We start from the raw sequence: 107,903 nt of genomic DNA on the forward strand, positions 1-107,903 counted from the left end.
ATAATCTTTCACTATCGATATTCCGCAAAACAGCTGCGAAGACATTGGCCGACGCCTGCGAGGGCAAGTCTTTGCGACGAAGTGCGCAGCACTGCAGGAGCAGCGAACTTTCATGTCTCGAAGCTAGCGAAGCGATGCAGGTGCAATGCAGAGACAGAAACAGTACGGTTTTCTCCGCTGTTTTGCTCCATATCTTAGTTAGCACTGCAGAAACGAATAGGGTTTCCTGTTCTCAATGAGTTAATCTAGCGCCGGCGCGTCCAGGGGCGAGGCGATGCTATGAGACGAGTGGTCTTCTCGGCTCATGGCGGGAGCCATGCCCAAAGCGGCCGAAGCGGTGTATGAAATGAGGATTCTTAAGTTCAACATATAAAAATTGATATACACCAGAAAGGCATTCGCCTTTCTCTATTCTTTAATGGAAGCAGTGATATTTTGACACCGAAAAAAAAGTCCTTGTTCTTGCTCATTCCGTTCATCGTTCTCATGCTTATGTTCTTTGCCTTGCCTTTAGTTAATATGTTCGTTTCAAGTTTTACTGACAGTGACGGCTTTACTTTGAATCAGTATAAAACGACTTTGACAAGCAGTTATATTTTACAAGGGTTTAAAAACAGCATTACATTGTCAGCCGTTTCCGCTTTGGTCGCGCTTGTCGTGACGCTGTTTGCGGTTTACGCAATGATGCGCTTCTCGGATCCGGTAAGAGAACGGATTTTGGTCATGATCAATTTAACTTCGAATTTTTCAGGAATTCCCTTGGCGTTTGCATTTATTGTTCTGCTGGGGAATAGTGGCCTGTTTACTTTAATGTTTGAAAAATGGGGAATTGATGCATTTTCTTCTTTTTCTTTGTATAGCTGGAGTGGTCTGTTGCTGATCTACATCTATTTCCAATTGCCGCTTTCACTCATGCTCCTTTATCCGATCTACTACGGAATCCAGCAACAGTGGAAAGATGCCGCTGCCTTGCTCGGAGCCAATACGATTCAGTTCTGGATGAAAATCGGAATTCCTGTCATGCTTCCTGGAATCGTCGGGACATTCAGCATATTGTTTGCCAATGCGATGGGTGCGTATGCGTCAGCTTATGCCCTCACCGGCAGCAGCTTCAATTTAGCAGCTATCCGAATCGGAACTTTACTTTCTGGAGATATTTTTGCCCAACCGGAACTTGCCAGTGCCATAGCCGTGCTGCTCGGGGCTACGATGATTTCAGCGATGATCCTGAGTGAATGGAGCATTAAGAAAACGAGGAGGAATCTATGATGAAGAAAAAGGGGCTACCTGATTTATTCTTGTTTTTTCTAATTCTTTACTTGGTATTGCCCATTATTGCCACGGCGCTTTATGCTTTTGCAACGAAATGGAACAGTACGGTATTACCTGAAGGACTAACCTTCAAATGGTTGAAAGTGCTGTTCCAGGATGCTGATTTCATTCAAGCATTCGGACGTTCGGTTTTGTTGTCTGGAGGCGCAGTGCTTCTTGCCTTCCTATTCATTGTTCCGGCGATATTCGTCGTTGTGCTGTATTTTCCGAAATATGAAAAATGGATGCAAACCATTGTGGTCCTGGTATATGCCTTTCCAGGCGTCATTTTAGCGGTTGGCTTGATCCGTACATACTCCCAATTTGGGGTCCCGATGATTCTGGCGGTGTTAGGCGCTTATGTTATCAGCATTTTTCCTTATATTTACCAAGGAACACGCAACAGCCTTAGAAATATTAACGCTAAACAATTATTGGATGCAGCGGAGCTATTAGGTGCATCAAAGCTGCAGGCTTTTTCGAAAGTCTTGCTGCCAGCAGTATATCCAGGGTTATTCGTCGGTGCCTTATTGTCGTTCTCGATCTTATTCGGGGAGTTCGTGCTGATCAACCTGGTCGTCGGCTCAAGATTTGAAACCGTTCAAATCTATTTGATGGAAAAATTGAGCACCAGTGGCCATGTTGCGAGTGCAGTTGTCTTCGTTTATCTTGTGTTGATGGGAATCCTGACTTTGGCGATCTCCTTATTGACAAAACAATCGAAAGGTCTGGTGAAATCATGAGCTATGTGCAAATAGAAAATCTTCAAAAATCCTATGGTGCATCCAACGTACTTTCTTCAATTGATATGTCGATTGAAAAAGGAGAATTCGTTACGCTTCTCGGTCCGAGTGGCTGCGGCAAAAGCACCATTTTGCGTATCATTGCCGGGTTAACGGAAGCCACATCAGGCAAAGTGAAAATCGAAAATAAAGACATGGAGAAAGTTCCGACCAAAAAACGGGAAATCGGCATGGTGTTCCAATCCTATGCATTGTTTCCCAATATGACAGTTTATGATAACGTGGCTTTTGGCTTGAAAATCAATAAAATGCCTGTCGGTGAAATAGAGGGTAAAGTTCGGGAAATCTTAGAGATTGTTCATCTGTCCGATAAAGGATCTGCTTACCCGCACGAATTATCCGGTGGCCAGCAGCAACGGGTAGCATTGGCACGGGCTTTGATCGTCAAACCGAAAGTGCTGCTTCTGGATGAGCCGCTCAGCGCGCTGGATGCCCAAATCCGAAAAAAACTGCAGATGGATCTGCGTTCCATCCAAATGAAAATGGGGATTACGATGATTCTCGTGACACATGATCAAGAAGAAGCAATGGCTGTATCTGATAAGATTTTTGTCATGAATAAAGGTGAGATTGCCCAATGGGGAACACCGACTGAAATTTATACCAAGCCCCAAACAGAGTTTATCGCAAACTTCATCGGCCATTACAATGTCTTCAGCAAAATGGAACTGGAAGGGCTGATAGGGGGAAAGTTAGCGAAAACAGGAGACAAACTGGCGATTCGTCCAGAAGCGATTTCGTTTGAAGGAAATGCTTCCGACTACCGCTTAAAAGCGGTAGCCCAAAAATCAGTGATGAGCGGAAATGTCATTCGCACGATATTCCAGTCAGGAAACCGGGAGTTCTCTGTTGAACAGCTGCATCACCGGGGACATTCGATTGAAGTTGGAAAGGCATACGAATGTTATGTCGCGCCGGAAGATGTGATTGATTTAACATGACTTTTTCTAAACTTGAAAGATTTCATCATATACTCAATCAGTTACAGGAAAAACAGAAAATATCTGTTGGAGACATTGCCGAACAACTGGAAGTCGCACCGGAAACCATTCGCAGAGACCTGGATGAATTAGAAGAAAAAAAATTATTGACCCGTGTCCATGGCGGTGCAATCCCGTTCATGACTATCCGGACAGAACCGCAATTCAAACGGAAAATGGACATGCAGAAAGAAGCCAAACGTCAAATTGCCAAAGCCGCTGCCAGCCGTATTTCTGATGGTGATACGATTGGCGTAGATGTTGGCACAACTACCTTATACCTGGCAGATTATTTGGAAGGCTTACATAATTTAACCGTTGTTACCAACTCACTTGCTGCAGCGGAACGCTTCAACTTGGCACTGGAAGAAGGGCGGATGACAGGGAAAGTTTTTCTGCTGGGAGGCATCACCAACCCGGCGCAATCCTCAGTGGCTGGCCCGATAACTGTCGAGTGGCTAAATAAAATGAATCTCGATAAAGCCTTTTTATCTTGCGGCGGCATAAAAGATGGCATCGTCTTTGACTTTGACATGGATGAGTCGTTGGTGTCATCAAAGATGCTGGAGCGAAGCGGTAGCCGGATTCTGCTAGCCGATGCTTCCAAAATCGGAAAGCAATCGTTTTACAGCATCTGCGGATTGGATGAACTAACCGAAGTTCTCTGTGATGGCCAATGCCCGGAAAATTGGCGCGAATACAAGCAGCTATGGACTGTAGTTGAAGGAGGAATAGAATGATGAAGATGGATTACCACGTTCATCTGGAAGAAGGGCCGTATACATTGAACTGGCTGGAACGCACTTCAAAGACCTTTGCTTCTTTCGAAACGCCAAATGATTTGAAGAAAGGCTCGAAGGAATTTATGGTCTGGCAAGTGAAGCAGCTGCAGGATCGCATGACCCACGGGTGTTTCAGCAGTTTCTGGCTGGATTTGTATTTGGAGAAAGCGAAGCAGCTAGGTTTGAAGGAAGTCGGCATCGTTGACCATTTGTACCGCTTTCAAGAAACCCGGAATTACTTTGAGAAAAATATGATTCTGGGTCATACTCATCCCATCGGAAAAGTTCAATCGGACTGGCTGGACCAAGTGATGACGGAGAAAATGGATGATTTTGTTGAAGTAATCGAAAAAGAAAAAGAAAAGTGGAAGCTGCACGGAATTGAATTGAAGCTTGGCATTGAAGCGGATTATTTTGAGGGTTGCGAAGCAGAGCTGGCTGAAATGCTGGGAGAATACCCTTGGGATTTCGTTATCGGTTCTGTTCACTTTATAGACGGATGGGGATTCGATAATCCTCAAACTGCTTATGCTTTCCAGAAGTTTGATTTAAAGGATTTATACAATCGATTTTATTCCACTGTGGAAAGCGCAATTCGGTCAGAACTATTTGACTTTGTGGCACATTTGGACAATTTAAAAGTCTTCAACTACCAAGTCGAAGATGCAGCTTTCAATCAAAAATGGCACGAGGCCATAGCGGATGCACTGGTCGAAACAAGAACTGCCACCGAAGTGAATGCTGGACTGTATTACCGGTATCCAGTAAAGGAAATGTGCCCAGGGCCGTCATTCTTAAAAACTTTGGTGGGACGTGGAGTCGAATTCACTCTGTCATCCGATAGCCATTATCCGGATGATCTTGGGAATTATACAGCGGAAAATGGAGGGAAGTTAAAAGAGTTAGGCGTGAAAAGCTTAGTGAGCTTTGATCGACGGATGAAAAAATATCATAATATATGATAAGGGCATTCTGCATAGAGCGGCAGCCCGATTTCAAATTGAGATTCCGTATGGGTATCACTATAGATATAGGATCAACACTAATAGCCACTCGTTCAATTCAATAAAATGATGTGACTTAAAAAAACCTCGGCTTCGCCGGGGTTTTTCTTCTGCAAAGTATGCTGGAATCCAGCATGCACGAGCCAATAAAAGGAAATGTACGTTTAAAAGCATTTTTTTATCAAGATACGGGTAGAGTCAGAGAAAGGAGGTTTTCTGATGTTAACTACAGAATTAATGGAAAAATTAGAAGCGAAAGAACAGCGCATTGTCGACATACGCCGGCATCTCCATGAGCATCCGGAGCTTTCATTCGAAGAGGAAAAGACATCCGCATATATTGAGGATTTCTATAAAGAGGTGCCAGTGGATGCAGTCGATACCAACGTGGGCGGACACCGGGGAATTGTCGTGACGATTAAAGGAGCCAAGCCAGGAAAGGTCATTGCCATCCGCGCCGATTTTGATGCCTTGCCGATCCAAGAAGAAACGGGGCTGCCGTTCGCTTCGAAAAACGAAGGGGTCATGCATGCCTGCGGCCATGATGGACATACCGCCTATATGCTGGTTTTGGCAGAGACTTTGGCAGAGATGAAAGAGCAATTGGCCGGGACAGTTAAAATCATTCACCAGCCGGCTGAGGAAATGCCGCCGGGCGGAGCCATTGGCATGGTCAAAGCGGGCGTTCTCGACGGAGTGGATGCGGTCTTTGGAATACATGTCATGTCAACGATGGACACGGGGCAAATCTTTTACAGAAGCGGCAATGCGCAGACGGGGAGAGCCCGATTTAAACTGCTTGTCCAAGGAAAAGGCGGCCATGGTTCCTCGCCGCATATGGCAAATGACGCCATTGTGGCAGCCAGCTCCTTTGTGATGAATTGCCAAACCATTATCAGCCGCCGGGTCAATCCATTTGATACCGCAGTTGTGACGATCGGTTCTTTTGATGGCAAAGGGCAATTCAATATTATTAAAGATGCCGTAGCTCTTGAAGGAGACGTCCGGACGATGTCACTGGAATCCCGTGAATTGGTGGAAGCGGAAGTTCGCCATTTTGCCAAAGGACTGGAAGAATCATTTGGAGTGGAAACCACCCTTGAATACGTAAATGACTATCCGGTGCTTTACAACGACCCGGAAATGACGGGACAGGTCCGGCAAGCGTTGGTGCAAGCAGCGATTCCGGAAGTCGATGCCGTGAAGGAAGTGGCGCCGCAGCCGCCATCCGAGGATTTCGCTTATTATCTTCAAGAAAAGCCGGGCTGCTTTTTCTATGTCGGCGCAAAACCTGAAGGCGAAGAGTGGTATCCGCATCATCATCCGAAATTCGAGATCAATGAAAAGAGCCTGTTGATCAGTGCGAAAGCTATGGCCGCTGTGGTTGCTTCTTTCTGTGGAACGGATGAATCTTGAGGAAATGTTATCAAGGGGATTAGTTTTGGATGCAATGGGTAAACTCTAAATAATTCTTTTAAACAGGAGGGATTGGCAATGGCGAGAAAAGGCACAGCAGGACGAATGCCCAAAAAGCAATTAGGCTCTACTGAATCCGGAATCGACGAGGCGATCAATAAAACAAAACAAGCATTTGACAAGGACAATGAAGCGACTGAATATGAAGGCGTCGAGGATGAAATGGAAGCAGCAAAAGAGTATTCAAAGAAAGCATCGGACAATCCGCCGCCAAGAGAGACCGATGGGAAATAACGAAGAAAAAAGCCCTCTCAAGGGCTTTTTTTTATGTAATGAAACCTTCTGAATCGTATTTTCTCCACTTCTGGTCGTATTTTCAGCGTAATGGATCGTATTTCCTCCGCTACTGGTCGTATTTCAAGCCTAATAGATCATATTTTCAAAAACACGATAAAAAACTAAAATCAGTTGAAGCCATAGAGACCACTATCTCTATGGCTTTTTTAATTGAAAAGCATCTTAGCAAATGAATAAACTTCGCTTCATATCATAAAAAAAGAAATTTTAATAGAACCAAAACAGTTTAAATTATTATTATTTTTAACATTTTTTGTTGTTGTTTCTAATATGATTGAAAATTAAGATAATTTAATAACAGGATTGTAAATTGCGTAGTAAATAGGGAGGAGAGAATACATTAGGCGATATGACTTTTTGCAAGGCTGAATCCAGTTGCATAAAATGTTTTCTAGAAAATAACGTATCGGAAAATGAAAGCGTTATCAAATTTGGAGGGATAGATAGTGCATTCAATACAAACGAAAAGCTGCTGTGCTGCAAAGAGAACTGCAATTGCTGAAGTTACGGAAAAAAATAAAGACGGTAATGCAATAATTCCAGTATCCGATAAGAATACATTAAAAGAAGAAATGGTTTATATTCCGGGGGGGCATTTCCTTATGGGAACGGACGATAAAGACGGATTTCCCGCCGACGGTGAAGGGCCGATTCATAAAGTAGCTGTAAAGCCGTTCTATATGGATAAATATGCCGTCACGAATAGGAATTTCCAAAGTTTCATTGAAGAAACTGGATATGTTACTGAAGCCGAACTATATGGCTGGTCGTTTGTTTTTCATTTATTTCTCAGTAAAGCGGTAATCAGAAAAGCGCCACAAAAAGTTCAACATACTCCGTGGTGGATCATGGTGGAAGGCGCGAATTGGAAATGCCCTGAAGGACCGGGAACTGGCTTGGATAGCCGTCTCGATCACCCAGTCATTCATATCTCTTGGACTGATGCGAAAGCCTATTGCAAGTGGGCCAATAAACGCCTGCCTACAGAAGCGGAATGGGAGTATGCGGCGAGAGGCGGATTGGAACAGAAGAAGTATGTCTGGGGCGATGAACTAATGCCGGACGGAAAGCATTATTGCAATATTTGGCAGGGGGAATTTCCGAAATCCAATACGAAAGAAGACGGCTATTCAGGGACTGCACCTGTAACTTCGTATCCCCCAAATGGTTATGGACTTTTTAATATGTCCGGGAATGTATGGGAATGGTGTTCAGATTGGTTTGTTAAAAATGTCAACAAACGGGGCGGCCGGTATAATCCGACTGGACCGGATAAAGGTGAGGAGAAGGTAATGCGCGGGGGATCTTATTTATGCCATGACTCTTATTGCAATCGCTACCGCGTAGCTGCCCGAACTTCCAATACACCAGACAGCTCATCTGGAAACATCGGATTCAGATGTGTAGCCGATGTTTAAAATAATCCATGCGCCAAACAAAAATTTAAGGAGGAATACAATGGCAGAAAAAAAGGTGATATCCCGTTATTTGAATAAACTTTCCGTATTTAGTACGGTCGCAGTCATGGCTTCTGCATTCACTCTTGCTGGGTGTACATCAGAAGTAAGCGTTCAGCCGGCTTCTGATGAAAAGGTAAAGTCGGTTTCAATGAGCAATACGGACACGAATGTAATTTATATTGTAATGGATGACACCGGTTTTTCTGATTTTGGAAGCTATGGCTCGGAAATAAGCACCCCCAATATTGATCGGTTGGCTGACAATGGATTAAGGTATAACAACTTTCATGCTACACCAGTCTGCTCTCCATCGAGAGCTTCGATGCTGACCGGACGCAACAATCATGCAGTTGGAATGGGACAAGTAGCCAATTTTGATTACGGGGAAGAATATCCGAATCGCAGAGGGGAAATTGTACCGGAAGCAGGAACGATTGCAGAAGTTCTCGGAGAAAATGGCTATGTCAATTACGCCCTTGGAAAATGGCATATTGCCCCGACACATGAAATAACCCCAGCCGGCCCGTTTCACAACTGGCCTCTTGGGAAAGGATTTCACCGTTATTATGGAAATTTAGAGGACTCTTCTGATCAATATCGGCCAGAGCTGACAAAAGACAATTCTTCAGTTCCGATGCCTGAAAAAGAAGATTATCATTACTCGGAAGACATAGTGGAGAAAGCGCAGCAATACGTTGTTGACCAAGTATCCATGAGACCGGATCAGCCATTTTTCATGAATCTGGCTTTTGGCGCACAGCATATGCCGCATCAAGTGCCAAAGGAATACATTGATGCGTATGATGGCGTGTATGACGAAGGCTGGGATGTAATTAGACAACAGCGATTTGAGAAGCAGAAAGAGTTAGGCGTCATTCCGAAAGATGCAAAACTTGCCCCTTCCAACCCTGGAATAATACCGTGGGATAAAATAAGTGAAGAAAAGAAAGCCGTATACACCCGGTTCCAGGAAACTTATGCCGGCTTTTTAACCCATACGGATGAACAAATTGGCAAATTGCTTGATACATTGGAAGAAACCGATGAGTTGGACAATACGATGATTGTGCTGATTTCCGATAATGGTGCCAGTTCGATCGGAGGAGAAAATGGGTCAACAAACCAAACAATCGCTTACAATACCTTGACAGAAACATTCGAAGACGTTGAAAAGAAAGCCGAACTCCTGGGCAGTGAGTCTGTTGCTCCTGACTATCCGGCCGGTTGGGCTCAAGTCAGCAACACGCCATTCCAAAAGTATAAAAACAGTATGTACGGCGGCGGAATCCGTACACCATTAATCGTACATTGGCCGGAGAAGATAACGGATAAAGGTGAAGTGCGAAATCAATTTGTGCATGTAAGTGACATTACAGCTACCGTCTATGACGTGCTTGGCATTTCCCCGCCTAAGACGATAAAAGGCGTTAAGCAAATGCCGATCACCGGAATCAGTTTTGCCGACACATTTGACGATGCTGGAGCAGTCACTAAAAAGAAAACGCAGTATTTCGAAATGAGCGGAAATCGAATGATTTATCATGATGGCTGGAAAGCTGTTTCCGTGCATACGAAAGGAAAACCATTTGAGGAGGACACGTGGGAACTTTATCACGCCGAAGATGATTTCACGGGGGTAAATAATTTGGCGAAAAAGCAGCCGCAAAAATTAAAACAGCTTGTTAAACTATGGGAGAAAGAAGCAAAAGCGAATAACGTTTATCCATTAACGGATAATTTCTTGAATGTCTTAGGGAACTTGCCGCCTGATAATCCAAGAGCGCGCAAAACCTTTGTGTATTATCCGGAAATGAGCCACTTGGGTGAATCAGCTACTCCACTCCTTTTAAATCGCTCATATGAGATTTCAATTCCTGTCAATCATTCTGCCGGGGATGAAGGCGTTCTTCTGGCTCTCGGCAATGATAAGAGCGGATATACTTTTTATATTCAAGATAACCGAATAGTTTATGAATACAACACAGGAGTTACGCGATATCAAATCGTTTCAGAGCAGGAACTTCCTGAAGGTGAATTAGCTGTTCAGTTTATTTTTGAAAAAACAGCAGCCAATAAAGGGATTGGTAACTTATTAATCAATGGCACGGAAATAGGCGAAGCCGAAATGAAAACCCTTCCGTTTAAGACTTCATTTGAAGGATTGGATATAGGGAGGGACTTGTTATATCCGGTGAGTCCGGCATATGCGGAGTTAGGGGAGTTTCCTTACACTGGAGATATTGGGAAAGTGGAATATGAATTTGAAGAAGCCAGTATAAGTACCTTGCAATAAAATAAGAAGTGAAAGCAGCTGGTTAACTATCAGCTGTTTTTTTACGAGATCATATAAACTGATTTTTCAGACAATATGTGTTGGTAGACACTCTTTTTCTCGACATCTCGTGTCATTGTTAGCGTTTACATTACGTTATATAGTTTTAACAAATGTATGGCCTACATTACGAATCATACGAAACGGAGTGATTTCATGTTAACAGGAGAACAGTATCTTGAGAGTTTGCGGGACGGGCGAGTGGTTTACCTTAATGGGGAAAAGATCGATGATGTAACGACTCATCCAGCTTATCGGAATTCCGCTTTGTCCTATGCACGAATGTACGATGCATTGCATGATCCAGCAAAACAGGATGTGCTGACAGCAATCAACGAGCATGGCGACCGCACGCATAAGTTCTTTAAGACTCCACGTACAGCAGAAGACCTGGTCGGAGCCCGTGACGCTATTGTTGAATGGTCGAAACTGAATTTCGGCTTTATGGGAAGAACGCCGGATTACAAAGCTTCTTTCCTAGGTCATCTTGAAGCCTATTCAGATTATTATGTAGGCTATGAGGAAAATGCCAAAGCTTGGTATAAAAAAGCTTCCAAGGAATTGCCGTTCGTCAATCATACCGTCATCAATCCGCAAATGGACCGCTCCAAATCACTCCATGAAAACAAAGAAGTGTTCGTACGTGCTGTAGAAGAACGCGACGATGGCATTATTGTAAGCGGTGCCAAAATGGTTGGGACGGCTGCTGCTTTAACCAACTACAACTTTGTCGCTAACTACGGACCTAAGGAATTAGGCGGCGGGGACATTAGCCACGCACTGATCTTCCTGGTACCGATGAATGCACCGGGATTGAAGATGATCAGCCGCCAATCCTATGAACTGCAGGCTAAAACGAATGGCACGCCGTTCGATTACCCATTATCCAGCCGTTTTGATGAAAACGACGCGGTAATCGTATTGGACAATGTCTTCGTTCCATGGGAAAACATACTGGCCTATAACAATGTGGAAGTATCGAATAACTTTGTAGCAGAAACTCATTTCGTCAACCGTTTCAGTTTCCACGGCTGTGCACGATTAGGGGTGAAACTGGATTTCATGGCCGGACTCCTGATGAAAGCAACGGAAGCTTCAGGAACACATCAGTTCCGCGGCGTACAGGCAAATATCGGAGAGGTCGTAGCGATGCGCAATATGATTTGGAGTCTATCGGATTCGATGGCGATGAACCCGGATATCGGACGCAACGGTGTCGCTATTCCAAACGGTGTAGCAGCCAATGCATATCGGGTGCTTGCTCCGGAAGTATGGACCAAGGTCAAAAAGATATTCGAACAGGTGGTTGCAGGTGGCTTGATTCAATTGCCATCAAGTGCTGCAGATTTCCTGAATCCTGAAATCCGTCCTTATTTGGATCAGTATTATAAAGGGACCAACACCACTGCCGAAGACCGCGTCAAACTTCTGAAAATGGTCTGGGATTCAATCGGCAGTGAATTTGGCGGCCGCCATGAATTATACGAAGTGAACTATGCCGGAAACCATGAAAATATCCGAGTGGAAGCGATGTATCATTCCATCGGTTCAGGAAATGCGGAATCGTTTAAAGCATTGGTGGATAGCGCAATGAGTGATTACGACTTGAATGGCTGGACGAATGTCGTGTGGAAAGAGAAAGTTCCTACAGTATAAGGAGGGTTCTGAATGGATAGCCGTGAATTCCGAAATGCAATGGGTAAATTCGCTACTGGAGTGACCGTAATTTCTACAGACGTCGAAGGAACCTATCACGGGATGACAGCCAATGGCTTCATGTCGATTTCCTTGGATCCGGCACTGGTGGCGATATCAATCGGTGAACGGGCACAAACACTTCAGTTAATCAAAGCAAGCGGCCGTTTTGGCGTAAGTGTGCTGGCAAAAGACCAAATCCATATTTCTAAGCAGTTTGCCGGACAAATTCCAAGTGATGAAGCCTTCCGGTTTGATGTATCTAATGGCTTTCCATTAATCAAAGAAGCACTTGTACAGATCATCTGTGAAGTAGAGCAAGAAATTGTGGCAGGGGACCATACCGTCTTTATTGGAAGAGTCGAGAAAATGACGGCAAAAAACGGAGAGCCTTTACTGTTCTCGTGTGGAAAATATGCAGAATTGGATTCGCAATACGCGATCCTTTAAACGAAAGGGAGGAAACAGATATGACTAGTGAATTGACGAACCAGCACGAAGAACCGATTTTTGATGTTGCCCAAATTGCCCATGTAGAGATCCTGTCACCGACACCGAAAGAAACAGTGGCATTTTATAAAGACATGCTCGGGATGGAAATCGTAGAACAAATTGAACACCAAACCTACATGCGTGCTTATGAAGACAATTATAAATATTCCCTGATAGTGACAGAAGCGGAAGAGGCAGGACTTGGCCATGTTGCCTGGCGGACTACTTCGCCGCAGGCATTGCACCGCCGGGTCAAAGCACTGGAAGAAAGCGGCCGGGGAACAGGCTGGGCAAACGAAGAATACGGCCATGGTCCGGCTTACCAGTTTACCACGCCGGACGGCCATAAGATGGAAATCTTATGGGAAGTGGAATATTATGACTGCCATACGGACAATCGTTCGAAACTATTGTCGAGAAGCCAGAAACGGCCGGCACACGGTGTGCCTGTCCGCCGCTTGGACCACATCAATTTAATGTCGAGCAATCCGGCTGTAGATACCGACTTCCTGGTGAAAACGCTGGGTTTTAAAGTTCGTGAGCAGATTGTAGACAACGATTACGTCGTTGGTACTTGGAATAGTGTTTCCAATTTGGTGCATGAAATCGCCTTTATGCAGGAACCGACCGGAGTTCAAGGGAAATTGCACCATGTCTGCTACTGGTACGGCGTTCCCCAGAATCTCTACGATGCAGCAGATTTGTTGAAAGACCACGGTTATTTCATAGAAATACCGCCGAATAAACATGGAGTGAGCCAAGCTTTTTGTATGTATGCATATGAGCCAGGCGGCAACCGAGTTGAATTGTTTGGAGATGCCGGCTATATGATTTTTGACCCGGATTGGAAAACACTCACATGGCAGATGGAAGACGTTCCTGGCAACGGAGATACCTGGATCGGAGCGGTATTCCCTGATTCGTTCTGGACATACGGCACACCAGCTCCTGCACCGGTTCCAATAAAAGCGATTGCTGAATAAAAGGAGGCACTCATGGAAAAAATCAAAGTAGCCATATTAGGATCCGGCAATATTGGGACAGATTTAATGTATAAAATCTTAAAGACGGACGGCTCGATGGAGTTGGTTTTAGTGGCCGGCATCGATCCTGAATCCGAAGGTTTGAAACGGGCGGGTGAACTTCAAATACCGACGACTTCAAAGGGCATTGACGGTATTTTGAAAAATAAGGACATCCGGATTGTTTTTGATGCGACAAGTGCCAAAGCGCATTTGGCCCATGCTCCTCGATTGAAAGAAGCTGGCATTATTGCTGTCGATTTGACGCCTGCAGCGGTTGGGCCATATGTGGTGCCGGCCATCAACCTCGGGGATCATTTGGAACTGGATAATGTCAATATGATTTCCTGCAGCGGACAGGCGACAACACCGCTCGTCTTTGCGGTAAACCGGATAGCTCCTGTGAAATACAGTGAAATCATCGCGACGATTTCCAGTGATTCGGTTGGTCCAGGAACTCGGCAAAACCTAGACGAATTTACGCTGACAACAGCGAATGCTTGCCAAAGAATCGGTGGAGCGGAAACGGCACGCGCCGTTCCCATCATCAACTCTGCAGAACCGCCGATTATCATGAACAATACGGTTTATGCTGTTTTAGAAGAACAAGCAGATGAAGCGGCCATACTGGAATCTATTAATGAAGTAGTGGTTGAAGTGCAGCGCTACGTGCCAGGCTACCGCTTGAAAAGCAAGCCGTATATCGATGTTCGCCATACCCCATGGGGCGATTTGCCGACTGTAATCATTCTGAATGAAGTGGAAGGGGCGGGAGATTTCTTTCCTGCTCACGCTGGCAATCTGGATATTATGACAGCAGCGGCTCAGCAGGTCGGCGAACAATTTGCCAGCCATTTATTAAACAAAGGAGGGGTGATTGCATGAAGCCGCCTATCGTAACAGACACCACATTGCGGGATGGATCCCATGCAGTCAGCCACTCTTTTACGCCGGAATACGTCGGGACCGTCGTAAGCCGGCTGGCGGAAGCGAAAGTGCCGGTCATTGAAGTCAGCCATGGTTCTGGCCTGGGGGCTTCGACTATCCAGCAAGGGTTTTCAACTCATAGTGAATGGCTGCTGATTGAACAAGCAGTAGCCAATAAGAAAGATTCCAAGATTGCATCCCTTTTCGTTCCAGGACTCGGTACGCGTCCGGAAATTCTGAAAGCGGCCGAGTATGGCGTCGAAGTATTGCGCATAGCCGTGCATTGCACTGAAGCGGATGTGTCCCTGCAATACTTTGAGCAGGCGAAAAAGAGCGGACTCGACACTGTCGGATTTCTGATGATGAGCCATACTCAGCCGGCTGAAGTGCTGGCGAAGCAGGCGAAGCTGATGGAAAGCTACGGGGCAGATTGTGTCTACGTCGTTGACTCGGCTGGAGCATTGGTTCCGGAAAGTGTCCGGGAACGCGTGGCGAGATTGAAAGACAGCTTGTCGATCAATGTCGGTTTTCATGCCCACAATAATTTGGGGCTTGCCATTGGCAATACGGTTGCGGCTTTGGAAGCAGGAGCGGATCAGATTGATGGCACCCTGCGCGGCCTAGGTGCAGGAGCCGGCAATGCGCAAACAGAAGTTCTGATAGCTGTCTTGAACAAAATGAAAATCGAAACAGGCATCAATTTGACGATTCTGATGGATACGGCGGAAGAAATTGTTGCCCCAATTTTTAAATATCCGAGCATCATCGACCGCGATAACCTCGCGACAGGATATGCGGGCGTCTATAATAGCTTCTTGCTCCATGTTCGGGAAGCTGCTGATAAATTCAATTTGAATCCCGTGGCCATCATCGAAGAATTAGGTCGCCGGCACGCAGTTGCCGGACAGGAAGACTGGATTCTGGATGTAGCCCTCGAATTGCAGCAGAAAGAACTGGCTCCAGAAGAATTGGTGAAATAAACAGGGATGCCGTTGATGAGTTTTCGTTGACGGCTTTTTTCCCTAGAAGAAAGGACTGCGAATATGGTTGTAATTCAACAGCTTGCCAACGAACTTATCGAAGCGGAACGGTCGAAAAATCCAATTGCGCCATTTACTGAACGCTTTCCAGGTATTACTTTGTCTGATGCTTATCATATTCAATTGCACTATGTAGAGCAGAAAAAAACAGGCGGGGCGCGCATCGTCGGCAAGAAGATCGGAGCAACGAGCAAAGCGATTCAAGCGATGTTTGAAGTTGATCAGCCGGATTACGGGCACTTGTTCGATACGATGATGTATGCAGACGGTGATACGGTGCCGCTTGAAAAACTAATCCAGCCGAAAGTGGAATGTGAAATCGCTTTTGTGCTGAAGAAAGAGTTGAAGGGACCGAATATCACAGTGCTGGATGTAATGGAAGCGACGGATTACATAGTGCCTGCCATTGAAATCATTGATAGCCGCATTGAAGACTGGAAAATCCGATTTGAAGATACCGTTTCGGATAACGGTTCATCTGCTTTGGTGATAATGGGAACAAAGCCGACGAAGCTGGATGGCTTGGATCTCAGTTGTTTGGGAATGAACGTTTTTCAAAATGGAAAATACCTTGAGTCGGCAACCGGTGCAGCCGTTTTAGGCAACCCGCTAAACGCCATTGCATGGCTGGCAAATGCCTTATCGGCTTATGGCGTTTCTCTTTTAGCAGGTGAAATTGTGTTGACGGGTGCTTTTACAGCAGCGCTTCCGGTGCAGGACGGCGATACATTTACAGCTGAATTTGCCCATCTTGGTTCTGTATCCGCCAGTTTTTCGAAAGGGGAGAAGTCTCAATGAAAACAGTATTACTTCGAAATATAGTAGAGGATTTATTTCAAGCCGAAAATAAAGTCCAGACCTTGCCGCAGTTTGCCCAGGATATGCCGGACTTCGATGAAGGCAAGGCATACGATGTGCAGGAACTGCTGATCGAAAAGAAATGCAGGGAAGAAGAAACCACGGTTTCCGGCTGGAAGCTCGGTTTGACCAGTAAAGCGAAACAGCAGATGATGGGCGTCCATGAACCTTCGTACGGAGTGCTGTTAAAAAACATGAGCCTGGAAGAAGGGCATTCTCACAGCATCGATGGCTTTATCCATGGCAAGTTGGAGCCGGAGCTGGCATTTGTATTCGCTGAAGATGTCAAAGGAGACCATATAACACCAGCACAAATCATGAAAGCAACGGCCTATGTGCTGCCGGCGTTTGAAGTAATCGACAGCCGCTTTGAAGCGTTTAAATTCACACTGCTTGATGCAGTGGCAGACAACTCGTCTTCCTGCCGCTATATTCTTGGCAACCAAATTCTGCCGCCGGAAGCAGTGGATATGCGCCTGACCGGCATTGTGTTCCGGAAAAACGGTGAAGTCGTCGCAACGAGTACATTGGCAGCGGTTATGGGCAATCCGGCTAGCGCCATTGCCTGGATGGCCAATAAAATTGCTAAGCGCGGGCAGTTTATCCAAAAAGGTCAGGTTGTTCTGAGTGGCGCTATTACACAGGCAATCCATATTGAACCCGGCGACCATTTCTCTGCATCGTTTGATGGGTTTGGAACTATAAATGCCAGTTTCAAGACAGGAGAGTGAATAAGATGCCATTCATCCAAATCACCATCGCTGAAGGACGTGAACCTGAAAAAATGGAACAGCTGATATCTGAAGTAACGTCCACTGTGTCAGAGGTGCTTGGTGCACCTAAGGAAAATGTCAGAGTGTTGATCACGGAAGTGCCGACGACTCACTGGGGAATTGCCGGCCAATCGATTTCAAAAAGAAAAGAGGAATCCAAATGACTACAGTCGAAACTAAGGTAAGACAAGTCCAGCATTTCATAAACGGAAATTATGAAGCTTCTTCTGATCAGCAAACATTCGAAGTTAAAAATCCAGCGACACAAGAAGTGATCGCCGTCGTTTCAGAAGCAACGGAACAAGATGTGGAAAGAGTATGCCAAGCCGCACGGGAAGCGTTTGAACACGGACCTTGGCGCACGATGCCCTTAGCGGAACGCTGCGCGAAAATTCGCCGGATGGCAGAAATTATTCTGGAGCGAAAAGAAGAAATTGCCCGCTTGGAAGCTCTGGATGTAGGGAAACCTTATAGCCACGCAATTGCAGCGGAAGTTCCGCGTGCCGCGCATAACTTGAAGTTCTTCGCTGATTTTATGGAACAAAAAGGCGGGGAAACTTATCCGATGGAAGACGCGTTCATCAACTATACACGCTATGAAGCGGTTGGTGTAGCAGGTCTGATCACTCCATGGAATGCGCCGTTCATGCTGACGACATGGAAACTTGGGCCTTGTTTGGCAGCTGGCAATACAGCAGTCATCAAGCCGGCGGAAATGACGCCGTTATCCGTTTCGTTGCTTGGTGAAATTGCGAAAGAAGCCGGAATTCCGGATGGAGTCGTCAATATCGTCCACGGTAAAGGCAGCGTAGTGGGAACTGCGATTACGAAAAACACCGATGTTGATCTGATTTCCTTCACCGGTTCAACTGCTACCGGAAAAGCGATTATGCGCAACGGTGCAGAGACGCTGAAAAAGTTCGCTTTTGAGCTTGGCGGCAAAGCCGCTAATATCATATTTGAAGACGCTGATTTGGACAAAGCCATTCCGGTCTCAATCCAAGCTGCTTTCTTGAATTCCGGGCAAGTCTGCTTGGCGGGTTCACGGATATTGGTACAGCGTTCCATTTTGGAAACATTCCTTAAAAAATACAAAGCAGCAGCAGAAGCGTTAGTTGTCGGTGATCCACAAGCCCCTGAAACAAAAATGGGTCCGCTCGTCAGTGAGGAACATTTCAATAAAGTGAAATCTTACTTGGAAATCGCCAAAGATGAAGGCGCTACTTTAATTACAGGAGGCAGCACGCCAGACTTGGCATCACATTTAAAAGACGGTTACTATCTTCAGCCGACGGTTTATTTGCATGAAAATCCGAAAGCACGAATTTGCCAGGAAGAAATTTTCGGGCCGTTGGTGACAATCATTCCTTTTGATACTGAAGAACAAGCCTTGCAAATTGCCAATGACACGGAATATGGTCTGAACGGCGTTATCTGGACAGAAAATCTGAAACGGGCTCATCGCATCTCACACGGGGTGAGAGCAGGCACCATCTGGGTCAATTGCTGGTTTGTCAGGGATTTGCGGGCACCATTCGGCGGTTTTAAGAAAAGTGGAATTGGCCGGGAAGGCGGCCACCATAGCTTGGAATTCTTCACTGAAGCGAAAAATATCTGTATTGCCTTGAACTGAAGGGTGGGAAAGCGTAATGGAACAGAAATTATCTTCGAATCGTGAAACTTGGGATGAAATGGCGAATAGACAATCCCAACAACTTCGAAAAGGCCGCTCAATCGAGTTTCCACGGGCGTCTTTTTCAGCATGGCAGCTGCAATTGATCAAAACGCTCGGCTTGGAAAAAGTGAAAAAGAATTTTTTTCAGTTTGGCTGGTCGCAGGGAGAAGATATGGCTCAAAGCGTCAAGCAGCAAGGAGATTTGGATTTAATTTCTCAAATGCTTCATGGAGCGGAAATCCATGAAGCATTTGGCCAAGCGCATGTCACCATAGATGTCAAAAAGATTGAAATCGCCGAAAACGAAGTGGTTTCTGTACTCTTCAAAGGCAGGTGGAACGAGTCCTTTGAGGCATCCAATTACATTAATGAAGGAATAACGGCTGTAAAACCGGTTTGCTACACTTTATGCGGCTTTGCCAGCGGTTATATTTCCACTTTGATCGGCAAGGAAGTGTTCTTTAAAGAACATGCTTGTGAAGCAAGTGGAGAGCTCTATTGCCAGTGGGAAGGAAAGCTGCTTGAACACTGGGATCCATGCGAGTATGAACGTTTTTTAGGGACAGATCCGGAAGAGAATCCGGTTCCATTTTCAAAAGTTGAAGAAGAACGAAACCGCCTTCAGATGGTCATTGATATCCACAATGAACTTACTGAAGAATTAATCCGTTCAAACCGCTTAAAGAACATTTTGGGCATTGTAAAAAGATATATTTCAGAACCGATCATCATTGAGAATCAGAAAGGCCAAATCACTGATTTTGAGAATATCAGCCTGGAAGCTGCAACTGATTTACAGGCTCCTTTTCATAAACGGCTGAAAGAATGGCCGATCCAGAAAACAGAATTTCTTCAATGCGGACATTATGGCCGATTAACGGCTCCCATCTATATACAGAATCAAATTCTGGGGTATTGCTCGTTTATTTACGAAAAAGATGAACAGACGCCAGAGGAAATCGATCGGATGATTCTTGGCCGGCTGACATCCATCAGTGCATTGGTATACTTGAACAATAAGAACATTATGGAAGCTAATGCCCGGACAAAAGGAATTTTGTTTGAGAAAATGCTGACGGATGGCTTTGAATCGAAAGAGCAGATTATCCGCGAATTGAATTTATTGAATATTGATGTGTCGGGCAAATACCATGTCGCTTATTTGGCACTTGGCTACAATGAATTTGATGAAGAAGACAATCTGTCGACTTTCACGAGTATTTACGAAGAAGTCGTCCAGTTCTTTCAGGAGCGCAGTTATGAAGTTCTGCAAGTTCAGCGGGCAAACGGAATCCTGTGCTTTATCCCGGAAGACGCTGAACATGAACTGATGCACAATGGACCGGCCATTTTTTATGAACGCATCCGGCGCTTTTATCCGAAAATCCATTGCCATGTAGGCGTCAGTTCAACTTGCCAGGATCTTAGCCAAGTAAATGATCGAATGAAAGAGGCAATGACAGCAGCCCGATTCACAACGGAACTTCAGCCGACGATTTCTTTCAACGAGTTGGGAATACTCGGGATCCTAGTCCATTCGCAGGAGGAAAAAGCAATCCGTAAAATAGCCGAAATGGAATTAGGTGCGCTGTACGGGACGACTGATCAACAAAAAGATTATATGCTCACACTGTATGAGTTTTTAATGAACGGCGGAAATCTTGAAGTCACTTCCTCTAATCTGAAGTTATCGGTAAGCGGACTGCGCTATCGCATCAACCGCATCAGCGAAATCGTGAAAGTCGATTTGCGTGATTCCGCGACGCAATTCGATTTGCTGCTGGCGCTGAAAGCACTGAAGGTCATTGGGGAATTTTAAAAAGAAGCCTGGAAGAGTTTTCTTCCAGGCTTCTTTATGTTGTATTACCCTTTTCGGACAATAGAATACTGTTTCAGCTTCCGGACAACAGAGGGCTGGCTGATGCCAAGGTACTCAGCCATTTCATATGTCGTTTTGCAGCGTTCCGCCGCTCTATAGAGCAAAGCTTTTTCGGTTTTTTCAATAGTGGTTTTCCAATCTGCTTCGTTAAGGATGCCGTATCCGACTTCCGAAACCGGACGAACTTCAGCGGGAAGAGGGGTACTTCTTAAATTGACGGGCAAATGCTCTGGATGGATGGTTTCTTCGTCAGCTGTCAGTATGACGCGTTCTATGACATTTTCTAATTCACGCACATTTCCCGGCCAATTGTATTGAGTCAGTATATCGTACGTCACAGCATGAAGTTTTTTGGACATGCTGTATTTTTCGTTGATTGTCTGCACATAATGCTGGACTAGAATAGGGATGTCTTCTCTTCTTTCCTTTAATGGCGGAATCTGAAGCGGGATGATATTGATGCGATAAAACAAGTCCAGCCGAAATGCCTCTTTGTCGACCATCTCTTCGATATTTTTGTTCGTTGCTGTGATTAACCGGAAATCGACCCTTCTTTCTTTTTTTCCTCCGATCCGCATCACCTTTTTTTCTTGCAGCACACGCAACAGTTTCGCTTGTACCGCTAAAGGCAGTTCTCCGATTTCATCTAAAAAGAGGGTTCCTTGCTCAGCCTGCTCGATCAATCCTTGCTTGCCTTGTTTATTGGCACCGGTAAACGAGCCGGATTCATAGCCGAACATTTCCGATTCAAATAATGTTTCAGGAATCGTGCTGCAGTCCACTTCTATGAAAGGTTCGTTTTTTCGGTTGCTTTGAGCATGCAGCATGCGGGCGAATGTGCTTTTTCCTACGCCTGAAGGTCCAAGCAATAGGACAGAGGCATCTGTTTTAGAGACCCTGTAAATCGTTCTCACAATTTGTTCAATAGAAGAACTTCGATACAAGATGCCGTGGTAGTCCGGTTCTTTTCCTCTCAGTTCCTCTACTTCGTTTTGATAGCTGACCAGCTTCTTTTCCAAGTCTTTGTATTGGTCCTGCAAATTGAATATTTCGGTTTGGTCTTGACTATAGCTGATGGCCCGAATGATTTCACCGCTGCGGCTGAAAACAGGGAACCCGGTGGCCATGACCGTTCTCCCTGTTTTGGTCTTCTGCAGGATTTGAACCGGTTTCTTGCTTTCAAGCACCATCGCGTGAATGGAAGGGGATAAAATTCCTTCTTCTTGCAATTGATAAACGGATTTTCCGATATACTGGTCCGGTTCAATGCCATAAATAGACCAGTGATTCGGATTGGAACGCAAAATAATGCCGTCGTGATCTGTAATGGTGATGTTGTTATTTGATGTTTCGATAATTTTATTCAGCTCTATTTGCAATAAATCGGTATCCATCCAATCTCTCCTCTGTACTACTTAAGAAATGATTCAAAAGTAAATCAAATCTAATGAATAATCTAAATGTAAATCAAATATAACATTTTAATTCAGATATGAATTAAAAATCTGGAAATATTGTGGTTGTTTCAATGAAAAAGGGTTGGCACGGGACTTGCTATATAAATAATAAGCACAAAAATTATTGATATCAAAGGGAGATGTTATTAATGAATAAAGAAAACACAATCCAGGAATTAATGGAATTAGATAAAAAACACTTTTTACACCCTACTTCGCCAATCGGGCAGCAGCAAGAAAAAGGGCCTTCTTTCATCTTTACAGAAGGGCAAGGCATTTACTTAACTGACATGAGCGGAAAGAAATTGATCGATGGCATGTCGTCACTTTGGAATGTCAATATTGGCCATGGTCGCGAAGAAATCAGTGAAGTCGCTGCTGCGCAAATGAAGAAGCTGGCGTTCAGCTCTTGCTTTGCTACATTCAGCAATGAACCGGCAATCCGTTTAGCGGCAAAACTTGCAGAAATTGCGCCTGGAAACTTATCAGCGACGTTTTTCACTTCAGGCGGATCTGAAGCGAACGATACGGCCTATAAACTCGCGCGCCATTACTGGATACTGAAAGGACAGCCGAATCGCCAAAAAATCATTTCGCGCACGAAGTCCTACCATGGCGTTTCGATGGGAGCAACAAGTGCGACGGGATTAAAACCGTTCCGGGATTTCAACACGTCAATCGCACCTGACTTCCACTATGCTGAAAACTTCTCAACTGATTCTTTGCTGGAAGTCATTGAACGTGAAGGCGCACATACCATTGCCGCTTTTATCGCTGAACCGGTACAAGGTGCAGGCGGCGTCCACATTGTTCCTGAAGGATACTTCAAAGAAGTTCGCAGAATCTGCGATGAGCATGGCATTTTGTTCATCACTGATGAAGTGATTACTGGATTTGGACGTACAGGAACTTACTTTGGCATCGAACATTACGATGTGGTTCCGGACATGATGTGTTTTGCAAAAGGCGTTACAAGCGGTTATGCACAATTAGGCGGCGTGATGATCTCTGAGACTCTTCACAAAGAATTTACTGAGCTTTCGACTGGAACACTTTTACACGGCTACACATATAGCGGCCATGCAATGGCTTGTGCAGTCGCTTTGAAGAATATCGAAATCATTGAACAGGAAAATTTAATCGCCAATTCCAAGCAAATGGGTGAAGCCATGCTTGCAGGATTCAAAGAGCTTCAACAACGCCATGACATTATCGGAGAAGTGAGAGCTCTTGGTTTGATAGGGGCAATCGAAGTAGTCAAAGACAAACAGACAAACGAAAGATTTGAATCACCATTAGTGCCGCAGCTCGTTGCCGAGGCCGCTAATAGAGGCCTGATTTTCCGTTCGGTCGTATTTGATGGGCAAGATACACTAGTGTTCGCTCCACCGTTAGTCATCAGCCAAACAGAAGTGGACGCGATGGTTAACATCCTTGACGAAGTATTTACAGTGGTTGGCAAGAATCTCGTGAAAGTATAAGGAGGCGGAATATATGGCACAGACAGAAACGATTGCAGCGAAAAAACAATTATTTATCAATGGGGAATGGGTCGGGACAGAAACGTATAAACCTCTTTATTCACCTTATAGCAATGAAGAAATCGCTCAAGTTCCTTCGGCAACAGCAGAAGACGTCGATCAGGCAATCGATGCAGCATTTCAGGCAAATGGCATCATGGCACAAATGGCGGCACATGAACGCGCAGCAATTTTAGAGAACGTAGCGAGAATCTTTGAGGAACGTGCAGATGAAGCGGCCGCCATTATCGCCAGTGAAGCAGCCAAGCCAATCAAAACAGCGCAGGCAGAAGTGAGCCGGACGATTGCCACTTATAAATTTGCAGCCGAAGAAGCAAAACGCATTCACGGAGAGACCATCCCGATGGATGCTGCTCCAGGAGGGGAAAACCGAATCGCTTATACAGTCCGTGAACCGCTTGGTGTCATTGGTGCGATCACACCTTTCAACTTCCCGATGAACTTGGTTGCCCATAAAGTGGGTCCAGCAATCGCGTCTGGAAATACAGTCGTACTGAAACCTGCCGGACAAACTCCTTTGTCTTCCCTGTTTTTAGCGGAAGTGTTCAAAGCAGCCGGCTTGCCGGCTGGCGCGTTGAATGTCGTTACAGGCAGCGGGGCAGTAATCGGTGAAGTGCTTGTCAAAGATGACCGGGTAAAGAAAATTTCGTTTACCGGAAGCCCGGCAGTCGGCATCGGCATTCGCAACAAAGCCGGATTAAAACGGGTAACCTTGGAACTTGGCTCTAATGCAGCTGTCATTATTGACAGCGGAATCGATCTGGATAAAATTATTGCCCGCTGTGTGGCCGGTGCTTTTGCTTTTCAAGGCCAAGTTTGTATTTCACTGCAGCGTGCTTATGTCCACGAAGACTTATATGAAGAGTTCGTCGAAAAAATGGTCGCTGCTACCAACAAGCTGAAACTTGGCGATCCGCAAGATCCATCAACCGATGTCTCTGCATTGATCAGCCCGAAAGATGTGGAACGTGCGCTTGCCTGGATTGATGAAGCGAAACAAGGTGGAGCGAACATTGCGGCAGGTGGTGTGGCAGAAGGAAATATGCTGCGCCCGACCATTTTGACCGGTGTCGATGCCGAGCTGAAAGTTTCCTGCCAGGAAGTATTTGCGCCAATCATTGTCATCAACAAAGTCGCGTCCGTGCAAGAAGCAATCGACCAAGTCAATGATTCCCGCTACGGCTTACAGGCAGGGATTTATACAGAAAACATCCATACAGCGCTGATGGCGACGAAAAAGCTGCATGTCGGCGGCGTGATGGTGAATGATATTCCGACGTTCCGTGTCGATCACATGCCTTATGGTGGTGTGAAGGAAAGCGGAGTCGGGCGTGAAGGCGTGAAATATGCCATTGAAGAAATGACCGAACTCAAGCTCGTCGTGTTCAATCAAAATTATTAAATAGGAGTGAAAAAGATGATTATTGGAGTGCCAAAAGAAATTAAAAACAACGAAAACCGGGTAGGAATGACACCGGCAGGAGTAACTGCTTTTAAAAATAATGGCCATGAAGTCTGGATTCAAACAAACGCCGGATCAGGAAGTGGTTTCACTGACGAAGAATATCAAAACGCAGGGGCAAAAATTGTAGAAACAGCACAAGAGGCATGGTCAGCGGAAATGGTGGTCAAAGTTAAAGAACCGGTAGCTGAGGAATATCAGAATTTCCGCGAAGGGCAAATCCTTTATACGTACCTGCATTTGGCTCCGGAACCAGAACTGACCAAAGCGCTTATCGATAAGAAAGTGACGGCGATTGCTTATGAGACAATCCAGCTTGATAGCGGGGCACTTCCACTGTTAACGCCAATGAGCGAAGTGGCCGGGCGGATGTCTGTTCAAATCGGCGCACAATTCCTTGAGAATCCTAAAGGAGGCAGAGGTGTCCTTTTAGGCGGCGTTCCGGGTGTAGCGCCAGGCAACGTAGTCATCATCGGCGGGGGAATCGTTGGCACCAATGCTGCGAAAATGGCTATTGGCCTAGGAGCGAATGTAACGATTCTTGATGTCAATATTGACCGCCTCCGCCAACTGGATGACCAGTTCGGTGGAAGGCTGAAGACCTTGGCTTCCAACCCTTTTAACATTGCCAATGCAGTCAAAGAAGCTGACCTGCTTGTCGGCGCAGTTTTAATCCCAGGTTCTCGAGCGCCAATGCTCGTCACGGAAGAAATGGTGAAAACCATGCAGCCAGGAGCCGTTATTGTGGACGTGGCAATCGATCAAGGCGGTTCGATTGAAACGGTTGACCATATCACAACGCACAGTAATCCGACATATATCAAACATGGCGTTGTCCATTATTCCGTAGCAAATATGCCAGGAGCGGTAGCCCGCACATCAACAATGGCGCTGACGAATGTCACTATTCCATATGGCGTGCAGATTGCCAATAAAGGCTATAAACAAGCTGCATTAGCCAACAAAGCACTCGCAAAAGGCATCAACGTTGTCGATGGGAAAGTCACTTATAAAGCAGTAGCTGAAGCGCATGGCTATGAATATGTAGCAATTGAAGAAAACCTGAACGAAGCGGTAGCTGCACTTTAAGAGTAAATGAACTTCCGTGAAGCAAGCGTTCATGGCTGAAGCGCAATCATCGCTATAACTTAATCCAGGCAAATAAAAACAGATAATCCCTTTGCGGATTATCTGTTTTTCGGTTTTTTTAGAAAGTTACTTGTACTTCTTTCATTTCGCTGCAGGGCGGACGCTTTCCGCGGGCACGGCTTCAGCCGCTTCCTTCGCTGAGCTCAGTCCAGGGTCTTCAGCTCGCGCTGATTCCGCAGGAGTCGCCGCCTTCCGCTGCATTCAACTTTGTTTTATCACCTTTTGTGATTCTCTAAAACCGGTGATTGGTTGAAAAAGCTCTCTACTGTTTGTTCCTGCTCTTCAGATATGGAGCCAACCAGCGGAGACGCCTGCGGGAAAGCGAGACAGCCGAGACCCTGCAACGCCCTTTCATGTCTCGAAGCTAGCGCAGCGATGCAGAGACAGGAGCGCAGCGACGAAGCGGCTTGGCGCTCGCCCGCGGAAAGCGCAGCTGGTTGGCGGAATATCGGTTAAGTAAATACAACGATTTAAAGTTATGAAATAAATAGGAATGCTGTCAATATAAAGGTCAGCAATCAAAAAATCTTCATAATTAAGGTTTCTTCATCACCTTAACTGTTATAACAGAATGGATTTAAAACATATTTTTAATAAAGTGCAGTAAAAGTTGCGGATGTATATTATTATACTATTAATAATGTTTTAAAAGGTGGTAATGTTCATGCAGCTCGAAGTTAATATCAAACAAAGTTTAGCGTTGAAAATGACGCAGGAAATGCAACAATCGCTGCAGGTTCTCCAAATGTCGGCAGTGGAACTGCAAGCAAGCCTAGCAGAGAGAGTGTCGGAAAATCCTTTACTCAATATTGAATATCAAGACCATCAAGTGGACTTTAAAAAAATAGAGAAGATGGCTCTTCTGAAGAATCATTCAGGTTCAGCCACTTCGGTCAAACATATAAATGAGGATTATCTACATACCAAGAGACCGGTAAGCCAGGAAGCAGAGGATATAGAGAAATTCTTAGTGGAACAGATTCCTTCTAATGCTGATTTGAGTGACAGCGAAAGAAGAATTCTCCTTTTTTACATTAAAAATTTAGATGAATCAGGGTACTTGGATGTTTCCTTGGAGACTGCAGCCGACAAGTTCGGTGTGACGACCGAGACGGCGGAAAAAATCCTGCGGCTGCTTCACACATTTGAACCGGCTGGCATTGGCGCAAGAAACCTGAAAGAATGCCTGTTGATCCAGCTGGCAGAAACCCATTCAGAAACTTGTTTGCCTTATCGAATTGCAGCCCATCATCTCGATGACCTGGCACAAGGGGCCTTAAAGAAAATTGCGGGTTTGTGTAAAAAGTCTAAAGAAGAGGTGCAAGCTGCTGTCGATTTCATCAGAGCCCTTAACCCGAAGCCATTGCAGGATGTGGCTTATGGCGCAGTTGAGTATGTTATTCCGGATATCATAGTGGATGAAGTGGGGGATGAATTGGTTGTAAGCGTGAATAGAAAGCATATCCCTACAATATCAATCAATGAATATTATGCACACATGATGAAAGAATGCGATGATGAGACAAAAAAGTATTTAAAAACGAATTTAAAAGATGCCAGCATCTTGATCCAGGGACTGGAGCAAAGAGATCAAACACTTTACCGGCTGGCGAGGCTGCTTATAGAAATGCAGGCGAGTTTTTTCGAAAAAGGATTAGCCGCTTTAAAGCCCATGCGTCTAAAAGATGTTGCGGAACTGCTGGAAGTCCATGAATCCACAATCAGCCGAGCGGTCAACAGCAAATACATCCAAACACCATTCGGAGTCTTCAAGCTGCAAACGCTTTTTGCCAAAGGATTCCTGAACACGGAAGGACAAACAGAATCCACTTCCCAAATCAAAATGAGAATCAAAGAGATTATTGATTCGGAAGATAGCAGGAAACCCTATTCCGATCAAAAACTGGCCGCTATATTGAAAGAGGAGAATGTTCATATTTCCCGAAGAACAGTGGCGAAATACAGAGAAGAACTGTTGATCAGCAATTCAGCGAAGCGGGTACGCTACAGTTAAGGCAATGGATTATAAAAATATACATGAAAAGAAGGTGAAAGATTGATGGGGATATGCCCTCAATGCTTTTACCTTCTTTTTTTCTGCACAAAACTTAAAGTGTGATATTCAATTGCTTGCTGAGCCGCTGCAATTCGCTGTTGACGTATTCTTCACTATAATCAAAGCCGACCATGGCAATGACTTGGCCGAATTCATCGTAAAGCGGAGCGGCGCTGCTCTTCCACACCCCGTACTCATCTTCATATAAAGGCGTGACACCGCTTTTTCCTTTAAAGGCTTCATAAATTACTTTCATCATTTCGGGCGGCCCAATATACTCTTCGCCGGGTTCAATGACAAAGTCATCAGAGGCCGCTATATGAAGCACTTTTCCGTCCGGCTGCATCTGGAAAACATAGACCCATTTGATTCCGCCTTCTTGTTGATGGATTGCTGTAAACTTTTGCGCCAGCGGGGCTCGAAGCGTGGCGTTCGCCGTGTCTTTCATTGCATTTCGCACTTCTTCAGGAGAAATGGCCACAGCTGTAACAACGGTAATGGAGCGCAGTTGTTTGTTTAACTGCTCTTCCAAAATTCTGCGCTTACTTAGCAGATTGCCTCCGTTATTTTGCATATCCCTGATTTTCTTGTATTTCCGGCTCATGGTGGGTTGGCTGATGCCCAGGATATTCGACGCCAATTTGACCGACTTGTATTGTTCCATTGCCATGGTAATCAACTCTTCTTCCACCATCTCCACAGCTTCTTGAAGCGGCATCAACTGGCTGATCATGGGGCTGGTGGTCCGGGATGGGAATCTTGGTGGAATGATTTGTTCGATCAATGAACTCGTAATAACGGATGTATTGGATAGAACAATCAGACGGTCCACCATGTTTTCCAGCTCTCGAATATTGCCAGGCCAAGGCTGCAAACATAAATAATCAAGTGCATCAGGAGAAAAACTGATTTGTTTTTGATAACGCGTATTGAATTTCTGGATGAAGTGCTGAATCAGGGAAGGGATTTCTTCCACTCGGTCACGCAAAGGGGGAATCATTACCGGTACTACATTTAATCGGTAATATAAATCTTCCCGGAATTCTCCTTTTGCCACAGCTTCTTCAAGCGGCCTGTTGGTAGCCGCAATGACCTGGATATCTACTGGATACGACTGGCTGCTGCCGATAGGCGTAATGACCCGTTCTTCAAGTGCCCGTAAAATTTTCACTTGCAGTGACAGAGATAATTCACCGACTTCATCCAAAAACAGGATTCCGGTATGCGCTTGGCGGAATTTCCCTTCGACACCGCCTCTTTTAGCTCCCGTAAAAGCCCCGTCTACAAACCCGAATAATTCACTTTCCAATAAGTTCTCAGGAATCGCTCCGCAGTTTATGGAAACAAATGGTTTGTCAGCACGACTTCCTATTTGGTGAATCGTTTTTGCCGCCATTTCTTTTCCGACACCTGATTCGCCGAGCAAGAGGACCGTCACTCCGACTGCAGCAACTTTCTGCAATTTAAAAGCGACTTCCTGCATTGCTTGGCTGTTCACGATAAAAGACGAAGATTTGAAATCGACCGGTTCGGCTTTTTCTTTCTCTATATAGGAAGGCACCCGGTGTGTATAAGCAAAGTAGAAATGATTTTGATCCTTAAAGACCGTGGTCAGCACATCGAGCCCCATCCAAGTGGTTTGCCGGAAAACCTGTTTTTCTATTCCTGCTTCTAGTTGAGAATAAACCCCTTCCGTGAATAATTTGATTTCCAATTCGTTTATTGTTTTATATGAAGAAATGTTATCCGGAAAGGCAGCACCTTCACCGTCTGCAGAGCATATAGTGCCGTCCTTGGTGGCCACAATCAAGTAATCATAAATTTGAAGTAAGACAGATTTCCATTCCATTTGCATTGCTCCTATTCGAAATTTCAGAATTGAATTTATATTTCATTAATGAATGAAGTTACGGAAAACCATTCTTGTAAAGTGATAATTAAAGCGCTTTCATAGTTGGCACGCTTATTGCTATATAAATTAATATACATTTAATTATTTTATAAAATGGGAGGTTAATTATGAAAGAGAAGAGCAAGTACGAGCAAAACCTTCAATCTGATGACCCATTTATCCGAGGCATGTACGAAGACTTGGAACAAAGAATCCAAGTTTATGAAAACAGCGAAAACGACAAGACGGAACATACTCAGTGGAAAGATGCCACAGGAGTTATAGCGGTCATGAGCCTGATCACGGTCTTTTTAGTTGCCACAGTCATATAGAGTCTAGAATACCATGCAGAAAACGTTTTACCAATACTAGAAAATGACAGTTAAGAAGGAGGGGTTTTATGCCAAAGCAAACATCAGCTGTAACAAATGACGTGGCTTTCGGATTTTTGCCCACAGACAAAAAAGGGCGCATTTTCAATTTCGGGGATTTACTGCTTGTCCAAGTGGTCATTGGTTTATCAGCATTCGGGCTTCTGACCGGTGCTTATACAGGAAGCATGTTGGGGTCATCCGAATCCTTGGCAGCCACACTTTTTGGTAATGCCTTTCCGATGTTTTTGATCGCCCCCATTATTCTGTTCTTCGCCAGGTATGGGATTGATACATTTGTCGGCTTCCGCAGTTCTCTGGGCTATAAAGGCGCCTATGGATTTTTCTTCATCTTTTTGGTTCTAACTCTCGGTTATATTGCGATTGCTTTGTTTATGGCAGGGGAGGCTTTGGTTGAAGTTGCTGTCTGGCTGGGGATGCCGTCTTTCTTTGCCAGCCCAGGGACCGGAACACCATTTTTTGCCATATTCCTGTTTGCAGTGACGTTTATGATTACGGTGCGCGGCCCTGCAGCCATTCGGAAATTTAATCTTTTTGCAGTCCCGGCTTTCATTATTTTCCTGGTGGGGCTGATCGCGCTTATCTTGTTTGGCCAACATATTCCGGCCTTGAACTCGCTGCTTCCTGCGGAACCTTTTGAAACCAGTTCACGTTCACTTGCCATCGCCCTTGAAATCAATATCGGTTTAGGATTCTCGTGGCTGCCTTATTTAGGCCAATACAGCAGGCTTGCTAAAAATGAAAAGCACGCTTTTAAAGCTGGTTTCTATAGCTATGGTGTCATCGTTTCGTTGGCATCGATTGTCGCTGCTTTTTCAACATTGATCGCAGGTTCACTGGCACCGGCAAGCTGGATGATGCCAATCGCAGGTCCATACGCCGGATTTATCGGTTTGGTAATGCTGACGGTAGCCAATGTAGGTGCAGCGATTTTCCTTATGTATTCGCAAGCTGTCAGCTTTAAAGCTTTGTTTCCGAAAAAGACATGGCTGTTTTCAATGGGCACGACGATTCCTGCGGTATTCCTATTATTAAGCGCTACTTTCTATAACGCTTTCGGGTCTTTCATAGCGGTCATTTCTTTTATCATGGCAAGCCTTGGCGGAATTATTATCGCCGACTACTTCTTTGTTAAAAAGCAAAAAATTTCTTTAAGGCATCTTTACGATACAGAAGGTGCGTATACGTATTGGAAAGGGGTAAACCCATCCGCACTTGTCGCGATTGCAGTCAGTGTCCTGGTTTACTGGGGATTATACAATCCGCTTACATTCAACTCGAGCAATTTGTTTTTATACATGTCAGCAGGGATTCCAACCTATTTTGCGGCATTGATTTCGTATTACGTGTCCGCTAAATATATTTTCAAATATGAAGTTGATCAAGTTAATAGTCCCGTCATTGTAAAACCTAAAGAAACAGCAAATACCTTAATCTCGAAAGGGGAAATTTAATATGTTTACACAAAGCATGGATTTTAAAACTACTGATTTATCGACGTTTCCGTTTCCTTTTACTTCAGGAAACTACCGCTATTCGAATGACCTGAAAAAACTGCAAAATATAAATTGCGTGGAAATCACCCCAGAGTATGAATTACAGATCCAAGCCAAAAGACGTCTTTTGGATGAACAGCCGGATGTTCGTTTCCAATCTTTCCCGCACACGCATGAAATGCAATGGGAAGTGCTGGAAATGCTTGTGGATATGGCAGTGAGCCGTTACCCGCAGCATTTCGAAGTGACGAAGGACGGCTCCAACTGGACGTTCAAAAACAATATCTTGGGAGAAGAAGAATCTTTTGTTTTTGGTGACTCCAGCACATTGGAGCTAGAGCCTTTGGATTATATCGGACGCCATTTCCATAACGATTTTGTTTTGATGGTGCATCGCGACGACAATTATTATTTGGAAGTTGGACAAGTGTCTTACGCCGCTTTGTTTTCAGCTCATTGGAACAAAGGGATGTCTTTCAATGAAATTCACGGTCCTGTTCCATTTGTGTCACGTAAAGGCGATCAACTGGCTGATCGGGTCCGCCAATTCTTGCATTCGATTGAAGCGGGAGAACCTTGGACACGCATCAACTGGAACTTAATGGCCAACCGCTGGGATGTTAACTACGAAACAATGGACGTTTGGGCACCGGAGAGAAGTCTGATCACGGCTGAAAATGCCGGAAAACTGGTCCGCCTTCGTGTAGAAGAGCAGAAGTTCTACCGGATGCCAAGAAGCAATGCGATTTTGTTTGTTTTGAATACGCAGTTCTTGCCGATGGAGGACTTGAAATTGCGTCAGGAATGGTTTGATCTAACTTATAGCGTCTTGCAGGATATTCCAGAACCAATGGCAGAGTACAAAGGAATTGCACCTTACTTGCCGCAAACGGTTGAATATTTGCGCAGAGAAGATGAAAAAATGAAAGCAAATCAAGAAAGCCGAGCATAAAGGAGAGGATTTTTATGTACAGCCGTCCGGTATTATTTGATCAATCCCCTACATTAGCCGATGAATTTTCATTGTTGCAAGGGCGAACAAAAATTGCGGTGTTGTTTGATGAAAGCGGCAAATGGCAAGCAGAAGCTTTGTTGGAAAAAGCGGGGAATGTTCCTGCAACCGCGCTTCTGGTTTCAGAAAGCACTTCCAGCCAGACGATCAGTGAATTCGTAGCATCTCAAAAAATGGGAACCCAATTATGCATTATCGCCAATTGGGATACGGCTTACCGGATTTTTTCTGCTGCTGTGGACGAAGGAGCCTCAGAACAGGAAATCCAAACACTCATTATCGGTCAAAAAAAGCGTTTTATATACTGCATGAAGTGTTTTAGCACTTCTGAAATTCCAAGCAACGAGTCAGCTGTGCAATGCCAGTGCAGCGCTCACTTGGAAGTCGGGCCATTCTTTTCCAAGCTAAGAAAAGGTTATATTGGTTATCCATTTATACCTGTTGAACAGCGACAAACAGTGGGGAGTTGATAGAGATGAGAGTCGCAGGGAATATTCAAGTGAAAGTTGTTCAAATCACACGAGAGACAGAGTTTGTAAAGCGGTTCCGCTTTGCTCCTACCGATAATTTACCGTTGCCGGCATTTGCAGGAGGAGCTCATATAAAAACGTTCCTGAAAAAAGGAGACGAGATTTTAGAGAGAGCCTATTCTCTTGTAAGCCATCCGCAAGAACGGAATTTCTACGAAATAGCCATCAGGCAAGATGATTATTCAACAGGGGGATCTCTTTATTGGCATACGGAAGTCGAGGTTGGTACAGAACTCGAAATCAGTTTCCCAAGAAATCATTTTGCATTGAGCTATCAAGCGAAGCACCATGTTTTCTATGCGGCAGGCATAGGCATCACGCCGTTTTTGACCATGGCGAAAGACTTGCAGGAGTGGCAGACGTTCGAGCTCCATTACACTGCCCGGACTGCAGAACAATGTGCTTTTTATGAGCGGTTAAAAGAAGAGTACGGCGATCGCTGCCATTTTTACTTTTCCCGCGGCGATGAACCGCAAAAGATGTCGCCGACTTCCATGCTGAACCATCGCATTGGTACGCATGTTTATTTCTGCGGACCGGTAAGCATGGTAAAAGAATACCGGGAGGCAGCAGCATCCTATGGATACCCGGCAAAAGCCATTCATTTCGAGTTATTCTCCAGCGGCCAGGATAATGGACCGAAAAATGCATTTATTGCCGAACTGATCGACAGCGAAACAACGCTGCATGTAGGCGAGAATGAGACATTGTTGGATGCATTGCTAAAAGCAGGAATTGACGCACCGTACGCTTGTAAAATAGGCGGCTGTGGAAGCTGCGAATTGGAAGTCGCAGAAGGCGAAGTTCTTCACCGTGATATTTTCTTGACGGATGATGACCGTCAAAAACGAAACTCTATTATAGCTTGCTGCTCACGCGCCAAATCCGGAAAAATTGCCATTAAAATTTAAGCATGAAAAAATAAGGGGGAAAATAAAATGACAGTATTGACAAGTGTATTGGAATTGAAAAATTACATCAACGGGGAATGGCGGTTGGCTGAATCTGGCGAAATTTCTAAGGTCATCAATCCGGCAAACCAGGAAGTGATTGCCCATGCGCCGCGCTCAAGCAAAGAAGAGACGGAAGAAGCAATCCGTGCAGCCCGCGACTCATTTGAAAGCGGAATTTGGTCGGGCAAAACGACTCATGAACGTGCGGCCATCTTAAATGCCATTGCTGACAAAATTGATGAACGTGCAGAAGAATTGACGGTTCTGGAAACAATGGATAACGGCAAACGCAAAGACGAAGCAGCAGCTGATGTCGCGGATGCAGCAACTTGCTTCCGTTATTATGCCGGCTTGATCCTGCATCCTGAAGGTGAAACGTATCAGGTGCCAGACAATGTACAGGCAATGGTAGTGAAAGAGCCAGTAGGCGTGGCAGGATTGATTGTTCCTTGGAACTTCCCGCTGCTCATGAGCGTTTGGAAAATCGCCCCTGCACTGGCAGCTGGAAACTCTATTGTGTACAAACCTGCTGAAGTAACACCGGTTACAGCAATGAAACTGTTTGAAATCCTGGAAGAAGTCGGAGTCCCTAAAGGGGTTGCAAATATGGTATTGGGCCGTGGTTCAATTATTGGCCAAACCATTTCTGAAAGCATGGACGTAGATGTTGTATCTTTCACTGGAAGCACAGAAGTGGGTCGCGAAATCATGCGGGCAGCAGCTGGCAACTTGAAGAAAATTTCGCTTGAACTGGGCGGCAAGTCGCCGAATATCGTTTTTGCAGATGCTGATTTTGAAACAGCTGTGGATTACGGTTTGTTTGGAATCTTCTTGGGTGCCGGACAGGTATGTTCGTCGGGAAGCCGCATTTTAGTGGAAGAAAGCATTTATGACAAATATGTTGAACGCTACGTGGAACGTGCCAATAAAATCAAAGTCGGCCCTGGATTAGAAGAAGGCAATGATGTAGGGGCGATCGTCAGCGAAGCACAAATGAACAGCATTTTAAACTACATCGAAATCGGCAAAGCGGAAGGTGCCACATTAGCGGCTGGCGGCTATCGCTTAACGGAAGATGGGCTTGATAAAGGATTCTTCATCAAACCGACTGTCTTCACTGATGTCACTAACGACATGCGCATTGTCCGTGAAGAAATCTTCGGTCCTGTTGTGACCATCCAGAAATTCAGCACAGAAGAAGAAGCGATCCGATTGGCGAATGATACAGACTATGGTCTTGCAGGCGGGGTATTCTCAAATGACGGAGCAAAAGCACTGCGGGTCATCAAGAAAATTCGTGCGGGCATTACATGGATCAACGATTACCACCCAACTTATGTTGAAGGCCCATGGGGTGGATATAAACAGAGTGGGATTGGCAGAAGCCTCGGGAAATACGGAATGGAAGATTTTCAGGAGATTAAGCAAATCAACACTAGATTGAATGTTGAACCGACTGGCTGGTTCCCTGGCTGATTCGGATATAAAATGATGGGAACTTTATTGGATCCTGATTCATTGCCTTAAAGATTGCGCATCAAATTCATCGCAAAGCCATAGCCACAAAACTGGACCGCTGTAGTTAGCTAGGACTAACTACGGTGAGGGAGTTTTCGGCTGTGGCTTTTTTGCGTTCTTAAATAACTTTTTAAATCTTTATCGGTGTTTCTGGAGACTTCTATCGACGTTTTCCGCGATCTTATCGACGTTACGGCAGTTTCTATCGGTGTTTTGAAGATTTTTATCGGTGTTTCCCGATTTTCTTCCTATAAAACAGAGAAACAACAGGCTTGTCCGGACAAGAGCGACAAAGTTAACTTTCCTTCTTATTGAATACGCTTCCATTCATCCTCTATGATTTAAGTAAGATCAAAAAGAGCTGCTGCTCTTTTTTAGAGAAAGGATGAATGTGATGAATCAATCAGCGATGAAAGTTTCCATACAAAAATTCGGTAACTTCCTGAGTTCGATGGTGCTGCCGAATATCGGTGCATTTATCGCCTGGGGATTAATAACGGCATTGTTCATTCCGACGGGCTTTTTCCCGAACGAAGAACTCGGCCAAATGGTCGGCCCGATGGTTACATACATGCTGCCGCTCTTAATCGGGTATACAGGAGGCCGGCTAATCTATGACCAGCGCGGTGGAGTAGTCGGTACGATTGCAACGATGGGGGTTATCATCGGAGCACCGGATACACCAATGTTCTTAGGGGCCATGATCATGGGGCCGCTCGGGGCATTTGTCATTAAGAAATTTGACCAATTGATTGAAGGGAAAATCCGGACCGGTTTTGAAATGTTGGTCAATAACTTCTCTGCCGGGATTCTAGGCGGCGGGCTTGCGATTCTCGCCTTCCTTGGAGTTGGGCCAGCTGTAAAAGCGTTTACGCAAGTTCTTGTATCAGGTGTCGATTGGTTATTGGAAGCAGGCTTATTGCCATTAACGAGTATTCTGATCGAACCGGCGAAAATTCTCTTCTTGAATAACGCCATCAACCATGGGGTCTTATCGCCAATCGGGTTGGAGCAAGTTCAGCAAGCCGGAAAATCAGTCCTGTTCCTATTGGAATCAAACCCTGGACCGGGTCTCGGTGTGCTGCTTGCGTTTATGCTATTCGGAAAAGGAATGGCGAAACAATCTGCCCCGGGAGCGGCCATCATTCATTTCTTCGGTGGGATTCATGAAATTTATTTCCCTTACGTTTTAATGAAACCGATGTTGCTGTTGTCTGTTATCCTAGGCGGGATGAGTGGCGTCTTTACACTTGTGTTGATGGGCGGAGGCTTGGTGGCGCCTGCATCACCGGGAAGCATCCTGGCGATTGCTGCTGTTACACCGCCTGAAGGAATGGCTTACTTGGCTAACTTTGCAGCGGTATTTGTTGCAACAGCCATATCCTTCCTGATTTCTGCTGTCATTCTAAAATCAAGCAAACAAACAGATGAAGACATTAATGAAGCGACAAAGAAAATGGAACAAATGAAAGGCAAGAAAAGTTCAATTGCTGGAGAGTTAGGCGCAACTGCAGCAACGGCTAAAGGCGTTTTCCCCGAAAACGTCGAAAAAATCATATTTGCCTGCGATGCCGGAATGGGATCGAGTGCCATGGGTGCTTCTCTTTTACGTAAGAAAGTAAAAGAAGCGGGTCTGGACGTCAAAGTGACGAATACAGCAATCAGCACGATTCCATCCGATTCTCAAATCGTCATTACCCAGGAAGAACTGACACCACGAGCGCAAAGTAAAGTGCCGAATGCCTATCACATTTCAGTTGATAACTTCTTATCGAGCCCGGAATACGACACATTGATCGATCGGCTGAAAAATGGTGTGACAGGTGAGCAAGTGGAGCTGGTTGAAGAAAGTGAAACAGCTGCGACAGAAGCTCCTAATGAAGCTCAAGAAGATCAGCTGCTGCTGGAAGAAAACATCTTTATCGGCCAAAGCTTCAACACTAAAGAAGAAGCGATCCGATTTGCCGGACAAGCACTTGTGAATGCCGGCTACGTAGAAGAATCCTATGTGGATGAAATGATGAAACGTGAAGAAATCACAACAACTTATATGGGCAACAACGTCGCAATTCCTCACGGCACCGAAGAAGCCAAAAAATCGGTCATCAAATCAGGCTTTACTGTTGTTCAAGTTCCAAATGGAGTAGACTTTAATGGAGAAAGTGCAAAATTGATCTTTGGAATCGCCGGCAAAGACGGCACGCACCTAGAAATCCTTTCAGGCATTGCAGTCATTTGTGCTGAACAGGACAATGTCGATCAGCTGGTGGAAGCAAAATCCGCTAAAGAATTATTAGAGATCATCAACCGCAAATAAACACTTTAAAGAGAAAGGCAGGATTTCCTGCCTTTTATTCTATTTTGCATTTCTCGCTCTTGAAGGAATCTTAAAAGTGAAATGAGTGAAATAGATGTTTATTACATTTAGGGAAAAGTCCATTATCGAGTTGATTGTCAGAACATCTGGAAAGCATACGGTACACTCCCTATCTACATACATGAATGTAAGTGCCAGGACGATACAGCGGGATTTGAAATCAATAGAAAAGCTGCTGAAGCAATTTGATCTGGAAGTAAAGCGCACAGCAAATGAAGGCCTCTTCATTGAAGGCAATAATGAACAAATCTATCGGCTGATCCAGCGTTTGATCAGTGTCAGCCCGACTGATGAAACGCCTGAAGAACGGAAGTTGAGTTTGTTGATCATATTGCTGCATGAGGGTCCTTCTTTCAAAAAGCAGATGCTGGCCAAACAACTGGGAATCAGCACCGCTACGCTGACCTCGTACTTGGACGATTTGACCGAGTGGCTCCATAAATTTTCGGTCACCTTGTCGAGAAGAAGAGGAGTCGGGATAGAAGTGGATGGCCAGGAAGCCAATAAACGGCATGCATTGGCCAGCTACTTCCTTGTCTATTTTTATGAAGAGCTCATTGAAAGTTTGTATTTTCTGCAGCAAGGGAAAAACCCGGAAGAGAAAGTTCTTGGTTATTTTTCACCGCATTATTTGGCATTGACCGATCAATTGGTGAACCAAAAAATCAATAAAGAACAAACACGGTTGGCAGACAGCGATTATATTGGGCTGGTCGTCCATATCTGCCTGACGCTGCAGCGGACAGAACAGCATTTCTTGTTGGAACCGGATGAGAAGGCAACCGAATCAACCAATGAACATCAATTGATGGAAACGATTTGCGAAGAATTAAGCGACAGGCTTGCGATCCCGCTGACTGCTGAAGATGTGCATTTTTTGTCAGTGATTTTAAAAGGGTCAAAAGTGCAGGCAGCTGACTTGGTTTATTACGATAGCGTGCTGCTTGGCAAGCTGATTAAAAACATGATCCGCAATGTATCATCCCAGCTGCATGTGGATCTGACTGATGATTTTTCATTGTACCAAGGCTTGCTCGCGCATATGGGGCCATCCATTTTCCGCTTGAAGCAAAACTTGGAACCCTTTAATCCATTGACCGATGAAATCAAGAAAAAGTATCCGGTATTGTTTATGGCGGTAAAGCAGAGTCTGGAAACGGAATTCAAGAACCTTGAATTTCCAGCTGATGAAATTGCCTTCATTGTCTTGCATTTCGGTTCGGCTTTGCTGGTGAACGAAGAAAGAGTCCGGATTGACGCAGTAGTCGTCTGCCCGACAGGCATCGGGACTTCCAAAATGCTGGCGAGCCGCATTCAAAAAGAGCTGGCGGAAATCAATTCGGTGGAGATTTTATCAATCAACGATTTTCAATCCGCTCATTTTCAGGAATATGATTTGGTGATATCCACCATTCGGCTTCCGATTACAGACGTCGATTACATTATGGTGAGTCCGCTGCTCAGTGACAAAGACATTGGATCCATCGAAAGCTATCTGCAGAATAATTTAGAGAAAATCACCAGGAAAAAGCAATACGTGAATTTTGGAAAACCGGACGAAACTGTAATTAAAAATAATCGGCCGAATGTGCAGAATCTCCTGCAGGACATAAAAGACGTGCAATCCAGCATGGACGCCATTTTAACGAATTTCCAGGTATTTAGAAAACAGCATGTTACGGATCACTGGAAGGTTTTAGATGAAGTACTCGGGCAGGCAGAACGGAACGGGCTTATCGCCAGTGCCAATGCTGCCATTCGCCAATTAGAGGAGCGGGAAGCAAAAGGCGGGCTCGGAATTCCGAACACCAATATGGCTCTTTTCCATTGCCGCGATGAATCTGTCCGGGAGTTGCTGTTTCAAGTGGTGCACTTGGACAACCCGAGTACCGTCAAAGGGATGGATGGCGGAACAGTGCAGATGAGAAATCTGCTGTTGATGCTGGCGCCGCTTGACATGAGCCACAGAGAGCAGGAAATACTGAGCCTCATCAGTTCAAGCTTGATCGAAAGCGATGCGGCAATGATGATTTTTTCATCTTCTAATGAAAGCATGATTCGAAACAAGCTCGAAGATTTATTCTTCGATTACCTACAAAATAATTTGATAAAGGAATGATCTTATTGAAACAAACCGTTCATTTTGGAGCAGGAAACATTGGCAGAGGGTTTATCGGGGCGTTATTTTCCGAATCCGGTTATCATGTGACATTTGTGGATGTGGCAGACCCGATCATCAATAAATTAAATGAAGAACAAAAATACAACGTAAAATTGGCGCAAGCGCAAGAAGAAACGATTACCATCGAGAATGTTTCAGGCGTCAACAATATGAAAGATGAAGACGGTGTAATAGAAGCGATTCAAAAAGCGACTTATTTGACCACCGCGATTGGCCCGAACATCTTGCCGCGTATCGCTCCGCTGATTGCCCGGGGCATTGCAGAACGCCTTCAGGCTACCGATGAGAAATTGTATGTCATTGCTTGTGAAAACCAAATTGGAGCAACCGATATCTTAAAAAAACATATTTTGGACAATCTCGACGAGGAAACGAAGGACAAGCTCGAAGGCAGCATTTATTTCTTCAACTCTGCAGTCGACCGGATCGTACCGATTCAAGACAGCAGTTCACTCGATGTGCTGGTGGAGCCCTATTACGAGTGGGTAGTCGAAACCAGCGAAACAATTCCGCCGGTAACAGGCATGACCCTTGTCGAGAACCTTGCACCTTTTATCGAACGGAAGCTTTTTACCGTTAATACAGGGCATGCCGTGATTGCATACCTTGGTTATCTTGCCGGCAAATCGACAATTGACCAAACCTTGGCAGATAAGCAAATTGAAGACCAAGTGCGGGAAACGCTGAAAGAAACAGGCGCATATCTCATAAAAGAGTACGGCCTTGATGAAGAAGAACACCTGGCTTATATCAATAAAAACATCGAGCGCTTCAAGAATTCGTTTTTAAATGACGGGGTTACAAGAGTAGGACGGGCACCTATACGTAAGCTCGGACCGGATGACCGCTTTATCCGGCCGACGACGCAAGCGCAAAAAGCTGGATTGTCTTATACCTATCTGGCCAAAGCGATTGCAGCTGCATTGGCGTTCGACCATCCAGAAGATGAAGAAGCAATGAAAATTCAAAGCATGATTCAGAAAAATGGACCAGCATCGGTGCTGAAAGAAGTAAGCGGACTGGATGAAAACAGCGAAATCACCCAAGAAGTGATTCGGCAGTATGAAGCTTTGAAAGCATAGTAATGGAATAGTGAGCTAAAACCCCTCTTAAGATGATTCTTAAGAGGGGTTTTTATATGCTGCTTTTTTAGAATTCTCTTGAATAAGTTAGGTGAATAAAGAGAGCTGTGCTTAAGAAGTCGAATAATTTCTTTACCGAACTTTTTCACCAAATCTTTATCGGTGTTCCATCAGCCTTCTATCTGCGTTTCTCGCCGTTGAATCGGTGTTTCAAGAATTTCTATCGACGTTTCAACAGTTTCTATCGGTGTTTCAGATGTTTCTATCGGTGTTCTTCAATTTCAATAGCACAAACCAAAAACAAAATGGAAAGCCTTCGCTCACCGCGAAGGTCCCTTGGTGAAGTGCCAGTCAAAGAAGTATTTTATTTCCTTCTCGATGTTTCCCCATTTTCAATCAGTGTCTCCGCCATCCCTAACGACGTACTGCAACTTACATATATTTATATATAGTACAAATTGAAAACTTTTCCTGGCTTAGAACGTATAGCAGGAGACAGCTATTTTAAATGGGCTGCCTTACCAACCAGTCTCATCAAGTTTTACACATGATTATTCACCGGTGGTTAAGGGTAATCTCTCCTTATAAGAGGTACTGCCCGACAGGACCGCCAAACTAGATGAAAAAGGAGAATGATGATGGAAATTCTAAAACGTTTCAGAGACATTATGGCAAGCAATATCCATGCAATGCTGGATCAAGCTGAAGACCCGGAGAAGATGATTGACCAGTACTTGCGCGATTTGAACAGCGATTTAGGAAAAGTGAAATCGGAAACAGCTGCCATCATGGCGGCTGAGAAGCGGGAGCGTCGGGAATTGGCGGAGCTGCAGAAAGAAATCGACGATATGCAGCGCTACGCAGTGAAAGCGCTGGAAGCACAAAACGAAGACGATGCCCGGAAGTTTCTTCAGCGAAAAGCGGAATTGGCAGAAAAGGAAAAAACGATGCAGACGGCTGTGGAGCTGGCAGCTGCCAACACCACACAGATGCGCCAGATGCATGACAAACTGGAGTCGGATATCGGTGAACTGGAGTCGCGCCGTGCCGAGCTGAAAGGGAAGGCCTCTGTCGCGAAGACGCAAAAACGCATGAATGAGTTGAATTCTTCTGTGAGCAGTACGGGCGAGCGGATTTCCGCATTCGATAAGATGGAAGAGAAAATCAACCAGGAGCTCGACGAAGCGATGGCCATGGCCGAACTGAATAAAAGTTCAGGTACTGACATCAAAGATTTGGCTGCGAAATACGAGACTGACACGAATGTGGACAGTGAACTGGAATTGCTTAAAGGCGAAATCAATGTGGATGATGAGTTGGAGGCGCTGAAATCTCAGCTTAGCAAAGGCGAATAATGGCTAAAGAGAGAAAATTGATTCCTGCAAGCAGAAGGGAGGGAGCGGGATTGGCCGTTCAATATAAATGCCCCAATTGCGGGTCGGATATGGCGTTTGACGCGGATTCGGGCACATTGTCCTGCCCCAGCTGCGGAAGGCAGGATAATATTGAAACGTTTCCGGAGGAAAACATTCAACAGAAGTTTGAAGCGGATGGAGCGAAAGAATATCATTGTGAAAACTGCGGTGCCATCATCCTGACAGAAGTCAGTACTACTGCTACTCATTGCAGCTTCTGCGGCGCACCGGTTGTGCTGTCGGACCGGCTGACGGGTGAATTTGCCCCGGCGAAAGTGATTCCTTTCACCATCACCAAAGAAGAAGCCGTTGCCGCTTTCAGGAAATGGACGCGGAACGGCCGGTTGACGCCGAGAGGTTTTATGAGCGGCGACCGGATTAAGAAAATGACGGGGATGTATGTGCCATTCTGGCTCTATGATATTGATGGGACCGCTGAAGTAGCAGCGATTGGAACACGTGTACACCAATATCAGCAGGGAGAAACCATCTATACGGAGACGGATTTTTATGACATTTATCGGGGAATCGACCTTAGTTATCTCAAAGTGCCGGCAGATGCATCGGAGAAAATGGACGATGAATTGATGGACAAGCTAGAGCCATACGATTACCAGGAACTGAAAGATTTCAGAATGCCTTATCTTGCCGGTTATTTGGCTGAAAAATATGATTACGACGATGAGGTTTTATTCTCAAGGGTGGAATCGAAGATCGTGCCATATATCGATGCCTATATCAATGGCACGATTTCGGGCTATTCGACCGTCAGCTATACCCAGAAGCAGATTCAGGCGAATAAGAAAAATGTCTACTACACCTTATTCCCTGTTTGGATGGTTTACTATGATTTTGAAAACAAAGAACATACCTTTGCGATGAATGGCCAGACTGGGAAAGTTGTCGGGAAGCCGCCAATCAGCGGAGGCAAAGTAGCTGCTTGGTTTACTGGCATCGCTGCAGGTGCATTTGCAGTCCTGAAAGCCATCTCATACGTTATCGGAGGTGTTCTTTGGTGAGACCAATCCATATAAAAGCACCGGTTCTGTTTATATTAATGCTTTTGATAATATTCACCGGCGGAATGGCGGTTTCTGCCCAGACCGACCAGCACATTTATGATAACGCAGGTCTGCTGAGTGAAGCCGAAGTGAGGGAACTTGAAGATCTTGCAGCAGAACATAGCCAAAAACACGGCGTTGATTTTTTGTTTTTGACCACTTCAAATATGAACGGATTGCCAATCACTACATATATGGGCGATTTTTTTGACCAGTGGGCAGAAGAAAACAACCAGGAAAATGCGGTCTTGCTGACAATCGATATTGGGACCCGCCAAGTTTATCTCGCCGGTTTCGGAGCTGCAGAAACGTCGCTCGACAACCAGCGGGTCGACATGGTGCTCGACCGCATCATGCCTTTTATGCGGAGCGGCGATTACGATGGTGCATTCCGTGAAACGGTGACGACCTCGAGCCGCTACATGGAATACCGGCCGGGCGTGAACCCGGAAAACATCTTCTTTAAAACCTGGTTCCAAGCGGCATTGTCCTTGCTGCTTGGCGGTGTTATTGTCGGCTCGATGGTCTTAAATGCAGGTGGACGAGTGACGACAACGGCGCGAACATATTTTGACGGCAACAACACGCGGGTGAGAAGCCAGCGCGACCAATTCCGGAATAAGACGGTATCGCGGCGAAGAATTCCGAAAAGCAATAGCGGAGGCGGTGGTTTCGGCGGAGGCGGCTCAACTGGCGGCGGTCGTTCCTTCAGCGGAGGCGGCCGGAATTTCTAAGCGCTAATTGACCCAAAGAAAGGGATGAACAATATGGCCTTTTTCGGCAATCAATTTTCAGATGTAGTGGAATGGGATGAATTCAGGGAAGACATGATTTTCTGGAAGTGGACCAATCAAGAAATCAAAAAAGGCAGTAAGCTGATTATCCGGCCCGGCCAGGATGCCGTGTTCCTGAATAATGGTAAAATCGAAGGGATTTTCGAAGACGACGGCGAGTATGACATTGAATCCGAAATTGTGCCCTTCTTATCAACATTGAAAGGATTCCGTTTCGGTTTCAACTCCGGCATGCGAGTTGAAGTGCTGTTTGTAAATACCAAAGAGTTCGTCGTGAGATGGGGAACTAAAAACCCGATCAACATTCCAGCCCCTGAGCTGCCGGGCGGCATGCCAATCCGGGCGAATGGCACTTTCCAGTTTAAAGTGAATGATTATATGGCATTGATCGATAAAATCGCAGGTATCCGCGACAGTTATTTGGTAGATGAAGTAAAGATCCGGATTACTGCGATTCTCGACCAGCTCCTGATGAAATGGATTACCAAAGAAGGCAAGAATATGTTCAATCTGCAGGCCAACGCCCATGAAATTGGCGCTGGCATACAAGATGACTTGAACATGGAATTGATGGACGACGGCATGAAAATCACCGGCTTCCAGGTGATGAGCTTCAACTATCCGCAGGAAATCCAGGATATGATCAACAAAAGCGCTTCCCACGGCATGGTGGGCGACATTTCGAAATACCAGCAGATCTCCGTTGCCGATGCGATGGGAAAATTATCCGTATCCAATACCGCGTCCGATATGGCCGGCATGATGATGGGAATGAACATCGCCAAAGAAATGATGGAAAAACAAAAAGAATCTGCTTCTGAGAATCAGCCCGCTGCAGGCAATCAAAACTCGCAAGCAGCAGGCGGCAATGCAAAAGCACCGAATTTCTGTCCGAACTGCGGCCAAAAAAATGAAGGTGCGAAGTTCTGTCCGAATTGCGGGCAGAAGTTGGTTTAATCGAACAGCTTATCAAGCAGGTAGAAAGATCTCCTGCTTGGTGGGCTTTTTTTATTAACCCCACAAGATCTAATCCTGCGTCAATGTGCCATCATTTCGTGCGCAATCGTATGTCCATCCATAGTAGAAGGATAATAAGTCGGCCAGTTTACGACTTCATCAAGCAAAGCTTGGCGGTCATCGCCCCAATACAAGTGGTAATGAGATGCAGGAGTTGGAAAGATGCTATGGTCACTGAATTGGATAAACTTCGGAAGGCCAGCCGTTTCTTCCGCTAACTTAAAGACAAAGCGGACGCCTCGGTTGCCTGCTTCATATGTAAGGATTTCGTAGCCGTCGTAGACATACTTCCCTGAAAGTTCTTCGCCGGTTTTGACGAACGTGACAGTATCTTCTTTAATGACGACACGGTCAACGTCTGTCTTATAGCCTATTGTGTAATATTCTTTATACTCTTCAGCCGTTTTTTTATCTGAATGCAAAGCTTTATCGGCAAATACTTCATCGAGTTCACCGCTTTGCAAGTAGGGATAGACTGATTGCCAATACCCCTCCCAGTCGGACAGGGGACGGTCTTTTACTTCGCTGTCTTCAAAGAAGCCGTCATAGATTTTCTGAGTGGCTTCGTCCAGCTCATGGCTATGGTCAGAGGCATGGCCGTGATCATGATCATGGCTACTTTCCTCTGAATGGCTTTCCGTCGCTTGTTCCTGTGTTTCAACGGAATCACCAGAAACGCTTGAGGCAGAAGCGGTTTCTGGTTCAGCCTCGGATGGTTCTGCCGATTGGCAGCCTGCCGCCAGCAAAGAACTGATTGTCAGGATGGCGATGCCTTTACTTAATGAATGGTTCATTTTTAACACTCCTTTTTTCAAATCGTAATGATTACAATTTATGATTATACAGATAAACTGGTAATTCTTTAGAAATAAAAATATTCTGAATATAATCGCTAGCTTTCTAAGGGGGATGCGATTGTTTGTAAGGAAATAAAAACTTTAGAGAAGAAATGGCTGCGAAGAAGAAATAAGAGGCATTACAAAAATCACGCATACAAATGGTTCATTATGCATAATAAAAGCTATGCAAAACATGGCTTTATTATGATTCTTGTAAAACTTTTTGGAATCCAGTTTATAAATTATTAACAAGGGAATAAAGAAATACCGTTATACGAGTAATCAAAAGCCATTCTTTAAAGGTATTCTGAAATACTTAAAGCGTTCGAAAGCACACAGGTGGGAAACTCTTGGCGATTAATAAATAGAAAGGAGAACTGGAAAATTTTTTACTAGTTATAGAGAAAAATGATAGTGATACATCGTTCCGCCGTTTTGGATAATGGGAGGTGGAAATATATAATGCTGAGCACTGTTAATACATATGAAATATTAGGGTTCCGCTTTTTAAGCTGAACAACCAAACGTCAGCAGTATAGCTGGAGAGAGCAACGCTGGATAAGAGTGTGTGGAGACGAAGTCTTATTGGCATGATTTTAAATAGAGTATCACCGAAAAGCCGGTATACGAAGGAGGATACATGGAAAATTTTGTAGATTGGATGAATGGGATCGTTTGGAGTTCAGCATTAGTTTATCTTTTTTTGATAGTAGGACTGTTTTATACTATTGCAACACGTTTTTTGCAGGTAAGGCTGCTTAAGGATATGGTGAAACTGACGTTCAGCAGTGATAAGTCGCGAGCAGGAGTGTCTTCATTCCAGGCTTTCACCATGTCATTGGGTAGCAGAGTCGGAACGGGGAATATCGCTGGAGTAGCTACGGCCATTGCATTTGGCGGGCCGGGAGCTGTCTTTTGGATGTGGGTCATGGCAATTTTAGGCGGTGCTACTTCGTTTATCGAAATCACACTGTCCCAAGTTTATAAAAGTAAAGTGGACGGTGAATACCGCGGAGGAGCGCCTTATTACATAGAAAAAGGATTGAAAGCAAAATGGTTTGCTGTCGTGTTCGCCACTATAACACTTATCGTTATGGGGGTATTATGGCCAGGTCTGCAAGCTAACACGATTGCAGTTGCAATGAATAATGCATTCGGAATCGAACCATATATTACAGGCATCATGGTAGTTGCAGTTCTCGGAGTCATTATTTTTGGCGGCGTTAAGCGGATTGCAAAAGCTGCAGAAATCGTTGTACCTATTATGGCAGGCATCTATATTTTAATGGCTGTGATTATTCTGCTTTTCAACCTTACTGAGTTGCCTGGAATCATTTCACTGATTGTGTCAAGCGCTTTAGGTGCAAATGCGGCTTTCGGAGGAATTGTCGGTTCTGCCATCGCCTGGGGTGTGCAACGAGGAGCATTTTCAAATGCGGCGGGGATAGGCAGTGAAACGTTTGATGCAGGGGCTGCAGAAGTATCTCATCCTGCTAAGCAAGGGCTGGTTCAAGCATTTTCAGTTTATGTCGACACGATCCTCATATGTTCGGCTACGGCATTTATGATTCTGTTGACTGGCATGTATAATGTTCAACCGGAAGGAGGCGCTCCTATTGTCGACAATCTTGGGAATGCTGAACCTTCGGCTTATACACAGTTGGCAATAGAATCAGTATTGCCAGGCTTCGGTGCCGCTTTTCTAGCCATTGCGCTGTTCTTCTTTTGTTTCACTACTGCTATGTCTTATTACTATAAGGCAGAAACTTGCCTTGTCTTTATTAGCCGGAATCGTAAGGTAGATTTAACTTGGCCAACTAATATTTTGAAAGTCCTCTTATTAGCTACAATTTTCTATGGCAGTATCGCAAGTGCCAGCTTTGCTTGGGCACTTGGAGACCTGGGAATGGGAAGTATGGCTTGGCTGAACTTTATCGCGCTCATGTTCCTCACAAAGCCCGCTTTAAAAGTGCTGAAAGATTACGAAAAACAGAAAAAAGAAGGCAAAGATCCTGTCTTCGAGCCATTGAAATTAGGTTTTAAAGACGCAGACTTCTGGGTGAAAGAGTATGATGAATCTGAGATCTACGAGTCGGATAAAGGAAAAGTGGAGTCGGTTTAAAAAAAGCTGCAAACTGTCAATGAAAAAGCCGTCTTGGGCTCTTATCGGAAGCTGTATAAGAAAAGGCGTTTCCTCTGATCATAACAATCAGCGGAAACGCCTTTTGTCTTGTCTTAAGGTAGGAAGTGAAAAGCTGACAAATAGAATATTATCCTTCTATAAAAACAAGTGCTTTTCTTTGAAGGAATAAAACTTGCGTTCCAGCTGTTCCATCCCCTATAATTTGAACCATTATGCCAGAACTTTAATAGGCCGCTTCGGATAGTAGAAGGCCTTTTCAATGATAAAGAATTTACGGAAGAACGGAGACTGATATATGAAAAAACTTTATAGTTTGATAATTATTTTCGCAGGTTCGGTGCTGCTCGGTTTCGCATTTAATATGTTTCTCTTGCCGCATGAAATTTTGTCAGGAGGTGTCACAGGCCTGGCAATGATTTTTGGTTTATTAACACCGGTCAATACAGGAATCTGGCTGTTTGTCCTAAACATCCCGATTTTCATGCTGGGATGGTTCAAACTCGGCAAGGTGTTCATCTTTAATAGCATATTTTCAGTAGCTGTGACATCGATTTCCATGCAATATATTCCGGTCATGAAAGTGACGGAAGATGTACTGCTATCGTCCGTATTTGGGGGAGTTCTTGTCGGAGCCGGAGCAGGATTCATTATCCGGTTTTACGGTTCCGGAGGAGGTTTTGATATCATTGGCCTGCTTTTGACGATGAAGCGCGATATCCCGCTTGGCTTTTTGATCTTCGCTCTTAACAGCCTCGTTATTTTCGCATCAGGCTTCATCTTTTCGTGGGAACTCGCGATGTATACGATGGCCTCCATTTACATCACAGGGCTGGTCATTGACCGGATTCACACGCGCCACATCAAGTTGGCCTTGATGGTGGTGACAAGCAAAGGAGACGAAGTCAAAACGAAATTGCTTGAGAATCTATACCGCGGCATTACCGTGACGGACGGCGAAGGCGCGTATTCAGGCAACAAAGTCAAAGTGCTCTACAGCGTCATTTCGCGCTATGAACTTGCTTTTGTCCGGCCGTTAATCAAAGCAGTCGACCCAAATGCTTTTGTCAGCATCAGCGAGACGATGGAAGTTATGGGCAATTTCCGAAAAACGGATGACTTTAAGAAAACACCAGGAATGGACCGTCCATTATAATTTTGCGTGAACAGGCAGAGCGCTCTTCAGATTTAATCATCTGGAGGGCTTTTTTTATGCGAAACAACGCGCTTCAAACAAAATGCCTTGTCATTCTTAGGAAGTGTTGGGTTTACAAATCAACTGAAGGCCCTGTTATTTTGTCCGAAGCTGATGTTTAATCTGAGCACTTTGAATGTATGGCGAAAATAAAAACTCAGAAAATTGAGTCGCTGTTTATTCGTAAGGAAAACTTGCATTTCTGCTGCTCCAACCCCTATACTATGATAATTGTGCCACACCCCCGAAAGGTCGAAGCGGAATTTGCGCGGCCTTTTTTTGGTGGGGTTTGGCAAGAAGTATAAGGTAGAACGGAGAATTATACATGGATAAAGTTTACAGTTCATTGATCATTTTCGCAGGATCGTTGCTGCTTGGCTTTGCGTTTAATATGTTTTTATTGCCTCATGAGATTTTATCAGGCGGGATTACGGGAATTGCGATGATCTTCAGTTTGATGACACCAATCAATGCCGGGATTTGGCTGTTCGTTTTGAACATCCCGATTTTGATTTTAGGCTGGATGAAACTTGGAAAGATGTTCATCTTCAATAGCATTTACTCGGTGGTAGTGACTTCGGTTTCCATGCTGTATATTCCAGTGATGAAAGTGACAGAAGACCCGTTATTGTCGTCTGTATTTGGCGGAGTTCTGGTCGGAGTGGGCGTCGGATTTATCATCCGTTCCTATGGCTCGACAGGCGGCTTTGATGTTGTTGGCCTGCTTTTGACGATGAAGCGCGATATCCCGCTCGGCTTTTTGGTATTCGTCCTCAATAGCATGGTCGTTTTCGTATCGGGCTTTATCTTTACATGGGAACTTGCGATGTATACGATGGCTTCCATCTATATCACGGGTCTTGTTGTTGACCGGATCCACACGCGCCATCTCAAGCTTGGCTTGATGGTAGTGACAAGCAAGGGAGACGCTGTCAAAAAGCAATTGCTTGAAAATCTGTATCGTGGGATTACTGTGACGGACGGTGAAGGCGCTTATTCCGGAAACAAAGTCAAAGTGCTTTACAGCGTCATTTCGCGTTATGAACTTGCCTATGTGAGGCCGCTTATCAAAGCAGTCGACCCGAACGCTTTCGTCAGCATCAGCGAGACGATGGAAGTTATGGGGAATTTCCGCAAGGATGATAATTTCAAAAAAGTTCCGGGAATGGACAGCTCTTTCAAAGCATAAAACAATAATAAGACACAAAAAAACTTCCATGTTGGTGGAAGTTTTTTTGCGTCTTATTAAAAAATCTGAATAATTAAATTAATGTATTTTCATTTCAAAAGATAGGTATATAATGAAGGTAAAAGGAGGAGGAGTTGAAATGGAACCAACCTTTGGTCTTGTGCCCATTCTCGTCCTTGCCGCCATTGCAGTTGTGCTCATCATGACATATTTCATCTTCCATCATTGGGCAAAATGAAGAGCATGACCGAAAGAGCCGCATCTGTCATGCGGCTTTTTTGAATAGCTGGGATGAATTTAAACACAAGTTGATCATATTTCAAATAAGTTTACAATATTCCGAATACTCTATTGATTAATTTTGAAAGCGCTCTTATAATATGAATAAAATCATATGTGCTTATACGGAACAAATGTAAAAAAGTGTGGCAGCCGACAAAAAGGAGGGGCCCAATGATGGTTTGCTGCGGCATCAAGCACATGAACAAGGGGGAGTGGACAATGAAGCTGGATGAAGAATTGGTCATCATTGAAATGGAGGCCAATTCAAAAGAAGAAGTGTTGACGATATTGGGCAATCAGCTGATGAAGAAAGGATTCGTTAAAGAAAAGTTTGTCGAAAGCATCCTTCAACGGGAAAAAACCTTTCCTACGGGATTGCCCACTGTACCATTCGGAGTTGCGATTCCGCATACAGACGGAAACATGGTAAACGATTCGAAAATAGCTTTTGCTACTTTGAAAAAACCGGTGAAGTTCGTTGCGATGGGGCAAGGCGACCAATTGGTCGACGTAAAATTGATTTTTCTGCTCGCTTTAAAACATCCATCAGACCAATTAGAGATGCTGCAAAAATTGGTGGGGCTTTTTCAAAACCCGGATACGGTGTCGAGATTGGCGGCCATCAAAAGTGTAGACGAACTGAATAAACTGGTCGGTGACGAAGCATAAAAACGGCCATACCAGCCGAACCTTAAGCTTAAAACTTTTTACCACTCCGCCCCTGCTGCATCACCTTGGCATAACATAATGAATTGAGGAGGAGATTGGATGGAATTTCTACAATGGTTTGTGGATTTGGGTGCTACGGTCCTTCTGCCAATTTTGATTTTTATCTTTGCACTGGTGCTGGGAACTAAGCCAGGAAGAGCTCTCCGTGCAGGGATTATTGTCGGAATCGGGTTTGTGGGGATTAACTTGGTCATCGGTTTGCTGGTGGATAGTTTAGGGCCGGCCGCCCAAGCGATGGTTGACAATTTCGGTTTTAATTTAAATACGATTGATGTCGGCTGGCCGGCAGCTGCAGCCATTTCCTACGGGACTTCGTTAGGGAGTTTAGCGATCCCGCTTGGCGTCGGTGTAAATATCCTGTTATTGACTTTTGGGTTGACCAAAACACTGAACGTCGATATCTGGAATTTTTGGCATGTCGCTTTTACCGGCTCTTTGGTTTATGCCCTCACTTCAGACTTTTGGCTAGGGATACTCACCATTATCGTTCACTTGCTGTTGCTGTATTTAATGGCGGACGTCCTCGCAAAGTATATTGAAAGATTCTATGGATTTCAAAATATCACGTTTCCACACGGTACATCGGCACCATCTGCCTTTGTCGCATTGCCGATGAACTGGGTTTTTGACCGGATTCCCGGATTTAATAAACTGGAAGCTGACCCGGATTCCATTCAGAGAAGGCTCGGCATTCTGGGGGATTCAACGATTATTGGTGTGGTCATCGGGATCTTGATCGGGATTCTTGCAGGCTACGATGTGCCGGGGATTCTGCAGCTGGCAATCCAGACGGGGGCCGTTATGGTGCTTCTGCCGAGAATGGTGGCTTTATTGATGGAGGGTTTAATCCCGGTTTCGGAGGCAGCGGGAGCTTTCGTTAAAAAGCGTTTCCCGGGAAGAGATTTGTATATCGGCATGGACAGTGCGCTGGCCATTGGTCATCCAGCCGTATTGTCTTCAGCTTTGCTGCTCATCCCGATCACGATTTTCCTGGCGGTGCTGCTGCCTGGTAACTCTGTTCTGCCGTTTGCGGATTTGGCATCGATTCCGTTCTTGATCTGTTTGATGGTGCCGATATTCAGAGGGAATATTGTGCGGACCGTTATCGGCGGAACCATCTATATTGGAGTGGGTTTATATATTGCCACTTGGGTGGCGCCGCTGTTTACAGACGCCGCCATTGCTTCAAATTTTGACATGGGAGAGAACTCCAGCATTTCTTCATTGATTGATGGAGCAGTTTGGACAACGTTCCTATTCGTATGGATCCCGAAAATACTCAGCTGGTATGGAATGGGTGCCTTGGGGCTGTTGACACTTTTCGGATTGATTTACCAAAATAAAATTAAACCGAACCGGACAAGAGCAAGAGAAGAACGAGCTGATGAAACAGAAGAAGATGATAATTTAGAAGGGAAGGAAGCGTAAATGAAAAAATTATTGATCATGTGCGGGACAGGAATTGCCACTTCAACAGTGGTAAAAGGAAAAGTGGAAGAATGGCTGAAAGCAAATAATTTAAGCCAGGAAGTTAAGATATACCAGTCAAAAGTCAGCGATGAAATAAATCGAATCGATGAGTATGATGTTATTTTGTCCACTACATTGGTGCCGGACAAAATAAAAGACAAAGTGATTGACGGTGTGCCGCTTTTGACGGGCATTGGGATCGACAGTATGTACGAAAAGGTTTTAGCGGAGATCAAGCGGTAAAAATCCTTATCAATCAGACTGGGCCACCTGTGAAAATCGGGTGGCTCTTGTCATTTACAGACGTGGAAGAGGATGTAAAACAGTTGCTGCCCTTGAAATTAAAGCTTTCTATTAAAATTATCTCATAATGCTTAAACCTTTCAGCAGAGTGCTGTATAGTTAGTAGCGTATTCTAGTGAAAGGTGTTAAAACGATATGCTACATAATCCAACAGGAAAAAAACGATTAGGGCTTGCATTGCTTCTCAGTATGTTGGGAATACTGGCACCCTTGAACATTGATATGTATTTGCCGAGTTTCCCTTTGATCGCAGAAGAGTTAAATGCCCATGTGTCACTGGTCCAAATGAGTTTGACAGCTTGCTTGATCGGTTTGGCGGTAGGCCAGATCATCATTGGGCCATTGAGTGATTCACAGGGAAGGCGGAAACCGCTGATCATCTCCATTTTCTTATTTGCACTATCGTCCCTTCTTTGCGCCGTAGCACCGACGATTGAGCTGTTGATCATTGGCCGTTTTCTGCAGGGATTGACAGCAGCAGGAGGAGTTGCCCTTTCCAAAGCCGTGGTCAGTGATGTGTTCACCGGCAGGGAAATGACCAAGTTTTTTGCATTGTTGATGGTCATCAATGCGGTGGCACCAATGGCAGCACCGATTGCCGGCGGCGCCATATTGGCATTGCCATTTGCCGGATGGGAAACCATCTTTTACTTTTTAGGATTTCTTGGTTTGGTGATGGCAGTGATCATTATCTTCCGTCTTCCTGAAACGCTGCCTAAAGAAGAGCGAATTCCGAGTTCACTCGGTGCTTCTGTGCGTACGATGGGCAGTTTGCTGAAAACCCGGCCGTTTATCGGCTATGCGTTGGTTGCCGGGATGATCCACGGCGGCAGTTTTGCTTATGTAGCGGGAACGCCTTTTGTTTATCAGGAAATCTATGGGGTTTCCCCTCAAACCTTTGGCTTGCTGTTCGGCATCAACGGCATCGCCATGATTCTTGGAAGTTATATCATCGGCAAGTTCGGCGGCATTGTTTCTGAACACAGCCTGTTGCAGGGAGCTGTTTTTCTGGCTTCCGGAGCCACACTCCTGCTTTTGATCATGACTATTATTGAAGGGCCGCTCGCTTCCATCGTCACGCTGATTTTTATTTATATGATTGCAGTCGGGATGACATTTACGAGTTCTTTCACTTTAGCTATGCACGGCCAAGGGCATAGGGCGGGTAGTGCCAGTGCAGTGGTAGGGATGCTGCCATTGGTGATCGGCTCGCTCGTTTCGCCGCTTGTCGGCATCAATGAAACCTCTGCTGTCCCGATGGGGGCCATCCTGTTCGGCTCATCCGTTCTGGGGCTGATTGTTTTCTTCACATTGACGGGGAAGAAAAATGCAGTTTAAGCGAATGAATTAAATAAAAAACAGAAGCTGAAGGGGAGTCTTCAGCTTCTGTTTTTATATCAATCGCTCCACTTTTGTTTTAACTTGAAATTTGAAGGAAAAGAATCCACTCCCGAACCGAAAGTTCGAAGGAGTGGATTCTTTTTATACAAACATATGGCCGAACAAGACAAGAATCGGCAGGGTAATCACAGTGCGCAGTACAAAAATCACAGCAAGTTCCCAGAACTTAAGCGGGATATTCGAACGCAAGATCAACAAGCCGATTTCTGACATATAGATGATTTGCGTCAAAGATACACCGGCCAGAACGAAGCGGGTCAATTCACTTTCGATGCCGCTGCCAAGAACCGCGGGCAGGAACATATCGGCGAAACCGACAAGGAAGGTCGGTGCCGCTTCAGCTGCTTCCGGAAGTCCCAATAATGTCAGTACCGGAATCAGCGGATAGGAAATGATTTTGAATAGCGGTGTGTACTCCGCGATGATCAATGCCATTGTTCCAAGCGCCATGACCAGTGGAATCAATGCCAGCCAAATATCCAGTACCGTTTCAATGCCGATCACTGCAAGTTTTTTCGGGCCTGCAGCGCTGTCCGCTTTTCTGCGAGCTTCATTGAATCCCCATTTCACTAAAGACACACCTTCGGGAATCGTATCATCGACTTGTTTCCCGACTGGCGCAAAGTACTCATCTTTTTTACGGGATAATGGAGGAATGCGCGGCATGATAATTGCTGCTACTAAACAAGCGACGGATACGGCCAAGTAGAACGGCAGGAACAAATGGCCGATGCCGACGACATTGGCGACGACTAAACTGAAAGCGACAGATGCAATCGAAAACGTCGTGGCGATGACAGAAGCTTCTCGCTCTGTATAATAGCCTTCATCGTATTGCTTCATGGTTACCAATACGCCGACTGGTGCAGCACCCATCCAGGATGCCATGGCGTCAATCGACGAGCGGCCAGGCAAAGTGAACACTGGGCGCATGAATTTGTTGACCAATACACCGACAAATTCCATCAGTCCGAATTCCACAAGCAAAGGCAATAAAATACCAGCGAATAAGAACCAAGTAAGCAGGACTGGGGCCAGGTCGTAAAGGACAACTCCACCTGTATTGCGGGAAGCGATTGCTTCAGGGCCAATTTCATAAAAAGCCATGATGCCGAATGCGAAAGCGATCACCTTTACCGCAAGGCCGAACGGCCCATTGATGAATGTTGCACGCAGGAAAGGCGATTTTTTTACAAACTCAGGCTTTAAAGCCGTTGCTGCCAAACTGGCCATAGCTGAAAAGCCGAGCAGGAATAAAATGAATGCAGGAATAACCGCGCTGAAAGTGGACAATAGGAATGAGGCCAGAATGCCGACGCCGATTGTGACTTCGCCGTTATAGGAAATCGGGCATAAAAAAAGAAGTGCCCCAATTAGGGATGGAATAAGAAATTTCCAAGTTGAAGATGGTGAAACGGTCTTTTTATAACTTTGAAGCATGGCCATAACTTTTCCCCCTCGCTACTATTTTTCGATAATGTATATACTATACATTAATGAAGGGATTGGAAACAAGTGTATTTTCTTTTTATTTACAAATAAACCCTATACTTTTATAGTGTTTAATGAGTTTCTTCTTATGTTTTTACTCTAAAGAAAAAAGAGAAAGGAAACATTTTTAATATAATAGTTGAATAAAAATTCATCAGATGCCTATAATAAGGCATTCTCAGCAAAAGCTAAAGCGGCTGTAATCTATCCGCATGCAATAAAAAAGTTTTCAATCTGAAAAAATGGAGACAAATGATAAAAATGTGAAAATATTTAAACTTAATGTATTAAAAGTGCCTAATTCTCTTAATAGTAGTGCAAATTCTTACATAGCAATAAAAAAATCTGATAGTATAAATATTGATAGATCGATTTAAACTTTAAGTATGGCCCAGCTGCTGAAGGTCTTAAGCCTCGCTTTACAGAAAAGATACGAGTTTTAAATGGCGAGTAAATATACCGATTCTTTTATCAACCCCTTGTTGATGAGAGAATCATTCTTTTTTATTTTGCTGAAAAAGCAAAGCACCAGCCCCTCCAATAAAGAAAAAAATCCCCCAAACCTAGAGCAAATAGAGATTTAATGAGCAAAACAGGATTATCCGATAAACTTTCGTCCGGAAGTTACGCGGGCTAATTTTTATAAAACTCCTTGCTATTTTAAAATATTTAATTGATTATGGTTGAATCAGTTTGTATAATGATTAATAAACACTTAGTTTTTCGGATAATTATTCACCTTTACCCTTGTTTTTGAAGAAAGGAATGAATGCATTTGCAATTTACCGATAGAGAAGATAAAGTCATTCAACAATCAGCTCATGAATATATAAAAGCCACTCATAAAAAAATCAAAGAACGCAACCCCGGAGAATCCGAATTTTTGCAGGCGACATGGGAAGTTTTCGATTCACTGCAGCCTGTTTTTGAACAGCATCCCGAATATGTGCAAGAAGGCATTTTAGAACGCATTTCTGAGCCGGAACGCTTCATCACGTTTCGGGTGACTTGGGAAGACGATAATGGAAATGTCCATGTAAACCGGGGCTACCGTGTGCAGTTCAACAGCACATTAGGACCTTTTAAAGGCGGTCTCCGTTTTCATCCTTCTTTGACCGGGAGCGTTGTGAAATTTCTTGGTTTTGAACAGATCTTCAAGAATGCCTTGACCGGTTTGCCGATCGGTGGAGGCAAGGGCGGATCTGATTTCGATCCCAAAGGCCGTTCAGACCGGGAAATTATGCGTTTTTGCCAAAGCTTCATGACTGAACTCAGTCGCCATATTGGACCGGATATCGATGTCCCTGCAGGCGACATTGGCGTCGGTAAACGGGAAATCGGCTATCTGTTCGGACAATATAAGCGGATCCGCAATGCTTTTGAAGCGGGCGTTTTCACAGGCAAGAATCCGGACAATGGCGGCAGCTTGATCCGCAAAGAAGCGACAGGCTATGGCACCGTCTATTTTGTTGAAGAAATGCTGAAAGAACAAGGACTTTCTTTTGCCGGCAGCGATGTCATCGTGTCCGGTTCAGGAAATGTCTCAATATACGCCATGGAAAAAGCAATTGAATTCGGCGCGAAAGTTGTCGCATGCAGTGATTCGGAAGGGTATATTTACGATCCGGAAGGCATCAATGTGGAAACGGTTAAGCAATTGAAGGAAGTGGAAAGAAAAAGGATTTATCACTACCTTGAACATCATCCAGGTGCCCGTTTCGGCAATGACAAAACAGAAATCTGGACGCTTCCGTGCGACATCGCCCTTCCTTGTGCAACGCAAAATGAAATCGGCCGGGTCAGTGCAGAAGCATTAGTAGACAATGGCGTCAAAGCAGTAGGCGAAGGGGCCAATATGCCATGTGACGATGAAGCCGTTCGCGTACTGACGCATAATAAGGTTCTCTTTGCACCGGCAAAAGCTGCCAATGCAGGAGGAGTGGCAGTCTCAGCGATGGAAATGTCCCAAAACAGCATGCGTTATTCCTGGACTTCTGAAGAAGTTGATGCCAAATTGCATCAAGTCATGAAGACTATTTATAAAACTTGCATGGAAACTGCAGAAAAATACGGTTCTCCAGGCAATCTCATTGTCGGCGCCAATATTGCCGGCTTCAAAAAAGTGGCAGACGCCATGCTTGACCACGGATTAAACTAAAATTTGATTAGATAAAGTAAAACGGAAAAAGCTCAGGCAAAGAAATTTGCCTGAGCTTTTTTCGGTTTGAGGTAATCAATTCAAGATCCAAACACTTTGACTGGAAAAGCTCTTCGCCTGCCGCGAAGAGCTCCTTCAAAAGCAAAAAGCCTTCAAAGTCCAAGGAAATATTCTTTATCTACATTTTCAGCGGATGCTATCGATGTTTTTTCATTCCTTATCGGCGTTTCAGCTATTCCTATCGGTGTTGCTAAACTTTTTATCGGCGCTTCACAAATCTCTTCCAACATTCCTGCGAATCCCCTTTACGCAATCCTCATACTTCTTAACAGCTTCTCAACAATAACTTCACACTCAAGCTTTACACTTAATGATAATCAGCAAGAAAATCCAAGGGGGAATCGAGATGAACAAATTACTTACAAGTGCAGGCGTGCTTGCCATGACGGCGATGCTTACAGCATGCAGCGGGGAAGAAGCAGCGAATAATGCAGAAGCGGAAAGTGCGGACAGCGGATCTGCGGTTTCCGGTTCACTCGATTTTTATACATCACAGCCGGATGCGGATGCACAAGCGCTTGTAGATGCTTTTACTGAAAAGAATCCGGATGTAGAAGTCAGCATTTTCCGTTCGGGTACGGAAGAAGTGGTGTCGAAAATCCAGGCGGAAGACCAGGCGGGTGATATCCAAGCCGATGTTTTATTGGTAGCAGATTCTGTGACGTTTGAGAATTTCAAACAGGAAGAATTGCTGCTGTCTTACAAGTCGGCGGAAGCGGAAGCGATCGATGAAGCATTTGTCGACCCGGACGGAGCCTATACCGGGACGAAAGTGATGGCAACCGGACTGGTCATCAATACGAATGAAGTGAAAAATCTGCCCGACAGCTGGAATGTTTTGACGGAAGAAGCTTCAAAAGGCAAAGCGGTTATGCCGAGTCCTTTGTATTCAGGTGCAGCCGCATATAACTTAGGCGTCATCACGAAGCAGGACGGCATGGGCTGGGAATTCTATGATAACATGCGCACCAATGGCATCACCATCACGCAAGGGAACGGAGCTGTCCTCGAAGGAGTAGCCATGGGCGAACAGCATTACGGCATGATTGTGGACTATCTTGTCGCACAGGCAAAGAGCGATGGTTCTCCGGTTGAACTCGTATACCCGAAAGAAGGCGTACCGGTCATTACCGAACCGGTAGGCATCATGGCGAATACGGATAATGAAAAAGCCGCGCAGGCATTTGTCGACTTTGTGCTGTCGGAAGAAGGACAGGAATTGGCAGCTGAACAAGGCTATACGCCAATCCGTGAAGGCATTGAAGCACCGGAAGGCTTGAAAACACTGGATGAAATGAAGGTGCTGGAAGCCGACTCAGTAGAACTGCTGGAAACACGGGATGACGACAAAGCGAAATTCGGAGAGATCTTTGGTCAGTGACCGGTTTTTCCGAAGTAAGGAGCTGACGACATGATGGCAAAGCAGCAGACAATCGGAGAGAGAAAAAAGGGCATGCCTTCTTTCTCTCTTTTTTTTCAAAACAAAAACTTCTACAAAGGCATCGGCTTATTGTCAGTGTTTCTGCTTTTCCTGTTGCCGGTACTCCGGCTTGTCTGGCTCAGTTTTGTCAACGAGAGCGGCTTGACGCTGCATTATTACCAAGATGTACTGAATGAGCCGGCGACTTGGACAACTGTGCAAAACACCTTGGTGATCGTGCTGGGTTCAACGCTTTTGGCAGTAGTTCTAGGCGTCGTGTTTTCCTGGATTGTTGCGTATGTCGAAATTAGCGGGAAACGGGCGATGCAGCTGTTCATTTTCCTGCCATTTATCATACCTTCCTATATCACGACGCTCGCATGGACGCAGTTTTTCAGCGGCTCAGGACCTGTAGCGGCGATATTCTCCCGGCTTCCGGGAAATCTGGAAGTGCCAAACCTGTACAGCATCGGCGGCATCATTCTGCTCCTCGGGTTGTCGCATTATCCGCTCGTTTATCTTTTTACGGTCAACGTCTTTCGCAAAATCCCGCGTGACTTGGAAGAAGCGGCGGCGACGTCCGGCTTATCGAAAAAGCAGGCGTTCCGGAAAGTGGTTCTGCCATTGGCGTTGCCTGGGATTGTAAGCGGCGGGCTGATCGCCTTTTTATCTAATCTCGACAATTTCGGAATTCCTGCCTTTTTAGGAACGCCTTCGAATATCCGGGTGCTCAGCACATATATCTATGAACAAGTAGTAGGTTTTGGGCCAGAAGCGTTCTCGCGGGCGGCGGTTTTATCCGTCATACTCGGTGTAATCGCACTGGCGGGCACATTGCTGCAATGGTTTCTACTCAGGCGGAGCCGCGTTACTGAAACAGCACGCAGCGATTCACAGCCGCGTATTTTCCTGAAGCCGGTGAAAAGAAGATTGCTGACAATCGCTTTATGGACATTTTTGCTGGTGACAAGCGTCGTGCCGCTGATTGCGATGGGAGCTTTGTCACTGATTTCTGCTTATGGCGTACCGTTCACGTTAGAGAATCTGTCATTGAAGAATTACGAGCATGTGTTTTTAACTGATTCCAAACCGGCAGCGGCATTTATGAATAGCCTGAAACTTGCATTGGTTACGATGGCCATTTGCTTGTTCCTAGGCACATTGTTTGCCTATCTCCGATTTAAATATCCCGATTGGAGTACGAAAACAGCAGAATTGTTTATCACGATTCCATATGCGCTGCCGGGAACGGTATTTGCGCTTTGCATGATTTTCATGTGGATGGAGCCGGTGCCTGGATGGAATCCTGGAATATACGGGACTGTTTTTATTTTGTTCATCGCCTACACCACCCGATTCCTGGTGCTGCAGGTACGTGGCAGCTATACGGCATTCCTGCAGATCGACCCGTCGATGGAAGAGGCGGCAAGGACTTCAGGGGCAAAGGGCTGGGTGAAATGGCGTAAGATTTTATTGCCATTATTGTTTCCGGGAATCCTCGGAGGTGCGCTGCTGGTGTTTCTAATGGCGTTAACCGAACTTACCGTGTCGAGTTTGCTGTGGTCTTCCGGTTCTGAAACCATCGGAGTGGTGATTTTCGGATATGAACAGGCGGGTTACTCGACGTATTCGACTGCCTTTTCCACAGTGCTCGTGTTGGGCATTTTGCTTGGTGGCGCATTGTTTATAATGCTTGGCAAACTATGGGACAGAAAGGTGCTGAAAACAAAATGATTGAAGTTCAAGATATTTCAAAGAGATATGGAGAATTTACAGCCCTCCATTCGGTAGACTTGAAAATAAAAGCTGGTGAATTCATCGCGGTGCTTGGTCCTTCGGGCTGCGGCAAGACAACGCTTTTGAAACTGCTCGCAGGATTCATGGGTCCGACAGCAGGAAACATTATCATGGACGGCAATCTGGTAGCCACGGCGAAAAAGGTCATACCTCCTGAAAAACGGAATATCGGTATGGTGTTTCAATCATTTGCGCTGTGGCCGCATATGACGGTTGCAGATCATATCAAATTCCCGCTCAGTCACCATCCGAACCGGAAAAAAGAAAGCAAAGCCGAACTGCAGTCCAGAATCAATGATGTGCTCGGGCTTGTCGGGCTGGATGCTTTTGCAGCACGCTATCCATCGGAACTGTCCGGTGGGCAGAAGCAGCGGGTGGCATTGGCACGGGCGATTGCCCCGCTGCCGAATCTGCTTTTGATGGATGAGCCGTTCAGTGCCCTAGATGTGGAACTGCGGATGGAGATGCGGAAAGAAATTCAAAAGCTTCACCGGGAAACAGGTGCTTCCATTGTTTTTGTGACACATGACCAAAGCGAAGCTCTTGCCATCGCGGATAAGATTGTTGTGATGAATGAGGGACGGATTGAACAGGTAGCGCCGCCGGAAATCATTTATACACGTCCTGAAACCCAATTTGTTGCGACATTCGTCGGGAAATGCAATCTGGTCAAAGGAAAGTGGCAAAAGGTAGGGTTTGTGCCGGAAATGGAACATAACAGCATCTGGCCGGACTATGGCGTCGCACGCAGTTTTAAGATGGACGGCATCTATCCGGTGCGGCCGGAACAATTAAGATTAACTCCTGCGAAAAAAAATGGAGGGAATGGACGAGTCACCTTTGTCCAGTACCAAGGGCATGAAATCCATTATACGGTGGAAGTGGCAGAAGACATATGGACGGTTCATGAGTCGGTCTATTCGCCGCGTTTCCACGCTGGGGATGCAGTGGAAGTATCGTTGAAGGCAGGCGCAGGACACGGAAGAGAATTAATTTCTACTGTTAGATAAAATAAAAAAGCTTCCAGACAAATCGTTGTCTGGAAGCCTATTTTAGTTCTGTACTTGCGGCGCTGCTGCTAATTCTGTTTTCTTATCCTGTGATTCATGAAGCTTCACCATGGCGAAACGCGCAATCGGCTGGATCACCAGGCTTTCTGCAGCCAGCACGATGATGAAGTTGCGTGGCCAGTACTGCAGCCAGCTGCTGAAAAGTTCAGGGTGGAAACCGTTGCCGACAATATCGCCGATTAATGTCATAGCGGCGGACATTCCGAGTACGGTGAATAGAATGCGGAATAGGATTTTCGAGTTGAAGCTGTCAGTCGGTTTGGTAAATTTTGCCGTTAATGCCTCTGCAATACGGCCAAAAATAGCGGGTTCAATAATCATGACGATAATCCACATGATCGGCAATGTCTTTAAAATGGTGAAAGCAACCTCGCCATTAAATTCTCCCGCAAAGTAAACGATGCTGAATGAAGTCATAAATAAAACCGTTAAAGTAGAAATGATGGCTCCGTATAGAAGGCCTTCTTTCCCGTTTTGTGGCAGCCGTTTTTCTTGATGCATATTTTTCTTCCTTTCCAAAAGCTTTTACTGGACCTTGGCAATACGATAAATCATGTACAAATAAAGCGATGGTCGCGGCAATAAAGGTCAGCTTATGGAGAGCATCAATAATGGGTCTGCTATTGATTGTCTGCACGTAAATTTCCGTTATTCGTTTACTATCTCTGCTATTTCAAATATACATTTTGGATAACCGGTCGTTCACGGTTATGCTCAATTTAAAGTTGGTACTCCATACAGTCTGTTTTAAACCTTAACAAAATTAGCGGCGAAAAGGTAAGTGTCCATTTTGTGTCTTATGAAAAATGGTATCTGTATAAAAAAACTTTCAGAGAACATTTTATTGTCCGCAAGAAAAAAAGTCACTTAACTTTAAATACCCGTGCTTTTCTAGAAGAGTTTTGAGGTTTGGAGAAAAGGGGAAATACTATAAATATCAAGTTTTATGATTTTCTACTATCAGCAATTTTTTAGGAGGAGATAAACAATGTCGGATCCTACAGCATCAAACCAAGAAGCTATTGAAAAAGTCAAAGAAATGATTAAAGACATTGAAGTGGCGATGTTTACGACCATATCGAATGGCAAAGCGGTTTCACGTCCGATGCAAACACAGGAGACGGAATTTGATGGAGATTTGTGGTTTATGACGATGAAAGATACAGCGAAATATCAGGAAATTTTGCAAAACCCTTCGGTCAACTTGGCGTATTCAGGAAAGTCATATGTTTCAATTAGCGGAACTGCAGAAATCAGTGAAGACCTGGAGAAGAAAAAAGAATATTGGAATCCGGTACTTGGTAAATTGCTCGAAACGACTTACGATGATCCGAACGTAGTTTTGATCAAAGTGACTCCCGAAACGGCAGAATACTGGGAGTCAGGGAATCCATTAAAGAATGCTACCAAATTCGTTAAGAAGCTGGTAACCGATGAAAGAATTGATGAGGAAAATGAAACAAACCAAACAGTCGAATTTGACCGTCTTTATGGCAGTGACAATTGATTTTAAATAAATAGAGGTATTTGATATTTAGTGACAATCTTTTAAAAATCTATTTTTTTATTAATTGGTTCCTAAAGAGATAAAGCAATATAAAAAAAGAAGAACAAAGGCTGAGGATATTCCTTAAGCTTCTGTTCTTCTTTTTATATAGCCGATGATTGCGAGACGAGCGGCACGGTTATTATTTTATCTTTCAAATCAGACATTGTCTCCTTGCAGTAGGAAGGGGAGGCATAACAAGTAAAAACAACTATTGCATCAGAGAAGGGAGCCATAGAACTAATGGCGGCCAGTACGTAATTATAGCTAAAGCGAAAATTGAAATTGTCAGGAATGGCAGAATTGATTTTGTCAATTTCTCTAATTTCACTTCACCGAGAGAAGATGCAATATACAAACCTGCTCCGACTGGAGGAGTCAATAGACCAATAGTTAAGTTGATGCAAATGATTACACCGAAATGGACTGGATCGATTCCGTAAGTAATAAGCAAAGGAGCAAAAATCGGCACTAAAATAATGAGCGCGGCAATGCCATCGATCACCATACCTACTAGCAATAGGAAAATGTTAACAATCAGTAAGAAAAGCAATGGATTTTCTGTTAAAGTGGTCATCCAGGTTGCAATTCCTTGGGGTATTTGCTCGAAGCTGAGCATCCAGCCAAATAAATTAGCCATAGCAATTAACATCGTGATCGTTGCTGTTGTGATAGCTGTATTCACCATAATCTTCGGAAAATCTTTGATCTTAAGTTCACGATAAAGGAACAATCCAACCAGGATGGCAACGATACAAGCGACAGCTGCAGATTCAGTCGGTGTAAAGGCTCCGCTTAATATTCCGACAACAATGATGGCAGGCACCAAGAGAGCTGGAATTACATTAACGAAAGCTTTACACATATCTTTTAAAGTCGAGCGATCTTGCGTCGGCCATTTTTGTTTCATCCCGATTAGAGCAATCAGGAGGATAAAACATAAACCCAGCAGCAATCCCGGCAGTACGCCCCCCATGAACATAGAGCCGATTGAAGTGCCCGATGAAACTCCGTAAATGATAAACATCATACTTGGCGGAATTATCGGACCCAAGAGGCCCGCAGCTGCGGTTGTAGAAGATCCGAATTCCCGAGAATAGCCCTCTTTTTCCATAGAAGGAACCATAATGCGGCTCATCATGGCAATCTGGGCCGTCGCTGAACCGATAATCGAAGCCAACAGCATATTTGCTAAAACATTTACATAAGCAAGTCCGCCTCTAAAATGGCCGACCAAGGTTCTGGCAAAAGCAATGAGGCGTTGGGTGATGCCACCTGAATTCATTAATTCGCCTGCCAGCATGAATAATGGAATCGCCAGCAGACCATAACTTTCGAGACCGGAGTAAAGCCGTTGAGGAGCTGTTGCCATAAGGCCCATATTTTCCGAAATCATAATGTACAATATTGTTGTAATGCCGAGAACAAATGCAATTGGCACTTGGAGGAGCAGTAAGATAATAAAGGCGATAAGAGCAATTGCCAACTTAGAAGACCTCCTTTTTAGCTAAGAAGTTCTCAACCAATAGAGATAATGAATGGACAGCGATGAAGCAGAAACTGACAGGGATACTAAGGTATGCATAAATCATCGGCATTCTCATCGAACTTGAGCGCTGCACTAAAATATTGGGTGAAGTTAACCAAACAAAACATAAATAAAGAATGTAAATGACGAATAACAGAACTGCTAATATGCTCAAACCTATTAGAATTTTACGGGAAATCCCCGTAAATTGGTCTACAAACATCGTGATGGCGGCTGAACTTTTTAATTTGATGGCCATACTTCCGCCGATAAATGTGAGCCAGACAAGAGAGAAAATAGCTGTCTCGTCTGACCAGATTAAAGGGGAGTCAAAAACATAACGGTAAATGACACCGGCTGACAAGGAAATTAACATGGCAGAGACAAAAATAATTGCCAATACCTTTTCCGCTTTAAAAATTATGTCACTGAACCAATGGATAACTCGCATAACTTATTCCCCCAGTGTTATTTTGCTTCTTCTAAGAATGACTTGATGACTGGTGATTTTTCAGAGAATGAAGTTGTTACTTCTTGATTAATTTTCTCAAAAGAAGAAAGGTCATCTAAGGATTCCACTTTAACGCCTGCCTCTTTAAGTGTCGCTAAGTTGTTTTCTTCACGTTGAATGGCTTCTTTCACACCCCAGTCAACGGCTGATTTCATCGCTTTGCGAACAATTTCCTGATCACCAGGAGATAATCCGTCAAAAGATTTTTTTCCCATAACAACTACAGATGGGAAAGTAGCATGGTTCGTCAGTGTTAAGTTCTCAGCAGTTTCGTAATACTTCTCCGTTACCAAAGCATCCAAGTCGATATCGATACCATCGATGACTCCAGTTTGCAGAGATGTATAAACTTCTGAAAGCGGCATGGCTGTTGGACCGGCTCCAACTTTATCCCAGAACTCCTGGAATGCAGGGCTTCCGATAATTCTAATTTTCTTTCCTTTTAAATCTTCAGGTGAAGAAACATGTCCTTCTTTCATCAAAACATGGCGGTTTCCGGCAAAGGCAAAATCCAATCCGATCAATTGCTGGCTTTCAAGTTCACTCAGCATTTCTTTAGCAGCTTCAGATTCTCTTAATTCCACTGCTTGGTCCAAAGTCTTGAAAGTAAATGGCATGAACCAGGAATTCAATGATTCTTGACGGGTACTCATATAAGCATTCGTTAAAAATCCGAAGTCTAGTGAACCGGTTTCCAATTGTTGCACCATATCTTGTTCTTGGCCAAGCTGTGCAGCCGGATAAATTTCAAGATCCATACGGCCATTAGATAAACTCTCTAATTCTTCGCCGAATTTCAAAGCGGTCTGATGCCAAATGTGGTTTTCCTGTGTAACGTGAGAAACTTTAAATGTGTATGTATCAGTTCCTTCCGAAGTACTGCCACTTACTTCATTGCCACTTTCAACACAACCTGCTAAAAGCAGTGATAAAGCAGAGATTGTAGCGAGAATAGAAAATCCTTTTTTTGATTTCATATGAATTGCCCCCTTTTATAATTTGTGTTCAATTTAAAGAAGCGTTTTCACAACTATCGAAATTACTCATATTCATTTAGCTTCTGGTAAGCCAATTTAATTAAAAAGCCCTTTTTTAGTTAAATGGAAAGAAGAAGAGAATATACGAATTATCGATATAGTGAATAAGGTTCACTTTTATTATAAAATAGCAATGTCGGATGTCAATGAATTTTTAGAAAGTTTTATTTATTGTGGGAATTCGTTCGAATTTAAATAAGAAGATTTTATGGGAAAAGAAAAAGATGAGACAGAAAATAATGAATGGCTGACTACATGAGATAGGGTTTATAACGATAATTTTAACTTCCTTCATTTAATTGTTTATTTATACAAACTACTAGCTTAGAGTTAAAGGAAAGAAAACTAAAGGATGAGAATGATGAAAGTCTTTGCCTCACATGATGAACAGATTAAGATCCTTCAAGAGAGGGGGCTGCGCGTACCAGATAAAGCGGCCGCTAAACGGATCTTGTCGCGCGAAAATTACTACGCGCTCATCGATGGCTATAAAGAGCCATTTCTTGAACAGGATGAACGCTTGAATCCGTATCAAGTGGAACAATACATAGAAGGTACGGAGTTCAGCCATGTCTACGCGCTGTACCGCTTTGACCGCGAGCTGCGGATGCTGATGCTGAATGAGCTCCTGAAGTTCGAGAAAAACATCAAATCAAAAATCGCATACCGCTTCTCTGAAAAGTTCAAGGAGACCGACAGTTTTCTCGAGCCGGACCACTACAGCCCGGACAGCCGGCATCACCACGAACGGGACCGCATCATCTCGACGCTCGCGAATCTCATCAAAAGTCACAAAAAGCGGGACCGGGTAAGATATCCCGCCATCCGGGAATTTTTTGATAAGCACCGGAACGTGCCGCTATGGGTGCTCGTCAATTTCTTGTCGCTGGGCCAGATCACCAATTTTTATACGGTAATCGATGAAGAGCTGCGGGAACGGATTGCCCGGGATTTTGCGGAAGAATACAGCGATGAATACAGCCCGATCCGCTTGAAAGCATGTGAAATCGATGCCATCCTTCTGGTCGCTTTTCCTTACCGCAATAAATCCGCGCATGAAGAAGTGTTGTACCGCTTCAGCTTAGCTCATCCAGTGGAGCTTGGCCGGGTTGAAGAATTGATGGCGATGCCGAAAGGAAGCCTCAGCAAAGGAACGCTGTCTTCCATGGTGGCTTTGCTGAAGCTGGTCCTCGCAAGAGAGGAATATGAGGTGTTTTCGAAAGAGCTGGAACGGCTGGTGAATGAGCTTGAACGAGCAGTGATGCCTGCGGCTTTTGAAGTGATCATGGAAGATGCAGGATTTCCGATATGAAAATAAAAGCGCCATCTTCAAAATGGAAGATGGCGCTTTTGTTAAGTCTGTTCAAGTATATTCTTTCAGCCCTTTATAAATCTCGACAATATCCTCCAGCTTCATCCGAACCAGACCACTCGAAGAAGGAGCGACGTATTCCACTATTCCTGGAATCACCGGTTCTTGCTGGACACCCCACGGAATAGACCGTTTTTTGCTGTATTCCTGGTAGACGCCTTTGCCGACAAAGCAGACCGCTTTTGGCTTATACCTTCTAATTTTCTCTTGCAGCAATGCAGCACCTTCCGAATATTCGGCTTTGGAAATCTCCGCCGCTTCTTTTGTCGGGCGGGCGACGATGTTCGTCAGCCCATATCCGAGAGAAAGCAGTTGGCTATTTTCTTCAGGGGCAAACTTTCTTGGGGTCAAGCCAGCTTCGTAAAGAATTTTCCAGAACCGATTATTGGGGTTGGCATAATGAAAGCCGGTTTCAGAAGATCGGATACTTGGGTTGAAACCGACAAAAAGAATTTTTAAGTTTTCGTGCAGGTGGTCGGGAATGGGTTCTAAGTACAAAAGAAATAGCCTCCTTAACTGTTTCTATAAAAAAGGCAAACTTTCAAAAAGGATTTGCCCTGCTTTAATTATCACACAGGTGCCATCTTATATATTCCTTCCATCCAGAAAATTAAAACAACCAGCTCTTAGGCCACACTTGTTCGAATCAAAAAGTGTGCAAAATAATCCACTGATGATTTCTGGCCAACAACTGCAGCCGTCGATTTTCTATCGATGTTCTGGGAGTTTTCTATCGGCGTTTTTTGAATTCTAATCGATGTTTCAGAGTTTTCTATCAGTGTTTTAAAGGTTTTTATTTTAAATAAACAAAAACCCATATGGAAAAGCCCTTCGCTGTCCGCGAAGGTCTCCAAAAAATTCTGCAGCCGCGCTAATGCTTGTTGAATCTTATCTCAATGTTTCTCCATCAAACACTTGCCATTTCACAGATAATGGATAAAGTAGATTTTAATATGATTGCGATTTATCCGATGAATGACAGGGGGAATTATTATGCGGTATGTGGCGCTTCTTCGGGGCATCAATGTTGGTGGAAAGAACAAACTGGATATGAAGTCGCTCAAAGCAGTATTTGAGCAAGTGGGGATGGAGTCCGTTAAAACTTACATCAATTCCGGTAATATCATATTCAGCAGTGATGAGCTTTCAAGCACCTCGTTATCAGCGACTTTGGAGCAAGCCATTTACGAAAACTTCAATTTGCAGATCCGTGTGCTGGTCTATAATTTTGATGACTATGAAAAGATTGTCTTGGCTGTTCCGGCAACCTGGACAAATGATGATCAGATGAAAAGCGATGTGCTGTTTTTATGGGAGGAAATCAATGACGAAAGCGTGCTTGGCCAATTAGTGGCCAAGCCCGGAATCGATCATATTAGTTACGTTCCCGGTGCAATTTTATGGGCAGTCAACAGGCAAATGGTAACCAAAAGCGGCATGATGAAAGTGGCAGGTTCCGACCTCTATAAACATATGACTGTCCGGAATGTCAATACGGTCCGAAAGATTTACGAGTTAATGAAAGACGGCAAAGAGTGAGACTGCTTTATTTGGCTAATGATTGAGCCGTTCATGCTATTCCAGTCCCATTGCCTTGAGGCAATGGGATATTTGTTTCCTATCAGTGTTTCAAATGGCTTTAATCGACGTTATATGAGTTTCTGTCAGTGTTACGCCGGTTTCTATCGATGTTTTCACCAGTTTTATCGGTGTTTTGAAGATTCCTATCGATTTATTTCCAAAGAACGCACTGATGAGAGTCTGTTTAAGCAGCGCCTCCTACAGGAATAGAGTAGCAAGGAGGGAAAAGGCTATGATGATTTATACGATTGGGCATTCCAGCCATTCAAAAGAGTTTTTCGAGAAGATGTTGAAGGAAACCGGCATTGAATTATTGGCGGATGTCCGGGCATTTCCGGGCAGCCGGAAGTGGCCGCAGTTCTCGAAAGATGTCTTTCCTGCCTGGCTCGAAGCTGAAGGGATTACATATGAGCATTTTCCAAAACTCGGCGGCAGGCGCCGAAAGTCAAAAGAAGTGGATGACAAGATGAATGCCGGCTGGCGCAACCGCTCTTTTCAAAATTACGCAGATTACACTTTATCGGAAGAATTTCAGCAGGGGATAGAGGAACTTCTGCAAAAAGCGTCTCAAAAGAAAACGGCATACTGCTGCTCCGAACGCCATCCTTCCCGCTGCCACCGGCTGTTGATTTCAAATTGGCTCGTAGCAAACGGCCACCAGGTCCAGCACATCATTGACGGGAAAGACGGAGCCGTGGAACTGGTCGAGCACGAATTGGGGATGTGGGGAGCACCGCCAGAATTGAAAGATGACGGCATAGTGAGCTATCCACCAGAGGAGACGAATGACAAAGACAGTTAACGAACCAGAAAAATATACAGCACCGCCTCCATTTAAGCAGCACGCATGGAGGCGATGTTTTATTTTATTCAACATCGTCTAAATCCCGATTGCTTAGAGGGATTGGGGTTTTGATAGCGAATTCAATAAGCAACAAAATCACGGCAATTTGCAAAGGGGGGAGCATTTTGCAAAAGTATGTGAAGGATTTTCAAGAGATCGGAAAAGAGGATTTGCTGCTTGTCGGAGGAAAAGGCTTAAATCTTGGGGAGTTGGCAAAAGCAGCGGGCATCCAGGTGCCAGCTGGATTTTGTGTCACTACGGATGCATTTAGGCAGGTACTGAATGGAAACGCAAAGGCGCTTTCCTTGCTTGAACAGTTAACCGGTTTAACTGCAGCGGATCAGGAAGAAATCAAGAAACTAAGTGCAGAGTTGCGCGACACCATGGAACAGTCAAAAATGCCGCCTGAAATAGAACTGGAAATCGTTTCTTCTTTTCAGCGGTTGGGAGAAGAAATCGCTTATGCGGTCCGCTCAAGCGCGACGGCTGAAGATTTGCCGACGGCGTCATTCGCTGGCCAGCAGGATTCCTTTTTGAATATCCGGGGAAAGCAGGCACTCATAAGGTATATCATTAAATGCTGGGCTTCACTGTATACAGAACGCGCAGTGATGTATCGCATCCAAAACGGTTTTGATCACCGAAAAGTTTATTTATCGGTCGTTATTCAGCAAATGGTTTTCCCGCAAGCTTCGGGAATCATGTTCACCGCTGATCCGGTTACTTCAAACCGCAAAATCGTGTCGATTGATGCAAGTTTTGGACTCGGCGAGGCGCTGGTTTCCGGGATTGTGACAGCGGATAATTATAAAGTGCGGGAAGCGAAAATCATTGACCGGACAGTTTCGGCAAAGAAAATCGCTGTTTATCCGCTGACGGACGGCGGGACAGAGCCGCGGAAAGTGGCAATGGAGCGGCAAGGGCAACAAGCGCTGACAGATGCTCAGATTTTGGCGCTGGAAAAGATCGGCCGCCAAATAGAAGCGCATTTCGGCAATCCGCAGGATTTAGAATGGTGTTTGGCGGACGGAGATATTTTTATTGTACAAAGCCGTCCTATTACGACCTTGTATCCGCTGCCGGAAAAACATGACGAACAATATCGTCTTTACCTGTCATTTGGCCATCAGCAAATGATGACCGAGCCGATCAATCCACTCGGCATGTCATTTTTTAGATTCATTTCGGATGTTGAATTGATTCCGGCGGGCGGCCGGTTGTTTCTTGATTTGTCAGCTGATTTAGCTGCATGGAGCGGCCGGCAAATCTTCTTGATAACGATGAAGTCAAACGATCCATTATTGTATGATGCACTCGAGAAATTTCTTGAGCGAAAACAAGCGCTGCCAAAAGGACAGCGGATGTTCAAATTAGGATCTGAACAATTTTCTTTGGAATTCTTTCGAGAGATCATTAAAATTTATCGGAACAATGACCGCAGGCTGCCTGGGCAATTGATTAATCTCAGCGAAGCATTCATCAGGGAATTGGAGTGGCGGATCCAAACGGTTTCCGGTGATGAACTGTTTGAATTAATTGAAGAAGAACAAAATGAATTAAGGAGAGCCATTGCCAATCCGCAAAGTATGGCCGCAATTATGGTCGGAGTGTATGCAGCTTTTTGGCTCAATAAAAACTTGGAAAAATGGCTGGGAGAAAAGGATGTGGCGGACATTCTTAGCCAGTCAGTCACGAATAATGTCACTTCGAATATGGGACTTGAGTTATTGGATGTGTCGGATATAGCGCGGAATTACCCGGAAGTGTTGGCTTATTTTGAAAAGCCCAGCAAAACTGCATTTTTTGAAGACCTTGAAAAATTGGAGGGAGGTCCAGCGGTCAGCATTGCACTGCAGGATTATCTCGAAAAATACGGCATGCGCTGTTCCGGAGAAATCGATATCTCCAAAACCCGTTGGAGTGAAGACCCGACTATTTTGGTCCCTGTGATTTTAGGCAATATCAAAAATTTTGGCCCGAATGCGCGAAAGGCAAAAATGGAAGAAGGGAAACGGAAAGCCGAGCAAAAAAGCCAAGAAATTCTAAGCCGCTTGGAGCAATTGCCAAGAGGCAGGAAAAAAGCCAAAAAAACAAAGAAAATGATCAGCGTGCTCCATAATTTTATCGGATACCGTGAATATCCAAAATTTGCCTTTATCAAACGCTATTACTTCTATAAGAAAGCCTTGATGAAGGAAGCGGTCTCCTTACAAGAAAAGGGCGTTATCGAACGAGCTGAGGATGTCTATTATTTATCGTTTGAAGAATTCCGGGAGGCGGTGACCGGCAAAACTGTCGATCGCCAAGTAATTGAAGATAGAAAAGCGGCTTACCGGTATTATGAGAAACTGACTCCTCCGCGTCTTATGACATCAGAAGGCGAGCAGATTTTTGGCAGTTATCATTCCGACAAGCTGCCGGCGGGCGCTTTGGCAGGGGTGCCTGTTTCAGCAGGAGTGGTCGAAGGAAGGGCAAGAGTGGTGATGAAAATGGAGGATGCCCATATTGAAGCAGGGGACATTCTCATCACGGCTTTCACCGATCCGAGCTGGACGCCTTTGTTTGTTTCATTGGCTGGCTTGGTGACAGAAGTCGGCGGACTGATGACCCATGGCGCTGTGATTGCAAGGGAATACGGCTTACCGGCGGTTGTCGGAGTGGAACATGCTACCCGAACCATTAAAGATGGACAGAAAATCCGCATCAATGGTTCTGAAGGCTATGTGGAATTGTTGGAGTAGATGGACATTCGAACTGAGGGACTGAAGTAACCATGCCGAATTTTCACTTGCTGAAGCTGTAAAAATGAAAAGTGTGCTGGTGAAACAGCTTATGAATTAGAAGAAAAGCATTGGCATCAGCCTGTACTTGGTCACTGGTGAAATATCAATCCTCTTGCCCTTTAAGCAAGAGGATTTTTAGATGGTTGGGGCCCTTATCGTCATTTTAATAGGTTTCTATCGGTGTTTTAGCGTTTTCTATCGGTGTTTCGATGATTTCTATCGACGTTTCAGCCGCTTTTATCGGTGTTCCCATGATTTCTATCGGTGTTTTTCAAAGGCTTTAAATTTTAATGAAAAAGATTGAATAGCTGTTTAAGGTAATAAAGACAATAAATCAAACCAGATCGTAGCACCTAAAGCGCTAGCAAATATGGACATTTCGCTCATTGTTAAAATGGCCTGTTTCGGATTGTCTGAGTATCTCCACTGGAAAAAAGCCGTTACCGAACATTCTAGAATCAGGAGAATAAGCAAAGCAAACAGAAATAGATCAAACGAAAGCCCCTTATAAATGGTCAAATATATAAGAGCGATGTTTACAGCCAAAGAAACGGTTCTTAATGTCCAGTCGATTTTGCCATGCAGGCTGTTGACATGGTTATACGAAAAGAATTCCTTTTTTTCTTTCTTAATATGAAAGGTTTTTCTCAGCAATATTTTAACCAGCCAGCTAAAGGCAAATAAAAGCAGCACTGCTAAAAAGAATTCTCCCATGGCATAACCTCCCTTGATGATCTTCGGTAACCTTCTTCTATAATACTGATACGTTTCAGAAGATGGCAGGTTTCATTCAAATGGAAGTCGTTCATCTCTTTTAGAAGCTTAAGCTGTGGCAATGAAAAACCGAAATTACATATCCATAAAAAAATAAAACATAAAAATGCCCAAGGAACTTGCCAGAACCTTGGGCATTTTGAAATCTTAATATCCTCTTCCATGCTTTGCCTGAAACTTCTCTTCTGATGACAGTAAATAAGAAACTCCTTCAATAAAACCGATAATCGCAGGAATGGCTGTCCAACAGAAGGCAAGATACAAAAGACCGGTCTTGGTTTTGCCAAGATAAAATTTATGGGCTCCAAAATCACCTAAAAAGATTCCGAGCAGACCGGCAGCCAGTTTGTTTTTCATCAAGATCATCCTTTCTGCGTGATACTTGTGTTTTCCCTTCTATCGGGAAGTTAATCATAAATGCAACCTCAGACTACCAATTTCCTTTATAAAGACAAAATATTGATTTAAGAAACCATCCGTATAAATCAAATCCATGAAACAGATGGAAAAATAAAGAAGACAAAAAAAGCCGCTTTCCATTAGAAATGCGGCTTTTACTGTCTCAAATGCCAGTTTTAGATGGCGAACTTTCCAATCAATCTTCAGGAGTGGCGATACAGAAAGGACGGACTAATTTGCAGTACCGTATTTTTCATTATAAGCATCCATCAAATAATGATCACAGTTTCTTGGAGATCCAGTGTCATAGCCTGTAAAGAAGGCCGTGTAACGTTCTTCTGCAGTGCCATGTGTTTTGGAGCTTCCTAATTTAACATCTCCAATGTCTTCCAATGTTCTTATCGCTTCTTCGATATCACCTTCTTCTAACATGTCACGGTGATAAGTGGAGTTTGCCCAAACCCCTGCTAGACAGTCGGCATTATTTTCTATTGCAGTAGAATCTATTAATTCTTCATATTCTCCGCCTTCCGAAAGCTGTACGGGTTCAAGCCAGCCCAATTCCGCCTGTAAGGAATGGGCATATTCATGAGCTACTGCCAGTGCAACAGAAAAATCGCCTGCGGTATTTTCTTTTGAAGAATTGGAATTGCCTCCAAATTCACCTAACCATAATTTCTGGGCTGCTTCTTGAGTGATGACAATCAAATCATCTGATGGACAATAAAAAGCTTCTATCGGGTCTAGTTTTTCGACGCATGCTGAACTAACCTTGTCGAGCTCCTCAGGCGATGGAAAACTGAAACGGACATACGGCTCTCCATAACCGCCATGTATCATGCCGTCCTTCCAAAAGTTATGGACATCACGCAGTAGAAAATCGAGGTAATCGTACATGGTATAATCATCAGACCCTGTGATTAAATCTGATTTCAATGCTTCACCGGGAGCTGCGCTTTCTTCTTTCGGCAAATCAACTTCCTGAGGACCAGAAACCTGTGCTTCAGCAGAACCTTGGTTTTCCCCCTGATTTGGGTCAGGTCCAAGGAATCCGGAAGAAACAAAATCTTCGCCTGAATATTTTATTTGTGGCGGTTTTTGCTGGTTTCCACAGCCGATCAATAAAACAAGCAGTAAAAAAATGAATACAAACTTGAAGGATACTAACGCCATTTTGAGCATCTCCTTGCGGTTTTAGTAAATTCATTTTTTCTTCAGCGGCTTTGTTATTCTGTTTGGGCTGGCGGCTATCTTTTGAGTAGTAATAATCTCCTTTCTTCTGTAATTGATGATGAAACAGAAATATCTATATGTATTCATTCCTTTACATTATTGCTTGTATTCTAAATAAAGTAAGTTTGCTAAAAAATAATCTTTATTGGATTAATTATAGCATAAAATTAACAAAAAACATTGAATATTCTGATTATTTAAAGAGGAATTAGTTATTTAGCAATATTAGCAAGTTGATAAATGTCCTGTAAAAATTCTTTTGCGTTCGCTAAAAATAAATGCTCCAGTAAGTTACTGGAGCGGAAGTTCAAATAGCCGTGTGCTCAGCTATCGCTTCAATGATTTGGTCCCAGTCGCCGGCGGGGAGTTCGTGGCCGGTTCGTTCAAGGCGGACCAGCCTGGCATGAGGAATTTCTTCCATCAAAGCAAGCGCATGTTCATATGGCAGTATGGTATCCTCTGTTCCATGAATGATAAGTACGGGGACAGTCACTTGTTTGGAAGTCCCTTGGAAAGACTCGTCAGCTTCAAGCAAGGCATGATTGAACATGCTCAGCAAATTATCGGCGCGCGAAATTTCCTGTTGGACCAGCTTTGCTGCGCGCTCAGCATCAAATGCATGCTTTGAGCCGGACAAGAGGCGGGAACCTTTTGTCAAATAGTCGGCAACCGCAGCTTTGTCGCTCCAATCCAGCTCTGCGCCACTTGCATGATAGGCAAGAATCCGTTCGTCCAGCGGAGGGAATTCACGTGATTCGTCGGTTTCAATGATGCCCGATGAAATTAATGTGATGCTTTGAATGCGTTCCGGGTATTTGATAGCGGCAATCTGTGCCAGCATGCCCCCAAGCGACATGCCGATAAGATGTGCTTTTCCAAGACCATAAGCATCCATGACCCGAAGGATATCGTCAGCCATATCCGAGACGGTGTAATTCAATTTTCCTGGCTCATAGCAAGTGGAACGGCCGACATCGCGATTATCATAGCGGATTACAAAGCGGCCGCAGTCCGCCAGTTTACGGCAAAAATCTTCATCCCAATACACCATTGAAGACATGGCCCCCATGATCAAAAGAAGGGGAGGGTCAGCAGGATTGCCAAAGCTTTCCGTGAACAAATCAATGCCATCGCTGTGGATCATCTTTTCTGCCATCAGGTATTCCTCCATTCAGTTAGGATCTGTTAAAGAAAGTATAATCGTGTAATCCGGTGAATTCAATGAAGCTTAAAGGATTGAACCGAGAGATGACAAAAAGCGTTTCCCTGCCCTTTAGAAGGCTGAGAAACGCTTTTCTTGATACAGGAAAAGACGGAATTCAATAAATTTCCGTGAGTTCCGTATCTGAGTAGACGGAAACTTGGACAACCGCTTTTCCCTCACCGATATTTTTAACAAAATGGGGCACACAGGCATTCCAGCTGAAAGAATCCCCTGCTTCGGCAATGATGGAATCTTCGCCTTGTCCAGCAAGGATTTTCCCTTCAAGAACTAAGTGGGATTCTACTCCTTCATGTGCATTGCTTTCTCCTGTAGACGTACCAGGAGGAAATTCGACGATCATCATCCGCAATCCGCCGATGGAAGATAAATGCTCCACTTTTAAATTATTGTACGTGGAGTAATTTCGCTCGTCTTTTCTCACGATCCGCATATGCTCTTGTTTTTCCAATAATAAATAAGGCAGTGGCACTCCCAAGTAATTAGAAATGGTCTGCAGTGTACTGATGGAAGGGGAACTATTGTTATTTTCTATATTGCTGACAAAGCCTTTTGACAAGCCTGTCTCTTCGCACATCTGTGCTATGGTGATTTGTTTCCGGTTTCTTATGCTCCGGATTTTTGACCCGATATCCATTTCTTTCACCTCAATAGTTGCTTCATATGAAACTTAGTTCTATTTTAGCAAACAAACAGTTGACATTCCAGTAAAAGCTTGTTATCTTAAAAGAAATAAAGATTCCTATTAGGAAACAAAAAGAGCCGAGAGGCTATTTTTTCTGCACAGTAGTTTTCTTATAAGAATAATTTATTCTTATAAGGTATTTTTATTTTCATTTAACAGGATAAAACACACAAGAAAGGATGAGCAGAATGAACGCGCCTTTATTTTATGAGCTGCAAAAGCCCCGCAACGCAGATCCTGACAAAACTTATCCGGCACTATTTGTGATGCATGGCATGGGCAGCAATGAAAAAGATATGCTGAATCTGGTCAGCGGACTGGAAGAACATTTCTACATTTTCAGTATTCGTGGGCCGCTCGAACGTCCTCCTGGATATGCCTTTTTTACAATTGAGCGATTGGGGAAACCCCATCAAGCGGTGTTTGAGGCAGCAGTTGATAAAGTCACAGATTTTATCGGCTGGGCCGAAGGGGAATACCCGCTAGATGCAAACCGTATTTACTTGCTTGGGTTTAGCCAAGGGGCCATTCTTTCGATGGCAATTGGCTTGTCTTTAGGAAATCGCATCAAAGGCATTGTTGCTTTAAGCGGCTATATCCCGGAATTCGTAAAAACCGAATTCCAGCAAAGCTCAATGGATGGACTGTCGCTGTTCATCTCGCACGGAGAACAAGACCAAGCCTTGCCTTTTGAATGGGGACAAGCAAGCCGGGATTATTTCGAGGGCTTGGGGGCGGATGTGACATTTAAGAATTATCCGGTGCCACATACGGTGTCACTGCAGAATTACAAGGATTTTGAGAAATGGCTGCTGGATTCACTGGCATGACCAAAAAATGAAAACAGATTTGAAGGAGGAAATTACAATGACAAATAAAGTAGAAGCAAGTACAGTATTGTTGCGTGTAGTATTGGGAATCAGTTTCTTTATCCACGGATTGGTGAAATTTCAGGGAGGCATCGGCAACACGGCGGGCTGGTTTGACAGCATCGGCATCCCGGGATCTTTAGCATATGTAGTGGCTCTAATTGAAATGGTAGGCGGATTCGCATTGATCATTGGACTGGGTACACGAATCGTATCGGCATTGTTGGCATTAGTAATGCTTGGTGCAATTTTCACTGCGAAATTACCTGCTGGCTTTTTAGGCGACGGTGTGGGAGCAGGGTATGAATTGGACATCGCTTTCATGGCAATCGCTATTTTCCTTGCAGTGAACGGCAGCAGAATGCTGGCGGTTGATGGCATCATTTCAAAATCACAGCAAAGTAAAAACGAATCCAGCCATACAGCTTAATAAAGAAAAAGAAAAAGGCGTTTCCCGTTACCTCAGAGGTGATTGGAAATGCCTTTTTTGCTTTTAACTCGAAACTATGATGATAAATTCTCTATTAAGAACTGCTTTATTATATAGAAGAAAATGAAATAACAAGGCCGTTTTTTATTTGGAGAGAAGGGTATAGAAAAGAATAAGGATACAAATCGAGTGAGATCGGCATAAGCGAAAGAGCGCTACCTTGACAGGGTAGAGGTCTCTGGTTTATTTATACTCACAATGGAGGGATTTCACTATGAACTCGAATTCTGCAGAAGGAAACACTTCAAACAATAAATCCACAATGGACAAAATTACCGAGAAAGCAAAAGAAGCTTTAGGGAAAGACGACAGCAAGAAAGTCGATTTGGAAGGCCCTTTTCAAAATGCTCCTGACGAAGGAAGGGAAGACGTTCCGCAAAGTGATAAAATCATCAAAGACCGTAAGACCGGCGAAGAAACTTATATAGAGAATACAGGCGACAACTATTAAAAAAACGAAACCGGCAACCCGAAAGGTTGCCGGTTTCGCTTTTTCTTATGCTCTTCGCAATAACACCTTTTGCAAAAACTTCTGCGTGCGTTCTTCCGTCGGATAGGTAAAGATGTCTTCGGGTTTTCCTTGCTCGACGATATGGCCATCCGCAATGAATACCACACGATCTGACACCTCGCGGGCAAAGTCCATTTCGTGCGTGACAATCACCATTGTTTGCCCCTCAATTGCCAGTTCTTTAATAACCATCAGCACTTCTCCGACGAGTTCAGGGTCCAGTGCGGAAGTAGGTTCATCGAACAAAAGCAGATCAGGTTTTAAGGCAAGGATTCGTGCGATGGCTGCCCGCTGCTTTTGGCCGCCAGACAATTGTTCGGGGTACTGGTTTTTATGATCCAATAAGCCGACTTTCTGCAGCAGTTCCTCCGCTTCGCGCACAAGTTCCTGCTTGTTTCTTTTTTGTACGACAAGAGGTGCTTCGATGATATTTTCGATTACCGTTTTATGCGGAAATAAGTGAAAGTGCTGAAACACCATACCGGAATACTGGCGGATATCGATTTTTTGCTTTTTTGTCGGAGTCTTTCCCGTGAACGACACATGGACATTGTTGATTTGCAGCGATCCCGAAGTAGGGGTTTCCAGTAAATTGAGGCAGCGCAGCAATGTGGTCTTGCCGGAACCGGAAGGGCCGATAATACTGACGACTTCCCCTTTTTCAATTTCAAGTGAGATGGACTTCAATACTTCCACATCTTTAAATTTTTTACTTAGGTTTTCCACTTTAATCATATTGGTACCTCCAATCAAGCTGCCACATAGCGGTTGGCTTTCTTCTCCAGATAATCTTGCAGCAAGGTGACAAGTGCGCAAATCGCCCAATAAATGAGTGCTACCAGAATATACAAAGTCAAGCTTTCATAGGTTTGGCCAACCACCACTTTTGCCCGGTAAAACATTTCTGAAACCGTGATGACCATAGCAAGGGAAGTTCCTTTGATGATATCCATAAAAGTGCTGGATAACGGCGGCAAGGCAATACGTGTCGCTTGCGGCAAGATGATGCGGGTCATCGTCTGCCAATAGCTCATTCGAAGTGTTTCCGCAGCTTCCCATTGTCCTTTTGCTACAGAGGAAATGGCGGAACGGATAATTTCAGCTGTGTAGGCGGAAAAATGGATGCTGATGCCAATGATGGCTGCAGTCAATGGCGCCATCTCGATGCCAACCATCGGAAAGCCGAAATACAAGATAAACAAAATGACCAGCAGCGGTGTACCACGCATAAAGGAAATAAACAGACGGGCAGGCACTGAAATCAGTTTAAACCGGTTCATGCGAGCGAGGGCGACAAACAAACCGAGAACTAAGGCGAAAAACATACTGACTAGAGCGATTAAAATGGTTTGCCAGGCACCCTCTAAAATGAAGGGGAGGGAGTCGAGCGCAATTTCTACATTGAACAGATATTCCCATTTAAAGTCGGTCATCGGAAGACTCCTTTACTCATTATGTATAGATGAGGAACCCGGGGGTTCCTCAAGATATTTATTCTTTCTCAAGAGGCTGTGTTACATCAGCACCAAGGAATTGGTGTGAAATATCTTTAATTGTGCCATCGGCCAGCAATTCTTCAAGAGCTGCATCGATTTTTTCTTTCAGCTCCGGGCTGTCTTTTGGCAATACGATCGCGCTGCTGCTGAATGAGAACTTAACTCCCTCGGCAAGCTTTAAACCAGGTTTGTCGTATTGCTCAAGAGAACGCATCAATACGAGGTAATCATTCAGCGTGGCATCAACACGACCATTGACGATTTCCGGAAGGACCGTATCAGAGCCAGTATAGACAATTACTTCGGCTCCTTGTTCCTGTGCAAACTTCGAGTAATTGCTTGTCGCAGAACCGCCTACTTTTTTCCCTTTCAAATCTTCGACAGATTCAATGCCTGAATTATCGCTTTCACGCACAATGGCAGAACCATAAGAATGTTTGATCGGGATGGTGAAATCAAATTTCTCTTTGCGCTCATCTGTGATAGAGAAATCGTTTGCTGCTATATCGATTTGGCCATTGCGGAGTGCCGGAAGCAAGCCATCAAATTCCATTTCTTTAAACTCGACTTCCAGCCCAAGTTTTTCACCTAAAGCACGGGCTACTTCCACATCATAGCCAGTCAATTCTTTCGTTGTTTCATCGTGGTATGTAATTGGATAATAAAGACCTTCTGTTCCGACTATAATTTTTCCGGATTCTTGGATGCGCTCCCATGCGTTTTGTTCTTTGCCTTCTGTTGAAGCGGTTGCTTCGCTGGTGGATTCTTTGCTTCCGCATGCCGCCAATAACAAAGCGATCACGGTTACAACAAATAATAATAAAAAGCTTTTCGGGTTTTTCATTCTGATACACCTTCCTTTTCTATAGGTTTACTTGGTTTAATGTTAATAGAATTGCCTTAACATGAAAGCAAGCAAAAAGCCTCTTCAATAAGAAGAGGCTGACATGCGACATCGCATTAAATATCCGGCTCTTCTTATCTCTCAAGCCAATGCTTGTTGGATTTGGCACAGTGCTCAATTGTGAGCCCGCTGCCGAGGTTTCGCAGGGCCAATCCCTCCACCTCTCATGATAAGAACGAATTACTATTAAACTATGTAGAAAACTTTAACACCATTGCATTTAATCGTCAACATAATATTCTGACAGAATAATTCTTCTAACTTTTAATCCTCTCCTGGCTTAATAAGTCCATTTCACTCTTTACTATGCAGCCTTTAAACAGTGCTCAACAAGCATTTATCAAGCTGTTAAAAAATAAAAAACACTTGGGAAAATAGCGGTTTAAAGGTAGAAGAAAGACTGGAAAACCAGTCATATCAAGGGTTTTGGACGATGTGAATCTGTTGACAGCCGAACAGTTTTGAATATAATTTTAAGTAGAAAGACCACAATGAAAAGAAAGGGGTAAGATGAAAGTGTGGGCATTGAAAGTCATTTCATGGCAAGCCCAAGTTCTAAAAGGGTGGCCATAGGAAAACCGGTTGCTTCTAAAAAAGTGATTAGGATCTTGTGACTTTTGAAAAGCTGGCATTTACCAAAAATACTTTAAAAAGGAGAAGATTACAATGAGCACTTTGTTTCCAAGAAAACAAACTGACCTATTCCCAAGCCTCTTTGGAAGCGGATTGGAATCTGACTTCTTCAATAAGTTTTTTGGGGAAAACACCTACCCTCAAGTTGATATAAGAGAAAAGAAAGACGGCTATGAATTTATGGTCGATCTTCCTGGATTCTCAAAAGAAGAAGTTGAAGTCGAGTACAAAGACGGCTATTTGGAAATTCGCGGTCATAGAGAACAAAACTGGGAATCCAATGAAACAGAAGGACGCTTTGTACGCAAAGAACGTTCTTACGGGGCCTTCAAACGCAGCTTCTATATTGGTGAAATCGATGAAAAACAAATTGCAGGCTCATTTGAAAAAGGGGTATTGATGCTTCAAGTGCCAAAATCCAATGAGCAGGCACGAAAAGATAAAGGATACCGAATTCCAATCGAGTAAGGCATCGCCTCATATTCCCTTAATTTATTGGGAAGAATAAGCAATCGGAGTGCAGCTGAAATTTAGCTGTACTCCGGTTTTTTGTTTTATGCATGATAATCAGTTACAACAAAAGTTCCCGTCGTAGCAAAGTTAGACATGTCTTCAAAAATGCCTTCAACTTCAGTTAATCCAATTTCTCGCGTCACCATTTTGCCAGGCTGCAATTTCCCAAGTGCGACTTGCTCTAAAAGGGAAGTGAACCGGAATGCTGGAATCCCGAGAGTCGTGATAAATGATTTCTCAGTAAGGACCATATGATCGACTGGAATGGAGATAAATCCGGCTTCTTTTTTCGAAGTAACACCAATTTGCAGATGACGCCCGCCTTTTTTTAAGCTATTGATGGCAGGCACGCAAGTTTCCGTGATTCCAAGGGCATCCACAGAAACATCTGCACCACCTTTAGTGATTTCTTGCACTGCCTCTACAGGATTGTTGTCTTTGCTGTTGATGACAAAGTCAGCACCTAATTTCTTAGCCAAAGCCAGATTGGAGTCATTGATATCGACTCCGATAACAAACGCTCCCATAGAAGAAGCGATATGGATGGCAGATAAGCCAATACCGCCACAGCCATAAACCACAACTTTTTCTCCAGGCATAACATTCACACGATCTACAACGCCGTGGTAAGCAGTCATAAAGCGGCAGCCTAATGCAGCCGCATCAGAGAAACTCAAATTGTCTGGCAGAGAAATGGCATTGCGGTCGCCTTTTGGCACGGCTACGTATTCCCCGTAACCACCTTGATAAGCTGTGCCTGGAACGATAAACGAGTCACATAGCTGTGTGTTTCCCGCTATACAATGTGGACAGGTGCCGTCACTTCCTGAAAATGGAACGATGACGCGGTCGCCGCGTTTGAAGTTTTTAATATCGCTTCCCACTTCTTCGACAATGCCGCAAAACTCATGGCCGATAACAGGCTGGACGATTCCGTGATCTCCGACCCATACATGCCAGTCGCTTCGGCAAACTCCATTGGCCATTGTTTTAATGATGAGGCCATCTTTTTCAATCACAGGAACCGGCACTTCTTGGACTACTGCCTTTTGGACGTCTTCGATTACTAATGCTTTCATCGTTTCTCTCCTTTTTATTAAAAATTTATTTGTGAGCAGTTAGATGCAGCATATAAGAACTAAAAAAATAAGCGCTTACATAATTTAATGTTATAATATTCATAGTATTTAGTATATTCCCTATTAAGTATGAACTACCTACCGTAAAAGGAAGTGAAATTCGATGCAGATGCCTACCATTTATGAACGGTTAGAAACAATGAAAAGAACACCTTCCCATGAGAAACTGATTATTGAAATACTGGAGGCCTTCTCTGACACTTTTCCTGTTCTGGACGTCTATCTTTGCCGCTATTCACCAATCGGCTTTTTAGGGGAAGGGGTTATTTCACTTAAACGAAATGAAATCAAATACATACATGATCTGCGGTATGATATTAGAACTTTGCCGACAATAGAGTCGGCTATCAATGAAAAAAAAGCAAAGTATTACAAAGACAGGGAACTTTTCGAGAAAACCAGCAGCAACTACGTCATTGATTCGAATGTCAATTCTTTTTTGGTTGTCCCGCTTTTTAGCGGCCATGCAGTTATGGGGTTTATTTATAGTTTGAGTATTAAAGAGGATGCGGATTTTCCTGTGGAGTTACTAGAAGAAATTACCTGGTTTGGTGAAGAAGTTGGAACAATCCTCCAGTCTTCTCTACGTGAAGGAAAACAGCAAGTATTGAGCAACCGGGAACTGGAAGTGATGAGAGAAATCTCGTTGGGAGGCACCACCAACGAGATTGCAGATCAAATGGGAATTAGTGAACAGACCGTAAAGCAATACGTAAAGTTGGCTATAAAAAAGATGGCTGCTACGAACCGGACCCATGCAATTGCAATGTTATTCAGAAAAGGGATTTTGTCTTAAAGATGTAGAAGAATTTTAATGGCGGGCAGCTTTTCAGAAAATCGGCTAATGAATTAACAATAATTAATGATAAATTAGTGAACTGATGAAAATCCTGCTAGCACAACATCGATAGCATAAAATCAGCTAAGGAGGAAGCAAATTGACAAGCATGAAAAATACGATTGGGTTAACAGTGCAAATAGTAGGAATAGGAGTTATTGCCATTAACTTTTTTCGCTCCATTGCGAGTATTGACTTAATCGGCGGTAGCTTGGCGTTTGATATTTTCATCCAAGGCGTCCTATATGGAGTATTATTGCTAGGATTCGGTGAAGTGATTAATCTGCTGCAAGGCATTTTTAATCAACGAGAACTTGAAGGCGGCCATATCCGACAGAAAAGCACTGCGCATACGAATCATAATAAAAAATTGATTTCTTCAGATGTAAGACAGCAAATTAAAGAAATGTACATAAAGAAAAAAGTGGAAATTGAAGGCATTGAAGAAACCCCTTATGAAGGATATGCAATTGTGCATTATCAAGGGAAACGGGATATTGTAGATTTGAATGGCTTTCATCCAAGAATCTTGGCGGATCAAGAAGTGAAGAATCATAGTGGGTTGAAGGAGCTTATGGAAAGAGAACAATAACAATAAAAAGAACTGCCTTCTTTAAAATAAAAGGGCAGTTCTTTTGGTTATTTCTAGCAGCTATCAAAGCATCCCTTCCAAATAGCCATATCCCTTCGCTTCCATCTCAGCTTGAGGGATAAACAAGATCGAAGCACTATTGATGCAATAGCGCAGGCCGCCTTTGTCTTTTGGTCCATCATTGAAGACATGCCCAAGATGGCTGTCACCGGAGCGGCTGCGGACTTCAATGCGTGTCATATTAAAGCTGGTGTCTTTATGTTCGGTTACGACATCCGGTTCAATGGGTCGAGTGAAGCTTGGCCAGCCGCATTTGGAATCATATTTATCCCGGGATGAGAAAAGCGGTTCACCGGTTGCTACATCCACATAGATTCCAGGCTCGTAGTTATCCCAGTATTCATTGGAATAAGCGGTTTCGGTGTCGTTTTCCTGCGTCACTTTATACTGGGCGTCTGTCAGCTTGGCTTTCAGTTCGTCGTCGCTCGGTTTCGGGTAAAGGGTCGGATCAATCAATGCCGGCACCTCCTGATCTTCAAGTGAGTCAAATTCAACGTGGCAATAGCCGTTCGGATTTTTCTCCAAGTAATCCTGATGGTATTCTTCGGCAAGGTAATAATGTTCGAGCGGTTCGATTTCGGTTACAATCGGATCATCGTATTTCGGAGCTTCGTTTGCCATTACTTTTTCAATGACGGCACGGTCCCTTTCATCTTCATAATAGACGCCGGTGCGGTATTGTTCGCCGCGGTCATTGCCTTGCTGATTCACCAGCGTCGGGTCGATGATCATAAAATAATGGGACAGCAGTTTTTCAAGGTCTACGCGTTCCGGGTCATAGCGGACGTGGACAGTTTCTGCATGGCCGGTGTTTTTTCGTGTCACTTCTTCATAAGTGGGATTTTCAGTGTTGCCGTTGGCATAGCCGGAAGTGACGTCATAAACGCCGAAGACGCGGGCCATATAAGCTTCAACTCCCCAGAAGCAGCCGCCGGCTAGCCAGATATCCTTCAGATTATTGGTATCGAACGTTAAACCTTCATTCGGATTGTCAGGAAAGCGGGATTCGGATCCGGCGGCGGTTGTTTCACTGGCAGTATTAAAGTTTGGAATAGAACAGCCGGCTAACAGCAGCATCAATAGCAGGATGAATGCTTTTTTGAGATTCATTGTTTAGTGGCCGCCTTTCATTATTGGATGCTTTCAAAGCTCTCATAAATTTGCGCGTTGCTGAAATGCCCTGGCGAGCTTTTTACCAGTACACCATCAGAACCGATATAGACGGAAGTCGGGTAGGCGAGTACACCATATTCTTCAAAAACAGTGCCACCTTCATCCAGTAAAACGGTGATATTCGAAGCATTATCAACCCCGCTAAACCATTTGGCGAAAGACTCGCTGTCTTTTTCAGCATTAGAACTCGGTGATACGATGGTTAACACTTCAAAGTCCGTGTCTTCACCGGCTAATGTATTCAGTTCTTCCATGCCGGCCAGGCAGATAGAACACCAAGAAGCCCAAAACTTTACATACACTTTTTTACCGGCGTATTCTGAAAGGTCGTGCTGGTTGCCTTCCAAATCGACTAAATCAAAAACGGGTGCTTGTTTGCCAGCATTCATAGGTTGTGCAGTGGTTGTAGATGCGGCCTGATTGCTGGAGCAGCTGGCTAAGACAAAAGCAAGAACAGCGGCGAAGAAAATTTTAATCGGTACATTCATCTTGATCATCCTTTACTGGATATCTTTGTGGCCGTTCCGGGAGCAATTGCAGTATGGGAAATCAATTACTTCTATTTACGCTTATCATATAGCGGATTGCCATTTAAAGACATTGAATGCACTCGGCAAACGTCTAAAGTAATCATCGGATGTCCATATTTCTGACACTACAATAAAACCGGCAGCCCTAGTTCCATGGACTGCCGGTTTTATTCATAAATTTTTTCGATAGCAGGTGTTAACCTGAAAAGTCGAATTCTACACCTGTCAATTTTTCGGAGACTTCCCAAAGCCTTTTGGATACAGCTGCATCCAAAGCGACAGCATGAGGGATTTCCAAGGTCGGGTAACCTTTCCGGTAGCCTTTGCCATCAGGGCCGATGTATTCGCCGCCAACTAACGAAGGTTCAATTGCCGCATATACAGTCGCAAGTGCACCAATTTCGGGTGGCTGAAGATAGAAATTAGCCAGCCTCCTCAAGGATTTTGGCGCGTCCCGTTTTCCAAGTTTAAAGATATTGGTAGCCGAAATGCCGGGATGGCAAGCGACACTGATGGTGTGATGGCCGTGCTGTTTCAGTTTTTTATCGAGTTCCAGTGCAAACATCAGATTTGCCAGCTTGCTTTGGTTATAAAATTTCTTTGCTTTATAGCCTTTTGAACCATCCAGATTGTCAAAGTCGATGTTCCCGCGATTATGGGCTAAAGAAGCAATGGTCACGATACGTGAACCGGCTGTTTTTGTAAGCAGCGGCAATAGAAGTCCAGTCAATGCAAAATGGCCAAGATGATTGCCTCCGAATTGCAGTTCAAAACCGTCTTTGGTTTTCGTATAGGGAGGCATCATGACACCTGCATTATTGATCAATAAATCGAGTGAATCATTTTCACTTTGGAACCGTTCAGTAAAAAAACGTATATTGTTAAGCTCGGTCAAATCCAGTGGCATCAATTCGATCTGTGCCTCAGGAAAAGCATGGATGATTTCCTGCCGAGCGGCTTTGCCTTTTTCCATATTGCGGATAGCCATGACAATCCGGGCTCCTTGACCGGCGAGAACTTTTGCTGCTTCTAAACCAATTCCGCTATTAGCACCCGTAATGACGGCTGTTTTTCCTGACAATGATTTTCTTTCCACAACATCACCTCCTGTTTCTCTATCTTGTGATTACTTTTTTTAGTCCTTTTCAACTTATCATGAGAGTGGAATCCGAGCAAACAAGATCAAATAAGAGATTTATTTCTCAGGCTGAATGAGGTAAGATGAAGATGTTAATATTCTGATTATTTAAATAACTTTACATAGCCGCTCCTTGTATCACTAATTTTGTTTTTGAAAGGAATGAAACAGCGTGGAGAACAAAATTCAAAAAATCACTGCTAATTTTTGGTTTGATGGACAAGCGGAAGAGGCAGCGAATTTCTATGTTTCTGTTTTTAAAAATTCGAGCATCGGACGCGTCACGCATTATGTAAAAGAAGGCCAGGAAATTCACGGCAAGCCGGTAGGTTCGGTCATGACAATTGAATTCCAGATTGAAGGGCAGGAGTTTGTCGCCTTGAATGGCGGACCGGAATTCAAATTTTCAGAAGCTGTCTCGTTTATCATCAATTGCGAGTCCCAGGAAGAAATTGATTATTACTGGGACAAACTGACCGAAGGAGGAGATGAAAAAGCGCAAATTTGCGGCTGGTTAAAAGACAAGTTTGGCGTCTCATGGCAAGTCGTACCAATTGCCCTAAATGACATGATAACGGATTCGGATACCGCAAGAGTTGAAAGAGTGATGAAATCGTTGATGCAAATGAAGAAATTAGAACTTCCGGAGCTGCAAAAAGCGTACGAGGGTTGAACAATTCCGGGGAGTGGCTTGCCTGAGTTTTAAAAATTAAACTTTTTAAATAAACGCGACAAACTATTTTCTGAACAAAAAAATCAAGCTCCTCTAGAAAGAGGAGCTTGATCTGGCGTTCTTAATGTTTGTATCAGTCGCAATCGTCATCATGTTTATGATGCTTTTTGTAATGTTTGCCGTGTTTATGGTGTTTATGGTGTTTATGATGTTTATGGTGTTTGTGATGTTTATGGTATTTATGGTGTTTATGGTATTTGCGATCGTATTTGTCATCTCTGTCGTATTTGTCGCGGTCTTTGTACTTGTCATGCTTATCATAGTCATGGTCGTAGTCTTTATCATGATCATAGTCTTTGTACTTATGATGATAACCATTTTTGTCGTGTCCGTTGTCATCGCCACCTGCAAATGCAGCAGTTGATGAGAATCCGAACACTAAAAAGAATGCCATTAAGATCGTGAGGTATTTTTTCATGTTGTGTCTCTCCATTTCATAATTAGATTTTGTTTATCCTCTGGACAAAGCGTCTTGGAGTTATAAACTTGCCTATTTATGTACTTTTAGAGAGTATGACCTCCTTCTTAGATGGATTGTAAAGCAGCTACAAAATATTTCTATAAATGTTTATTTAATAGAAATATCTTGTCCTTGAACACATTGTACAACATAAATCAAAAATTTACTACAATTATTCGAAAATTTTTAAAAATTAATTTAATTTAATTTTTTAAATCCGTGTAAACGGCTTTATATCAGCAAAAAGTCCAGCTACAAGAAATGTTCGCCTGCTTTTAAAATTTCTTGCCGATGCCATATTGGGCATGTGGATTTCTAACTTGCTGCAATAAAGGTAAGCGATGAATTAAATGATTTGATTTGGCGAGGGGAGATTCCAGAATCTCTTATAGATCAGTTTAGCGAATACACTTGAACTCATGGAATATGGACAAAGAAATTTTTCTGTTCGCTGGAATGCCCCTTTATGGAGGTGCAATCAGTATAAATTAATAAAGAATTCCACAGTTGAACGGCAAGCAGAAAAAAACGTCATGAAATAAAAAAACAGGCTCCCCTATAAGCAGGAGCCTATGGCTATACGTTAGTCACGGTTTTTGCCTTTGCCTTTATCTTTGCCTTTATCTTTGTCTTTATCTTTTCCATTGTCTTTCCCGTATTTCTCCCATTTACCATGAGTTACTTCTACGTTAACGACTTTTTTATCATAATGAGTTTGTACGTTCTTTTTGAAGGTTTCTTTTTCTTTTTTCACTTCTACTGTAGTTTTGCCATATTCTTTATCCACGAACGTTTCAGTGTTCTTGCTGATGATTTTGCCATTGCTTCCCGGTTTGCCTCTATGTTTAATAGTAGTGACTGTAGTTTTAATAATTTTAACCGGTGTAGTGAATGTTTTAATGGTGTGAATAGCTGTTACTTGATCCCAAGTGGTTGTTTTGGTTATTTCATAAGTGGTTTTAATATAGACATCTCGATACCAATTGTGCTTTGGATGTTTTTCACGTTTCTTTTCCACTTTTGTTTCATGATACGTGTCTTTTTTAGATTTTTTAACGGTTTTATAGTCGGTGTCTTTTTCGACTTTGACAATCTTGTCATAGCTGACTTCTTTTGTCGTTTTTACAATGGTCGTGACCCCTTTATGGAAAGTCACTTTTTCAGTTGTATTGCTATCTCCTTTGCCGTCATCGTAGCCAGCAAACGTCATGGAGGAAAAACCGAATACCAAAATGAAAGTCAATAAAAGCAGAGCAAACTTTTTCATGTTCTATTCTCCCTTATTTAAAATTTGATTTTTGTGTTAGTCTCCTTATAAAATGGCTTCAGAGATTAAAACGAACATCAGCATTTTAAGGTATTTTTTGAGAGAAATTTGGCCCCCTTTTTATATGGCTCGCAACTGAAATGAAACCGCTTTCGCGATAATTATACTACGAAAGTCAAAAAAATCATATAATTTATAGGGGAAAATTTTAATTTTTTTACTTATATCAAGGAAGTACTTAATAGGCTGAATGTAGTGTTTTTTATCGAGGCATGAAATTAGTATAGATAAAAAGGAGAAGTCTGAGCAGGCATAAAAGAAACCCTGTTCAATCTGAATGAACAAGGTTTTGTCATACATATTTTTACACGGGCGCCTTGGCTGAGGTTTTCCAGCGTTTCTTAAGCGCCTGATTCATAAATTCAAAGTTATTGGCATATAACCGAATAACGTCTTTAATTTCTTCTGCCCGGTAGGCCGTATTCCGATTATTGGCGAGAGAAGGGTAACCAGACCCGCGCTGCAGATAATCTGAACTTGCGACTGTGTACCAGCGATCATCCAGCAGCGGTTGGCGATGGACAAGGATTTCTTGTATTTCTTTGCCATCATGAATTATTTCTGCGCCTGATATATGCAGCCGGCCAACGAATTTCCCTCTGAAACCAGGACCCCTTCCGTCTGCTAAACAGATTTGGGCATCCAGCGATTGTTCGATAGCTGTCCGAATATCCCTGCCTTGAATTTCAAATGAAGTCGGATTTAAAGGAGAAGGGCAAACTTCAATCAATTTCTTGGATGACAAGTCATGGAATAATCCTGCATTGACGACTCCGCTGTTGATCAGTCCAATGTCACATTTCAGCATATCCTGCAAGCCGTCTGCTATCAAATTGGTAAGAGGGTTCTCCTCGAGGACATCATGCCAAAGTGGCTGCTGCAGTTTATAAAGCGGTTCGCTTAATACTTCAATGGCTTTTTCTTTGTTTGTTTTTAAGATAGTGACTATTTGCGGATCCATGGGTTCATCTTTTGTCGGCAAGGTTTCTGAGTGGATCAAATCCACTTTCCCTAGAGCTACCTCCAATTCGATTACTCCTACGTATTCTCCAAAATTTCCAGCACTGTTCATAATAACCCCGTTTACAATTTTCGCTTCCGGATACAGTTTGTGGTCATGCGCTGAAACGATGACATCAATTTCTGGAATCATGCTGGCCAACGGCTCATCAGCAAAGGTGCCGAGATGGCTGAGCAGGATGCAAAGGTCGTATTGGCCATCATTTTTCTTGATTTCCTCTGCGACCATCTCCTGATAATCATAGACATGGATGCCCAATCCGTCGTTGAAGACACCTAGATTTGGGGAAGAACCGGTAATGAGGATCCGCAAGCCATTCTTATGGAGAATGGTGCTTTTTACAACTCCCTTGAGGCTGTTTCGGTCTTTCTTTACTAGATTATTGCTGATAAAGGGCAGGGGACTATGCATCGCCATATGTTCAAGGGTTTCCATGCCATTAAACATTTCGTTATTGCCGATTGTCAAAGCGTCATATCCTGCTGATTCCAGCAGTTCAATCGTAGCGATTCCGCGTGTTCCTTGCAGTTCGATGCTTTTGAAGTCCGCAAAATCTCCGCCGTCGAGAACAATGGTATTGCCATCTTTTAATTGCCTGATTACAGAAACGGCTTTTGCAAAATTGTCATAATTGCTGTGGACGTCATTTGTATGTAAAATTTTCAATTTCACGTGGGTTCCTCCGATTGTCAAATTCATTCATAACTTCTCCTTTCATTTTACAAATAAATTTTACAGAATGCTTTAAATATTTATTTTATGTAGAATAGGGAGTAAGAGGAAGCTTTACAGCCATCAGAAAGGGGCCTTTACATAATGAAACATGATTTTCCTTTTTCAAAAGACATAAAATTGGCATTCCAAAATGAACCGCCAGGGCAATGGATGTCTGTAGTTCCAAAAAATTGCATTCGCCTGAATTCCGGTTATCCGGAACCAGAACTTGTCCCTTCTAAAGAGATAAAGGAGGCGGTGGGCCGGTTGCTTGATGAAGAGCGTGACTTGCCGCTTCATTATATCGGCAGCCCAAGAATTCCGGAGCTTAAGAAATTTATCCAACAGCGTATGCTGAAACGCAATGTCCAAATCCGAGAAGAAGAGCTTTTGGTCACATCAGGAGCATGCCAGGCAATCGACTTGATTTCCCGCATTCTGCTTGATGACGAATCCGTCGTTGCGATTGAGTCGCCGACTTATATGGAGGCTTTGGAAGTGTTCCGGAATTACACGGAACATTTCATGAGTGTGCCAACTGATGCACAAGGGCTTGATACGGACCGTTTTGCAAAAATGCTGGCGGACAGAAAAAAGAATGGTCAAATTTTGCCGCGTATACTTTATACAATCCCAACTTTCCAAAATCCCACGGGTACGACGATGACACCGGAACGGAGAGCGCATGCATTGGAGTTGGCGGAACAATACGATTTTCTTATTTTAGAAGATGATGCTTACGGTGAACTGGGATTCGAAGAAAAGCCAAGGTTATTGAAAGCGATGGATCCGCATAACCGAGTATTATATGTAGGTTCATTGTCCAAAGTCGTGGCACCTGGCATGCGGATCGGCTGGGTAGCAGGAGCAGAAAAGCTGATCAAGACATTGAGCTGGTTCAAAAAGGATTTGGATCATCCATTTGCCCAGGCAACTATGGCTGCTTATTTAGAAAGCATTGATTTTGACTGCCACGTCAAGGATTTGGCGAATGCCTATCAAAGAAAAAGCAGCATAATGATTGCCTCTTTGAAGAAATTTCTGCCGCCGACAATTTCTTGGTATACACCCGAAGGAGGTTATTTTGTCTGGGTCAATGTTCCAGGAACTGATACAGCCAAAATGCTGCCTCAAGCTCATGCAGCAGGTGTGGCTTATGTGCCCGGCAGGTACTTTTTCTTGGATCAGGAAGAAGGCACTGAATTTCTGCGTTTGTCGTTCAGCTATGCAAATGAAGAACAGATTGTAAAAGGGATTGAGTTGCTCGGTCAAGTTATTGCGTCGAATATCCGCTGTCCAAGCGAATGAAACCCTTCCGGACAGAAAAAATGACCGGAAGGGTTTCGGGGAAAGTCTTAAGTTGACAGCTATGGAGCGCCAAGCCGCTTCGTCGCTGCGCTAGCTTCGAGACATGATAGGGCGTTGCAGGGTCTCGGCTGTCTCGTCGCTTACGCTGCCCCGCAGGCAAGACATTGGCCGACGCCTGCGAGGGCAAGTCTTTGCGACGAAGTGCGCAGCACTGCAGGAGCAGTACGGTTTTCTCCGCTGTTTGGCTCCATATCTAGAGAGCAGGAACAAACATTGGAGAGCTTTCCAAAGCAGTCACATGTTTAGAGAGTCTCTAAAGGGGACAAAAGAATGCAGAATGCAGCGGAAGGCGGCGACTTCTGCGGGAATAGGGCGAGTCCTGAGACCCCGCAGGGAGCGCCAGCGAGCGAGGAGGCTTAGGCCGCACCCCGCGAAAAGCGTCCGTCCTGGAGCGAAATGATAGAAGAACATACGAGTTTCTCGATAGTCTGAAAGGAACGGTCTGTTAAGACCGCTCCTTCTGCATCAGTTTTCATTCCACAATATATTCAGTTTCGGTGTGAAACGCCGGCCCTTGTTCCGGCGTCAGCCAGGCTTCGAGTGTGTAGGTGCCAGGTTCAAGATCAAGTGGTGGAACTTCTAGCTGATAGCTTAATTCTTCCGCTTGAGCAATGGTTTCTTCGCCCAAGGCCTGGGCATACATACTGACAGAAGACTGCAGGAAAACCTGTTCGCCTGATTCATTCAATAAGGCAAAATCAAAGCGCTGGCTGCTGGTGAAATCAAAAGTCAGCGGCTTTTCTGTCTGGTTTTTAACAGTATACAAATAGGTTTGTTCATTCAGCTGCTTAATTGCCGGTTCGGGCGCGCCAGCTGCAATCCCTCCGGAAGTGCCTTCGCTCGTTTCAGGTTTTTCGGGCGGGTCTTCAGCCGGATTTTCATTAGCGCCGCACGCAGCCAGCGAGAATATGGATAAAAGCAGTATCACTAACACCCACATTGGTTTTTGCATACTTGTTCCTCCTTAAGATTAAATGTTTGGCGTCATGTTTTATATATTGCTGAAAAAATAGGAAACCAATTTATTATAAGACCGTTATTAGAACCAAAAAGTTACACGTAAAAAAGGCGTCTCCAGCAACCTTGCAAAAGGAAGCCGGAGACGCCTTTATTTTAAGTGCCTTACGTAATTGACGCTTCGTAAATTGTCTGAATCGAATCAGCGATCGCTTCGTTAAACTCGTCATCACTCTGATCAGCGCTGACTCCTTCGGACAGCCCGCGGGAGAAGCTTGCAATCAGCCCATTATTCGCTGCCAGTTTTTCATTGGCTTCCTGACGTGTATAACCGCCGGAAAGAGCGACTACCCGCACCACGCGCGGATGTTCAATCAATTCTTTGTAGAAGTTATCGACCGTTGGAATCGTCAGTTTCAGCATCACCGGCTGCTCTTCGCTTAAATCATCCAAATGATTCAGGATTTCTTCTTTTAGCAAAGCTTCGATTTTTTCTTTTTCAGCACTGTGAATATCCACTTCCGGTTCAATGATTGGAACGAGCCCGGCGGCGATGATTTGATTTGCCACTTCAAACTGCTGGTCGACCACACGCTTGATCCCTTCAGGATTCGGTTCTTTGATAACAGATCGCATCTTTGTGCCGAAAACATTTCGTTCATTTGCTCTTTTTAAAAGTTCATCTAAATTGGGAATCGGTTTCATCAACTGAACGCCATTTTCTTCATCGGCTAACCCTTTATCGACTTTCAGGAAAGGGACTACGCCTTTTTCTTCCCACAAATAATCCGGAGTGTATTTGCCTTCAACTTCACGGTCCATCGTTTGTTCGAAAAGAATAGCACCGAGAATTGAATCGGAATTGAATGCAGGAGCGGTCATGACGCGCGTCCGCATTTCGTGGATCAAATCGTACATTTCCTCTTCGGTGGAGTAGGCATCTTCTGAAATACCATACAGTTTCAATGCCTTCGGTGTACTGCCGCCGCTTTGGTCGAGTGCTGCAATAAAGCCTTTTCCGTTTTTCACCAGATCAAATTGCTCTTTGTTCATCTTCCCAGCTCCTTAAACAATTTTTTACACCTTTACTTATACCCTTTTATCAGCGTATAAATCATCAGCCCGTGCCAGGCTTGTTTTCCTAATGAAAGTATCTCATACAATTCAGAAAAGTAGTCAAAGAATTGACGAAATTTTTTATCAATAATGCACTTCTTTATGTTAGAGTAATGAAATAACTAAATTTAAAAGGGTGATACAGATGACGAGAAGCAACACCACAGAGCTGGAAAGAACATCAGAAGCAGCAAAAGTGACAGTGGAGGAAATCATGGTGGCGAACCAGGCGTTAAAAGACGTCGTAGTGAAAACGCCGCTTCAGCGGAATGAAATTCTGTCCGCCCGCTATAACTGCAACGTCTTTTTAAAGCGGGAAGACCAGCAGATTGTCCGTTCCTTCAAATTGCGAGGCGCGTATAACTTCATCCGCAGCATGACGATGGAAGAACGCAACAAAGGAGTTGTATGTGCAAGCGCCGGCAATCATGCCCAGGGAGTGGCATATTCCTGCAAAGCGCTCGGAATTGAAGGCAAGATTTTTATGCCCCTCACGACACCAAGCCAGAAAGTTTCCCAGGTCAAGCGATTTGGTGGCGATCAGGTATCGGTCGTGTTGATAGGCGATTCCTTTGATGACGCGTTTGCAGCTGCGATGGATACATGTACAGCTGAAGGCAAAACATTTGTGCATCCTTTTAACAGCAGCCATGTCATTGCCGGACAAGGCACGGTTGCCGTAGAAGTGTTAAATGATATGCAGGAACCGGTGGATTATCTGTTCTGTGGGATTGGCGGAGGGGGATTGGCTTCCGGTGTCGGTTCTTATTTGAAAGGAATCAGTCCTTCCACTAAATTGGTCGGTGTGGAACCGGCGGGAGCGGCCAGCATGAAAGCTTCGCTTAAGAACGGGGAAGTGACCCGTTTGGATGAAATCGATACATTTGTCGATGGTGCAGCAGTGAAGCAAGTAGGAGATTTGACGATGTCGATCTGCCAGGAAGTGATAGATGACATCATCCTGGTGCCGGAAGGCAAAGTATGTACGACCATTTTGGAATTGTACAATGAAAATGCCATTGTCGCAGAGCCGGCTGGCGCATTATCAGTGGCGGCGCTGGATTTCTATAAAGACGAAATCAAAGGGAAAAATGTGGTCTGCGTTATCTCGGGCGGCAATAACGACATCGAGCGGATGCAAGAAATCAAAGAAAAATCCTTGATTTATGAGGGATTGAAGCATTATTTCATCGTCACCTTCCCGCAGCGGGCAGGGGCGCTTCGCAAGTTCATGGAACAGGTGCTAGGCGAAGAAGATGACATCACCCATTTTGAATACACAAAGCGGACGAACCGCGAGCAAGGGCCGGTACTTGTCGGCATCGAACTGAAGCGCCGCGAAGACTACGAGCCGCTAGTGAAACGAATGGCAGAAAATGGCTTTCCTTATAAAGACATCAATAATGATTCGTTGTTGTTCAATTTATTGATCTAGCTATAAAACCCCTTTTGAAAAAAGGGGTTTTGTTCTGGCTTTTGGCGTTTTTGTGATCATTTGGTGTTTTTTTTAAAATTGCTCTTTTCTTTCAACCGGTTTCAAATGATAATATAGAAGGACCAAATCCAATCAAGATGTACTTGATAGAATAGAAGGCCAAAGGGACGAATCTAATTGCATAAACTGATCATACGAAAAACTTTATTGGTGCTGCTGATGGCACTTTTTGCTTTTACTGTGTTTGCCGCTTATGGCATTTGGACATACGCGGCGGAAACAGAAAATATAAAAACCGATGCGGCAATTGTGCTCGGTACAAAAGTGATAGGCGATCAGCCATCACCGATGCTGCAGGAACGCATCAACCATTCAGTATGGCTTTACGAAAATGGTTTTGTTGATAAGATCATTTTCACTGGCGGCATAACGGACGGCGCCGATATGGCAGAGTCGGAAGTGTCACGCAATTACGCATTGCAAATGGGCGTGCCACTAGAAGACATCTTTATCGAAACGGAGTCAATGATTACGGAAGAGAACTTTTTATATGCCAACGAAATTGCAGAAGAGCAGGGGCTGGACAGCTTTCTTGTTGTGAGCGATCCTCTACATATGAAACGGGCATTATTGATGGCGCAAGTTGCGGGCATCGATGCGTATTCTTCACCGACACAAAGTTCGATTTTCCAAACATTCAGCAGCCAGGTGCCTTTTTTTATCCGGGAAACAGTTTGCTATGTCGGTTATGTGCTGACCTTAGCATTTCTTAAGTAATACATAAAAAGAAGAGCGCCTCTGCAAACCAGAGACGCTCTTCTTTTTCATTGTTATACGATTCTTCGGCCGCTTTTTCCTAAGGCATAATAGATGCCGTGCTGAAGTGATTGCAGGCACTCGAATTTTTTTAGGCTGGTCAGTGTCTGTGTAATCAATAATGCCAGTTCAGGAGAGACGCCGACTAATATCACTTCTGTTCCCAGAAGTTTAGCAGAGGCTCCCAGCTTATCAATCAATTCGGCAGTATGAGCAGAGATGTTTTTGTTCAAGCCGGTCAAATCCAGCAGCAGGAAACTGGCTTGATGCTTAGGCAGATGGCTGAGTGTTTTATAAATCAAATCATCGGCCCGTTCTTCATCATAAGTGCCAATCATTGGAACGACGATGATGCCTTCAAGGACAGGAATAATTGGAGACGAAAGTTCCTTTATCAAGCTTTGCAGGGTTTTTGTATTCTCGTTGACTAACTGCTCGAGCCGTCTAATCTGGTCTGCTTCCTGGCGTCTAGAAAGCTCATGGATATTCCGCTGCACGGTCACATCAGAAGGAAAGTACTCGACGACGCTGTACGGATTTTCAGCGTTTTGGTATTGAATGGTCTTGTACCAGAAGTTGATGCCGAATATTCCGGTCAATACACCAGCGTAGTGAGAAGGTACAAAAATTCCATCCGTATGTGTGTGATCAAGCTGATTCAGCTTGTATTCCCAGTCATTCTGAATATGCAAGGTAAAGGTATTGTTTTTTGCATCCATCTTTGTAATTTCAACTTTCCCCCAGCCAGCTGGCGCATAAGTCTCAGAAATCCATTCCACTATATTAGAGGTATCAATATGCTTCATTTCCCCGAATCCTTCACCAACAATTACGCCTTGGCGAAAGCCGGTAGTTTCAAGTGCCAAATTGGTTGCTTCAACGCCGGATATTTCCTTGATGGTATCGAAAAAGGTCTTCATCGCCGTAATCCAAAAAAATACGACATCGCCGCCTTCAAATAGAACTTCCCCTGTCCCAAGATCCCATTTCAATTCTACTCCGCCAACCCTTATGTCTTTCTTCTCCATAAATACCCTTCCTCCGATTTGATGCAAGATAGATTCATTATATAAGCTCAGTTCTATCTTGTCTCTTTTAACAGTAAGAAGAAGGAAGTACGCTTTTTTTATAGAATAAAATAACTGAATAAAAAGAAAATAAGCTGTTCTTTTTATTGATTTTGGTATATAATATAATAAAAAGGAACACTTGTTCTGTATATTGCCATCCAATAAAAAAGCAATTTACACTATGAGAAAAACTTCGGAATGACCGATTTTATTTTGGAATTGCGTGCCTTCGTTAAAAGGGAACATCTTTTAAACGAGGTACGGAAAATATAAAATAAGGATCAAACGAAGGGAGCGGTCAAAGTGCCAGTGCATGCGTACATGGTGTTTAACGGGAATTGCGAAGAAGCGGTCGGGTATTATGCAGAGGTTTTTGGAGCAGCGAAGCCGGAAATTATGCGTTTTGGGGATATGCCTCCGGAGGAAGGCTTTGAAATGGCTGAAGACATGAAAAGGCTGGTCATGCATACGAACTTGAATTTAATGGGCAGCGAAGTGATGTTTTCAGATGCCATGCCAAATTCGCCTGTAACTTTCGGGCAAAATATCAATTTGACCGTCGTTTCGGACAATGTGGATGAATTGAAATCTCAGTTCATCCGTTTGGCACAGGATGGAAAAGTCACGATGGAGATGCAGGAAACTTTTTGGAGCCCTGCGTACGGAGCGCTGGAAGATAAGTTCGGAGTCGCTTGGCAATTCAGTTGTGATGATGGCTCTTACAGACAGCAAGAATAAAAGCATAGACCGGGGGGAATCGGGGGAAATGGAAAGCACATGCTCGCAAATGAGCGTGTGCTTTTTTATGCATTTGGTTAATCCCGTGATGGAATGTTAATAGATAAAGCTTGAATTTGCTCAGGCGCAAAAGGATGCCTGCTTTGGAGCGCGGGCGTTTTGAGTTGTCTGCAGTTCGGGTAACTAAAAAGAAAAAACTTAAACTGCGTACAATTTGCGCTTTTGTTATAGGAGTGGACCCTTTTATGCCGCATGTCACTATCGATCAATCAGTGTCACTTTACTATCATTTAAAAGGCCAAGGGATGCCGATTGTCTTTATCCATCCTTTTGTCATGGCCCATAATGTATTCAAACACCAGGAACCGCTCGCCGAGCATTATCAGCTTATTTATTATGATATCGCCGGCCATGGGCATAGCTCAAAAGGAGACAGGCCTTTGACCATCGATCTTCTGGCGGAGCACTTGAAGAAGCTGCTTGATGAAATAGGAATTGAAAAAGCCGTGCTTTGCGGTTATTCGCACGGCGGATTGATTGCGCAGGAATTTGCATTGAGGTATCCGGAACGGACCATCGCTTTGATTCTGTCCGGCGGCTATTCGGAATTGAACAACTTCACACCCATATTCTTTATCAAGTCGGTGATGTATATGGCCAAATTCGGACAACTGCCGATGGCTGCCAAATTGCAGGCTAAGCTGAACCGAAAGCTTCCCGGGGATGAACAAGCCATCTATAAGTTGGCCCGGAAATCGGATGCACGGGCTGCCTATGAATTTTGCAAAACAGGACTTGATTATGTTTCCACGCATTCTCTCCACCGCTTGAAAATGCCGATACTGCTTATCTATGGAACGCTTGAAAAACCGATGCACCATTACCGGATTCCATTTTTAAAGGCTGCCCCCCAAACTCAAGTGGCTTATATTGATAAGGGGACACATCAATTGCCGCCTCGTTCTTTCCTGGAATTCAACGCATTGGTGAACCAGTACTTGCAGCCGATCAGTAGACAATACAGGCAGGAAGCAGCCGATCAGAATTCAGGAAAGCCGCTATGAAGAATTTTATGCGTTTGATTGGGCCGACAATCATGATTTTTATCGGGCTGCAATTGCTGGAAAGCGTCGCTATCACGTTTTTGCTGTTCTATAGCTGGCTGCTGTTTGTGCCGCTGGTTGATAAGGCGTTTCCGAAAGAGCGGCTGAAGTTGGACAAGCAGGGAGTGGTTTTGGGGATTGGCAGCGGCTTGCTTTTTTCCGTTTTTATCTTTGGCGGATTGAGCTGGCTGCATATCTATCTTTTGGACATCGAATATCTCCGGGCACTTTTGCTGGATTGGGGGTTTTCGGGTCCAGGAGAAGTGGGGTTGGTCCTTGTCCTGCTATTGGCGAATCCGGTGCTTGAGGAATTGTACTGGAGAGGTTATATGTACGACAGGTTGAGGGCGAAAGGGAAAGCCTTTTATGCCATCGGAATGTCTGCCGCTTTTTATACGCTGTATCATTTGCTGTCGATTATTCCGATTTTCGAAACAGGGTTTAGTTTGGTGGCGGTGATTCCTGTGTTCATTGCTGGATTATTTTGGGGATATATCCGGGAAAAATCCGATTCCATATCAGCGACAATTATCAGCCACGCGCTGTCGGACTTTGGGATTGTTTGCGTTTACTGGTTTATCGTCAGATAAAGGAAGCCTTTTTGGAAATCATTTGATTTCCAAAAAGGCTTTTTTGCGGGCTTATTCTGGTTCGCAGCTTGTGAATTGATTCCAAAAATGAGATAGTCAGCAATGATGTGGCTGAACAATACAATTCTGTGCAGAACCTGACACAAGAATGGGGCTTGTAAACAGTATTTTTCGACTATTAGATGCGGTATCGTATAAGAAGGGAGAGGATAAAAGATGTTATTGGATGAGAGAAGCGCAGCTTTACTGATACTTCTTCAACATTCACCTATATCTAAAATGAGTGACTTGGAAATTCAGACAGGGCTTACCAGAAGGCAGATTCAATATGCCATCGGGAAAGCCAATGATTGGCTTGAATTTAATAGCTACTCTGTAATTCAATTCGATCGGCAAAAAGGTTATTTCTTGACCGAACCGATCAATGAAGAAGCTTTGAATGTCAAGATGACCAAGAATACATATACTTTTTCCGAAAAAGAAAGGGAGAATTTATTCTACCTGATGATTTTATTAGGGCGGGAAGAATTATCCGTCTATCATTTTCAATCCATAACCGGCCTGTCCCGCAATACAGTGTTGACGGATCTGCGGCGGCTTAAGAAAAAAACACAGCAACTCGACTTGAAACTTGAGTATTCGAAGCAAAAAGGCTATGTGATTTCAGGAAATAGCCGGGCAAAGAGGTACGCAGCTGAATACCTGGTCAGTGAAGTGTTTAGCAATCCGAATAGCCGGGCCATCGTGGAAGGTGTTTGGAAAGATGATAAGCAACAAATCAAAGCCATCAAGGTTCAGCTCGAGCAAATGGAACAAAAACTAGGTGTGACGTTTACTGATGAACGGCTTAATGAGTTAAGTTACTTGTTTCTCTGCGCCGATTTGCTGATCCAAAGAGGCGAGGGCTTGCAGAATGATGAAAGCTGGAATCAGTTGGTGGCTACAGGCGAATACCGGCTGGTAGAACAAATGATTGAAACGTCGGCTTTTCAAGCTCAATGGAGCCAGACGGAAAAACAGTATGCGACGCTGCATTTGCTGAGCATGAACCGGACAAAGGATTTGTCTCCTTTAAAAGAGGATGAAACGATTCAAGTTCTGCTGCAGCAAGTAGTGGAAGAATTTGAGCGGCTGGCTTTTGTCCACTTGCAGGATAAGGAATTATTGTACGAGCAGCTTTATATCCATTTCAAGCCGGCTTACCACCGGCTAAAATACGGCCTTCCACAAGTGAATCCTATTACCAGCCGGGTGCAAAAAGTCTATCCGGAACTGCATCATCTGGTCAGAAAAACTTTGCAAGTGCTGGAACGGAAACTTGGCCAAGTGGTGCCGGAAGATGAAGTGGCCTATTTCACCATCCATTTTGGCGGCTGGCTGCGGCGGCAAGGGACGGCACTCGATGACCGAAAACGGGCAATCGTCGTTTGCCCAAATGGAGTAGGAATCAGCAACATCCTTATCTATACCTTAAGGGAATTGTTTCCGGATATCTTGTTTTTGGATGTGCTGTCTGTCCGTTCGGCAGCAAATTACCAGCTGCCCTATGATTTGGTTTTCTCGACCGTCCATATGAGAACTGAAGCTCTTCTTTTTGTGGTGCCGCCTATTTTGGAGGTGCAGGAAAAGCATTTGCTGCGCCAGCAAGTGATGCAGGAACTTTACGGTTATACAACCGGGAATGTCGATGTCGGTTCTTTGTTAAAAACCATTTCCAAGTATGCCACCATCCATAATGCACCAGAACTTGAAAAGGCCTTGCAGTCCAATTTGTACAGCCCTTCACAAAAAACAATTAAATATTCATTAAAGGAGGCCGAAAAACCAGTGTTAGGAGAATTACTCACTTTGCAGACGATTCAATTGAAGCCTTCTGCCGAAACGTGGCAGCGAGCCATTCAATCTGCAGCGCAGCCGCTTGTTGAATCGGGAACAGTTGAAGAACAGTATGTGGAAGCAATGATTGACAGCATTTCAGCGAATGGACCCTATGTCGTCATCACGCCAGGCGTGGCCATTCCACATGCAAGACCGGAACAAGGCGTCAATTCTTTGTCGATGAGCCTATTGAAATTGGATGAGCCTGTGGAATTCGCAGCCGATAAGCCGGTTCGTCTGATTATCGTTTTGGCCGCCTCCGACAGCGACTCGCATTTGCGTGCATTGATTCAATTGACGCAATTATTAAATGATCCGGCTAATATTGACCGGATGCTGGAAATCTCAGATAAAACAGAGCTTATGGAATTTATTCACGAAAATTCAAAGGAGGAAACACAATGAAGAAAATCATGGTAGTATGCGGAAACGGCTTAGGAAGCAGCTTTATTATGGAATTGAATGTCAAGAAAGCTTTAAAAGAAATGGAACATACGGCAGAAGTGGACCACACGGATCTGGCTTCGGCTAAATCGGAGCAGGCCGATATTTTTATCGGAGCAGGGGACATCATCGGCCAGCTTGACGATGGAAAACGGACGCTTGTTTCTCTCGAGAATATGATGAGCATTCCGGAGATTAAATCTAAATTAGAACCGCATTTCCAATAAAATTCATTTCAAAGGATGAGAACCGATGCTTGATCTAATTATGACAGATATTTTAGGGACGCCTTCCATACTCGTCGGCCTGTTTGCACTCGTCGGGTTGTTGTTACAGAAGAAGTCCAGTGCAGATGTAGTATCCGGAACGCTGAAAACGGTAATGGGTTTTATCATCATTGGCGCAGGGGCAGCGGTATTAATCGGAGCTCTTGATATATTCGGCCAAATGTTCGACCATGCTTTTAATGTACAGGGCGTCATTCCAAATAACGAAGCCATCGTAGCGACAGCCCAGGGCAGCTATGGAACATCGACTGCCATGATCATGGTTTTCGGAATGGTCTTCAATATCATTCTGGCCCGCATCACGCCATTCAAGTATATTTTCTTGACTGGGCACCATACGCTGTTCATGGCTTGCTTATTGGCTGTTACTTTATCAATTGGTGGATTATCGGGCGTACCGCTTATTGCAGTCGGATCCATTTTGCTAGGTGCATGTATGGTTCTGTTCCCAGCAATGCTGCAACCTTTTGTTCGTCAAATCACAGGAAGCGATGATTTTGCCATCGGCCATTTTGGATCCATTGGCTATTTCATTTCTGCGACAGTCGGAAAATGGGCGGGCAACAAGGAAAAAACGACCGAACAAATCAAAGTGCCTAAATCACTCGGGTTTCTGCGTGATACATCAGTTGCGGTCTCTTTGACCATGACATTGTTCTTTGTCATCGTGGCATTATTTGCTGGACAGGAATACATTGAAACCAATCTTTCCGGCGGTTCCAATTTTATCGTATTTTCTTTCATCCAAGCTATTACATTTGCTGCAGGTGTATACATAATTCTTGCGGGAGTGCGGATGCTGATTGCTGAAATCGTTCCGGCATTCCAGGGAATTGCCGATAAACTAGTGCCGAACACAAAGCCGGCATTGGATTGCCCGACAATTTTCCCGTTTGCCCCAAATGCTGTAATCATTGGATTCCTATTCAGTTTCTTAGCCGGTCTTTTGGCGATGTTCGTTCTTCCTGCTCTTAGTCTGAGCGTAATCGTTCCGGGACTCGTTCCACATTTCTTCACGGGTGCTGCTGCAGGCGTGTTTGGAAACATCACGGGCGGGCGCCGAGGCGCTATGGCCGGTGCATTCGCGAATGGGCTTCTGATCAGTTTTATCCCGGCAATCCTGCTGGTATTGATGGGGGACATCGGTTTCGAAGGAACCACATTCGGCGATTCTGATTTCGGTGTTATCGGGATCATGATCCTCAGCATTATGAAATTCTTTGGCATGTCTTAATTTCTTAACCGTTCAAAGGGAATTTTCAATACAAAAAGGCCTTTCCTAGTGAAGGGCCTGAGCTTATAGACAAAAGAAGATACATTCAATCAAGTGAGTAACGATCAAAAAAAGCTTCTCCCCTCGGTTCCTGCGCTTCCACCGGACGCTTTCCGCGGGCTCGCGCCGAACTAACTCGGGACGGACGCCCGAGTGGATTTCGGCACTTCGCTATCCCGCAGGAGACGCCGGTTTTCGCTGCGGAACCTGGCGTGAAGTGAACACCGGATACCGCTTCTCCTCACTTATCTGAAAAGCGACATCCCCAACCGGTCCGGCCACGAGACTCCTGTGGGAGCAGCGAAGCGACGCGAGCCGAAGACCCTGGAGCGAACGCAGGGAGTGAAGCGGCTGAGGCCGTCATAGCTGTCAACTTAAGAAAAAAGTGTAACCCCTCTCGAAAGATGGTATGGATGACTATCCATGAACGAGAGGGG

At 44.3% G+C, this 107,903-nt stretch carries 96 protein-coding genes and 1 riboswitch; of the genes, 68 read left to right on the plus strand and 28 right to left on the minus strand.

All coding sequences use genetic code 11. The features are described from left to right. The first annotated feature begins 492 nt into the window (after positions 1–492). From AC3AQ9_RS15460 to AC3AQ9_RS15550, 19 genes are all read left to right on the plus strand, one after another. A complete protein-coding gene (locus AC3AQ9_RS15460) occupies positions 493–1,269 on the plus strand; it encodes an ABC transporter permease (protein ID WP_488308481.1) in 777 nt (258 codons plus the stop codon). Further along, a complete protein-coding gene (locus tag AC3AQ9_RS15465; RefSeq protein ID WP_488308482.1) occupies positions 1,269–2,054 on the plus strand; it encodes an ABC transporter permease in 786 nt (261 codons plus the stop codon). Before AC3AQ9_RS15460 ends, AC3AQ9_RS15465 begins: the two co-directional genes overlap by 1 nt. After that, positions 2,051–3,055, plus strand: a complete 1,005-nt coding sequence (locus AC3AQ9_RS15470) for an ABC transporter ATP-binding protein (RefSeq protein ID WP_488308388.1) — start codon at positions 2,051–2,053, stop codon at positions 3,053–3,055. The genes AC3AQ9_RS15465 and AC3AQ9_RS15470 overlap by 4 nt, the downstream gene beginning before the upstream one ends. Next, entirely contained in the window at positions 3,052–3,834 is a 783-nt protein-coding gene (locus AC3AQ9_RS15475; protein ID WP_488308389.1) for a DeoR/GlpR family DNA-binding transcription regulator, read from the plus strand. The genes AC3AQ9_RS15470 and AC3AQ9_RS15475 overlap by 4 nt, the downstream gene beginning before the upstream one ends. Beyond that, entirely contained in the window at positions 3,834–4,838 is a 1,005-nt protein-coding gene (locus tag AC3AQ9_RS15480; protein WP_488308483.1) for a histidinol phosphate phosphatase domain-containing protein, read from the plus strand. Before AC3AQ9_RS15475 ends, AC3AQ9_RS15480 begins: the two co-directional genes overlap by 1 nt. Positions 4,839–5,099: 261 nt before the next feature. Then, positions 5,100–6,296, plus strand: a complete 1,197-nt coding sequence (locus AC3AQ9_RS15485; protein WP_488308390.1) for an amidohydrolase — start codon at positions 5,100–5,102, stop codon at positions 6,294–6,296. Positions 6,297–6,374: 78 nt separating this feature from the next. Next, positions 6,375–6,590 carry a hypothetical protein gene (locus AC3AQ9_RS15490; protein ID WP_488308391.1) on the plus strand — a complete coding sequence of 72 codons (216 nt, stop codon included), beginning with the start codon at positions 6,375–6,377 and terminating at the stop codon, positions 6,588–6,590. Between the two features lie 509 nt (positions 6,591–7,099). After that, entirely contained in the window at positions 7,100–8,071 is a 972-nt protein-coding gene (locus AC3AQ9_RS15495) for a formylglycine-generating enzyme family protein (protein WP_488308392.1), read from the plus strand. A 40-nt stretch (positions 8,072–8,111) separates the two neighbouring features. After that, positions 8,112–10,406, plus strand: coding sequence for an arylsulfatase (locus tag AC3AQ9_RS15500; protein ID WP_488308393.1), 2,295 nt, complete (start codon positions 8,112–8,114; stop codon positions 10,404–10,406). A gap of 195 nt (positions 10,407–10,601) precedes the next feature. Beyond that, positions 10,602–12,101 (plus strand): 4-hydroxyphenylacetate 3-hydroxylase family protein, encoded by a 1,500-nt coding sequence (locus AC3AQ9_RS15505; protein ID WP_488308394.1) that lies wholly within the window; start codon positions 10,602–10,604, stop codon positions 12,099–12,101. A gap of 12 nt (positions 12,102–12,113) precedes the next feature. Continuing rightward, positions 12,114–12,590: a flavin reductase family protein gene (locus AC3AQ9_RS15510; protein WP_488308395.1), complete on the plus strand. Its 477-nt coding sequence runs from the start codon at positions 12,114–12,116 to the stop codon at positions 12,588–12,590. A gap of 20 nt (positions 12,591–12,610) precedes the next feature. Beyond that, complete coding sequence (locus tag AC3AQ9_RS15515; protein ID WP_488308396.1) at positions 12,611–13,615, plus strand: catechol 2,3-dioxygenase; 1,005 nt, start codon at positions 12,611–12,613, stop codon at positions 13,613–13,615. Between the two features lie 12 nt (positions 13,616–13,627). Next, complete coding sequence (locus AC3AQ9_RS15520) at positions 13,628–14,539, plus strand: acetaldehyde dehydrogenase (acetylating) (RefSeq protein ID WP_488308397.1); 912 nt, start codon at positions 13,628–13,630, stop codon at positions 14,537–14,539. Next, complete coding sequence (gene dmpG, locus AC3AQ9_RS15525; protein ID WP_488308398.1) at positions 14,536–15,561, plus strand: 4-hydroxy-2-oxovalerate aldolase; 1,026 nt, start codon at positions 14,536–14,538, stop codon at positions 15,559–15,561. Before AC3AQ9_RS15520 ends, dmpG begins: the two co-directional genes overlap by 4 nt. 63 nt (positions 15,562–15,624) lie before the next feature. Further along, positions 15,625–16,419, plus strand: a complete 795-nt coding sequence (locus tag AC3AQ9_RS15530; RefSeq protein ID WP_488308399.1) for a 2-keto-4-pentenoate hydratase — start codon at positions 15,625–15,627, stop codon at positions 16,417–16,419. Then, positions 16,416–17,210, plus strand: coding sequence for a 2-keto-4-pentenoate hydratase (locus tag AC3AQ9_RS15535; protein WP_488308400.1), 795 nt, complete (start codon positions 16,416–16,418; stop codon positions 17,208–17,210). The genes AC3AQ9_RS15530 and AC3AQ9_RS15535 overlap by 4 nt, the downstream gene beginning before the upstream one ends. A 5-nt stretch (positions 17,211–17,215) precedes the next feature. Then, positions 17,216–17,416, plus strand: a complete 201-nt coding sequence (locus AC3AQ9_RS15540) for a 4-oxalocrotonate tautomerase (RefSeq protein WP_488308401.1) — start codon at positions 17,216–17,218, stop codon at positions 17,414–17,416. Further along, complete coding sequence (locus AC3AQ9_RS15545) at positions 17,413–18,885, plus strand: aldehyde dehydrogenase (RefSeq protein WP_488308402.1); 1,473 nt, start codon at positions 17,413–17,415, stop codon at positions 18,883–18,885. The genes AC3AQ9_RS15540 and AC3AQ9_RS15545 overlap by 4 nt, the downstream gene beginning before the upstream one ends. Positions 18,886–18,901: 16 nt before the next feature. Beyond that, positions 18,902–20,746: a helix-turn-helix domain-containing protein gene (locus tag AC3AQ9_RS15550; RefSeq protein WP_488308403.1), complete on the plus strand. Its 1,845-nt coding sequence runs from the start codon at positions 18,902–18,904 to the stop codon at positions 20,744–20,746. A gap of 44 nt (positions 20,747–20,790) precedes the next feature. Here the strand turns inward: AC3AQ9_RS15550 and AC3AQ9_RS15555 are convergent, their stop codons facing one another. Beyond that, the gene (locus tag AC3AQ9_RS15555) at positions 20,791–22,200 is read right to left on the minus strand and encodes a sigma-54 interaction domain-containing protein (RefSeq protein ID WP_488308404.1); all 1,410 of its coding nucleotides are present in this window, start codon (positions 22,198–22,200) and stop codon (positions 20,791–20,793) included. Positions 22,201–22,412: 212 nt separating this feature from the next. Between AC3AQ9_RS15555 and AC3AQ9_RS15560 the strand changes: the two genes are divergently transcribed. The 4 genes from AC3AQ9_RS15560 (at position 22,413) to rpoN (ending at position 28,429) form a co-directional block, all read left to right on the plus strand. Further along, on the plus strand, positions 22,413–23,744 hold the full coding sequence (locus tag AC3AQ9_RS15560) for an aminotransferase family protein (RefSeq protein WP_488308405.1): 1,332 nt from the start codon (positions 22,413–22,415) through the stop codon (positions 23,742–23,744). A gap of 13 nt (positions 23,745–23,757) precedes the next feature. Then, on the plus strand, positions 23,758–25,206 hold the full coding sequence (locus AC3AQ9_RS15565; protein ID WP_488308406.1) for an aldehyde dehydrogenase family protein: 1,449 nt from the start codon (positions 23,758–23,760) through the stop codon (positions 25,204–25,206). 15 nt (positions 25,207–25,221) lie between these two features. Further along, positions 25,222–26,355 carry an alanine dehydrogenase gene (ald, locus tag AC3AQ9_RS15570; protein WP_488308407.1) on the plus strand — a complete coding sequence of 378 codons (1,134 nt, stop codon included), beginning with the start codon at positions 25,222–25,224 and terminating at the stop codon, positions 26,353–26,355. Positions 26,356–27,079: 724 nt separating this feature from the next. Next, on the plus strand, positions 27,080–28,429 hold the full coding sequence (rpoN, locus tag AC3AQ9_RS15575; protein ID WP_488308408.1) for an RNA polymerase factor sigma-54: 1,350 nt from the start codon (positions 27,080–27,082) through the stop codon (positions 28,427–28,429). 94 nt (positions 28,430–28,523) lie between these two features. Here rpoN and AC3AQ9_RS15580 read toward each other — a convergent pair whose 3' ends face one another. Further along, the gene (locus AC3AQ9_RS15580; protein ID WP_488308409.1) at positions 28,524–30,320 is read right to left on the minus strand and encodes a sigma 54-interacting transcriptional regulator; all 1,797 of its coding nucleotides are present in this window, start codon (positions 30,318–30,320) and stop codon (positions 28,524–28,526) included. Between the two features lie 170 nt (positions 30,321–30,490). Between AC3AQ9_RS15580 and AC3AQ9_RS15585 the strand changes: the two genes are divergently transcribed. The 13 genes from AC3AQ9_RS15585 (at position 30,491) to AC3AQ9_RS15645 (ending at position 46,131) form a co-directional block, all read left to right on the plus strand. Further along, on the plus strand, positions 30,491–30,694 hold the full coding sequence (locus tag AC3AQ9_RS15585; RefSeq protein ID WP_488308410.1) for a hypothetical protein: 204 nt from the start codon (positions 30,491–30,493) through the stop codon (positions 30,692–30,694). Between the two features lie 68 nt (positions 30,695–30,762). Further along, on the plus strand, positions 30,763–32,208 hold the full coding sequence (locus AC3AQ9_RS15590) for a purine-cytosine permease family protein (RefSeq protein WP_488308411.1): 1,446 nt from the start codon (positions 30,763–30,765) through the stop codon (positions 32,206–32,208). 1 nt (position 32,209) lies between these two features. Next, positions 32,210–33,202: a heme-dependent oxidative N-demethylase family protein gene (locus AC3AQ9_RS15595; RefSeq protein ID WP_488308412.1), complete on the plus strand. Its 993-nt coding sequence runs from the start codon at positions 32,210–32,212 to the stop codon at positions 33,200–33,202. A gap of 14 nt (positions 33,203–33,216) precedes the next feature. Then, positions 33,217–33,732, plus strand: coding sequence for a hypothetical protein (locus tag AC3AQ9_RS15600; protein WP_488308413.1), 516 nt, complete (start codon positions 33,217–33,219; stop codon positions 33,730–33,732). Between the two features lie 5 nt (positions 33,733–33,737). After that, positions 33,738–34,703: a PDR/VanB family oxidoreductase gene (locus AC3AQ9_RS15605; RefSeq protein WP_488308414.1), complete on the plus strand. Its 966-nt coding sequence runs from the start codon at positions 33,738–33,740 to the stop codon at positions 34,701–34,703. Positions 34,704–34,730: 27 nt separating this feature from the next. After that, a complete protein-coding gene (locus AC3AQ9_RS15610) occupies positions 34,731–36,221 on the plus strand; it encodes an aldehyde dehydrogenase family protein (protein ID WP_488308415.1) in 1,491 nt (496 codons plus the stop codon). Positions 36,222–36,657: 436 nt separating this feature from the next. Beyond that, positions 36,658–38,580, plus strand: a complete 1,923-nt coding sequence (locus tag AC3AQ9_RS15615) for a PTS mannitol transporter subunit IICBA (protein WP_488308416.1) — start codon at positions 36,658–36,660, stop codon at positions 38,578–38,580. A 94-nt stretch (positions 38,581–38,674) separates the two neighbouring features. Then, the gene (locus AC3AQ9_RS15620; RefSeq protein ID WP_488308417.1) at positions 38,675–40,759 is read left to right on the plus strand and encodes a BglG family transcription antiterminator; all 2,085 of its coding nucleotides are present in this window, start codon (positions 38,675–38,677) and stop codon (positions 40,757–40,759) included. 5 nt (positions 40,760–40,764) lie between these two features. After that, positions 40,765–41,904 (plus strand): mannitol-1-phosphate 5-dehydrogenase, encoded by a 1,140-nt coding sequence (locus tag AC3AQ9_RS15625; RefSeq protein WP_488308418.1) that lies wholly within the window; start codon positions 40,765–40,767, stop codon positions 41,902–41,904. Between the two features lie 638 nt (positions 41,905–42,542). Beyond that, positions 42,543–43,259, plus strand: coding sequence for a PspA/IM30 family protein (locus AC3AQ9_RS15630; RefSeq protein WP_488308419.1), 717 nt, complete (start codon positions 42,543–42,545; stop codon positions 43,257–43,259). A 50-nt stretch (positions 43,260–43,309) separates the two neighbouring features. Next, positions 43,310–44,338, plus strand: coding sequence for a TFIIB-type zinc ribbon-containing protein (locus tag AC3AQ9_RS15635; protein ID WP_488308420.1), 1,029 nt, complete (start codon positions 43,310–43,312; stop codon positions 44,336–44,338). Beyond that, positions 44,335–45,114, plus strand: coding sequence for a TPM domain-containing protein (locus AC3AQ9_RS15640; protein ID WP_488308421.1), 780 nt, complete (start codon positions 44,335–44,337; stop codon positions 45,112–45,114). The genes AC3AQ9_RS15635 and AC3AQ9_RS15640 overlap by 4 nt, the downstream gene beginning before the upstream one ends. A 33-nt stretch (positions 45,115–45,147) precedes the next feature. Next, a complete protein-coding gene (locus AC3AQ9_RS15645) occupies positions 45,148–46,131 on the plus strand; it encodes an SPFH domain-containing protein (protein ID WP_488308422.1) in 984 nt (327 codons plus the stop codon). 80 nt (positions 46,132–46,211) lie between these two features. Here the strand turns inward: AC3AQ9_RS15645 and AC3AQ9_RS15650 are convergent, their stop codons facing one another. Continuing rightward, a complete protein-coding gene (locus AC3AQ9_RS15650; protein ID WP_488308423.1) occupies positions 46,212–46,985 on the minus strand; it encodes a ZinT family metal-binding protein in 774 nt (257 codons plus the stop codon). A 685-nt stretch (positions 46,986–47,670) separates the two neighbouring features. Between AC3AQ9_RS15650 and AC3AQ9_RS15655 the strand changes: the two genes are divergently transcribed. From AC3AQ9_RS15655 to AC3AQ9_RS15685, 7 genes are all read left to right on the plus strand, one after another. Continuing rightward, on the plus strand, positions 47,671–49,152 hold the full coding sequence (locus AC3AQ9_RS15655) for an alanine/glycine:cation symporter family protein (RefSeq protein WP_488308424.1): 1,482 nt from the start codon (positions 47,671–47,673) through the stop codon (positions 49,150–49,152). Positions 49,153–49,468: 316 nt separating this feature from the next. Continuing rightward, a complete protein-coding gene (locus AC3AQ9_RS15660; protein WP_488308425.1) occupies positions 49,469–50,326 on the plus strand; it encodes a YitT family protein in 858 nt (285 codons plus the stop codon). Between the two features lie 364 nt (positions 50,327–50,690). Further along, entirely contained in the window at positions 50,691–51,554 is an 864-nt protein-coding gene (locus tag AC3AQ9_RS15665) for a YitT family protein (protein WP_488308426.1), read from the plus strand. A gap of 501 nt (positions 51,555–52,055) precedes the next feature. Then, entirely contained in the window at positions 52,056–52,505 is a 450-nt protein-coding gene (locus AC3AQ9_RS15670) for a PTS sugar transporter subunit IIA (RefSeq protein ID WP_488308427.1), read from the plus strand. A gap of 99 nt (positions 52,506–52,604) precedes the next feature. Continuing rightward, a complete protein-coding gene (locus tag AC3AQ9_RS15675; protein ID WP_488308428.1) occupies positions 52,605–53,993 on the plus strand; it encodes a PTS galactitol transporter subunit IIC in 1,389 nt (462 codons plus the stop codon). Continuing rightward, the gene (locus tag AC3AQ9_RS15680; RefSeq protein WP_300991662.1) at positions 53,994–54,278 is read left to right on the plus strand and encodes a PTS sugar transporter subunit IIB; all 285 of its coding nucleotides are present in this window, start codon (positions 53,994–53,996) and stop codon (positions 54,276–54,278) included. 195 nt (positions 54,279–54,473) lie between these two features. Then, entirely contained in the window at positions 54,474–55,676 is a 1,203-nt protein-coding gene (locus AC3AQ9_RS15685) for a Bcr/CflA family efflux MFS transporter (protein WP_488308429.1), read from the plus strand. A 144-nt stretch (positions 55,677–55,820) separates the two neighbouring features. On the opposite strand, the gene AC3AQ9_RS15690 is transcribed toward AC3AQ9_RS15685, so the two are convergent. Further along, positions 55,821–57,185 (minus strand): YjiH family protein, encoded by a 1,365-nt coding sequence (locus AC3AQ9_RS15690; protein ID WP_488308430.1) that lies wholly within the window; start codon positions 57,183–57,185, stop codon positions 55,821–55,823. Positions 57,186–57,999: 814 nt separating this feature from the next. Between AC3AQ9_RS15690 and gdhA the strand changes: the two genes are divergently transcribed. After that, positions 58,000–59,388 carry an NADP-specific glutamate dehydrogenase gene (gene gdhA / locus AC3AQ9_RS15695; protein ID WP_488308431.1) on the plus strand — a complete coding sequence of 463 codons (1,389 nt, stop codon included), beginning with the start codon at positions 58,000–58,002 and terminating at the stop codon, positions 59,386–59,388. 152 nt (positions 59,389–59,540) lie between these two features. On the opposite strand, the gene AC3AQ9_RS15700 is transcribed toward gdhA, so the two are convergent. Continuing rightward, the gene (locus tag AC3AQ9_RS15700; protein ID WP_488308432.1) at positions 59,541–59,678 is read right to left on the minus strand and encodes a hypothetical protein; all 138 of its coding nucleotides are present in this window, start codon (positions 59,676–59,678) and stop codon (positions 59,541–59,543) included. A gap of 116 nt (positions 59,679–59,794) precedes the next feature. Here AC3AQ9_RS15700 and AC3AQ9_RS15705 point away from each other — a divergent pair, with 116 nt between their 5' ends. Genes AC3AQ9_RS15705 through AC3AQ9_RS15715 form a run of 3 tightly spaced genes read left to right on the plus strand, consistent with a single transcriptional unit; the run spans position 59,795 to position 63,675 of the window. Further along, positions 59,795–60,829 (plus strand): ABC transporter substrate-binding protein, encoded by a 1,035-nt coding sequence (locus AC3AQ9_RS15705; protein ID WP_488308433.1) that lies wholly within the window; start codon positions 59,795–59,797, stop codon positions 60,827–60,829. Between the two features lie 30 nt (positions 60,830–60,859). Continuing rightward, positions 60,860–62,602 (plus strand): ABC transporter permease, encoded by a 1,743-nt coding sequence (locus AC3AQ9_RS15710; RefSeq protein ID WP_488308434.1) that lies wholly within the window; start codon positions 60,860–60,862, stop codon positions 62,600–62,602. Continuing rightward, positions 62,599–63,675, plus strand: coding sequence for an ABC transporter ATP-binding protein (locus AC3AQ9_RS15715; protein WP_488308435.1), 1,077 nt, complete (start codon positions 62,599–62,601; stop codon positions 63,673–63,675). The genes AC3AQ9_RS15710 and AC3AQ9_RS15715 overlap by 4 nt, the downstream gene beginning before the upstream one ends. 42 nt (positions 63,676–63,717) lie before the next feature. Here AC3AQ9_RS15715 and AC3AQ9_RS15720 read toward each other — a convergent pair whose 3' ends face one another. After that, positions 63,718–64,236 (minus strand): DUF2798 domain-containing protein, encoded by a 519-nt coding sequence (locus AC3AQ9_RS15720; protein ID WP_488308436.1) that lies wholly within the window; start codon positions 64,234–64,236, stop codon positions 63,718–63,720. 487 nt (positions 64,237–64,723) lie between these two features. Between AC3AQ9_RS15720 and AC3AQ9_RS15725 the strand changes: the two genes are divergently transcribed. Continuing rightward, a complete protein-coding gene (locus AC3AQ9_RS15725; RefSeq protein WP_488308437.1) occupies positions 64,724–65,242 on the plus strand; it encodes a pyridoxamine 5'-phosphate oxidase family protein in 519 nt (172 codons plus the stop codon). A gap of 250 nt (positions 65,243–65,492) precedes the next feature. Here AC3AQ9_RS15725 and AC3AQ9_RS15730 read toward each other — a convergent pair whose 3' ends face one another. The 3 genes from AC3AQ9_RS15730 to AC3AQ9_RS15740 are packed head-to-tail and all read right to left on the minus strand — an operon-like array spanning position 65,493 to position 68,297. Then, the gene (locus tag AC3AQ9_RS15730; RefSeq protein WP_488308438.1) at positions 65,493–66,767 is read right to left on the minus strand and encodes a TRAP transporter large permease; all 1,275 of its coding nucleotides are present in this window, start codon (positions 66,765–66,767) and stop codon (positions 65,493–65,495) included. A 1-nt stretch (position 66,768) separates the two neighbouring features. Next, a complete protein-coding gene (locus tag AC3AQ9_RS15735) occupies positions 66,769–67,260 on the minus strand; it encodes a TRAP transporter small permease (protein WP_488308439.1) in 492 nt (163 codons plus the stop codon). A 17-nt stretch (positions 67,261–67,277) separates the two neighbouring features. Beyond that, the gene (locus tag AC3AQ9_RS15740; RefSeq protein WP_488308440.1) at positions 67,278–68,297 is read right to left on the minus strand and encodes a TRAP transporter substrate-binding protein; all 1,020 of its coding nucleotides are present in this window, start codon (positions 68,295–68,297) and stop codon (positions 67,278–67,280) included. A 421-nt stretch (positions 68,298–68,718) separates the two neighbouring features. Between AC3AQ9_RS15740 and AC3AQ9_RS15745 the strand changes: the two genes are divergently transcribed. After that, entirely contained in the window at positions 68,719–69,669 is a 951-nt protein-coding gene (locus AC3AQ9_RS15745; RefSeq protein WP_488308441.1) for an Abi family protein, read from the plus strand. Positions 69,670–69,720: 51 nt separating this feature from the next. On the opposite strand, the gene mug is transcribed toward AC3AQ9_RS15745, so the two are convergent. After that, positions 69,721–70,227, minus strand: a complete 507-nt coding sequence (mug, locus tag AC3AQ9_RS15750) for a G/U mismatch-specific DNA glycosylase (protein ID WP_488308442.1) — start codon at positions 70,225–70,227, stop codon at positions 69,721–69,723. 495 nt (positions 70,228–70,722) lie between these two features. Between mug and AC3AQ9_RS15755 the strand changes: the two genes are divergently transcribed. From AC3AQ9_RS15755 to ppsA, 3 genes are all read left to right on the plus strand, one after another. Beyond that, a complete protein-coding gene (locus AC3AQ9_RS15755) occupies positions 70,723–71,268 on the plus strand; it encodes a DUF1697 domain-containing protein (protein ID WP_488308443.1) in 546 nt (181 codons plus the stop codon). A 274-nt stretch (positions 71,269–71,542) separates the two neighbouring features. Beyond that, complete coding sequence (locus tag AC3AQ9_RS15760) at positions 71,543–72,112, plus strand: DUF488 domain-containing protein (RefSeq protein ID WP_488308444.1); 570 nt, start codon at positions 71,543–71,545, stop codon at positions 72,110–72,112. A 167-nt stretch (positions 72,113–72,279) separates the two neighbouring features. After that, positions 72,280–74,895, plus strand: coding sequence for a phosphoenolpyruvate synthase (ppsA, locus tag AC3AQ9_RS15765; RefSeq protein ID WP_488308445.1), 2,616 nt, complete (start codon positions 72,280–72,282; stop codon positions 74,893–74,895). A 354-nt stretch (positions 74,896–75,249) separates the two neighbouring features. On the opposite strand, the gene AC3AQ9_RS15770 is transcribed toward ppsA, so the two are convergent. From AC3AQ9_RS15770 to AC3AQ9_RS15790, 5 genes are all read right to left on the minus strand, one after another. Next, complete coding sequence (locus tag AC3AQ9_RS15770; RefSeq protein ID WP_488308446.1) at positions 75,250–75,651, minus strand: DUF4181 domain-containing protein; 402 nt, start codon at positions 75,649–75,651, stop codon at positions 75,250–75,252. 207 nt (positions 75,652–75,858) lie between these two features. Next, entirely contained in the window at positions 75,859–76,068 is a 210-nt protein-coding gene (locus tag AC3AQ9_RS15775) for a TM2 domain-containing protein (protein WP_488308447.1), read from the minus strand. Between the two features lie 273 nt (positions 76,069–76,341). Next, on the minus strand, positions 76,342–77,283 hold the full coding sequence (locus AC3AQ9_RS15780; RefSeq protein ID WP_488308448.1) for a neutral zinc metallopeptidase: 942 nt from the start codon (positions 77,281–77,283) through the stop codon (positions 76,342–76,344). Between the two features lie 367 nt (positions 77,284–77,650). Further along, on the minus strand, positions 77,651–78,499 hold the full coding sequence (gene mle / locus AC3AQ9_RS15785) for an alpha/beta fold macrolide esterase (RefSeq protein WP_488308449.1): 849 nt from the start codon (positions 78,497–78,499) through the stop codon (positions 77,651–77,653). 163 nt (positions 78,500–78,662) lie between these two features. Beyond that, positions 78,663–79,202 (minus strand): helix-turn-helix domain-containing protein, encoded by a 540-nt coding sequence (locus AC3AQ9_RS15790; RefSeq protein ID WP_488308450.1) that lies wholly within the window; start codon positions 79,200–79,202, stop codon positions 78,663–78,665. A 236-nt stretch (positions 79,203–79,438) separates the two neighbouring features. On the opposite strand from AC3AQ9_RS15790, the gene AC3AQ9_RS15795 reads away from it, so the two are divergent. The 3 genes from AC3AQ9_RS15795 (at position 79,439) to AC3AQ9_RS15805 (ending at position 81,060) form a co-directional block, all read left to right on the plus strand. After that, positions 79,439–80,080: an alpha/beta hydrolase gene (locus AC3AQ9_RS15795; RefSeq protein WP_488308451.1), complete on the plus strand. Its 642-nt coding sequence runs from the start codon at positions 79,439–79,441 to the stop codon at positions 80,078–80,080. A 37-nt stretch (positions 80,081–80,117) separates the two neighbouring features. Next, positions 80,118–80,549, plus strand: coding sequence for a DoxX family protein (locus AC3AQ9_RS15800; RefSeq protein WP_488308452.1), 432 nt, complete (start codon positions 80,118–80,120; stop codon positions 80,547–80,549). A 274-nt stretch (positions 80,550–80,823) separates the two neighbouring features. Beyond that, complete coding sequence (locus tag AC3AQ9_RS15805) at positions 80,824–81,060, plus strand: hypothetical protein (RefSeq protein WP_488308453.1); 237 nt, start codon at positions 80,824–80,826, stop codon at positions 81,058–81,060. Between the two features lie 45 nt (positions 81,061–81,105). Here the strand turns inward: AC3AQ9_RS15805 and AC3AQ9_RS15810 are convergent, their stop codons facing one another. From AC3AQ9_RS15810 to AC3AQ9_RS15820, 3 genes are read right to left on the minus strand one after another with little or no spacing between them, the layout of a single operon-like run. After that, entirely contained in the window at positions 81,106–81,855 is a 750-nt protein-coding gene (locus tag AC3AQ9_RS15810) for an amino acid ABC transporter ATP-binding protein (RefSeq protein WP_488308454.1), read from the minus strand. 14 nt (positions 81,856–81,869) lie between these two features. Continuing rightward, complete coding sequence (locus tag AC3AQ9_RS15815; protein WP_488308455.1) at positions 81,870–82,553, minus strand: amino acid ABC transporter permease; 684 nt, start codon at positions 82,551–82,553, stop codon at positions 81,870–81,872. 58 nt (positions 82,554–82,611) lie between these two features. After that, positions 82,612–83,460 carry a transporter substrate-binding domain-containing protein gene (locus AC3AQ9_RS15820; RefSeq protein ID WP_488308456.1) on the minus strand — a complete coding sequence of 283 codons (849 nt, stop codon included), beginning with the start codon at positions 83,458–83,460 and terminating at the stop codon, positions 82,612–82,614. 131 nt (positions 83,461–83,591) lie between these two features. Beyond that, positions 83,592–83,696, minus strand: a riboswitch (SAM riboswitch). A gap of 490 nt (positions 83,697–84,186) precedes the next feature. Between AC3AQ9_RS15820 and AC3AQ9_RS15825 the strand changes: the two genes are divergently transcribed. Beyond that, positions 84,187–84,621 (plus strand): Hsp20/alpha crystallin family protein, encoded by a 435-nt coding sequence (locus AC3AQ9_RS15825; RefSeq protein WP_488308457.1) that lies wholly within the window; start codon positions 84,187–84,189, stop codon positions 84,619–84,621. Between the two features lie 86 nt (positions 84,622–84,707). Here AC3AQ9_RS15825 and AC3AQ9_RS15830 read toward each other — a convergent pair whose 3' ends face one another. Further along, positions 84,708–85,745: a zinc-binding dehydrogenase gene (locus AC3AQ9_RS15830; protein ID WP_488308458.1), complete on the minus strand. Its 1,038-nt coding sequence runs from the start codon at positions 85,743–85,745 to the stop codon at positions 84,708–84,710. A 163-nt stretch (positions 85,746–85,908) separates the two neighbouring features. Here AC3AQ9_RS15830 and AC3AQ9_RS15835 point away from each other — a divergent pair, with 163 nt between their 5' ends. Further along, positions 85,909–86,601, plus strand: coding sequence for a response regulator transcription factor (locus AC3AQ9_RS15835; protein WP_488308459.1), 693 nt, complete (start codon positions 85,909–85,911; stop codon positions 86,599–86,601). Between the two features lie 142 nt (positions 86,602–86,743). Then, positions 86,744–87,235, plus strand: coding sequence for a hypothetical protein (locus tag AC3AQ9_RS15840; protein ID WP_488308460.1), 492 nt, complete (start codon positions 86,744–86,746; stop codon positions 87,233–87,235). Between the two features lie 63 nt (positions 87,236–87,298). On the opposite strand, the gene msrB is transcribed toward AC3AQ9_RS15840, so the two are convergent. The 3 genes from msrB to AC3AQ9_RS15855 form a co-directional block, all read right to left on the minus strand. Next, positions 87,299–88,405 carry a peptide-methionine (R)-S-oxide reductase MsrB gene (gene msrB / locus AC3AQ9_RS15845; protein WP_488308461.1) on the minus strand — a complete coding sequence of 369 codons (1,107 nt, stop codon included), beginning with the start codon at positions 88,403–88,405 and terminating at the stop codon, positions 87,299–87,301. A gap of 20 nt (positions 88,406–88,425) precedes the next feature. After that, on the minus strand, positions 88,426–88,956 hold the full coding sequence (locus AC3AQ9_RS15850) for a TlpA family protein disulfide reductase (protein ID WP_488308462.1): 531 nt from the start codon (positions 88,954–88,956) through the stop codon (positions 88,426–88,428). Between the two features lie 238 nt (positions 88,957–89,194). Then, complete coding sequence (locus AC3AQ9_RS15855) at positions 89,195–90,094, minus strand: oxidoreductase (protein ID WP_488308463.1); 900 nt, start codon at positions 90,092–90,094, stop codon at positions 89,195–89,197. A gap of 214 nt (positions 90,095–90,308) precedes the next feature. On the opposite strand from AC3AQ9_RS15855, the gene AC3AQ9_RS15860 reads away from it, so the two are divergent. Then, complete coding sequence (locus tag AC3AQ9_RS15860; RefSeq protein WP_488308464.1) at positions 90,309–90,809, plus strand: VOC family protein; 501 nt, start codon at positions 90,309–90,311, stop codon at positions 90,807–90,809. A 133-nt stretch (positions 90,810–90,942) separates the two neighbouring features. On the opposite strand, the gene AC3AQ9_RS15865 is transcribed toward AC3AQ9_RS15860, so the two are convergent. The 3 genes from AC3AQ9_RS15865 to AC3AQ9_RS15875 all read right to left on the minus strand — a co-directional run bounded on the left by AC3AQ9_RS15865 (position 90,943) and on the right by AC3AQ9_RS15875 (position 94,376). Continuing rightward, a complete protein-coding gene (locus AC3AQ9_RS15865) occupies positions 90,943–91,287 on the minus strand; it encodes a hypothetical protein (RefSeq protein ID WP_488308465.1) in 345 nt (114 codons plus the stop codon). A 625-nt stretch (positions 91,288–91,912) separates the two neighbouring features. After that, positions 91,913–92,596: a hypothetical protein gene (locus AC3AQ9_RS15870; protein ID WP_488308466.1), complete on the minus strand. Its 684-nt coding sequence runs from the start codon at positions 92,594–92,596 to the stop codon at positions 91,913–91,915. 364 nt (positions 92,597–92,960) lie between these two features. Beyond that, positions 92,961–94,376 (minus strand): bifunctional metallophosphatase/5'-nucleotidase, encoded by a 1,416-nt coding sequence (locus AC3AQ9_RS15875; RefSeq protein WP_488308467.1) that lies wholly within the window; start codon positions 94,374–94,376, stop codon positions 92,961–92,963. A gap of 117 nt (positions 94,377–94,493) precedes the next feature. On the opposite strand from AC3AQ9_RS15875, the gene AC3AQ9_RS15880 reads away from it, so the two are divergent. After that, positions 94,494–95,699 carry an aminotransferase-like domain-containing protein gene (locus AC3AQ9_RS15880; RefSeq protein WP_488308468.1) on the plus strand — a complete coding sequence of 402 codons (1,206 nt, stop codon included), beginning with the start codon at positions 94,494–94,496 and terminating at the stop codon, positions 95,697–95,699. 532 nt (positions 95,700–96,231) lie between these two features. Here the strand turns inward: AC3AQ9_RS15880 and AC3AQ9_RS15885 are convergent. Both AC3AQ9_RS15885 and AC3AQ9_RS15890 read right to left on the minus strand, forming a co-directional pair. Further along, positions 96,232–96,711, minus strand: a complete 480-nt coding sequence (locus tag AC3AQ9_RS15885; RefSeq protein ID WP_488308469.1) for a BsuPI-related putative proteinase inhibitor — start codon at positions 96,709–96,711, stop codon at positions 96,232–96,234. 170 nt (positions 96,712–96,881) lie between these two features. Further along, a complete protein-coding gene (locus AC3AQ9_RS15890) occupies positions 96,882–97,769 on the minus strand; it encodes a fructose bisphosphate aldolase (protein ID WP_488308470.1) in 888 nt (295 codons plus the stop codon). Between the two features lie 208 nt (positions 97,770–97,977). On the opposite strand from AC3AQ9_RS15890, the gene ilvA reads away from it, so the two are divergent. Further along, positions 97,978–99,267: a threonine ammonia-lyase IlvA gene (ilvA, locus tag AC3AQ9_RS15895; protein ID WP_488308471.1), complete on the plus strand. Its 1,290-nt coding sequence runs from the start codon at positions 97,978–97,980 to the stop codon at positions 99,265–99,267. Positions 99,268–99,444: 177 nt separating this feature from the next. Next, positions 99,445–100,044, plus strand: a complete 600-nt coding sequence (locus tag AC3AQ9_RS15900) for a YdcF family protein (protein ID WP_488308472.1) — start codon at positions 99,445–99,447, stop codon at positions 100,042–100,044. Positions 100,045–100,097: 53 nt separating this feature from the next. On the opposite strand, the gene AC3AQ9_RS15905 is transcribed toward AC3AQ9_RS15900, so the two are convergent. Further along, positions 100,098–101,111 carry an STAS domain-containing protein gene (locus AC3AQ9_RS15905; protein WP_488308473.1) on the minus strand — a complete coding sequence of 338 codons (1,014 nt, stop codon included), beginning with the start codon at positions 101,109–101,111 and terminating at the stop codon, positions 100,098–100,100. A gap of 345 nt (positions 101,112–101,456) precedes the next feature. Here AC3AQ9_RS15905 and AC3AQ9_RS15910 point away from each other — a divergent pair, with 345 nt between their 5' ends. The 6 genes from AC3AQ9_RS15910 (at position 101,457) to ulaA (ending at position 107,427) form a co-directional block, all read left to right on the plus strand. Further along, positions 101,457–101,891, plus strand: coding sequence for a VOC family protein (locus AC3AQ9_RS15910; RefSeq protein ID WP_488308474.1), 435 nt, complete (start codon positions 101,457–101,459; stop codon positions 101,889–101,891). Between the two features lie 134 nt (positions 101,892–102,025). Next, entirely contained in the window at positions 102,026–102,955 is a 930-nt protein-coding gene (locus tag AC3AQ9_RS15915; RefSeq protein WP_488308475.1) for an alpha/beta fold hydrolase, read from the plus strand. Next, the gene (locus AC3AQ9_RS15920) at positions 102,952–103,584 is read left to right on the plus strand and encodes a CPBP family intramembrane glutamic endopeptidase (protein WP_488308476.1); all 633 of its coding nucleotides are present in this window, start codon (positions 102,952–102,954) and stop codon (positions 103,582–103,584) included. The genes AC3AQ9_RS15915 and AC3AQ9_RS15920 overlap by 4 nt, the downstream gene beginning before the upstream one ends. 216 nt (positions 103,585–103,800) lie before the next feature. After that, positions 103,801–105,867 carry a BglG family transcription antiterminator gene (locus AC3AQ9_RS15925; protein WP_488308477.1) on the plus strand — a complete coding sequence of 689 codons (2,067 nt, stop codon included), beginning with the start codon at positions 103,801–103,803 and terminating at the stop codon, positions 105,865–105,867. Continuing rightward, on the plus strand, positions 105,864–106,133 hold the full coding sequence (locus AC3AQ9_RS15930; protein WP_437151053.1) for a PTS sugar transporter subunit IIB: 270 nt from the start codon (positions 105,864–105,866) through the stop codon (positions 106,131–106,133). Before AC3AQ9_RS15925 ends, AC3AQ9_RS15930 begins: the two co-directional genes overlap by 4 nt. Positions 106,134–106,158: 25 nt before the next feature. Then, on the plus strand, positions 106,159–107,427 hold the full coding sequence (ulaA, locus tag AC3AQ9_RS15935) for a PTS ascorbate transporter subunit IIC (RefSeq protein ID WP_488308478.1): 1,269 nt from the start codon (positions 106,159–106,161) through the stop codon (positions 107,425–107,427). Positions 107,428–107,903: the final 476 nt, after the last annotated feature.

Source organism: Planococcus sp. VCh962 (genome assembly GCF_057748275.1).

Excerpts from the sequence above, each read along its gene's own strand:
- AC3AQ9_RS15460 (WP_488308481.1), top strand. The coding sequence starts at position 493 with ATGTTCTTTGCCTTGCCTTTAGTTAATATGTTCGTTTCAAGTTTTACT.
- AC3AQ9_RS15465 (WP_488308482.1), top strand. The coding sequence starts at position 1,269 with ATGAAGAAAAAGGGGCTACCTGATTTATTCTTGTTTTTTCTAATTCTT.
- AC3AQ9_RS15470 (WP_488308388.1), top strand. The coding sequence starts at position 2,051 with ATGAGCTATGTGCAAATAGAAAATCTTCAAAAATCCTATGGTGCATCC.
- AC3AQ9_RS15475 (WP_488308389.1), top strand. The coding sequence starts at position 3,052 with ATGACTTTTTCTAAACTTGAAAGATTTCATCATATACTCAATCAGTTA.
- AC3AQ9_RS15480 (WP_488308483.1), top strand. The coding sequence starts at position 3,834 with ATGAAGATGGATTACCACGTTCATCTGGAAGAAGGGCCGTATACATTG.
- AC3AQ9_RS15485 (WP_488308390.1), top strand. The coding sequence starts at position 5,100 with ATGTTAACTACAGAATTAATGGAAAAATTAGAAGCGAAAGAACAGCGC.
- AC3AQ9_RS15490 (WP_488308391.1), top strand. The coding sequence starts at position 6,375 with ATGGCGAGAAAAGGCACAGCAGGACGAATGCCCAAAAAGCAATTAGGC.
- AC3AQ9_RS15500 (WP_488308393.1), top strand. The coding sequence starts at position 8,112 with ATGGCAGAAAAAAAGGTGATATCCCGTTATTTGAATAAACTTTCCGTA.
- AC3AQ9_RS15505 (WP_488308394.1), top strand. The coding sequence starts at position 10,602 with ATGTTAACAGGAGAACAGTATCTTGAGAGTTTGCGGGACGGGCGAGTG.
- AC3AQ9_RS15510 (WP_488308395.1), top strand. The coding sequence starts at position 12,114 with ATGGATAGCCGTGAATTCCGAAATGCAATGGGTAAATTCGCTACTGGA.
- AC3AQ9_RS15515 (WP_488308396.1), top strand. The coding sequence starts at position 12,611 with ATGACTAGTGAATTGACGAACCAGCACGAAGAACCGATTTTTGATGTT.
- AC3AQ9_RS15520 (WP_488308397.1), top strand. The coding sequence starts at position 13,628 with ATGGAAAAAATCAAAGTAGCCATATTAGGATCCGGCAATATTGGGACA.
- dmpG (WP_488308398.1), top strand. The coding sequence starts at position 14,536 with ATGAAGCCGCCTATCGTAACAGACACCACATTGCGGGATGGATCCCAT.
- AC3AQ9_RS15530 (WP_488308399.1), top strand. The coding sequence starts at position 15,625 with ATGGTTGTAATTCAACAGCTTGCCAACGAACTTATCGAAGCGGAACGG.
- AC3AQ9_RS15535 (WP_488308400.1), top strand. The coding sequence starts at position 16,416 with ATGAAAACAGTATTACTTCGAAATATAGTAGAGGATTTATTTCAAGCC.
- AC3AQ9_RS15540 (WP_488308401.1), top strand. The coding sequence starts at position 17,216 with ATGCCATTCATCCAAATCACCATCGCTGAAGGACGTGAACCTGAAAAA.
- AC3AQ9_RS15545 (WP_488308402.1), top strand. The coding sequence starts at position 17,413 with ATGACTACAGTCGAAACTAAGGTAAGACAAGTCCAGCATTTCATAAAC.
- AC3AQ9_RS15550 (WP_488308403.1), top strand. The coding sequence starts at position 18,902 with ATGGAACAGAAATTATCTTCGAATCGTGAAACTTGGGATGAAATGGCG.
- AC3AQ9_RS15555 (WP_488308404.1), bottom strand. The coding sequence starts at position 22,200 with ATGGATACCGATTTATTGCAAATAGAGCTGAATAAAATTATCGAAACA.
- AC3AQ9_RS15560 (WP_488308405.1), top strand. The coding sequence starts at position 22,413 with ATGAATAAAGAAAACACAATCCAGGAATTAATGGAATTAGATAAAAAA.
- AC3AQ9_RS15565 (WP_488308406.1), top strand. The coding sequence starts at position 23,758 with ATGGCACAGACAGAAACGATTGCAGCGAAAAAACAATTATTTATCAAT.
- ald (WP_488308407.1), top strand. The coding sequence starts at position 25,222 with ATGATTATTGGAGTGCCAAAAGAAATTAAAAACAACGAAAACCGGGTA.
- rpoN (WP_488308408.1), top strand. The coding sequence starts at position 27,080 with ATGCAGCTCGAAGTTAATATCAAACAAAGTTTAGCGTTGAAAATGACG.
- AC3AQ9_RS15580 (WP_488308409.1), bottom strand. The coding sequence starts at position 30,320 with ATGGAATGGAAATCTGTCTTACTTCAAATTTATGATTACTTGATTGTG.
- AC3AQ9_RS15585 (WP_488308410.1), top strand. The coding sequence starts at position 30,491 with ATGAAAGAGAAGAGCAAGTACGAGCAAAACCTTCAATCTGATGACCCA.
- AC3AQ9_RS15590 (WP_488308411.1), top strand. The coding sequence starts at position 30,763 with ATGCCAAAGCAAACATCAGCTGTAACAAATGACGTGGCTTTCGGATTT.
- AC3AQ9_RS15595 (WP_488308412.1), top strand. The coding sequence starts at position 32,210 with ATGTTTACACAAAGCATGGATTTTAAAACTACTGATTTATCGACGTTT.
- AC3AQ9_RS15600 (WP_488308413.1), top strand. The coding sequence starts at position 33,217 with ATGTACAGCCGTCCGGTATTATTTGATCAATCCCCTACATTAGCCGAT.
- AC3AQ9_RS15605 (WP_488308414.1), top strand. The coding sequence starts at position 33,738 with ATGAGAGTCGCAGGGAATATTCAAGTGAAAGTTGTTCAAATCACACGA.
- AC3AQ9_RS15610 (WP_488308415.1), top strand. The coding sequence starts at position 34,731 with ATGACAGTATTGACAAGTGTATTGGAATTGAAAAATTACATCAACGGG.
- AC3AQ9_RS15615 (WP_488308416.1), top strand. The coding sequence starts at position 36,658 with ATGAATCAATCAGCGATGAAAGTTTCCATACAAAAATTCGGTAACTTC.
- AC3AQ9_RS15620 (WP_488308417.1), top strand. The coding sequence starts at position 38,675 with ATGTTTATTACATTTAGGGAAAAGTCCATTATCGAGTTGATTGTCAGA.
- AC3AQ9_RS15630 (WP_488308419.1), top strand. The coding sequence starts at position 42,543 with ATGGAAATTCTAAAACGTTTCAGAGACATTATGGCAAGCAATATCCAT.
- AC3AQ9_RS15645 (WP_488308422.1), top strand. The coding sequence starts at position 45,148 with ATGGCCTTTTTCGGCAATCAATTTTCAGATGTAGTGGAATGGGATGAA.
- AC3AQ9_RS15650 (WP_488308423.1), bottom strand. The coding sequence starts at position 46,985 with ATGAACCATTCATTAAGTAAAGGCATCGCCATCCTGACAATCAGTTCT.
- AC3AQ9_RS15655 (WP_488308424.1), top strand. The coding sequence starts at position 47,671 with ATGGAAAATTTTGTAGATTGGATGAATGGGATCGTTTGGAGTTCAGCA.
- AC3AQ9_RS15660 (WP_488308425.1), top strand. The coding sequence starts at position 49,469 with ATGAAAAAACTTTATAGTTTGATAATTATTTTCGCAGGTTCGGTGCTG.
- AC3AQ9_RS15665 (WP_488308426.1), top strand. The coding sequence starts at position 50,691 with ATGGATAAAGTTTACAGTTCATTGATCATTTTCGCAGGATCGTTGCTG.
- AC3AQ9_RS15670 (WP_488308427.1), top strand. The coding sequence starts at position 52,056 with ATGAAGCTGGATGAAGAATTGGTCATCATTGAAATGGAGGCCAATTCA.
- AC3AQ9_RS15675 (WP_488308428.1), top strand. The coding sequence starts at position 52,605 with ATGGAATTTCTACAATGGTTTGTGGATTTGGGTGCTACGGTCCTTCTG.
- AC3AQ9_RS15680 (WP_300991662.1), top strand. The coding sequence starts at position 53,994 with ATGAAAAAATTATTGATCATGTGCGGGACAGGAATTGCCACTTCAACA.
- AC3AQ9_RS15685 (WP_488308429.1), top strand. The coding sequence starts at position 54,474 with ATGCTACATAATCCAACAGGAAAAAAACGATTAGGGCTTGCATTGCTT.
- AC3AQ9_RS15690 (WP_488308430.1), bottom strand. The coding sequence starts at position 57,185 with ATGGCCATGCTTCAAAGTTATAAAAAGACCGTTTCACCATCTTCAACT.
- gdhA (WP_488308431.1), top strand. The coding sequence starts at position 58,000 with ATGCATTTGCAATTTACCGATAGAGAAGATAAAGTCATTCAACAATCA.
- AC3AQ9_RS15700 (WP_488308432.1), bottom strand. The coding sequence starts at position 59,678 with ATGTTGGAAGAGATTTGTGAAGCGCCGATAAAAAGTTTAGCAACACCG.
- AC3AQ9_RS15705 (WP_488308433.1), top strand. The coding sequence starts at position 59,795 with ATGAACAAATTACTTACAAGTGCAGGCGTGCTTGCCATGACGGCGATG.
- AC3AQ9_RS15710 (WP_488308434.1), top strand. The coding sequence starts at position 60,860 with ATGATGGCAAAGCAGCAGACAATCGGAGAGAGAAAAAAGGGCATGCCT.
- AC3AQ9_RS15715 (WP_488308435.1), top strand. The coding sequence starts at position 62,599 with ATGATTGAAGTTCAAGATATTTCAAAGAGATATGGAGAATTTACAGCC.
- AC3AQ9_RS15720 (WP_488308436.1), bottom strand. The coding sequence starts at position 64,236 with ATGCATCAAGAAAAACGGCTGCCACAAAACGGGAAAGAAGGCCTTCTA.
- AC3AQ9_RS15725 (WP_488308437.1), top strand. The coding sequence starts at position 64,724 with ATGTCGGATCCTACAGCATCAAACCAAGAAGCTATTGAAAAAGTCAAA.
- AC3AQ9_RS15735 (WP_488308439.1), bottom strand. The coding sequence starts at position 67,260 with ATGCGAGTTATCCATTGGTTCAGTGACATAATTTTTAAAGCGGAAAAG.
- AC3AQ9_RS15740 (WP_488308440.1), bottom strand. The coding sequence starts at position 68,297 with ATGAAATCAAAAAAAGGATTTTCTATTCTCGCTACAATCTCTGCTTTA.
- AC3AQ9_RS15745 (WP_488308441.1), top strand. The coding sequence starts at position 68,719 with ATGAAAGTCTTTGCCTCACATGATGAACAGATTAAGATCCTTCAAGAG.
- AC3AQ9_RS15755 (WP_488308443.1), top strand. The coding sequence starts at position 70,723 with ATGCGGTATGTGGCGCTTCTTCGGGGCATCAATGTTGGTGGAAAGAAC.
- AC3AQ9_RS15760 (WP_488308444.1), top strand. The coding sequence starts at position 71,543 with ATGATGATTTATACGATTGGGCATTCCAGCCATTCAAAAGAGTTTTTC.
- AC3AQ9_RS15770 (WP_488308446.1), bottom strand. The coding sequence starts at position 75,651 with ATGGGAGAATTCTTTTTAGCAGTGCTGCTTTTATTTGCCTTTAGCTGG.
- AC3AQ9_RS15775 (WP_488308447.1), bottom strand. The coding sequence starts at position 76,068 with ATGAAAAACAAACTGGCTGCCGGTCTGCTCGGAATCTTTTTAGGTGAT.
- AC3AQ9_RS15780 (WP_488308448.1), bottom strand. The coding sequence starts at position 77,283 with ATGGCGTTAGTATCCTTCAAGTTTGTATTCATTTTTTTACTGCTTGTT.
- mle (WP_488308449.1), bottom strand. The coding sequence starts at position 78,499 with ATGGCAGAAAAGATGATCCACAGCGATGGCATTGATTTGTTCACGGAA.
- AC3AQ9_RS15790 (WP_488308450.1), bottom strand. The coding sequence starts at position 79,202 with ATGGATATCGGGTCAAAAATCCGGAGCATAAGAAACCGGAAACAAATC.
- AC3AQ9_RS15795 (WP_488308451.1), top strand. The coding sequence starts at position 79,439 with ATGAACGCGCCTTTATTTTATGAGCTGCAAAAGCCCCGCAACGCAGAT.
- AC3AQ9_RS15800 (WP_488308452.1), top strand. The coding sequence starts at position 80,118 with ATGACAAATAAAGTAGAAGCAAGTACAGTATTGTTGCGTGTAGTATTG.
- AC3AQ9_RS15805 (WP_488308453.1), top strand. The coding sequence starts at position 80,824 with ATGAACTCGAATTCTGCAGAAGGAAACACTTCAAACAATAAATCCACA.
- AC3AQ9_RS15810 (WP_488308454.1), bottom strand. The coding sequence starts at position 81,855 with ATGATTAAAGTGGAAAACCTAAGTAAAAAATTTAAAGATGTGGAAGTA.
- AC3AQ9_RS15815 (WP_488308455.1), bottom strand. The coding sequence starts at position 82,553 with ATGACCGACTTTAAATGGGAATATCTGTTCAATGTAGAAATTGCGCTC.
- AC3AQ9_RS15820 (WP_488308456.1), bottom strand. The coding sequence starts at position 83,460 with ATGAAAAACCCGAAAAGCTTTTTATTATTATTTGTTGTAACCGTGATC.
- AC3AQ9_RS15825 (WP_488308457.1), top strand. The coding sequence starts at position 84,187 with ATGAGCACTTTGTTTCCAAGAAAACAAACTGACCTATTCCCAAGCCTC.
- AC3AQ9_RS15830 (WP_488308458.1), bottom strand. The coding sequence starts at position 85,745 with ATGAAAGCATTAGTAATCGAAGACGTCCAAAAGGCAGTAGTCCAAGAA.
- AC3AQ9_RS15835 (WP_488308459.1), top strand. The coding sequence starts at position 85,909 with ATGCAGATGCCTACCATTTATGAACGGTTAGAAACAATGAAAAGAACA.
- msrB (WP_488308461.1), bottom strand. The coding sequence starts at position 88,405 with ATGAATCTCAAAAAAGCATTCATCCTGCTATTGATGCTGCTGTTAGCC.
- AC3AQ9_RS15850 (WP_488308462.1), bottom strand. The coding sequence starts at position 88,956 with ATGAATGTACCGATTAAAATTTTCTTCGCCGCTGTTCTTGCTTTTGTC.
- AC3AQ9_RS15865 (WP_488308465.1), bottom strand. The coding sequence starts at position 91,287 with ATGAAAAAATACCTCACGATCTTAATGGCATTCTTTTTAGTGTTCGGA.
- AC3AQ9_RS15870 (WP_488308466.1), bottom strand. The coding sequence starts at position 92,596 with ATGAAAAAGTTTGCTCTGCTTTTATTGACTTTCATTTTGGTATTCGGT.
- AC3AQ9_RS15875 (WP_488308467.1), bottom strand. The coding sequence starts at position 94,376 with ATGAATTTGACAATCGGAGGAACCCACGTGAAATTGAAAATTTTACAT.
- AC3AQ9_RS15880 (WP_488308468.1), top strand. The coding sequence starts at position 94,494 with ATGAAACATGATTTTCCTTTTTCAAAAGACATAAAATTGGCATTCCAA.
- AC3AQ9_RS15885 (WP_488308469.1), bottom strand. The coding sequence starts at position 96,711 with ATGCAAAAACCAATGTGGGTGTTAGTGATACTGCTTTTATCCATATTC.
- AC3AQ9_RS15890 (WP_488308470.1), bottom strand. The coding sequence starts at position 97,769 with ATGAACAAAGAGCAATTTGATCTGGTGAAAAACGGAAAAGGCTTTATT.
- ilvA (WP_488308471.1), top strand. The coding sequence starts at position 97,978 with ATGACGAGAAGCAACACCACAGAGCTGGAAAGAACATCAGAAGCAGCA.
- AC3AQ9_RS15905 (WP_488308473.1), bottom strand. The coding sequence starts at position 101,111 with ATGGAGAAGAAAGACATAAGGGTTGGCGGAGTAGAATTGAAATGGGAT.
- AC3AQ9_RS15915 (WP_488308475.1), top strand. The coding sequence starts at position 102,026 with ATGCCTGCTTTGGAGCGCGGGCGTTTTGAGTTGTCTGCAGTTCGGGTA.
- AC3AQ9_RS15920 (WP_488308476.1), top strand. The coding sequence starts at position 102,952 with ATGAAGAATTTTATGCGTTTGATTGGGCCGACAATCATGATTTTTATC.
- AC3AQ9_RS15925 (WP_488308477.1), top strand. The coding sequence starts at position 103,801 with ATGTTATTGGATGAGAGAAGCGCAGCTTTACTGATACTTCTTCAACAT.
- AC3AQ9_RS15930 (WP_437151053.1), top strand. The coding sequence starts at position 105,864 with ATGAAGAAAATCATGGTAGTATGCGGAAACGGCTTAGGAAGCAGCTTT.
- ulaA (WP_488308478.1), top strand. The coding sequence starts at position 106,159 with ATGCTTGATCTAATTATGACAGATATTTTAGGGACGCCTTCCATACTC.